Source organism: Streptomyces sp. NPDC087859 (genome assembly GCF_044742595.1).
GTDB classification, from domain to species: Bacteria; Actinomycetota; Actinomycetes; order Streptomycetales; family Streptomycetaceae; genus Streptomyces; species Streptomyces canus_F.
Genome location: NZ_JBIUUU010000006.1, coordinates 280910 through 394439, shown reverse-complemented (window position 1 = coordinate 394439; position 113530 = coordinate 280910). Strand labels below are relative to the sequence as shown.

The 113530-nt window shown below is 70.8% G+C and carries 106 protein-coding genes and 1 tRNA gene (1 of these 107 only partly in view); 64 read left to right on the top strand and 43 right to left on the bottom strand.

The features are described 5' to 3' along the window. From hisB to ACIOHP_RS17120, 8 genes are all read left to right on the top strand, one after another. A protein-coding gene (hisB, locus tag ACIOHP_RS17155) for an imidazoleglycerol-phosphate dehydratase HisB (RefSeq protein ID WP_361545170.1) crosses the window boundary here: on the top strand, window positions 1-19 show its 3' portion. The gene continues 575 nt to the left of window position 1, outside the view; the window shows 19 of its 594 coding nt (coding positions 576-594); the start codon falls outside the window, past its left edge; its stop codon occupies window positions 17-19. Further along, window positions 16-180, top strand: a complete 165-nt coding sequence (locus ACIOHP_RS17150) for a hypothetical protein (RefSeq protein ID WP_046261881.1) — start codon at window positions 16-18, stop codon at window positions 178-180. The genes hisB and ACIOHP_RS17150 overlap by 4 nt, the downstream gene beginning before the upstream one ends. Beyond that, on the top strand, window positions 171-821 hold the full coding sequence (gene hisH, locus ACIOHP_RS17145) for an imidazole glycerol phosphate synthase subunit HisH (RefSeq protein WP_389953341.1): 651 nt from the start codon (window positions 171-173) through the stop codon (window positions 819-821). The genes ACIOHP_RS17150 and hisH overlap by 10 nt, the downstream gene beginning before the upstream one ends. Further along, window positions 821-1558, top strand: a complete 738-nt coding sequence (gene priA / locus ACIOHP_RS17140) for a bifunctional 1-(5-phosphoribosyl)-5-((5-phosphoribosylamino)methylideneamino)imidazole-4-carboxamide isomerase/phosphoribosylanthranilate isomerase PriA (protein ID WP_327716552.1) — start codon at window positions 821-823, stop codon at window positions 1556-1558. The genes hisH and priA overlap by 1 nt, the downstream gene beginning before the upstream one ends. After that, on the top strand, window positions 1555-1965 hold the full coding sequence (locus tag ACIOHP_RS17135; RefSeq protein WP_307032056.1) for a RidA family protein: 411 nt from the start codon (window positions 1555-1557) through the stop codon (window positions 1963-1965). Before priA ends, ACIOHP_RS17135 begins: the two co-directional genes overlap by 4 nt. Continuing rightward, the gene (gene hisF / locus ACIOHP_RS17130; protein ID WP_401888211.1) at window positions 1962-2717 is read left to right on the top strand and encodes an imidazole glycerol phosphate synthase subunit HisF; all 756 of its coding nucleotides are present in this window, start codon (window positions 1962-1964) and stop codon (window positions 2715-2717) included. Before ACIOHP_RS17135 ends, hisF begins: the two co-directional genes overlap by 4 nt. Before the next feature lie 124 nt (window positions 2718-2841). Next, entirely contained in the window at window positions 2842-3432 is a 591-nt protein-coding gene (locus ACIOHP_RS17125; protein ID WP_401888210.1) for a helix-turn-helix domain-containing protein, read from the top strand. Window positions 3433-3446: 14 nt separating this feature from the next. After that, window positions 3447-4697, top strand: coding sequence for an MFS transporter (locus tag ACIOHP_RS17120; protein WP_401888208.1), 1251 nt, complete (start codon window positions 3447-3449; stop codon window positions 4695-4697). A gap of 3 nt (window positions 4698-4700) precedes the next feature. Here the strand turns inward: ACIOHP_RS17120 and ACIOHP_RS17115 are convergent, their stop codons facing one another. Then, window positions 4701-5336, bottom strand: coding sequence for a TIGR03085 family metal-binding protein (locus ACIOHP_RS17115; RefSeq protein WP_361488388.1), 636 nt, complete (start codon window positions 5334-5336; stop codon window positions 4701-4703). Between the two features lie 83 nt (window positions 5337-5419). On the opposite strand from ACIOHP_RS17115, the gene hisI reads away from it, so the two are divergent. From hisI to lgt, 11 genes are all read left to right on the top strand, one after another. Continuing rightward, entirely contained in the window at window positions 5420-5812 is a 393-nt protein-coding gene (gene hisI / locus ACIOHP_RS17110; RefSeq protein ID WP_361488385.1) for a phosphoribosyl-AMP cyclohydrolase, read from the top strand. 11 nt (window positions 5813-5823) lie between these two features. Continuing rightward, entirely contained in the window at window positions 5824-7302 is a 1479-nt protein-coding gene (locus ACIOHP_RS17105; protein ID WP_401888206.1) for an anthranilate synthase component I, read from the top strand. Between the two features lie 60 nt (window positions 7303-7362). Next, the gene (locus ACIOHP_RS17100) at window positions 7363-7995 is read left to right on the top strand and encodes a TIGR02234 family membrane protein (RefSeq protein WP_361545156.1); all 633 of its coding nucleotides are present in this window, start codon (window positions 7363-7365) and stop codon (window positions 7993-7995) included. A 160-nt stretch (window positions 7996-8155) separates the two neighbouring features. Then, window positions 8156-8392, top strand: coding sequence for an HGxxPAAW family protein (locus ACIOHP_RS17095; protein ID WP_046261892.1), 237 nt, complete (start codon window positions 8156-8158; stop codon window positions 8390-8392). 83 nt (window positions 8393-8475) lie between these two features. Further along, complete coding sequence (locus ACIOHP_RS17090; RefSeq protein WP_401888202.1) at window positions 8476-8916, top strand: DUF2752 domain-containing protein; 441 nt, start codon at window positions 8476-8478, stop codon at window positions 8914-8916. A 138-nt stretch (window positions 8917-9054) separates the two neighbouring features. Beyond that, window positions 9055-9864: an indole-3-glycerol phosphate synthase TrpC gene (gene trpC, locus ACIOHP_RS17085; protein ID WP_266828420.1), complete on the top strand. Its 810-nt coding sequence runs from the start codon at window positions 9055-9057 to the stop codon at window positions 9862-9864. Between the two features lie 21 nt (window positions 9865-9885). Next, window positions 9886-10101 (top strand): tryptophan biosynthesis modulator TrpM, encoded by a 216-nt coding sequence (gene trpM / locus ACIOHP_RS17080; protein ID WP_401888200.1) that lies wholly within the window; start codon window positions 9886-9888, stop codon window positions 10099-10101. 60 nt (window positions 10102-10161) lie between these two features. Continuing rightward, a complete protein-coding gene (gene trpB, locus ACIOHP_RS17075; RefSeq protein ID WP_361545146.1) occupies window positions 10162-11445 on the top strand; it encodes a tryptophan synthase subunit beta in 1284 nt (427 codons plus the stop codon). Next, window positions 11442-12260, top strand: a complete 819-nt coding sequence (trpA, locus tag ACIOHP_RS17070) for a tryptophan synthase subunit alpha (RefSeq protein ID WP_401888197.1) — start codon at window positions 11442-11444, stop codon at window positions 12258-12260. Before trpB ends, trpA begins: the two co-directional genes overlap by 4 nt. A 109-nt stretch (window positions 12261-12369) precedes the next feature. Further along, complete coding sequence (locus ACIOHP_RS17065) at window positions 12370-13149, top strand: DsbA family protein (protein ID WP_401888195.1); 780 nt, start codon at window positions 12370-12372, stop codon at window positions 13147-13149. Between the two features lie 83 nt (window positions 13150-13232). Next, window positions 13233-14180, top strand: coding sequence for a prolipoprotein diacylglyceryl transferase (gene lgt, locus ACIOHP_RS17060; protein WP_401888192.1), 948 nt, complete (start codon window positions 13233-13235; stop codon window positions 14178-14180). A gap of 63 nt (window positions 14181-14243) precedes the next feature. Here lgt and ACIOHP_RS17055 read toward each other — a convergent pair whose 3' ends face one another. From ACIOHP_RS17055 to ACIOHP_RS17025, 7 genes are read right to left on the bottom strand one after another with little or no spacing between them, the layout of a single operon-like run. Further along, window positions 14244-15068 carry an HpcH/HpaI aldolase/citrate lyase family protein gene (locus tag ACIOHP_RS17055; protein ID WP_401888190.1) on the bottom strand — a complete coding sequence of 275 codons (825 nt, stop codon included), beginning with the start codon at window positions 15066-15068 and terminating at the stop codon, window positions 14244-14246. Then, window positions 15065-16267: a CaiB/BaiF CoA transferase family protein gene (locus tag ACIOHP_RS17050; RefSeq protein ID WP_401888187.1), complete on the bottom strand. Its 1203-nt coding sequence runs from the start codon at window positions 16265-16267 to the stop codon at window positions 15065-15067. The genes ACIOHP_RS17055 and ACIOHP_RS17050 overlap by 4 nt, the downstream gene beginning before the upstream one ends. Further along, complete coding sequence (rbsK, locus tag ACIOHP_RS17045; RefSeq protein ID WP_401888185.1) at window positions 16264-17157, bottom strand: ribokinase; 894 nt, start codon at window positions 17155-17157, stop codon at window positions 16264-16266. The genes ACIOHP_RS17050 and rbsK overlap by 4 nt, the downstream gene beginning before the upstream one ends. After that, a complete protein-coding gene (locus ACIOHP_RS17040; RefSeq protein WP_401888182.1) occupies window positions 17154-18518 on the bottom strand; it encodes an ADP-ribosylglycohydrolase family protein in 1365 nt (454 codons plus the stop codon). Before ACIOHP_RS17040 ends, rbsK begins: the two co-directional genes overlap by 4 nt. Beyond that, complete coding sequence (locus tag ACIOHP_RS17035; RefSeq protein ID WP_401888179.1) at window positions 18506-19672, bottom strand: ADP-ribosylglycohydrolase family protein; 1167 nt, start codon at window positions 19670-19672, stop codon at window positions 18506-18508. Before ACIOHP_RS17035 ends, ACIOHP_RS17040 begins: the two co-directional genes overlap by 13 nt. Window positions 19673-19679: 7 nt before the next feature. Continuing rightward, window positions 19680-20966, bottom strand: coding sequence for an ADP-ribosylglycohydrolase family protein (locus ACIOHP_RS17030; RefSeq protein ID WP_401888176.1), 1287 nt, complete (start codon window positions 20964-20966; stop codon window positions 19680-19682). Next, a complete protein-coding gene (locus ACIOHP_RS17025) occupies window positions 20963-22054 on the bottom strand; it encodes an ADP-ribosylglycohydrolase family protein (protein ID WP_401888173.1) in 1092 nt (363 codons plus the stop codon). The genes ACIOHP_RS17030 and ACIOHP_RS17025 overlap by 4 nt, the downstream gene beginning before the upstream one ends. Before the next feature lie 270 nt (window positions 22055-22324). Between ACIOHP_RS17025 and ACIOHP_RS17020 the strand changes: the two genes are divergently transcribed. The 3 genes from ACIOHP_RS17020 (at window position 22325) to ACIOHP_RS17010 (ending at window position 29479) form a co-directional block, all read left to right on the top strand. Then, on the top strand, window positions 22325-23056 hold the full coding sequence (locus ACIOHP_RS17020; protein WP_361545114.1) for a VIT1/CCC1 transporter family protein: 732 nt from the start codon (window positions 22325-22327) through the stop codon (window positions 23054-23056). 371 nt (window positions 23057-23427) lie between these two features. Further along, a complete protein-coding gene (gene gltB / locus ACIOHP_RS17015; RefSeq protein ID WP_401888170.1) occupies window positions 23428-28026 on the top strand; it encodes a glutamate synthase large subunit in 4599 nt (1532 codons plus the stop codon). Further along, the gene (locus ACIOHP_RS17010; RefSeq protein ID WP_361545108.1) at window positions 28019-29479 is read left to right on the top strand and encodes a glutamate synthase subunit beta; all 1461 of its coding nucleotides are present in this window, start codon (window positions 28019-28021) and stop codon (window positions 29477-29479) included. The genes gltB and ACIOHP_RS17010 overlap by 8 nt, the downstream gene beginning before the upstream one ends. Window positions 29480-29598: 119 nt before the next feature. Here ACIOHP_RS17010 and ACIOHP_RS17005 read toward each other — a convergent pair whose 3' ends face one another. The 3 genes from ACIOHP_RS17005 to ACIOHP_RS16995 all read right to left on the bottom strand — a co-directional run bounded on the left by ACIOHP_RS17005 (window position 29599) and on the right by ACIOHP_RS16995 (window position 32845). Further along, the gene (locus ACIOHP_RS17005; protein WP_361545105.1) at window positions 29599-30189 is read right to left on the bottom strand and encodes a calcium-binding protein; all 591 of its coding nucleotides are present in this window, start codon (window positions 30187-30189) and stop codon (window positions 29599-29601) included. A 203-nt stretch (window positions 30190-30392) separates the two neighbouring features. After that, window positions 30393-31559, bottom strand: coding sequence for a non-hydrolyzing UDP-N-acetylglucosamine 2-epimerase (gene wecB, locus ACIOHP_RS17000; protein WP_401888166.1), 1167 nt, complete (start codon window positions 31557-31559; stop codon window positions 30393-30395). A gap of 116 nt (window positions 31560-31675) precedes the next feature. Further along, window positions 31676-32845, bottom strand: a complete 1170-nt coding sequence (locus ACIOHP_RS16995) for a glycosyltransferase (protein WP_401888390.1) — start codon at window positions 32843-32845, stop codon at window positions 31676-31678. A gap of 521 nt (window positions 32846-33366) precedes the next feature. Between ACIOHP_RS16995 and ACIOHP_RS16990 the strand changes: the two genes are divergently transcribed. Next, window positions 33367-35238 carry a DUF2334 domain-containing protein gene (locus tag ACIOHP_RS16990; RefSeq protein ID WP_401888163.1) on the top strand — a complete coding sequence of 624 codons (1872 nt, stop codon included), beginning with the start codon at window positions 33367-33369 and terminating at the stop codon, window positions 35236-35238. A gap of 11 nt (window positions 35239-35249) precedes the next feature. Beyond that, window positions 35250-36302, top strand: a complete 1053-nt coding sequence (locus ACIOHP_RS16985) for a glycoside hydrolase family 113 (protein ID WP_401888160.1) — start codon at window positions 35250-35252, stop codon at window positions 36300-36302. Here the strand turns inward: ACIOHP_RS16985 and ACIOHP_RS16980 are convergent. Together ACIOHP_RS16980 and ACIOHP_RS16975 are read right to left on the bottom strand one after the other, a co-directional pair. Continuing rightward, window positions 36299-37207 carry a chitosanase gene (locus ACIOHP_RS16980; protein ID WP_361545093.1) on the bottom strand — a complete coding sequence of 303 codons (909 nt, stop codon included), beginning with the start codon at window positions 37205-37207 and terminating at the stop codon, window positions 36299-36301. The genes ACIOHP_RS16985 and ACIOHP_RS16980 overlap by 4 nt on opposite strands. Further along, window positions 37204-38118, bottom strand: coding sequence for a rhomboid family intramembrane serine protease (locus tag ACIOHP_RS16975; protein WP_401888156.1), 915 nt, complete (start codon window positions 38116-38118; stop codon window positions 37204-37206). Before ACIOHP_RS16975 ends, ACIOHP_RS16980 begins: the two co-directional genes overlap by 4 nt. A 145-nt stretch (window positions 38119-38263) precedes the next feature. Here ACIOHP_RS16975 and ACIOHP_RS16970 point away from each other — a divergent pair, with 145 nt between their 5' ends. Then, window positions 38264-38992, top strand: a complete 729-nt coding sequence (locus ACIOHP_RS16970; RefSeq protein WP_361545087.1) for a VWA domain-containing protein — start codon at window positions 38264-38266, stop codon at window positions 38990-38992. Between the two features lie 117 nt (window positions 38993-39109). Next, window positions 39110-40744, top strand: coding sequence for a cytochrome bc complex cytochrome b subunit (locus ACIOHP_RS16965; protein ID WP_401888153.1), 1635 nt, complete (start codon window positions 39110-39112; stop codon window positions 40742-40744). Here the strand turns inward: ACIOHP_RS16965 and ACIOHP_RS16960 are convergent. Both ACIOHP_RS16960 and ACIOHP_RS16955 read right to left on the bottom strand, forming a co-directional pair. Further along, entirely contained in the window at window positions 40722-41720 is a 999-nt protein-coding gene (locus tag ACIOHP_RS16960) for an acyl-CoA dehydrogenase family protein (RefSeq protein ID WP_401888150.1), read from the bottom strand. The two genes, ACIOHP_RS16965 and ACIOHP_RS16960, sit on opposite strands and share 23 nt — an antisense overlap. Beyond that, window positions 41720-42859 carry an acyl-CoA dehydrogenase family protein gene (locus ACIOHP_RS16955; RefSeq protein WP_401888147.1) on the bottom strand — a complete coding sequence of 380 codons (1140 nt, stop codon included), beginning with the start codon at window positions 42857-42859 and terminating at the stop codon, window positions 41720-41722. The genes ACIOHP_RS16960 and ACIOHP_RS16955 overlap by 1 nt, the downstream gene beginning before the upstream one ends. 59 nt (window positions 42860-42918) lie before the next feature. Between ACIOHP_RS16955 and ACIOHP_RS16950 the strand changes: the two genes are divergently transcribed. Genes ACIOHP_RS16950 through ACIOHP_RS16940 form a run of 3 tightly spaced genes read left to right on the top strand, consistent with a single transcriptional unit; the run spans window position 42919 to window position 45538 of the window. Then, complete coding sequence (locus tag ACIOHP_RS16950; protein WP_361545075.1) at window positions 42919-43704, top strand: SDR family oxidoreductase; 786 nt, start codon at window positions 42919-42921, stop codon at window positions 43702-43704. Window positions 43705-43730: 26 nt separating this feature from the next. Beyond that, window positions 43731-44345, top strand: coding sequence for a TetR/AcrR family transcriptional regulator (locus ACIOHP_RS16945; protein ID WP_361488305.1), 615 nt, complete (start codon window positions 43731-43733; stop codon window positions 44343-44345). A 35-nt stretch (window positions 44346-44380) separates the two neighbouring features. Beyond that, entirely contained in the window at window positions 44381-45538 is a 1158-nt protein-coding gene (locus ACIOHP_RS16940; RefSeq protein WP_361488302.1) for an acetyl-CoA C-acetyltransferase, read from the top strand. 84 nt (window positions 45539-45622) lie between these two features. Here ACIOHP_RS16940 and ACIOHP_RS16935 read toward each other — a convergent pair whose 3' ends face one another. The 4 genes from ACIOHP_RS16935 to ACIOHP_RS16920 are packed head-to-tail and all read right to left on the bottom strand — an operon-like array spanning window position 45623 to window position 49001. Beyond that, on the bottom strand, window positions 45623-46711 hold the full coding sequence (locus ACIOHP_RS16935) for an NAD(P)H-dependent flavin oxidoreductase (RefSeq protein WP_401888143.1): 1089 nt from the start codon (window positions 46709-46711) through the stop codon (window positions 45623-45625). Continuing rightward, entirely contained in the window at window positions 46711-47427 is a 717-nt protein-coding gene (locus ACIOHP_RS16930; RefSeq protein ID WP_401888388.1) for a CoA-transferase subunit beta, read from the bottom strand. The genes ACIOHP_RS16935 and ACIOHP_RS16930 overlap by 1 nt, the downstream gene beginning before the upstream one ends. Before the next feature lie 11 nt (window positions 47428-47438). Continuing rightward, window positions 47439-48242, bottom strand: coding sequence for a CoA transferase subunit A (locus tag ACIOHP_RS16925; RefSeq protein WP_401888140.1), 804 nt, complete (start codon window positions 48240-48242; stop codon window positions 47439-47441). Beyond that, window positions 48243-49001: an enoyl-CoA hydratase family protein gene (locus ACIOHP_RS16920; protein WP_401888137.1), complete on the bottom strand. Its 759-nt coding sequence runs from the start codon at window positions 48999-49001 to the stop codon at window positions 48243-48245. Between the two features lie 54 nt (window positions 49002-49055). Between ACIOHP_RS16920 and ACIOHP_RS16915 the strand changes: the two genes are divergently transcribed. Continuing rightward, window positions 49056-49796, top strand: coding sequence for an SDR family oxidoreductase (locus ACIOHP_RS16915; protein WP_401888134.1), 741 nt, complete (start codon window positions 49056-49058; stop codon window positions 49794-49796). A 1-nt stretch (window position 49797) separates the two neighbouring features. Next, window positions 49798-50703 (top strand): SDR family oxidoreductase, encoded by a 906-nt coding sequence (locus ACIOHP_RS16910; protein ID WP_361545059.1) that lies wholly within the window; start codon window positions 49798-49800, stop codon window positions 50701-50703. A 78-nt stretch (window positions 50704-50781) separates the two neighbouring features. Here the strand turns inward: ACIOHP_RS16910 and ACIOHP_RS16905 are convergent, their stop codons facing one another. Continuing rightward, window positions 50782-51663, bottom strand: a complete 882-nt coding sequence (locus ACIOHP_RS16905; RefSeq protein WP_401888131.1) for a hypothetical protein — start codon at window positions 51661-51663, stop codon at window positions 50782-50784. 101 nt (window positions 51664-51764) lie between these two features. Here ACIOHP_RS16905 and ACIOHP_RS16900 point away from each other — a divergent pair, with 101 nt between their 5' ends. Continuing rightward, the gene (locus ACIOHP_RS16900) at window positions 51765-52193 is read left to right on the top strand and encodes a GNAT family N-acetyltransferase (RefSeq protein ID WP_361545412.1); all 429 of its coding nucleotides are present in this window, start codon (window positions 51765-51767) and stop codon (window positions 52191-52193) included. Here the strand turns inward: ACIOHP_RS16900 and ACIOHP_RS16895 are convergent. Then, complete coding sequence (locus tag ACIOHP_RS16895) at window positions 52180-53919, bottom strand: beta-galactosidase family protein (protein WP_401888129.1); 1740 nt, start codon at window positions 53917-53919, stop codon at window positions 52180-52182. The two genes, ACIOHP_RS16900 and ACIOHP_RS16895, sit on opposite strands and share 14 nt — an antisense overlap. An 83-nt stretch (window positions 53920-54002) precedes the next feature. On the opposite strand from ACIOHP_RS16895, the gene ACIOHP_RS16890 reads away from it, so the two are divergent. From ACIOHP_RS16890 to ACIOHP_RS16860, 7 genes are all read left to right on the top strand, one after another. Then, complete coding sequence (locus ACIOHP_RS16890) at window positions 54003-54887, top strand: helix-turn-helix domain-containing protein (protein WP_401888126.1); 885 nt, start codon at window positions 54003-54005, stop codon at window positions 54885-54887. Window positions 54888-55738: 851 nt separating this feature from the next. Further along, window positions 55739-56098, top strand: coding sequence for a chorismate mutase (locus ACIOHP_RS16885; RefSeq protein ID WP_361545047.1), 360 nt, complete (start codon window positions 55739-55741; stop codon window positions 56096-56098). A gap of 140 nt (window positions 56099-56238) precedes the next feature. Further along, a complete protein-coding gene (locus ACIOHP_RS16880; RefSeq protein ID WP_401888123.1) occupies window positions 56239-56790 on the top strand; it encodes a two-component system response regulator in 552 nt (183 codons plus the stop codon). A gap of 56 nt (window positions 56791-56846) precedes the next feature. Continuing rightward, on the top strand, window positions 56847-59351 hold the full coding sequence (pepN, locus tag ACIOHP_RS16875; RefSeq protein ID WP_401888121.1) for an aminopeptidase N: 2505 nt from the start codon (window positions 56847-56849) through the stop codon (window positions 59349-59351). 106 nt (window positions 59352-59457) lie between these two features. Then, window positions 59458-60276: an NmrA family NAD(P)-binding protein gene (locus ACIOHP_RS16870; protein WP_401888119.1), complete on the top strand. Its 819-nt coding sequence runs from the start codon at window positions 59458-59460 to the stop codon at window positions 60274-60276. Window positions 60277-60373: 97 nt separating this feature from the next. After that, window positions 60374-61795 carry a pyridoxal phosphate-dependent decarboxylase family protein gene (locus ACIOHP_RS16865; RefSeq protein ID WP_401888116.1) on the top strand — a complete coding sequence of 474 codons (1422 nt, stop codon included), beginning with the start codon at window positions 60374-60376 and terminating at the stop codon, window positions 61793-61795. Continuing rightward, entirely contained in the window at window positions 61792-63204 is a 1413-nt protein-coding gene (locus tag ACIOHP_RS16860; protein ID WP_401888113.1) for a lysine N(6)-hydroxylase/L-ornithine N(5)-oxygenase family protein, read from the top strand. The genes ACIOHP_RS16865 and ACIOHP_RS16860 overlap by 4 nt, the downstream gene beginning before the upstream one ends. A gap of 90 nt (window positions 63205-63294) precedes the next feature. Here the strand turns inward: ACIOHP_RS16860 and ACIOHP_RS16855 are convergent, their stop codons facing one another. Further along, entirely contained in the window at window positions 63295-65100 is a 1806-nt protein-coding gene (locus ACIOHP_RS16855; RefSeq protein ID WP_361545029.1) for a 5'-nucleotidase C-terminal domain-containing protein, read from the bottom strand. A gap of 150 nt (window positions 65101-65250) precedes the next feature. On the opposite strand from ACIOHP_RS16855, the gene ACIOHP_RS16850 reads away from it, so the two are divergent. Together ACIOHP_RS16850 and pyk are read left to right on the top strand one after the other, a co-directional pair. After that, window positions 65251-65967 (top strand): SIMPL domain-containing protein, encoded by a 717-nt coding sequence (locus ACIOHP_RS16850; RefSeq protein ID WP_401888111.1) that lies wholly within the window; start codon window positions 65251-65253, stop codon window positions 65965-65967. Window positions 65968-66112: 145 nt separating this feature from the next. Beyond that, window positions 66113-67549: a pyruvate kinase gene (gene pyk, locus ACIOHP_RS16845; protein WP_401888109.1), complete on the top strand. Its 1437-nt coding sequence runs from the start codon at window positions 66113-66115 to the stop codon at window positions 67547-67549. Here the strand turns inward: pyk and ACIOHP_RS16840 are convergent, their stop codons facing one another. Continuing rightward, the gene (locus tag ACIOHP_RS16840; RefSeq protein ID WP_401888107.1) at window positions 67550-68338 is read right to left on the bottom strand and encodes a helix-turn-helix domain-containing protein; all 789 of its coding nucleotides are present in this window, start codon (window positions 68336-68338) and stop codon (window positions 67550-67552) included. Between the two features lie 106 nt (window positions 68339-68444). Continuing rightward, window positions 68445-68519 (bottom strand) — tRNA-Leu (locus ACIOHP_RS16835). A 99-nt stretch (window positions 68520-68618) separates the two neighbouring features. Here ACIOHP_RS16835 and ACIOHP_RS16830 point away from each other — a divergent pair. After that, window positions 68619-69275 (top strand): ANTAR domain-containing response regulator, encoded by a 657-nt coding sequence (locus ACIOHP_RS16830; RefSeq protein WP_171147617.1) that lies wholly within the window; start codon window positions 68619-68621, stop codon window positions 69273-69275. Between the two features lie 86 nt (window positions 69276-69361). Here ACIOHP_RS16830 and ACIOHP_RS16825 read toward each other — a convergent pair whose 3' ends face one another. From ACIOHP_RS16825 to ACIOHP_RS16790, 8 genes are all read right to left on the bottom strand, one after another. Beyond that, the gene (locus tag ACIOHP_RS16825; RefSeq protein WP_307032111.1) at window positions 69362-70078 is read right to left on the bottom strand and encodes an ABC transporter ATP-binding protein; all 717 of its coding nucleotides are present in this window, start codon (window positions 70076-70078) and stop codon (window positions 69362-69364) included. Next, complete coding sequence (locus ACIOHP_RS16820) at window positions 70075-70962, bottom strand: ABC transporter ATP-binding protein (protein WP_361545016.1); 888 nt, start codon at window positions 70960-70962, stop codon at window positions 70075-70077. Before ACIOHP_RS16820 ends, ACIOHP_RS16825 begins: the two co-directional genes overlap by 4 nt. 3 nt (window positions 70963-70965) lie before the next feature. Next, entirely contained in the window at window positions 70966-72792 is a 1827-nt protein-coding gene (locus ACIOHP_RS16815; protein ID WP_361545013.1) for an ABC transporter permease subunit, read from the bottom strand. A 5-nt stretch (window positions 72793-72797) separates the two neighbouring features. Continuing rightward, window positions 72798-73730, bottom strand: a complete 933-nt coding sequence (locus ACIOHP_RS16810; protein WP_361545010.1) for a branched-chain amino acid ABC transporter permease — start codon at window positions 73728-73730, stop codon at window positions 72798-72800. 120 nt (window positions 73731-73850) lie between these two features. Beyond that, window positions 73851-75077 (bottom strand): branched-chain amino acid ABC transporter substrate-binding protein, encoded by a 1227-nt coding sequence (locus ACIOHP_RS16805; RefSeq protein WP_361545007.1) that lies wholly within the window; start codon window positions 75075-75077, stop codon window positions 73851-73853. A 291-nt stretch (window positions 75078-75368) separates the two neighbouring features. Beyond that, window positions 75369-75980: a Tat pathway signal sequence domain protein gene (locus ACIOHP_RS16800; protein WP_401888102.1), complete on the bottom strand. Its 612-nt coding sequence runs from the start codon at window positions 75978-75980 to the stop codon at window positions 75369-75371. A 461-nt stretch (window positions 75981-76441) separates the two neighbouring features. Then, entirely contained in the window at window positions 76442-76930 is a 489-nt protein-coding gene (locus ACIOHP_RS16795; protein WP_362401537.1) for a hotdog fold thioesterase, read from the bottom strand. Window positions 76931-76978: 48 nt separating this feature from the next. Beyond that, entirely contained in the window at window positions 76979-79258 is a 2280-nt protein-coding gene (locus tag ACIOHP_RS16790; RefSeq protein WP_401888099.1) for an FdhF/YdeP family oxidoreductase, read from the bottom strand. Between the two features lie 267 nt (window positions 79259-79525). Between ACIOHP_RS16790 and polA the strand changes: the two genes are divergently transcribed. Further along, entirely contained in the window at window positions 79526-82252 is a 2727-nt protein-coding gene (polA, locus tag ACIOHP_RS16785; protein WP_401888097.1) for a DNA polymerase I, read from the top strand. A 399-nt stretch (window positions 82253-82651) separates the two neighbouring features. Then, window positions 82652-83020, top strand: a complete 369-nt coding sequence (locus ACIOHP_RS16780; protein ID WP_401888095.1) for a hypothetical protein — start codon at window positions 82652-82654, stop codon at window positions 83018-83020. Here ACIOHP_RS16780 and ACIOHP_RS16775 read toward each other — a convergent pair. Beyond that, window positions 82953-83801: a DUF4184 family protein gene (locus tag ACIOHP_RS16775; RefSeq protein WP_401888092.1), complete on the bottom strand. Its 849-nt coding sequence runs from the start codon at window positions 83799-83801 to the stop codon at window positions 82953-82955. The genes ACIOHP_RS16780 and ACIOHP_RS16775 overlap by 68 nt on opposite strands. A gap of 256 nt (window positions 83802-84057) precedes the next feature. Here ACIOHP_RS16775 and ACIOHP_RS16770 point away from each other — a divergent pair, with 256 nt between their 5' ends. The 3 genes from ACIOHP_RS16770 to ACIOHP_RS16760 all read left to right on the top strand — a co-directional run bounded on the left by ACIOHP_RS16770 (window position 84058) and on the right by ACIOHP_RS16760 (window position 87059). Next, window positions 84058-85767: a lytic transglycosylase domain-containing protein gene (locus tag ACIOHP_RS16770; RefSeq protein WP_361544989.1), complete on the top strand. Its 1710-nt coding sequence runs from the start codon at window positions 84058-84060 to the stop codon at window positions 85765-85767. A 146-nt stretch (window positions 85768-85913) separates the two neighbouring features. Continuing rightward, a complete protein-coding gene (locus tag ACIOHP_RS16765; RefSeq protein WP_107080587.1) occupies window positions 85914-86048 on the top strand; it encodes an SPW_0924 family protein in 135 nt (44 codons plus the stop codon). A 21-nt stretch (window positions 86049-86069) separates the two neighbouring features. Beyond that, window positions 86070-87059, top strand: a complete 990-nt coding sequence (locus ACIOHP_RS16760) for a DUF3068 domain-containing protein (RefSeq protein ID WP_401888088.1) — start codon at window positions 86070-86072, stop codon at window positions 87057-87059. Here the strand turns inward: ACIOHP_RS16760 and hrpB are convergent. Together hrpB and ACIOHP_RS16750 are read right to left on the bottom strand one after the other, a co-directional pair. Next, on the bottom strand, window positions 87049-89541 hold the full coding sequence (gene hrpB / locus ACIOHP_RS16755; RefSeq protein ID WP_401888085.1) for an ATP-dependent helicase HrpB: 2493 nt from the start codon (window positions 89539-89541) through the stop codon (window positions 87049-87051). The genes ACIOHP_RS16760 and hrpB overlap by 11 nt on opposite strands. An 84-nt stretch (window positions 89542-89625) precedes the next feature. Next, window positions 89626-90462, bottom strand: a complete 837-nt coding sequence (locus ACIOHP_RS16750; RefSeq protein WP_401888385.1) for a class I SAM-dependent methyltransferase — start codon at window positions 90460-90462, stop codon at window positions 89626-89628. 372 nt (window positions 90463-90834) lie between these two features. Here ACIOHP_RS16750 and rpsA point away from each other — a divergent pair, with 372 nt between their 5' ends. From rpsA to ACIOHP_RS16730, 4 genes are all read left to right on the top strand, one after another. After that, window positions 90835-92343 (top strand): 30S ribosomal protein S1, encoded by a 1509-nt coding sequence (rpsA, locus tag ACIOHP_RS16745; protein ID WP_351682136.1) that lies wholly within the window; start codon window positions 90835-90837, stop codon window positions 92341-92343. A 311-nt stretch (window positions 92344-92654) separates the two neighbouring features. Beyond that, entirely contained in the window at window positions 92655-93593 is a 939-nt protein-coding gene (locus ACIOHP_RS16740; RefSeq protein ID WP_361544977.1) for a PAC2 family protein, read from the top strand. A 45-nt stretch (window positions 93594-93638) separates the two neighbouring features. Continuing rightward, window positions 93639-94268, top strand: a complete 630-nt coding sequence (coaE, locus tag ACIOHP_RS16735) for a dephospho-CoA kinase (protein ID WP_401888082.1) — start codon at window positions 93639-93641, stop codon at window positions 94266-94268. Window positions 94269-94318: 50 nt separating this feature from the next. Then, entirely contained in the window at window positions 94319-94699 is a 381-nt protein-coding gene (locus ACIOHP_RS16730) for a tetratricopeptide repeat protein (RefSeq protein WP_046263552.1), read from the top strand. Between the two features lie 7 nt (window positions 94700-94706). On the opposite strand, the gene ACIOHP_RS16725 is transcribed toward ACIOHP_RS16730, so the two are convergent. After that, window positions 94707-94979 (bottom strand): DUF6343 family protein, encoded by a 273-nt coding sequence (locus tag ACIOHP_RS16725; RefSeq protein ID WP_401888079.1) that lies wholly within the window; start codon window positions 94977-94979, stop codon window positions 94707-94709. A gap of 76 nt (window positions 94980-95055) precedes the next feature. Here ACIOHP_RS16725 and ACIOHP_RS16720 point away from each other — a divergent pair, with 76 nt between their 5' ends. From ACIOHP_RS16720 to ACIOHP_RS16710, 3 genes are all read left to right on the top strand, one after another. Then, window positions 95056-95967, top strand: coding sequence for an acyltransferase domain-containing protein (locus ACIOHP_RS16720; RefSeq protein WP_401888076.1), 912 nt, complete (start codon window positions 95056-95058; stop codon window positions 95965-95967). A gap of 130 nt (window positions 95968-96097) precedes the next feature. Next, window positions 96098-96778 (top strand): class I SAM-dependent methyltransferase, encoded by a 681-nt coding sequence (locus tag ACIOHP_RS16715; protein ID WP_401888074.1) that lies wholly within the window; start codon window positions 96098-96100, stop codon window positions 96776-96778. A 98-nt stretch (window positions 96779-96876) separates the two neighbouring features. After that, window positions 96877-97341, top strand: coding sequence for a DoxX family protein (locus tag ACIOHP_RS16710; RefSeq protein WP_361544962.1), 465 nt, complete (start codon window positions 96877-96879; stop codon window positions 97339-97341). 131 nt (window positions 97342-97472) lie between these two features. Here the strand turns inward: ACIOHP_RS16710 and ACIOHP_RS16705 are convergent, their stop codons facing one another. Further along, on the bottom strand, window positions 97473-98087 hold the full coding sequence (locus ACIOHP_RS16705; RefSeq protein ID WP_401888070.1) for an RNA-binding S4 domain-containing protein: 615 nt from the start codon (window positions 98085-98087) through the stop codon (window positions 97473-97475). A 126-nt stretch (window positions 98088-98213) separates the two neighbouring features. On the opposite strand from ACIOHP_RS16705, the gene ACIOHP_RS16700 reads away from it, so the two are divergent. Beyond that, a complete protein-coding gene (locus tag ACIOHP_RS16700) occupies window positions 98214-98891 on the top strand; it encodes a uracil-DNA glycosylase (protein WP_401888068.1) in 678 nt (225 codons plus the stop codon). A gap of 37 nt (window positions 98892-98928) precedes the next feature. Beyond that, the gene (gene pip, locus ACIOHP_RS16695) at window positions 98929-99900 is read left to right on the top strand and encodes a prolyl aminopeptidase (protein ID WP_401888065.1); all 972 of its coding nucleotides are present in this window, start codon (window positions 98929-98931) and stop codon (window positions 99898-99900) included. A 6-nt stretch (window positions 99901-99906) separates the two neighbouring features. Here the strand turns inward: pip and ACIOHP_RS16690 are convergent, their stop codons facing one another. Then, a complete protein-coding gene (locus tag ACIOHP_RS16690) occupies window positions 99907-100575 on the bottom strand; it encodes a GntR family transcriptional regulator (RefSeq protein ID WP_401888062.1) in 669 nt (222 codons plus the stop codon). Between the two features lie 158 nt (window positions 100576-100733). Between ACIOHP_RS16690 and ACIOHP_RS16685 the strand changes: the two genes are divergently transcribed. Together ACIOHP_RS16685 and ACIOHP_RS16680 are read left to right on the top strand one after the other, a co-directional pair. After that, window positions 100734-102194: an NCS1 family nucleobase:cation symporter-1 gene (locus ACIOHP_RS16685; RefSeq protein ID WP_361545409.1), complete on the top strand. Its 1461-nt coding sequence runs from the start codon at window positions 100734-100736 to the stop codon at window positions 102192-102194. A gap of 5 nt (window positions 102195-102199) precedes the next feature. Then, window positions 102200-102919: an aspartate/glutamate racemase family protein gene (locus ACIOHP_RS16680; protein ID WP_401888059.1), complete on the top strand. Its 720-nt coding sequence runs from the start codon at window positions 102200-102202 to the stop codon at window positions 102917-102919. A 166-nt stretch (window positions 102920-103085) separates the two neighbouring features. Here ACIOHP_RS16680 and ACIOHP_RS16675 read toward each other — a convergent pair whose 3' ends face one another. Continuing rightward, a complete protein-coding gene (locus tag ACIOHP_RS16675; RefSeq protein WP_401888056.1) occupies window positions 103086-103544 on the bottom strand; it encodes a GNAT family N-acetyltransferase in 459 nt (152 codons plus the stop codon). 58 nt (window positions 103545-103602) lie between these two features. Further along, the gene (locus ACIOHP_RS16670; protein WP_307032139.1) at window positions 103603-104001 is read right to left on the bottom strand and encodes a RidA family protein; all 399 of its coding nucleotides are present in this window, start codon (window positions 103999-104001) and stop codon (window positions 103603-103605) included. Between the two features lie 268 nt (window positions 104002-104269). Between ACIOHP_RS16670 and ACIOHP_RS16665 the strand changes: the two genes are divergently transcribed. Continuing rightward, complete coding sequence (locus tag ACIOHP_RS16665; protein ID WP_401888052.1) at window positions 104270-104653, top strand: hypothetical protein; 384 nt, start codon at window positions 104270-104272, stop codon at window positions 104651-104653. 13 nt (window positions 104654-104666) lie between these two features. Here the strand turns inward: ACIOHP_RS16665 and ACIOHP_RS16660 are convergent, their stop codons facing one another. Both ACIOHP_RS16660 and ACIOHP_RS16655 read right to left on the bottom strand, forming a co-directional pair. Continuing rightward, entirely contained in the window at window positions 104667-105332 is a 666-nt protein-coding gene (locus ACIOHP_RS16660) for a hypothetical protein (RefSeq protein WP_401888050.1), read from the bottom strand. A 76-nt stretch (window positions 105333-105408) separates the two neighbouring features. Then, a complete protein-coding gene (locus ACIOHP_RS16655; protein ID WP_361544939.1) occupies window positions 105409-106020 on the bottom strand; it encodes a hypothetical protein in 612 nt (203 codons plus the stop codon). Between the two features lie 121 nt (window positions 106021-106141). Between ACIOHP_RS16655 and ACIOHP_RS16650 the strand changes: the two genes are divergently transcribed. The 3 genes from ACIOHP_RS16650 to ACIOHP_RS16640 all read left to right on the top strand — a co-directional run bounded on the left by ACIOHP_RS16650 (window position 106142) and on the right by ACIOHP_RS16640 (window position 110230). Beyond that, a complete protein-coding gene (locus tag ACIOHP_RS16650) occupies window positions 106142-106945 on the top strand; it encodes a nucleotidyltransferase domain-containing protein (protein ID WP_401888048.1) in 804 nt (267 codons plus the stop codon). A gap of 75 nt (window positions 106946-107020) precedes the next feature. Further along, on the top strand, window positions 107021-107752 hold the full coding sequence (locus tag ACIOHP_RS16645) for a hypothetical protein (protein WP_171145679.1): 732 nt from the start codon (window positions 107021-107023) through the stop codon (window positions 107750-107752). Between the two features lie 603 nt (window positions 107753-108355). Next, a complete protein-coding gene (locus ACIOHP_RS16640) occupies window positions 108356-110230 on the top strand; it encodes an FUSC family protein (protein ID WP_401888046.1) in 1875 nt (624 codons plus the stop codon). A 111-nt stretch (window positions 110231-110341) separates the two neighbouring features. On the opposite strand, the gene ACIOHP_RS16635 is transcribed toward ACIOHP_RS16640, so the two are convergent. Further along, window positions 110342-111244, bottom strand: a complete 903-nt coding sequence (locus ACIOHP_RS16635) for an endonuclease/exonuclease/phosphatase family protein (RefSeq protein ID WP_401888044.1) — start codon at window positions 111242-111244, stop codon at window positions 110342-110344. 125 nt (window positions 111245-111369) lie between these two features. Here ACIOHP_RS16635 and ACIOHP_RS16630 point away from each other — a divergent pair, with 125 nt between their 5' ends. Both ACIOHP_RS16630 and ACIOHP_RS16625 read left to right on the top strand, forming a co-directional pair. Then, the gene (locus ACIOHP_RS16630) at window positions 111370-112716 is read left to right on the top strand and encodes an amidohydrolase (protein WP_401888042.1); all 1347 of its coding nucleotides are present in this window, start codon (window positions 111370-111372) and stop codon (window positions 112714-112716) included. A 78-nt stretch (window positions 112717-112794) separates the two neighbouring features. Further along, entirely contained in the window at window positions 112795-113484 is a 690-nt protein-coding gene (locus ACIOHP_RS16625; protein WP_401888040.1) for a DUF899 domain-containing protein, read from the top strand. The last annotated feature ends 46 nt before the right edge of the window (window positions 113485-113530 follow it).

Below are 113530 nucleotides of genomic sequence, written 5' to 3'. Positions count from 1 at the left end.
CACGAAGGGCGCGCTGTGAACGGGCTGTCGACCGTCCTGATCGTCGTCGGCCTCTTCCTGGCCGGCGGGATCTACTCCTTCGTCAAGCAGGGGATGCCGAAGCAGCTCATCGTGCTGCTCTCCATCGGCGCCGCGATGTGTCTCGTCGCGGGCGTCATGAGGCTGGAGGTGTGGAATTGAGCGCGTCCGCCAAGAAGGTAGTCGTCTTCGACTACGGCTTCGGCAACGTCCGTTCCGCCGAACGGGCCCTCGCCCGCACGGGGGCCGAGGTCGAGATAACGCGTGACTACGACAAGGCCATGAACGCCGACGGCCTGCTGGTGCCCGGCGTCGGCGCCTTCGCCAGCTGCATGAAGGGCCTCAAGGAGGCGCGCGGCGACTGGATCATCGACCGCCGGCTCTCCGGCGGGCGCCCGGTCATGGGCATCTGCGTCGGCATGCAGATCCTTTTCGCGCGCGGCATCGAGCACGGCGTGGAGACCGAGGGCGTCGACGAGTGGCCCGGCTCGGTCGAGCCGCTGCAGGCCGACATCGTGCCCCACATGGGCTGGAACACCGTGGACGCGCCGGCCGGCTCCCAGCTGTTCGCGGGCCTGGACACGGACGCCCGCTTCTACTTCGTGCACTCCTACGCCGTCCACGACTGGACCCTGGAGATCTCGAACCCGGCGATGCGGGCACCGCTCGTGACCTGGTCCACGCACGGCAAGCCCTTCGTGGCCGCCGTGGAGAACGGCGCCCTGTGGGCCACGCAGTTCCACCCCGAGAAGTCCGGCGACGCCGGTGCGCAGCTGCTGAACAACTGGATCGGAACCCTCTGATGCCTTCGAACCCCGCACGGCTCGAACTCCTTCCCGCCGTCGACGTCCGTGACGGCCAGGCCGTCCGCCTCGTGCACGGCGAGTCCGGCACGGAGACCTCGTACGGCTCCCCGCTGGAGGCCGCCCTCGCCTGGCAGCGGGCGGGCGCCGAGTGGCTGCACCTCGTCGACCTGGACGCCGCGTTCGGCACCGGCGACAACCGGGACCTGGTCCGCCAGGTCACCGAGGCCATGGACATCAAGGTGGAGCTGTCCGGCGGCATCCGCGACGACGCCTCCCTCGCGGCGGCCCTCGCCACCGGCTGCACCCGCGTGAACCTCGGCACCGCCGCGCTGGAGACCCCCGAGTGGGTCGCCAAGGTCATCGCCGAGCACGGCGACAAGATCGCGGTCGGCCTGGACGTACGCGGCACCACCCTCAAGGGCCGCGGCTGGACCCGGGACGGCGGCGACCTCTACGAGACGCTGGAGCGCCTCGACAAGGAGGGCTGCGCGCGGTACGTCGTCACGGACATCGCGAAGGACGGCACGCTGCAGGGCCCGAACCTGGAGCTGCTCCGCAACGTCTGCGCGGCCACGGACCGGCCGGTCGTCGCCTCCGGCGGGGTGTCCTCGCTGGACGACCTGCGGGCCATCGCCGAGCTGGTACCCCTCGGTGTCGAGGGCTCCATCGTCGGGAAGGCCCTGTACGCGAAGGCGTTCACCCTGGAAGAGGCACTGGAGGCGGTGGCCGAGTGAGCGATCTGCGACGCGTTTCGACCGGCGCGCCCTGGGAGGAGGCCTTCGGGTACTCCCGCGCGGTGGAGCTGCCCAACGGGCTGGTGCTGGTCTCCGGCTGCACGTCGATCGTGGACGGTGAGATCGCCGCGGGCGATCCGTACGAGCAGGCGGTCAACTCCTTCAAGGTCGCGTTCGCGGCGCTGGAGCAGCTGGGACTCGGCCCGGCGGATGTCGTGCGGACGCGCATGTACCTCACCCACGGCCGGGACGTGGAGGAGGTCGGACGCGCTCACAAGGAGCTGTTCGACGCCGTCCGGCCCGCCGCATCCATGATCATCGTCTCCGGCTTCGTGGACCCCAGCCTGGTCGTCGAGGTCGAGGTGGAGGCATTCCGCTCCGGCGGAGAACCCGGAGTGTCCGCATGACCCTCGCCGTACGAGTCATCCCCTGCCTGGACGTGGACAACGGCCGGGTCGTCAAGGGCGTCAACTTCCAGAACCTGCGCGACGCGGGCGACCCCGTCGAGATGGCCAAGGTGTACGACGCCGAGGGCGCCGACGAGTTGACGTTCCTGGACATCACCGCCTCGTCCGGCAACCGCGAGACCACGTACGACGTGGTGCGGCGCACCGCCGAGCAGGTCTTCATCCCGCTGACCGTCGGCGGCGGTGTGCGCACCGCCGAGGACGTGGACAAGCTGCTGCGGGCGGGCGCGGACAAGGTGGGCGTGAACACGGCCGCCATCGCGCGCCCCGAGCTGATCAAGGAGATCGCGGAGCGGTTCGGGCGCCAGGTCCTGGTGCTGTCGGTGGACGCGCGGCGCACGCCCGAGGGCACCTTCGAGGTCACCACCCACGGCGGCCGCAAGGGCACCGGCATCGACGCCGTCGAGTGGGCGCACCGGGCCGCCGAGCTGGGCGCGGGCGAGATCCTGCTCAACTCGATGGACGCGGACGGCACGAAGGACGGCTACGACCTGGAGATGATCGCCGCCGTCCGCAAGTACGTGACGGTTCCGGTGATCGCCTCCGGCGGTGCGGGCAAGCTCGCCGACTTCGCTCCGGCCATCGAGGCGGGGGCGGACGCGGTGCTGGCCGCTTCGGTCTTCCATTTCGGGGATCTGCGGATCGGCGAGGTGAAGGACGCGTTGCGAGGGGCCGGACACCCCGTGCGGTGACGTGTGTGAGGCGTTGAGGTAAGCCCCGGGCACCTGGTGGCCGGGGCTTACTTGTGGGCGGATACGAAAGAAAAGTTGCGCAAAAAATGTTGCGCAACTTTTATTTCGTATCTACGGTGGAGGCATGACAGGCAAGGAACGGGACCGGCGGATCACGGACGTTGGCACCCTCAAGGCGCTCGCGCACCCGCTGCGGATGAGGCTCGCCCGGAATCTCACGCTGATGCAGGTCGCCACCGCCTCGCAACTGGCTGAGCAGGTCGACGAGGCCGTCTCGCTGGTCAGCTACCACCTGCGCAAGCTCGCCGAGCACGGACTCATCGAGGAGGCCGAGCCGCAGAGCCCGGACGGCCGCGAACGGTGGTGGCAGCCCGCCTCGGACGGCGTCAGCATCCACCACGAGGACTTCAGTGCCGCCCCCGAGGAGGCGGCCGCGCACACCGCCGCCAGCAGGCTCTTCGCCGAGCAGCGCATGGACATGTACCGGCGCTGGCTCGACGAACGCGCCCACTGGAGCTCCGAGTGGAACCGCACGGCCGAGTCCTCCGAGGCCGCTCTGCGCCTCACCTCGGACGAACTGGCCGAGCTGAACAGGGAAATGCTCGCGCTCCTGCACAAGTACGACGAGCAAGGCCGGGCCGCCGACGCCGCCGGCGACACCGAGGGCCGCGAGAACGTCGCGGTGCACACGTACGCGTTCCCGTTTCGCGCCTGAGAGGACCCGGTTCCGTGCCCGCCACGCTCATCTCCGCGCCCGACGTCACCCCCCGGCCCGCCCACCGCGACGGCAACGTCCTGCGCTGGCTCGCCGCGTACACCTCCTCGATGGTCGGCGACAGCGTCTACTACATCGCCCTGTCCTGGGCCGCCGTACAGGCCGGAAGCCCCTCGCAGGCCGGCCTCGTGATGTCGGCGAGCGCACTGCCGCGGGCGGTCCTGATGCTGGGCGGGGGAGTGATCGCCGACCGGCTCGGGCCGCGCAGGGTCGTCATCGGCAGCGACGTGGTGCGCTGCGCGGCGGTGCTGGCGGTGGCGGCGCTGCTGTTCCTCACCGGCCCGGGCCTGTGGCCGCTGGCCGTGCTCGCCCTGGTGTTCGGCGCCGTCGACGCCGTGTTCGTGCCGGCCGTGGGCGCCCTCCCCGCGCGCGTGACGTCACGCGACCAGCTCGCGCGCGTGCAGGGCATGCGAGGTCTGGGCATCCGCTTCGCGAGCGTCGTGGGCGGACCGCTCGGCGGGTTGGGCGTGGCGGTCGGCGGCCCGGCGGCGGCGTTCGGTCTCGCGGGGCTGCTGATCGCCGTGTCCGTGCCGCTGCTGGTCTCCGTACGCATCCGGGAGATGCCCGCCGACGACGGGACGCCCGGGGCCCGGGGCACCGCCTGGAGCGACCTGACGGCCGGCCTGCGCTACATCCGCGGCCACCGTGTCCTCGCCCCGCTGATGCTGGCCATCGCCCTCGGCGACCTCGGCTTCGTCGGCCCCCTCAACGTCGGTCTGACCCTCCTCGCCGACGAGCGCGGCTGGGGCGCCGCGGGGATGGGCTGGATACTCGCCGGGTTCGGCGTCGGCGCGGGTGCCGCTGCTCTGCTGCTGACCGTCCGCGGGCGGCTGCCGCACGCGGGGCGGGTGGCGGCGGGCACGATCATCGCCGGCTCGGTCGCGATCGGGGCCCTCGCCCGGGCGCCGGGCATCGCCGTCGCCGTCGGCACGACCCTGCTGGTCGGGCTGCTCGCCGGACTCAGCGGCGCGATGTGCGGGGCCCTGCTGCAGACCCAGGCCGACCCCGCCTACCTGGGCCGGGTCACCGCCGTGGCCAGTCTGATGAGCCTGGGCTTCGCCCCGCTGAGCATGCCGCTGTCCGCCGCGGCCATCGGAACGTGGGGGACCGGTCCCGTGTTCGCCGTCAGCGCGGCGGTCTGCGGGCTCGGCGGGGTCGTGGCCCTGTGCGCCAGGGACCTGCGCCGCGCCGAGCTCCCGAAGTAGCGCCTAGATCCCCAGCTCCTTCGCCTCGTACAGCTTGGCGATCGCGTCCTTGTCGCCGTCCAGCTCCACGTGCGCGGCGTTGTGCCGGCCGTACAGGAACAGCAGGAGCTCCGAGGGCTCGCCGGTCACCGTCACGACCGGCGCGCCGCGGTGGGCCACCGCCGTCTGGCCGTCCGGGCGGCGCAGGACGAGGCCCGTGGGAGCGCTGCGGCCCATCAGGCGCGCGGTGCGCTCCAGACGGGTCCAGAGCGCGTCCTGGAAGACCGGGTCGAGCTCGCGCGGGGTCCAGTCGGGCTGGGCACGGCGGACGTCCTCGGTGTGGACGTAGAACTCGATCGTGTTGGACGCCTCGTCGATCTGCTTGAGGGAGAAGGGCGAGAAGCGCGGCGGGCCGGTACGGATCAGTTGGATCAGTTCCTCGTACGGCTTGGCCGTGAACTCTCCCATCGCCTTGTCCAGACGGGAGGCGAGCTGCTTGATGAGCAGACCCCCGGCGGCGTCGGGGCGGCGCTCGCGCACCGCCACGTGCGCCGCCAGGTCCCGGGTCTGCCAGCCCTCGCACAGAGTCGGGGCCTCGGGACCGGCGGTCTCCAGAAGATCGGCGAGCAGAAGTCGTTCACGCTTGGCGAAAGTCGACATGCCGTCAGCCTACGACCGCGGATCGGGTCCGCACAGTGGACACCGCGCCAGTCCTGTCGGTGGCGCGCGGCACAATGGCAAACATGACCAGCACGCCCCCTCCCAGTCGCCTCGACCCCGAGATCGCCGACCGCCTCAAGCGCGCCGCCGACGGGCTCGTCCCCGCCATCGCCCAGCAGTACGACACCGGTGAGGTGCTGATGCTCGGCTGGATGGACGACGAGGCACTGCACCGCACGCTGACCACCGGCCGCTGCACGTACTGGTCGCGCAGCCGCCAGGAGTACTGGGTCAAGGGCGACACCTCAGGCCACTTCCAGTGGGTCAAGTCGGTCGCGCTCGACTGCGACGCCGACACCGTGCTGGTCAAGGTCGACCAGGTCGGCGCCGCCTGCCACACCGGCGCGCGCACCTGCTTCGACGTCGACGTGCTGCTCAAGGACGCCGATTCCGGCGTGTCCGCCTCGGATCAGTAAGGTCAGCCGCCATGGACCTCGAGACCTTCCGCAAGTTCGCCACCGACCGGCGCGTCATCCCGGTCACGCGCAAGCTCCTCGCCGACGGCGACACGCCGGTCGCCCTCTACCGCAAGCTCGCCGCCGAGCGCCCCGGCACCTTCCTGCTGGAGTCCGCGGAGAACGGCCGCTCCTGGTCCCGCTACTCGTTCGTGGGCGTGCGCTCCGCCGCGACCCTCACATCGAGGGACGGCCAGGCCCACTGGCTCGGCGCCCCGCCCGTCGGCGTCCCCGTCGACGGCGACCCCCTCGCCGCCCTGCGCGCCACCATCGAGGCCCTGCACACCCCCCACCAGGAGGGCATGCCGCCCTTCACCGGCGGCATGGTCGGCTACCTCGGCTACGACATCGTGCGCCGACTGGAGAAGATCGGCCCCGGCGAGCGCGACGACCTGGGGCTGCCCGAGCTGACCATGCTCCTCACCAGCGACCTCGCGGTGATGGACCACTGGGAGGGCTCGGTCCTGCTGATCGCCAACGCGATCAACCACAACGACCTCGACACCGGCGTCGACGAGGCCTACACGGACGCGGTGGCCCGCCTGGACGCCATGCAGGCGGACCTGTCCCGCCCGGTGGCCCAGCCGCCCGCCGTCCTCCCGCCCTCCGAGGTCCCCGAGTACACCGCGCTGTGGGGCGGCGAGGACTTCCGCGAGGCCGTCGAGGACATCAAGGAGCGCATCCGCGCGGGCGAGGCCTTCCAGGTCGTCCCCTCGCAGCGCTTCGAAACACCCTGCACGGCAAGCGCGTTGGACGTGTACCGGGTCCTGAGGGCCACCAACCCCTCCCCGTACATGTACCTGTTCCGCTTCGACGGCTTCGACGTCGTCGGCTCGTCCCCCGAAGCCCTCGTGAAGGTCGAGGACGGACGGGCCATGGTCCACCCCATCGCCGGCACCCGGTGGCGCGGGGCCACCCCGCAGGAGGACCAGGCCCTCGCCGACGAACTGCTCGCCGACCCCAAGGAGCGCGCCGAGCACCTGATGCTGGTCGACCTGGGCCGCAACGACCTGGGGCGCGTCTGCGAGCCGGGCTCCGTGGAGGTCGTGGACTTCATGTCCATCGAGCGGTACTCGCACGTGATGCACATCGTCTCGACGGTGACCGGAAAGGTCGCCCCGGGCCGCACCGCCTTCGACGTCCTGACGGCATGCTTCCCGGCGGGCACCCTCTCCGGCGCCCCCAAGCCGCGCGCGATGCAGATCATCGACGAACTCGAACCGTCCCGGCGCGGGCTGTACGGCGGCTGCGTCGGCTACCTCGACTTCGCGGGCGACTCCGACACGGCCATCGCCATCCGCACGGCCCTCCTCCGCGACGGCACGGCCTACGTCCAGGCGGGCGCCGGAATCGTCGCCGACTCCGACCCGGTCGCCGAGGACCAGGAGTGCCGGAACAAGGCCGCCGCGGTGCTGCGCGCGGTGCACACGGCGAACCGACTCGGGCAATAGGGCGCTTCTCATACGAACCCCGGGTGACACTTCGCCCGGGGTTCGGGCGATAGTGGAGCAGTGACTGCTGTTCCTCCCCCCCGTTCCGAGGCCGCCGGACCCGCCAGGGCCGGCCGGCTCAGCCTCGCCGTAGCCCTACTCTCCGGCGCGCTCGGCGCGGCCGTGGCGCTGCTCGCGACCCGTCAGCAGTGGTCGGAGGGCACCGCGACCGTCGCCGGCGGCGACTTCCCGCTGACCGCCAAGGGCAGCGACGTCACGGGCGTGCCCGCGGCCCTCGCCATAGTGGGCCTCGCCGCGCTCGTCGCCGTCTTCGCCGTCCGCAAGGCCGGCCGTTTCGCGGTCGCCGCGCTGCTCGCGCTCTCCGGCGCCGGGATCATCGCGGCGGCGCTCCTCGGTGTCGACGACGCGTCCGCGCTCGATGAGCAGGCCGCGAAGGCCTCCGGCGACGCGTCCGCGACGGTCGCCGCGCTCAGCCATACCGCCTGGCCGTATGTCGCCGCTGCCGGCGGGGCGTTGATTCTGCTGGCCGGGCTGCTCGCGCTGCGGTACGGGCGGCTGTGGCCCGCGATGTCCGGCCGGTACGAGCGCAGTGGTGCGCCGCGTCCGGTTCGTCGGCCGAAGGCGGCCGACCCTGACCGGCCCGAGGAGATGTGGAAGGCCCTGGACCGAGGAGAAGACCCCACAGGGGCGTAACGGGGTCGACTCCCGGCTGTGCGCCGGTGAGGGCCGGCCGCGCAGTTCCCCGCGCCCCTCAGGTTGGTTGGACCACCCCCGATCACTTTGCACGCGTGCGTGCGGAACAATGGTCCTGAGCGTCCGGCTCAGACACGTTTACAGCAACGAGGAGCAAGTCATGGCGGGCAGCAGCCACGGTCACACCCCGGCCGCCTGGACCGGTGTCACTATCGCCTTCATCGGTTTCTGCGTGGCGGGCGCCTTCATGGTGCTGGCCGAGCCGCTGGGATTCTGGGCGGGCATGGTGATCGTGGTCGCCGGCGGCATCATCGGCTGGATCATGAGCGCCATGGGTCTGGGCATGCCGAAGGATGCGCACAAGGCGCTCGTGACCTCGGCGCAGACCGAGAGCTGATCGCCGTACGGCAGTCACGTACGACTTCCCGAGGGGCGGCCCCGTGCCGCCCCTCACGCGTGTCCGGGCCCGGGCGAGGCACAATGCAAGGCGTGAACGCCGACAGCCACAGGGTGACGTCGTACGCGGCGAGGGCGGGACGGCTGGCCGTGCCCGCGGGGATCCTCGCGGCCGTCGCGGGGGCATTCGCGTACGTCGCCGCCGTGGATCCCAACGAGCCGGGCCACTACCCCGTCTGTCCGCTGCTGCGCCTGACGGGCCTGTACTGCCCCGGCTGCGGGGGACTGCGCAGCGCGCACGCGTTCGTCCACGGGGACCTCCTGACCGCGCTCCAGGCCAACGCGCCCGCCGTGCTCGGCTATCTGGGCTTCGCCGTGCTGTGGACCGTCTGGGTGGTCCGTGCCGCGCGCGGGCGACCGCTGAGGCTCGATCCGGGGCCCGTGCACCTCTGGGCCGTCGGCGCATTGCTGCTGGTCTTCACGGTTGTCCGGAACCTGCCGTTCGGTGGCTGGCTGCACCCTTGATCAATTGGCGAACGTCCAGGTAGTGGGACCGGCGTCAACCGGATGCGAGGCCTACGCCTTCCTCCGGATACCATCGCAGTGACCACCTCTTTTCTCTGGTCGCTGGAACTGTCAACCGTCTGGAAGGGGGCCGCTCGCGTGAGTGTGCTCGACGAGATCATCGACGGAGTCCGTGCCGACCTCGCGGAGCGGCAGGCGCGCGTCAGCCTCGACGAGCTCAAGGAGCGCGCGGCGAAGGCTCCCGCGGCCAAGGACGGCGTGGCCGCACTGCGCGGCGACGGCGTCAAGGTCATCTGCGAGGTCAAGCGCTCCAGCCCCTCCAAGGGCGCGCTGGCCGCGATCGCCGACCCGGCCGGGCTCGCCGCGGACTACGAGGCGGGCGGCGCGGCCGTCATCTCCGTCCTCACCGAACAGCGCCGCTTCGGCGGCTCGCTGGCCGACCTCGAGGCCGTCCGCGCGCGCGTGGACATCCCGGTCCTGCGCAAGGACTTCATCGTCACGTCGTACCAGCTGTGGGAGGCCCGCGCGTACGGCGCCGACCTCGCCCTGCTGATCGTGGCGGCCCTCGACCAGCCCGCCCTGGAGTCCCTCATCGAGCGCGCGGTGTCCATCGGACTCACCCCGATCGTCGAGGTCCACGACGAGGACGAGGTCGAGCGCGCGGTGGACGCCGGCGCCAAGGTCATCGGCGTCAACGCCCGCAACCTCAAGACCCTCGAGGTCGACCGCGGCACCTTCGAGCGCGTCGCCCCCGAGATCCCGGACCACATCGTCAAGATCGCCGAGTCCGGCGTCCGCGGCCCCCACGACCTCATCGCCTACGCCAACGCCGGCGCCGACGCGGTCCTGGTCGGCGAGTCCCTGGTCACCGGCAAGGACCCGAAGTCCGCGGTCTCCGACCTGGTCGCGGCGGGCGAGCACCCGGCCCTGCGGCACGGGCGCAGTTGATCTTTCGATAGGCTTGCCCCGATGACGATCACCATGACACCCACGGACAGGTACGCCCGCCTCGCGCGCGGCTGCCGCCCCCGTGGCTGCCGCGCGCCCGCACGCAGGGTGCACGGCAGGCGTGTGCGCTACGTCATCGGGGACGAACCCGGGCAGGTGAACGGCATGCGATGGCAGCGCCCCGTCAGGGGCGCGGGGAACTGCGCGACCAGCCACAACGGTCCCGCAGTCGACTGACCATCCCTGCCCCCACGGCGATCAGTGCTGTTCACACACCACTCACCGTGAGGTTCACTCATGCCCAGCGAGTTCTTCATCCCCGACCCCGAGGGTCAGGTCCCCAGCGCCGAAGGCTACTTCGGCGCGTTCGGCGGCAAGTTCATCCCGGAGGCCCTCGTCGCCGCCGTGGACGAGGTCGCCGTCGAGTACGACAAGGCCAAGCACGACCCCGAGTTCGCCCGCGAGCTCGACGACCTGCTGCTCAACTACACGGGCCGCCCGTCGTCGCTCACCGAGGTCCCCCGTTTCGCCGCCGAAGCGGGTGGCGCACGGATCTTCCTGAAGCGCGAAGACCTCAACCACACCGGCTCGCACAAGATCAACAACGTGCTCGGCCAGGCCCTGCTCACCAAGCGCATGGGCAAGACCCGTGTCATCGCCGAGACCGGCGCCGGTCAGCACGGCGTGGCGACGGCGACGGCCTGCGCCCTGTTCGGCCTCGAGTGCACGATCTACATGGGGGAGATCGACACCCAGCGCCAGGCCCTCAACGTGGCCCGGATGCGCATGCTCGGCGCCGAGGTCATCGCCGTGAAGTCGGGATCGCGCACCCTCAAGGACGCGATCAACGAGGCGTTCCGCGACTGGGTCGCCAACGTCGACCGCACGCACTACCTCTTCGGCACGGTCGCGGGACCGCACCCCTTCCCGGCCATGGTCCGAGACTTCCACCGGGTCATCGGCGTCGAGGCCCGCCGGCAGATCCTGGAGCGGGCCGGCCGGCTCCCCGACGCGGCCGTCGCCTGCGTCGGCGGCGGCTCCAACGCCATCGGTCTCTTCCACGCCTTCATCCCGGACGCGGACGTACGCCTCATCGGCTGCGAGCCCGCCGGGCACGGCGTGGAGACCGGCGAGCACGCGGCGACCCTGACCGAGGGCGAGCCCGGCATCCTGCACGGTTCGCGCTCCTACGTCCTGCAGGACGAGGAGGGCCAGATCACCGAGCCGTACTCGATCTCGGCCGGTCTGGACTACCCGGGCATCGGACCCGAGCACTCCTACCTCAAGGACAGCGGCCGCGGCGAGTACCGCGCGGTCACCGACGACGCGGCCATGCAGGCCCTGCGCCTGCTGTCGCGCACCGAGGGCATCATCCCGGCCATCGAGAGCGCCCACGCGCTGGCCGGCGCCCTGGAGGTCGGCAGGGAGCTGGGCAAGGACGGGCTGATCATCGTCAACCTGTCCGGCCGCGGCGACAAGGACATGGACACGGCCGCGCGCTACTTCGGCCTGTACGACACCGACGCCGAGGTCGCGGCCAACGCCGCCGACACCGCCGAGATCGAGGGGGACGCCAAGTGAGCGGGAACATCCAGCTGCTGACCGACACCCTCGCCGGTGCCAAGGCCGAGGGCCGCTCCGCCCTCATCGCCTACCTCCCGGCCGGGTTCCCGACCGTGGACGGCGGCATCGAGGCGATCAAGGCCGCCTTCGACGGCGGTGCCGATGTCGTCGAGGTGGGTCTGCCGCACAGCGACCCCGTCCTCGACGGCCCGGTCATCCAGACCGCCGACGACATCGCCCTGCGCGGCGGCGTCAAGATCGCCGACGTCATGCGGACGGTGCGCGAGGCCCACGAGGCGACCGGGAAGCCGGTGCTCGTGATGACGTATTGGAACCCGATCGACCGCTACGGCGTCGAGCGCTTCACCGCCGAGCTCGCCGAGGCGGGTGGGGCCGGGTGCATCCTGCCCGACCTGCCCGTGCAGGAGTCGGCGCTGTGGAGGGAGCACGCGCAGAAGCACGGGCTCGCCACGGTCTTCGTGGTCGCGCCCAGCAGCAAGGACGCGCGGCTCGCCGAGATCACCGCGGCGGGCAGCGGGTTCGTGTACGCCGCCTCGCTCATGGGTGTCACCGGCACCCGTGCGTCGGTGGGCGCGCAGGCGCAGGAGCTGGTCGAGCGCACCCGTGCCACCGGCAGCGGCCTGGCCGTCTGTGTCGGGCTCGGGGTCTCCGACGCCGCGCAGGCCGCCGAGGTGGCCGGCTTCGCGGACGGGGTGATCGTCGGCTCGGCGTTCGTGAAGCGGATGCTGGACGCGCCGGACGACAAGGCCGGCGTCGAGGCCGTCCGCGAGCTCGCCGGTGAGCTGGCGAAGGGCGTGCGCGGGCAGGCGTAGAACCGCTCGTGGATCCCGGCCGTGGTCGGGACATTTCGTACGGGTCACTCGAACGGGTGGACCTGGGACCGGGGAGGCGCGGTGCGCCTCCCCGGTTCGTTCTGCGGGTGTGAGCGAGAAGAACCGTGAGGGAAAGCGCACCGCCCGCGAGCGGCTGGCGGTCGAGCGAGAGAAGCAGAAGACCGCGGAGAAGCGACGGCGGACGCTGATCGTGGGTGCGAGCGTGGTCTGTGTCCTGGGCCTCGCGGCGGTGATCGGAGTGGTCGCCGCCAACGCGGGCAAGGACGACACCGGCGACTCCGCGGACGGCCCGGTCGTGGCGCCCTCGGGGGCCAACGGCGACGACAACCTCGCCATCCCGGTCGGGAAGGCGAACGCCAAGTCCACGCTCACGATCTGGGAGGACTTCCGCTGCCCGGCCTGCAAGTCCTTCGAGGACGCCTACCGCTCGACGATCCATGAGCTGACGGGCTCCGGCGAGCTGAAGGTGCAGTACCACCTCGCGACGATCATCGACGGCAACATGGGCGGCTCCGGCTCCCGCAAGGCGGCCAACGCGGCGGCCTGCGCCCAGGACGCGGGCAAGTTCACCGCCTACCACGACGTGCTGTACGAGAACCAGCCGCAGGAGACCGACGACGCCTTCGCCAAGGACAGCAAGCTCATCGAGCTGGCGAAGAAGGTCGACGGCCTGGACACGACCACGTTCCGTACCTGTGTCGAGGACGGCACCCACAACACCTGGGTCGACAAGTCCGCGGCGGCCTTCCGCAACGGCGGATTCTCCGGCACCCCGACCGTCCTCCTCGACGGCAAGAACATCTATCAGGACCAGACCATGACCCCGGCGAAGCTGAAGAAGCAGGTGCTGGAGGCGAACAAGGGGTAAGAGCCTTCCGACCCTCCCGTTATGGACCCGTAGCCGGGCTGCCTGCCGTGGGCGGTGCCCGGCACGGTAGCGTCGGACCTGCCATGGAACTTGCCTACATTCCCAGCCCGTCGCACGGGGTTTACCACCTCGGCCCCATTCCGCTGCGCGGCTATGCGTTCTGCATCATCATCGGCGTCTTCGTCGCAGTCTGGCTCGGCAACAAGCGCTGGATCGCCCGGGGCGGGCGGGTCGGCACGGTGGCCGACATTTCCGTCTGGGCCGTGCCGTTCGGTCTGCTCGGCGGCCGGCTCTACCACGTGATCACGGACTACGAGCTGTACTTCAGCGAGGGCCGTGACTGGGTGGACGCCTTCAAGATCTGGGAGGGCGGTCTCGGCATCTGGGGCGCGATCGCGCTCGGTGCCCTGGGCGCCTGGATCGGCTGCCGCCGCCGGGGCATCCCGCTGCCGGCCTACGCCGACGCCATCGCCCCCGGCATCGCCCTCGCCCAGGCGATCGGCCGCTGGGGCAACTGGTTCAACCAGGAGCTGTACGGGCGGGAGACGGACCTCCCGTGGGCCCTGCACATCACGTCCTCGACGGACGGCCGGGTGCCGGGCTACTACCACCCGACCTTCCTGTACGAGTCCCTGTGGTGCATCGGCGTCGCCGTCCTCGTGATCTGGGCCGACCGCCGCTTCAAGCTCGGGCACGGGCGGGCGTTCGCGCTGTACGTCGCCTCGTACTGCGTGGGCCGGTTCTGGATCGAGTACCTCCGCGTCGACGACGCCCACCACATCCTGGGCCTGCGCCTGAACAACTGGACCGCGCTGGTCGTGTTCCTGCTCGCGGTGGTCTACATCGTGGTGTCGGCGAACAAGCGGCCGGGCCGGGAAGAGGTCGTGGAACCCGAGGCCGACGGTTCCGACGGAGGGACCGCGGCTGAGGAGAAGGCCGAGGACGCCGACTCCGCCGAGGCCGCGGAAGAGGCGAACGACGACGTCAAGGACGACGCCAAGGACGAGGCGGAGTCCGCGAAGAAGACCTGAGAATCCGTCGTACGACGATGAGGGGCGCCCTGGATCCAGGGCGCCCCTCATCGTCGTACGGGATCAGATCCGGTGGGCCAGGGACAGGGTGCGTTGTGCCGTCGCCACCACCGCCGCGTCGATGAACCGGCCGTCGGGCAAAGCCTGGGCTCCCCGTTCCACCGCTGCCGCCTTCACGATCGTTTCCGCCTGTTCGATCTCCCATGCCGTGGGGAGGTAGGCCCGTTCGATCACCGGGAGCTGGCGGGGGTGGATGGCGGCCCGGCCCAGGAAACCCAGGGTGCGGCCGTGGGCGCAGGAGGCGGCCAGGCCCTCCAGGTCGCGGATGTCGGGGTGGACCGACTGGGGCGGGGGAGGGAGGGACGCCGCTCTGGCCGCCACGATCACTCGGGAGCGGGACCAGTCGAGGCCGGGGTCGTCCCGTACGCCCAGGTCGGCCCGTAGGTCCGTCTCGCCCAGGGCGATGCCGCGCAGCGACGGGTGGGCGGCGGCGATGTCGTAGGCGCGCTCCACACCGAGCGCTGTTTCGAGGAGGGCGTACAGGGCGAGGGCGCCTTCGGCGGTGGGGGCCGTGTGTGCGGCGATGCGGGTGATCTGCTCCGCGGAGGTCACCTTGGGCAGACGCAGGCCGGCCAGGCCGGGGAGGGCGGCCAGGGCTTTCAGGTCGGCGGCCGCGAGGGGACCGTCCAGGGCGTTGACCCGGACGTGGACGGGCTGCGGTTGCGGCTCGGCGAGGAGTTCCGCGGTGGCGTCACGGGCGTAGTCCTTGCGGTCGGGGGCCACCGCGTCCTCGAGGTCGATCACCACGACGTCGGCGCCGGCTGTCAGGGCCTTCGCCACCACCGGGGGACGGTCGCCCGGGACGTACAGCCAGGTGAGCGGTGTCATACCGCGCCCTCCTCGCGCAGCCTAGCCAACTCGCCCTCGGTCAGACCCAGTTCCGCCAGGACCTCCTGGGTGTCCGCGCCGTGCGGGCGGCCCGTCCAGCGGATCGCGCCGGGGGTGTCGGAGAGGCGGAAGAGGACGTTCTGCATACGGAGGGGGCCCAGGTCGGGGTCGGCGACCGTGGTGATGGTGTCCAGGGCCTCGTACTGGGGGTCCGTCATCACGTCCCGGACGTCCTGGATCGGGGCCACCGCCGCGTCCGCCTTCTCGAAGGCCGCCAGGACCTCCGTGCGGGTGCGTTCGGCGATCCAGGTGCCGACCGCCTCGTCGAGGACGTCGGCGTGGCGGGCCCGGTCGGCGCCCGTGGCGAACCACGGCTCGGTGATCAGGTCCTCGCGGCCCACCAGACGCAGCACGCGTTCCGCGACCGACTGGGCCGAGGTGGAGACGGCGACCCAGCTGCCGTCCGCGGTGCGGTAGGTGTTGCGCGGGGCGTTGTTGGCGGAGCGGTTGCCGGAGCGTTCCTGGACGTAGCCCAGCTGGTCGTACCAGGTCGGCTGCGGGCCCAGGGCCATGAGGATCGGCTCGATGATCGCCATGTCCACGACCTGGCCCTCGCCCGTGCGGTCGCGCGCGGCGAGCGCTGTCATCACCGCGTACGCCGTCGCGAGGCCCGCGATGGAGTCGGCGAGGCCGAAGGGCGGGAGCGTCGGGGGCGCGTCCGGTTCGCCGGTGATCGCGGCGAAGCCGCTCATCGCCTCGGCGAGGGTGCCGAAGCCGGGGCGGTGGGCGTAGGGGCCGAACTGACCGAAGGCGGTCACGCGGGTGAGGATCAGACGGGGGTTGGCCGCGGAGAGTTCGTCCCAGCCCAGGTCCCATTTCTCCAGGGTGCCGGGGCGGAAGTTCTCGATGACGACGTCCGCGGTCGCGGCGAGGCGCAGGAGGGTCGCCCGGCCGCCCGGCCTGGAGAGGTCCAGGGTGATCGTGCGCTTGTTGCGGCCGAGGACTTTCCACCACAGGCCGATGCCGTCCTTCGACGGGCCGTGGCCACGCGAGGGGTCGGGCTTGGAGGGGTGCTCGACCTTGATGACCTCCGCGCCGAAGTCGCTGAGCATCGTGGCGGCGCCGGGGCCGGCGAAGAGGGTGGCGAGGTCGAGGACGCGGAGGCCGGTGAGGGGGGCGGTGCCCCGCGGGACCTTCATGCCGTGCACTGCTTGTCGATCTCGGGGCGGTACGGCATCGACACCGAGGCACCCGCCCGCTGGACCGAGATGGCCGCCGCCGCGGCCGCCCACTTCAGGGCCTCGCGCATGGGCCGGCCCTCGCCGAGCGCCACCGCGAGGGCGCCGGCGAAGGTGTCGCCCGCGCCGGTCGAGTCCACGGCGGCGACCTGGGGAGCGGGGACGGTGAGGGGCTCGGCGTAGCGGGACACGTAGAGGCTGCCCGCGGAGCCCAGGGTGACGACCACCTCCGGTACCTCGTCGAGGAGGGCGATGGCCGCGGCGTGCGGGTCGGTGCGGCCGGTGAGGGTGGACGCCTCGTGCTCGTTGGGGATCAACAGGTCGGTGGCGGCGAGGAGTTCGATGGGCAGGGGCTGGGCGGGAGCCGGGGTGAGGATGGTGCGGACACGGTGGGCGCGGGCGGCCTCGGCGCCCGCGATGGCCGCCGCCAGGGGGATCTCCAGTTGGAGGAGCAGGGCGTCGGCGCTGGCGATGAGGCCGTCGTCGCCCGGGGCGAGGTGGTCGACCGTGCCGTTCGCGGCGGGGATCACGACGATCGCGTTGCCGCCCTCGTCGTCGACGACGATGTGGGCGGTGCCGGACGGGCCCTCGACGGTGCGGAGGTGGTCGGTGTCGACGCCGGAGTGTTCGAGGGTGGAGCGCAGCTGGGTGCCGTAGGCGTCGTTGCCGACGGCGCCGATCATCGAGACGGTGGCGCCCGCGCGGGCCGCGGCGATCGCCTGGTTGGCGCCCTTGCCGCCGGGGATCGTGCGGAACTCCCGTCCCGTCACGGTCTCTCCGCGCTGCGGGGCCTTCGCGACGTAGGCGACGAGGTCCATGTTCGTGCTGCCGAGTACGGCGATGTGCGTCATGGGCGGGAAGCCTCCAGGCGGGTGAGGTGGGCGAGGGTGTCGAAGCCGGTGCCGTCGAAGTCGGCGACCGAGGTGGCGAGGCGGTTCTTGAGGGGGGTGGTCCAGCGGTCGGGGAGACGCTCGGGGGAGCCGGTGAGGAGGCCGGCGATGCTGCCCGCGGTGGCGCCGTTGGAGTCGGTGTCCCAACCGCCGCTCACCGCCCGGCAGATGGAGCCGGTGAAGTCGCCGTCGGCGTGGGTGAGGGCGGCGGCGATGAGAGCGGTGTTGGGAATGGCGTGGACCCAGTGGTGGGTGTCGGCGTAGGTGGCGTGGAGTTCGTCCACGACCTCGTCGAAGTCGTCGGTGTGCCGGGCCAGCCGGATCGCGTGGTGGACGGCACGGGAGAGGCGGGAGGCCGGGGGGATCACGGTCAGGCCGGTGCGCAGGCAGGCGTGGATGTCGTGGCTGCCGGTGGTCGCGGTGGCGATCGTGGCCGACGTGAACATCGCCGCGTAGACGCCGTTGGCGGTGTGGGTGAGGGTGGCGTCCCGGTGGGCCTGTTCCGCCGCGGACGCCGGGTCGCCGGGGTTGGTCCAGCCGTGGACGTCGGCTCGGATCAGGGCGCCGATCCATTCGCGGAAGGGGTTGCGGTGGCGGGCCGTGTGCGGGGGGTTCAGGCCGAGGAGGAGGTTGCGGTAGGCGATGCGTTCGGCGGTGAAGGTGCGGCCGGCGGGGAGTTCGTCCAGCCAGAGGCCGGCCACGTCCGTGGGGGTGAAGTCCCTGCCGTGGCGCTGGAGCAGGAGGAGGTTGAGGAGGGGGTAGTTGAGGTCGTCGTCCTCGGGCATGCCGTCGATGTTCTCGGCGAGCGAGGTGAGGGCCGAGCGGCGGTTCCAGGGGTGGGCTCGCAGGAGGTCGGAGGGGACTCCCCGGGCGGTGAAGTAGGTGTTCAGGGGCCAGTTGCCGGTGGACCCGGCCAGGTCGCGGATGGCTTCCAGGGGGAGCTTCTCGACGGGTTTGCCCAGCAGGCATCCGATGGCCCGGCCCAGCCAGGCCGCTTCGTAGCGGGAGCAGGGAACGAGGGGTACGGCGCCGGTGCCGGACGGCCAGTCGGGGCACAGTCGTCTGATCTTCGCCAGGTCCGTCGGTTCGTGGTCCTCCAGCCTGCTCGGCAGATCCGCGAGTTCGTCCAGCAGGTCCTTGGCCAGTTGCCGGAGATACCGGGACGGGGGCTGTGGGGAGGCGCCCGCCCGCAGCGGGGCCTGGTCGCCGCCCGCCGCCTTCCAACGCGCCGCGATCACCGAGGCCTCGCGGCCGTCCAGTGCCGCCTGGCGGAGTTCGTGGCCCAGGAGGTCCTCGGGCTGGACCCAGGTCAGTCGGAGCATCTCGGGCCTTCGATCTCGCTGAAGGCGGACTCGTGGGCGCGACGGCGGCGTACGTCCCGTTCGAAGATCTCCCGGGTCACCGCGGTGAGCGTGGTCGCCGGGTCCCAGAGGTCCAGGCGGCTGGCGTCAGCGACCTGCTTCGCCCAGTCGTCCGGGGGCGGTGAGCCGAGGGCGCCCGCGATCGCGCCCGCCATCGTCGCGGTCGAGTCGCAGTCACGGCCGTAGTTCACCGCGCCCAGGACCGCGTGCCGGTAGTCGCCGCCGGCCACCAGCAACATGCCGAGCGCGACGGGGAGTTCCTCGATCGCGTGGAGGCGGGAGGGGCGGCGGGCGCCGAGGGAGGGGGCGCGGTAGTCGGGGCCCACCGTGTCGTACGGCGCGACCGCCTCTCTGAGCGGCTTCAGGGCCGACTCGACGTCCGTGTGGTCCTGGGCCGCCTCGCAGACCTTCAGGATCGCCGTCCGGGTGCCGTCCTTCGCCAGGGACAGGCAGGCGGTCACGACCGACTCCGGGGTCGCGTCCGGGGCGCAGGCCGCCGCCACCGCCGCCGCGAAGACGCCCGCCGCCTCACGGCCGTACGACGACTGGTGGGCGCCCGCGATGTCCAGGGCCTCGGCGTAGGCGGCCCGTGGGTCGGCCGCGTTGACCAGGCCGACCGGGGCCATGTACATCGCGGCCCCGCAGTTGACGATGTTGCCCACGCCCGCCTCGCGGGGGTCGACGTGGCCGTAGTGGAGGCGGGTCACCAGCCACTTCTCCGCCAGGAAGACCCGGTGGAGGGGGAGAGCCTCCTGTTCGAGCTCCGGGATCCAGCGCGGGACGGTCATGAGGTCCGGGACGAGGTGGTCCGCGATCGCGTACGCGTCCAGGTGGTCGCGGACCTTGGCGTAGACCCTGACCAGGGCGTGCGTCATCAAGGTGTCGTCGGTGACGTGGCCGTCGCCCTTGTGGTACGGGGCGATCGGGCGGGCGGTGCGCCAGTCGTCGCCGCTCCAGGGACCGACGATGCCGTGGACGCGGCCGGCGTGACGTTCGAGGATCTGGTCGGGGGAGTAGCCCTCCACCGGGCCGCCCAGGGCGTCGCCGACGGCCGCGCCCACGAGGGCGCCGGTGATCCGGTCCTCGAGGCTGGTTTCTGATTCTTTGGGCGTCATGCCCGAATCATCCTCCCGGTGTGGCCGGTTGCGTGGCTTCCAGGAGTTCGGCGAGTTCTACGAGGTCGGTGCCGGTGAGCCGGGGCAGGGCGCAGCCGGAGAGGGTGCGGCAGGCGTCCCGCCAGGTGGCGGGGATCGCCTGTCCGCCGCCCAGCGCGCCGGTGAGGGCGCCGGTCAGGGCGGGGGCCGAGTCGGCGACCCGGGAGAGACAGGCCGCCGCCGGTACGGCTTCCGCGATCCGGCCGTCCGCCGCGGTGGCCAGGGCCAGGGCCACCGGGACCGTTTCGGCCGCGGCGATGCCGTAGCTGTAGACGTGGTCGACGATCTGGTGTTCCAGGAGGGGGATCAGGGCGAAGGCGTTCTCGGCGTCGTGGGCCAGCTTGAGGGCGTGGCGGGCGTTGCGGCCGATCTCGGTTCCCTCGGGGAGTTCGGTGAGGGCGGTCGCGACGCAGGTGTGGATGTCGGCGCCGGTGAGGGCGAGGGAGAGGGCCGCGGCCATGGCTCTCGCGCCGTGCACGCCGTCGCCGTCCTGGGTGTAGCGGGCGTCGAACTCGGCCAGGTCCGCGGCGCGTCGGGGGTCGCCGGGGTGGGCCGCGGCGAGGACGCAGGCGCGGACGCAGGCCGCGTCGTCGAAGTAGTGGGGGTTGTCGTGGCCGGTGGCGGGTGGGCGCAGGCCGGTGGCGAGGTTGCCGAGGCCCGCTCTCACCGAGATGCGGGCGCGCAGGGGGAGTACGGCGGACTCGATCTCGGGGGCGCGGTTCGCCGCGGCGGCGACCTCGCTGGCGAGGGCGTTCCAGGTGAGGTCGATCGCGGCTCTGGCGCGGCGTTCCCGGCTGAGGTCGCCCAGGGCGGTGTCGTCGCCGGCCCGGAGGAGGGCCTCCGCGGCGAAGGCCGCCCATTCCGCGTCGTCCGAGGGGCCGAGGCGGAGGGGCTCGGGGGGTTGGTTCAGGGCGATGGGGACGGGGAGGGTCGTCGTCGCGTTCTGTTCGGCGAAGGTGTCGAGTTCGCGGGTCAGGCGGCGGGTCCAGTCCGGCATGCGGGCGGCGCGGTGCCTGGCGGCGGGCCAGCCGGCGGCGTCGCCTGCGGCGAGTCCGAGGAGGAGACCTTCGATACGCCGGGGGCGGGCGGGGTTGCCGGCCGATGCAGTCGCCCCCGCCGCCCCTACCCGTTCCCGTCCTCCAGGGGCTGCCGCCCCTTCGACCCCGCCCCCAGGGGGCTCCGCCCCCTGGACCCCCGTCGGCCCTGAAGGGGCCTCGTCCTCAAACGCCGGACAGGCTGAAAGATGTGCGCTCATCGGGTCGCCCCCGGCTCTTCGTCCGCCGCCAGCGTGAACGCCGTCGGGTCCGGGGGCGGCCAGGGGGTCTCGGGTGCGGGGGCCGCTCCTCGTACCGCCTCCGTCAACCGGTCCGCCACGTCCAGTACGTGATGGCCCGCCATCGCCGGGAGGCAGCTGCCGCGGGCCGGGCCGATCGCCGCCGCCCAGTCCGCCGGGATCGCGGACGCGCCCTTCGTCGCGCCGGCCAGGGCCCCGGCCACCGCTGCCGTCGTGTCCGCGTCCCTGCCCATGTTCACGGCGGTCAGGACCGCGTCCACGAAGTCGCCGTCGGCTGCCGCGTACGCGCCGAAGGCCAGGGCGACCGCCTCGGGGGCCAGGTCGGTCCACGGGTAGCCGCCGATCACCACGGCCGAGCGGACCGCGCGTTCGCCCCGGTGGGCCACCGCCACCGCACGGCGCAGCGACCTCGCCGTCCAGGAGTCGTCCGGGACCACCGCCAGCGCCGAGGCCACCACCGCGATCGAGGGGGCGCCCGCCATCGCCGCCGCCACGCCCGCCGCGACCGCCTGGCCGCCGTAGATGCCCTCACCGTCGTGGCTCACCGAGCCGTCGATCGCCACCAGCCGTGCCGCCTCCGCCGGGCGCCCCGCCGCGAAGACGCCGAAGGGGGCCGCCCGCATGGCCAGGCCGTCGCTCCAGGCGTGGCGGTGCTGGGCCGAGATGGGTGCCGCCAGCCCTCTGCGGAGGTTCTCCAGGGTGCCGCGTTCGCTGAAGCCGGCGCCCCGGAACGGACCCTCGTCCCGGTCCGCGATCCACTCGTGCCACGCCGCCTCCACATGGGACGGCGTCAGAGCCGAGCCGTGGCGGGCCAGGAGCAGCCCCGAGAAGATCGCGTACTCCGTGTCGTCCGTGCCCGCCGGGGTCTCGGCCACGTATCCCGTGATGCGGCCCCAGCGGGCCCGGATCTCCGAGGGCTTCATGTTCTCCGCCGGAGCGCCCAGGGCGTCGCCCACGGCCAGGCCCAGCAGTGCGCCGCGGGCCCGCTCGCGGAGTCCGGCGGCGTCCCCGGGTGCCGGGACCGAGGGAATGCAGGCGATGGATGCCATACGCGGCCTCTCCTACAGAGGCTCCGCACAGGGCGCGGGGCCTTTGCGGATGTGTCCCACCGGCACACGTCACCAGAGCATCAGAGGCCCCTGCGTCACCCGGTCGACATCTGAGCGACCTACTGATCGTATGCGCATTCGACGGTAAACCCGCAGGTTAGCCCAGCCTTTCCTTGCTGGCGGGCAGGAATTTCAGCACCTAGAGTCTGGTTGTCGATAATTAGAACTAGTCCAAACTTAGCTTTGGCTCAGCTTACTGGGGGATCCCGCATGGCCATCATCGAGACCGAGGCGCCACTGCACGAGGCGCACCGTGACAACCACACGCACCGGGATGTGAACGGGGGGTGGCTGCGGCCCGCCGTCTTCGGGGCGATGGACGGGCTCGTCTCGAACCTCGCCCTCATGACCGGTGTCGCCGGCGGGGCCGTCGGGCAGCAGGCCATCGTACTGACGGGTCTTGCCGGGCTCGCCGCCGGCGCCTTCTCCATGGCCGCCGGTGAGTACACCTCCGTCGCCTCGCAGCGCGAGCTCGTCGAGGCCGAGCTGGATGTCGAGCGGCGCGAGCTCCGCAAGCATCCGCAGGACGAGGAGGCCGAGCTCGCGGCCCTCTACGAGGCCCGGGGTGTCGAGCCCCGGCTCGCCCGCGAGGTGGCCAGGCAGTTGTCGCGGGATCCCGAGCAGGCGCTGGAGATCCACGCGCGCGAGGAGCTCGGGATCGATCCCGGAGACCTGCCGTCGCCGCTCGTCGCCGCCGTGTCCTCGTTCGGCGCTTTCGCGCTGGGGGCCCTGCTTCCCGTACTGCCTTATCTGCTGGGTGCCACCACGCTGTGGCCCGCCCTGCTGCTCGCGCTGGCCGGGCTCTTCGCCTGCGGTGCCGTGGTGGCCAAGGTGACCGCGCGGAGCTGGTGGTTCAGCGGACTGCGGCAGCTCACGCTCGGTGGTGCCGCGGCCGGTGTGACGTACGCCCTGGGCAGTCTCTTCGGAACGGCCGTAGGATAGGTCGACTGGAACTTATGCGTTGGGCCGCATAAGTAGCCGTTACTCACTGGTTTCGAATGCTTAACCACTGGGCATGAGCCGTAAGCGCTGTGGGCAATGACGCCTGCCGCGCATCCGCGAGGTGGGCGACGACGCTCCCCCCGCCCCCTGGGCCGATGGACACCGATCTGTCCTGTTCGGTCCCACATACTTCGAGCCACGTCCGCGACACCCGCTTCGCGACCCCGTGGCGTCCGCATGTTGGAACGGGGTATCCGGTTCCCGAGATCCGCTCCATCATGTAACCTGCACGAAATTTTGCGCACACGCAGAGGGCCAACGTCGTCCCTCGGCACGCAGATATGCCACTTGAGACGACGACGGGAGAGCCGATGCGTACGCCGCGCCAGCCGTCCCAGCACTCCGGGAATGGCCAGAAGTGGTCCTTCATGGATGCTCGCCCTGCTGCGCAGGGTATGTACGACCCCCGCAACGAAAAGGACGCCTGTGGCGTCGGTTTCGTGGCCACCCTCACCGGCGAGGCGAGCCATGCGCTGGTCGAGCAGGCGCTGACCGTTCTGCGCAACCTGGAGCACCGCGGTGCCACCGGCTCCGAGCCCGACTCGGGTGACGGCGCGGGCATCCTGACCCAGGTCCCGGACGCGTTCTTCCGTGAGGTGGCCGAATTCGAGCTGCCCGAGGCCGGTGCGTACGCCGTCGGTATCGCCTTCCTGCCGGAGGACGGCACCGAGGACGCCATCGCGCAGATCGACGCCATCGCCGCCGAAGAGGGCCTCACCGTCCTCGGCTGGCGTGAGGTTCCCGTCGCGCCCGGACTCCTCGGCGCCACCGCGCGCTCGACCATGCCCGCCTTCCGCGAGCTCTTCGTCGCCGACGGCACCAGCGCCGGCATCGACCTCGACCGCAAGGCGTTCGTGCTGCGCAAGCGCGCCGAGCGCGAGGTCGACGTCTACTTCCCGTCGCTCTCCGCGCGCACGATCGTCTACAAGGGCATGCTGACCACCGGCCAGCTCGAGCCCTTCTTCCCGGACCTGTCCGACCGCCGCTTCGCCTCGGCCGTCGCCCTCGTCCACTCGCGCTTCTCCACGAACACCTTCCCGTCGTGGCCGCTCGCGCACCCCTACCGCTTCGTCGCGCACAACGGTGAGATCAACACCGTCAAGGGCAACCGCAACTGGATGGTCGCCCGCGAGTCGCAGCTCGTCTCCGACCTGTTCGGCAACGACGACAAGGCCCTCGAGCGCGTCTTCCCGGTGTGTACGCCGGACGCCTCCGACTCGGCGTCCTTCGACGAGGTGCTCGAACTGCTCCACCTCGGTGGACGTTCGCTGCCGCACTCCGTGCTGATGATGATCCCGGAGGCGTGGGAGAACCACGACTCCATGGACCCGGCCCGGCGCGCGTTCTACCAGTTCCACGCCACGATGATGGAGCCCTGGGACGGCCCGGCCTGTGTCACCTTCACCGACGGCGTCCAGGTCGGCGCGGTGCTCGACCGCAACGGTCTGCGCCCCGGCCGCTACTGGGTCACCGACGACGGCCTCGTCGTCCTCGGCTCCGAGGTCGGCGTCCTCGACATCGACCCCGCCAAGGTCGTCCGCAAGGGCCGCCTCCAGCCCGGCAGGATGTTCCTCGTCGACACCGCCGAGCACCGCATCATCGAGGACGACGAGATCAAGGCGCAGCTCGCCGCCGAGGCCCCCTACGCGGAGTGGCTGGAGGCCGGCGAGATCGAGCTCTCCGACCTGCCCGAGCGCGAGCACATCGTGCACACCCACGCCTCGGTCACCCGCCGCCAGCAGACCTTCGGCTACACCGAGGAAGAGCTGCGCATCATCCTCGCGCCGATGGCCAAGACCGCCGGCGAGCCCCTCGGTTCGATGGGTACGGACTCGCCGATCGCCGCGCTGAGCGAGCGCCCGCGTCTCCTCTTCGACTACTTCACCCAGCTGTTCGCGCAGGTCACCAACCCGCCGCTGGACGCCATCCGCGAGGAGCTCGTCACCTCGCTGCGCTCCTCGCTGGGCCCGCAGGGCAACCTGCTGGAGCCGACCGCCGCGTCCTGCCGGACCGTCACCCTGCCCTTCCCGGTCATCGACAACGACGAGCTGGCCAAGCTCATACACATCAACGCCGACGGCGACATGCCCGGCATGAAGGCCGCGACGCTCTCCGGCCTCTACCGGGTCTCCGGCGGCGGTGACTCCCTCGCCGCACGCATCGACGAGATCTGCACCGAGGCCGACGCCGCCATCGACAACGGCGCCCGGCTGATCGTCCTGTCCGACCGGCACTCCGACGCCGAGCACGCGCCGATCCCGTCGCTGCTGCTCACCGCCGCCGTCCACCACCACCTCATCCGCACCAAGCAGCGCACCGAGGTGGGTCTGCTGGTCGAGGCCGGTGACGTCCGCGAGGTCCACCACGTCGCCCTGCTGATCGGCTTCGGCGCCGCGGCCGTGAACCCGTACCTGGCGATGGAGTCCGTCGAGGACCTCGTCCGCGCCGGCACCTTCCTCTCCGACATCGAGCCCGAGCAGGCCATCCGCAACCTGATCTACGCGCTGGGCAAGGGCGTCCTGAAGGTCATGTCCAAGATGGGCATCTCGACCGTCGCCTCCTACCGCGGCGCCCAGGTCTTCGAGGCCGTCGGTCTCGACAGCGCGTTCGTCGAGAAGTACTTCAACGGCACGGCCACCAAGATCGGCGGCGTCGGCATCGACGTCATCGCCAAGGAGGTCGCCGCCCGGCACGCCAAGGCGTACCCGGCGTCCGGCATCGCGCCGGCCCACCGCGCCCTGGACATAGGCGGCGAGTACCAGTGGCGCCGCGAGGGCGAGCCGCACCTGTTCGACCCGGAGACGGTCTTCCGCCTCCAGCACTCGACGCGCACCAACCGCTACGACATCTTCAAGAAGTACACGGACCGCGTGAACGAGCAGTCCGAGCGCCTGATGACGCTCCGCGGCCTGTTCGGCTTCAAGTCGGACCGCCGGCCGATCTCCGTCGACGAGGTCGAGCCGGTCTCCGAGATCGTCAAGCGCTTCTCCACCGGCGCCATGTCGTACGGCTCCATCTCCAAGGAGGCGCACGAGACCCTCGCCATCGCCATGAACCAGCTGGGCGGCAAGTCCAACACCGGTGAGGGCGGCGAGGACGCGGACCGGCTGTACGACCCGGCGCGCCGGTCCAGCATCAAGCAGGTCGCCTCCGGCCGCTTCGGTGTGACCTCCGAGTACCTGGTCAACGCGGACGACATCCAGATCAAGATGGCCCAGGGCGCCAAGCCCGGTGAGGGCGGTCAGCTGCCCGGCCACAAGGTCTACCCGTGGGTCGCCAAGACGCGTCACTCGACGCCGGGCGTGGGCCTCATCTCCCCGCCGCCGCACCACGACATCTACTCCATCGAGGACCTGGCCCAGCTGATCCACGACCTGAAGAACGCGAATCCGCAGGCGCGGATCCACGTGAAGCTGGTCTCCGAGGTCGGCGTCGGCACGGTCGCCGCGGGTGTCTCCAAGGCGCACGCGGACGTCGTCCTCATCTCGGGCCACGACGGCGGTACGGGCGCCTCCCCGCTGACGTCGCTGAAGCACGCCGGTGGCCCCTGGGAGCTGGGCCTCGCCGAGACCCAGCAGACGCTGCTGCTCAACGGCCTGCGCGACCGCATCGTCGTGCAGACCGACGGCCAGCTCAAGACCGGCCGTGACGTCGTCATCGCCGCGCTGCTCGGCGCCGAGGAGTTCGGTTTCGCGACCGCGCCGCTCGTCGTCTCCGGCTGCGTCATGATGCGCGTCTGCCACCTGGACACCTGCCCGGTCGGCATCGCCACCCAGAACCCGACGCTCCGCGACCGGTTCACGGGCAAGGCCGAGTACGTCGTGAACTTCTTCCAGTTCATCGCCGAAGAGGTCCGCGAGATCCTCGCCGAGCTGGGCTTCCGCTCCATCGAGGAGGCCGTCGGCCACGCCGAGACCCTCGACGTGGAGCGGGCCGTCAACCACTGGAAGGCGCAGGGCCTGGACCTGTCCCCGCTCTTCTACGTGCCCGAACTGCCCGAGGGCGCCCCGCTGCACCAGGTCATCGAGCAGGACCACGGCCTGGAGAAGGCGCTCGACAACGAGCTCATCAAGCTCGCCGCCGACGCCCTCGCCGCGTCCAGCGCCACCGACGCCCAGCCGGTGCGCGCCCAGGTCGCCATCCGCAACATCAACCGCACGGTCGGCACCATGCTCGGCCACGAGGTGACGAAGAAGTTCGGCGGTGCGGGCCTGCCCGAGGACACCATCGACATCACCTTCACCGGCTCCGCGGGCCAGTCCTTCGGCGCCTTCCTGCCGCGCGGTGTCACGCTGCGCCTGGAGGGCGATGCCAACGACTACGTCGGCAAGGGCCTCTCCGGCGGCCGGGTCATCGTCCGTCCCGACCGGGGCGCCGACCACCTCGCCGAGTTCTCGACGATCGCGGGCAACACGATCGCCTACGGCGCGACCGGCGGCGAGCTGTTCCTGCGCGGTCGTACCGGTGAGCGCTTCTGCGTCCGCAACTCCGGTGCGCTGGTGGTCTCGGAGGGCGTGGGCGACCACGGCTGCGAGTACATGACCGGCGGTCACGCGGTGGTCCTGGGCGAGACGGGCCGTAACTTCGCGGCCGGTATGTCCGGCGGCGTCGCGTACGTCATCGACCTGGACCGCGACAACGTCAACGTCGGCAACGTGAACGCCGTGGAGGCGCTGGACGAGGCCGACAAGCAGTGGCTGCACGACGTGGTGCGCCGCCACGCCGAGGAGACGGGCTCCACGGTCGCCGAGAAGCTGCTCGTCGACTGGGACACGTCCGTGGCGCGCTTCAGCAAGATCATCCCCAGCACGTACAAGGCAGTGCTCGCCGCCAAGGCCGCCGCCGAGCAGGCCGGTCTCTCCGAGACCGAGATCACCGAGAAGATGATGGAGGCGGCGATCAATGGCTGACCCGAAGGGCTTCCTGAACCACGGGCGCGAGGTCGCCAAGTCCCGCCCCGTCGACGTACGCCTGAAGGACTGGAACGAGGTCTACGTCCCCGGCTCCCTGCTGCCGATCATCAGCAAGCAGGCCAGCCGCTGCATGGACTGCGGTATCCCGTTCTGTCACAACGGCTGTCCGCTGGGGAACCTCATCCCCGAGTGGAACGACTACGCCTACCGCGAGGACTGGGCGGCCGCGAGTGAGCGTCTGCACGCGACCAACAACTTCCCGGAGTTCACCGGTCGCCTCTGCCCGGCTCCCTGCGAGTCGGCGTGTGTGCTCGGCATCAACCAGCCGGCCGTGACCATCAAGAACGTCGAGGTCTCGATCATCGACAAGGCGTGGGACAGCGGTGACGTCGAGCCGCAGGCCCCGGAGCGGCTGTCGGGCAAGACCGTCGCGGTCATCGGTTCGGGCCCCGCGGGCCTGGCCGCCGCCCAGCAGCTCACGCGGGCCGGCCACACCGTCGCCGTCTACGAGCGCGCCGACCGCGTCGGCGGTCTGCTGCGCTACGGCATCCCCGAGTTCAAGATGGAGAAGCGGCACATCAACCGCCGTATCGAGCAGATGCGCGCGGAGGGCACCCGCTTCCGTACCGGTATCGAGATCGGCCGCGACCTCAAGGCGACCGACCTGCGCAAGCGGTACGACGCCGTCGTCATCGCCGCCGGTGCGACGACCGCCCGTGACCTCCCGGTCCCCGGTCGCGAGCTCAAGGGCGTCCACCAGGCGATGGAATACCTGCCGCTGGCCAACAAGGTGCAGGAGGGCGACTTCGTGGCGCCTCCCATCACCGCCGAGGGCAAGCACGTCGTGGTCATCGGCGGTGGCGACACCGGCGCCGACTGCGTGGGCACCGCCCACCGCCAGGGCGCGGCCTCCGTCACACAGCTGGAGATCATGCCCCGCCCCGGCGAGGACCGGGCGCCGAACCAGCCCTGGCCGACCTTCCCGATGCTGTACAAGGTCACGTCCGCGCACGAGGAGGGCGGCGAGCGGGTCTACTCCGTCTCCACCACCCACTTCGAGGGCGACGAGGACGGCAACGTCCAGTGGCTGCACCTCAGCGAGGTCGAGTTCATCGACGGCAAGCTGACCTCGAAGCCGGGCACGGAGCGCAAGATCCCCGCCCAGCTGGTCACGCTCGCGATGGGCTTCACCGGCACCGACCGGGAGAACGGTCTGGTCGAGCAGTTCGGCCTGGAGCTCGACGAGCGCGGCAACGTCGCCCGCGACGCCGACTTCCAGACCAATGTCCCCGGTGTGTACGTCGCCGGTGACGCGGGCCGCGGCCAGTCCCTCATCGTGTGGGCGATCGCGGAGGGCCGCTCGGCCGCCCGTGGCGTCGACCGCTTCCTGACCGGTGCCAGCGAACTGCCGGCCCCGATCCGTCCGACGGACCGTTCCCTGATGGTCTGACGGTTCGTCAAAAGGCCTTGACCGGCCTCGAAGAACGTCCCGTACAAAGGCGTACGGAACACTGACGGCGCCTGCCTTCCCAGTCCCCGACCGGACGGATGGCGGGCGCCGTCGCATGCTCAGGAAGCGTCGAGCCCCTCGAACTCCACCGTGGCGTCCTCGGTGTAGGCGCCCACCCGGCCCTGGAGATAAGGGCGTTCGGCGTCGGTGAAGCTCACGAGCGGCTTTCCGGCCACCTCCACGGTGAGCGCCGGCCCCTTCTGCTCCACCCGCACCGACGACCAGTCGCCCACCGGGAACTCCTCGTGCCCCGTGGCCAGGAAGCGCTGCCCGCCCGGATACGCCGGGTCCCGTTTGCCGAGCTCCCAGCCGTTCGGCTTGAGGGTGATGTAGTAGAAGTGCTCCGGGTCCGTGTACGCCCAGACCAGCCAGGGCACTTCCCACGGGTTCGGGTGCGGGGTGCGCAGCTGCTCGACCGTGCGCATCCGTGCCTCGAAGCCCAGGTCGTCGTAGGACGCGGTGCTGACGACGAGCCCGGCATGGGTGGTGCCGGGGTCCTCGGCGGGCATCGGGGACAGCGACAGCGAGTCGTCGTCGCCGGTGTTGGTGCCGTGGCCGTTGAACACGGAGGTCCAGCGGCCGTGGGTGGAACCGTCGGACCAGGGGGCGGTCTGTCGTGGCTCCGGGTCCGAGTCGCACTGGCTCACCATGACGGACAGTCCGATCGCCAGTGTGAGAGCCAGTGCGACTCCGGCCAGGATCCGGCTCCTGCGCCCCGGCCCCGACGGAAGCTCCGGCGCGGGCCCCGGTGGACGCGCCGACGGAGGCCCGGACCGGGGCCCCGACCGGGGCCCCGTCCGAAGTCCTCGCGGAAGCAGGGGGATCCGTCGGCGCGAGCGCAGGAGTGACGGCGTCATGCCGTCGAGTATGGCCCGGATGCCGTGAGGCCGACCGGGACATCGGCGGCGAAGTCCTCGGCCAGTTGGTCCAGGATCCGGCGCGCGGCCCGGCCGTCGCCGAACGGATTGCCCGCGCTCGCCATCCGCCGGTACTCCAGCGGATCGTCGAGGAGCTTCTCCGCCCAGGCCACGATGGTCTCCGGGTCCGTGCCGACCAGCCGGGCCGATCCGGCCTCGACCGCCTCGGGCCGCTCGGTGGTCGTCCGCAGCACGAGCGAGGGCTTGCTGAGACTGGGGGCCTCCTCCTGGATGCCGCCGGAGTCGGTGAGGACGAGGTCGCACTCGGCCAGGGTCGCGGCGAAGTCCAGATAGCCGAGCGGTTCGACGAGCGAGACGCCCTGGTGACCGTCGAGTTCGGGCAGCAGCACCTCCCGCACGGCCGGGCTCTTGTGCAGCGGCAGCACGATCTCCACGTCCCCCCGCCGGGCGAGCCGGGCCAGCGCCCGTCCCATGCCGCGCATCCGTTCGCCCTGGTTCTCCCGGCGGTGCAGGGTGACCAGGATCCGCTTGGGGCCCGTGGTGTGGAACGCGGAGCCTCCGGTGCCCTCGGCGAGCACCCACAGCAGGTTGTCGATCACCGTGTTGCCGGTCGTGAACACCTGCTCCTCGGGGACGCCCTCGTCGGTCAGATGGCGGGCCGCGGCCGGGGTGGGGGCGAAGTGCCAGCGGGCGATACGGCCGATGAGGCTGCGGTTGAGCTCCTCCGGGAACGGGTTGTCGATGACGCCGGTGCGCAGTCCGGCCTCCACATGGGCGACCGGGATCTTCTCGTAGAAGGCGGCCAGGGCACCGGCCAGCGCGGTCGTGGTGTCCCCCTGCACCACGACCAGGTCGGGTCGTTGCTCGCGCATGGCCCCGCCGAGCTCCCCGACCAGCCGGGCGGTGAGGTCGGACAGCTGCTGCCGGCTGCGCATCACGTCCAGCGCGATGCGTACGTCGACGCACAGCATGCCGAGCATCTGGTGGAGCATCTCGCGGTGCTGGCCGGTGGTGACGACGATCGGCTCGAACTGCGGGCTCGCGGCCATCGCCCGCGCCACGGGCGCCAGTTTGATGGCTTCCGGCCGGGTGCCGAGCACGAGCATGGCGCGTACGGGCATGACAGACGGAGATGTGGACATGGGTGCCCCCCTTGGGCATGCGTGATCGGCGCAGCGACCACGTCGAGGGTGATGAGAGAGGTACGACGAGCAGGAGACGAGGACCCGCGCGGGGATCGGGCGCGGCCTGAATGTCCTCAGGTGCGTGCGGTCTTCAGCCAGCCCCGCTGGCCGGTGAGCATCCGCCAGAACCCCCACCAGCCGGCGAAGAACCAGATGTAGCCGTAGAAGACGAAGACATGGGCGAGCAGGACCGAGCGCACCAGGCCCAGCTCCCGCTCACGCTTGGCATAGATGAAGCCGTACGCGTAGGCGGCGGTGAACGAGAGCAGATACGGGCCGAGCAGCCACATGGGCGAGACGAGCGACTGTCCCGCCTGGACGGAGGCCACCGTGGTGGCGCCGACGGCGACGAGGAAGGACAGCGGCAGCAGCGAGGTGAGCAGGATGAGCACCGGGCTGGAGAGGTGGTAGAGCAGGTCGAGTGCGGCACGGGTCGGGACGTCCCTGAGGATGAGCGGGACGAGATTGGCCGACTGGAGGTGGCCCTGGAACCAGCGGGATCGCTGGCGGATCAGGCGCCGCAGGCTGAGCACGGCCTGCTGGGAGACCGCGGCGGTGGTGCAGTGCTGGTTGGTCCAGCCCTTGGCGATCAGCCGTACCCCGAGGTCGAGGTCCTCGGTGAGGCTGTCGCTCCAAGGGCCGTCCCCGTCCAGGGTGTTGAGCGCCGACAGCCGCATGAACTGCCCGTTGCCGCCCATGCCCACGCTGCCGATGGAGCGGCGTGCGCTCTGGAAGACGTCGCCGTAGACCACGAACTCCATGTCCTGCATGCGGGCGAGCAGCCCGAGATGCCGGTTGTACATACGGACGCAGATCTGGACCGCGCCCGTTCTCGGATTGTCGAAATACGGGTCGACCGACTGCACGACATGCGGGTCCAGCCGTCCGTCCGCGTCGACCACGCACAGGACCACGTCTTCCGGGTCGTGACCGGCGAGCAGACCGGATTCCCGCAGGTGACGTACGCCGTCGTTGAGTGCGGCGCCTTTGCCTTTACGGGCATTCGGCGGAGTGCGCCGGTGCAGTCGGACCACGGTCGGATCGGCGGCCAGCGCGATCTGCGAGGTGCGGTCGTCCGAACCGTCATCGATCACCAGTGCCATAAAATTCCGGGCAGGCAGCGAAGTGATCCGTGCCAGGCTTTCGGAAAGCACTTTCTCCTCGTTGAGGCAGGCGAGAAGAAATACATAGAACCGGTCTCTCCGGTCTGTTCGAGAACGGCGAATTCTGCGCCTCGACAGCATAAAGAGGCTGGTGTTGTAGCAGCCGGCCATAATGATCAAAGTGATGCTCGACCACAGGAGCAGCTCAGTGATCATGGCTGCTCCCGGCGGTGGCCTGCGCTTTTCGTGCCTGGTGGCGCAGCCGTATCCGGGCCAGCAGTATCAGACAGGCGGTCAGGCAATAGAGCAGGAATCCGGCCCCGGCCGTTGCCTGTAAGGTTTTGGCCAAAGGTAGCCCTGGCACGGCTTCTGGCGCGGCCATCGCCCCTGCCAGAGGCAGCAGAGCCCCCAGGGCGGGTCGTCCGTACATTGTCCCCCCACACATTTCACAGCGCGTCCCCATCGCGCGAAGGTGAACGTAGCAGACGTCGGGGGTGACTCAGAGGGTTAATCAGAAAAAGGGCATGTCCGATCTTCTGGTGTCGTCTCCTGGTACTGCAGGAATTCACCCTTCAAGTCATTGACACCCCTCGTGGCCGTCATAAGAATCAGTGACTTCCTATTGTGAAAAACCTTTGCCAAGGATTGGCAAAGTGGGGGGAATGACAGTGAGACCAGTGATCTGTACCCGGAGACGGCGAATCCCGAAGTTCTCCGTGCTCCTGCTGCTCGTCGCCGCCCTGCTCAGCGGCACTTTCCTGGCCGCGGGCGCCCAGGCCGCCCCGGGCGGGGACCGGCCCGGCCGCGAGAACGTCGGCGGCGCATCCGGACTGAGCCGCGTCGATCTCAAGAGCTGGGCGAAGTCCCAGCTCAAGGCCGACCGGGCACGCCACACGAAACAGCGCCGGAAGCCCTCGGCGACCACCCTCTCGACCGCGACCGCCTTCCCGGTCCGGACCGCCTCGGCCGTGACCCGGCAAGCCGCGCTGCTACAGGCCGCCGACGTCGCCGCCGCGGCCGACCCGACCACCCTCGTCCTCTACGACACCGCGGGCCCCTACGGGCAGTTGGGCGAGCTGTACGCCATGGCCGCGGCCAACCTGGCGGGCCACTTCGGCGCCGTGACCGCCAAGCCCGTCCAGCAGTACACCGCCGGCATGGTCGACTCGTACTCGGCCGTGGTCTACATCGGCTCGACCTACTACTGCTGCGACACCCCGGACGCCATCCCGGCCGCCTTCTACCAGGACGCCTCCACCACGACCAAGCCCGTGATCTGGATGGGTGCCAACATCTGGAACATGGCGAACTCCGTCGGCGTACCCCAGTTCACGCAGAAGTACGGCTGGGACCCGACGACGTCGTACTACGAGGACGGCGGTTCGATCGGCACCGTGACACAGGTGACGTACAAGAACCAGGCCCTCACCCGGAAGGTCCCGGCGGGCCAGGACGGCGGGGTGCTGCGCCCCAACGTCCTCACCGGACCCGGCTATCCCGCCGTCACCAGGGTCGCGGAGGGCCTGGACACCTCCAACGCCCACACCTTCGGGTGGGCCGTGCGGTCGTCCAACCTGACCTACATCGGTGAGATCCCGTTCGCGTACGTCTCCGAGAGCGACCGGATCATCGTCCTGGAGGACCTCCTCTTCGACGCCCTCGCGCCGGCCACCACCGAACGGCACCGCGCGCTCCTGCGCCTGGAGGACATCAGCCCCGACTCGGAACCCTCCGAACTGCGGGCGATGGCCGACCTGTTGAAGGCGGAGAACATCGCCTACGGCATCAACGTGATCCCCGTCTACACCGACCCCAACGGCACCTACAACAACGGGGTCCCCGAGACGGTCACCCTCGCCCAGCGGCCGCAGGTGGTCAGCGCCCTGAAGTACATGCTGGCCCGGGGCGCGGTCCTCATGAACCACGGCTACACCCACCAGTACGGCACCGTCGCCAACCCCTACAACGGCGTCACCGGCGACGACTTCGAGTTCTACCGGGCCCACGTCGACGCCTCCGACAACGTCGTCTACGACGGGCCGGTCGCCGGGGACTCCACCGCCTGGGCACAGGGCCGGGTGACCAGCGCGCTCGCCGCGTTCACCGCCGCGGGGCTGCCGAAGCCCACGCTGTGGACCACCCCGCACTACGCGGCATCGGCCACCGACTACCGGGTGTTCGGCGCCAACTACGCGGCCCGACTGGAGCGTTCGCTGTACTTCTCCGGAACGCTCAGCGGCAACTCCGCCGGACCCAACGTGTTCATCGGCCAGTTCTTCCCGTACGTGGTGCGGGACGTGTACGGCACCAAGGTGCTGCCCGAGAACATCGGCAACTACGAGCCGGACGCGTACAACAACCATCCGCCACGGCTGCCGGCCGACCTCATCGCCTCGGCCAGGGCCAACCTGGCCGTCCGGGACGGCTTCGCCAGCTTCTTCTACCACCCGTACTTCCCGACCCAGCCGCTCAAGGAGACGATCGACGGCATCGAGGCCCTGGGCTACACCTTCGTCAGCCCGACGAGCCTGTGAGGACACCGCTCATGAAGGGGAGGACCGTCGCCGCTGCCGCGGTGGCGGTCCTCCTCGCCGCCGGCTGCACGACCACGAAGGCCTCCAGCGACGCCGGCGGCAAGGAGGCGACCTCGACGATGCGCGGCATCACCCTGCCGTCCTGGTACCGCACCGACTACGACAGCCCCGCCGCCGACCGCTATCTGCGGGACATCCGGGCGACCGGCGCCCGCTGGGTCACCTTCACCCCGACCTGGTACCAGCAGCGGCGCACCGACACGGTCATGCGCCCCACCGAGGAGACCGCGAGCGACGCGAGCCTGGAACGGATCGTGCGCCGTGCGCACGCGGCCGGCCTCAAGGTGATGATCAAGCCGCACGTGGACCTGCCCGGCGACGCCGACCGCGCCGAGATCCGCCCCCGCGACAGCTCGGCCTGGTTCACCGCCTACCGCCGTTTCCTCACCCACTACGCCGGCATCGCGGCCGACACGGGCGCCGAACGGCTCGCGGTGGGCACCGAACTCGCCGGGGTCTCCGGCGACACCGAGGCCTGGACCAGGGTCGTCGACACCGTCCGCGACCACTACGACGGCTCCCTGACCTACGCCGCCAACTACGACGAGTACCGCGGGATCCACTTCTGGAAGGAACTCGACCTCATCGGCATCGACGCCTACTGGCCGCTGTCCGGCAGACCCACCGCCGACACCGCCCGTCTGCGCCGCGCCTGGCAGCCGATCGTCGAGGAGCTCGCCGCGTTCGCCCGGCGCCAGGACCGGCGGATCCTGTTCACCGAGGCGGGCTACGTCAGCCAGCGCGGCTCCACCACCGCGCCGTACGCCTGGGACCTCAGCGACCGCGGCGGGGAGGCCGAACAGGCCGCCGCCTACCGGGCGTTGCTGGAGACGTTCACGGGCCGCGAGTGGTGGGCCGGGGTGTGCTGGTGGATGTGGGACGACTGGCCGGACAGCGGCGAGACCCCCGCGAAGCTGGCGTACACCCCGCACGGCAAACCGGCCGAGCGGGTGCTGCGGGAGACGTGGGGCGCGTCCCGCGAAGCCCCCGAGGGGGCCTCCTAAGGCACCCTGAAGGTCTCCCCGTACACCTGCCACGTCAGCGGCGTACCCAGGTCCAGCTTCCCGTCGTACAGGAACCGCCGTTGCGCGGTGTCGACGCGGGACGTGTCGATGTCCCCGTGCCGGGTGCGCATGGCCTGCTCGCGGATGTCGAGGAAGATGTCGAGGTAGGCCTTCTCGGAGCCGCCCTCGGAGGGCGGGTCGGCCTCGTGGATCGCGCGTTCGCGCAGGCCGTAGAAGCTGGTGGCGTTGGTGCCGGGCCCGTGGAAGACCATGGCGTCGTAGTAGACGAACTGGCCCAGCGTCCCCAGACCGTCCAGCTTGGCGAGGCGGACCGCGGGGTCGAAGTAGACGCGGTCGCGTTCCTCGTCCTGGGCCTGCCGGAAGGCCGCCACCTCGGCCTCCGCCTTCCACGCCTTCGTGAAGCCGGGGTCCAGGCCCTCGTGGGAGTCCGTGCCGTCGACCTCGCGCAGGGCGGGCAAGTAGCGGGCCAGACCGTTGTCCGGGTGGGCCTTCGTGTAGCGCTCGACCAGGGTGAGCAGGTCGTGGGTCCCGGTGCAGAAGCCGATGATGCCGGCCGTGTAGCCCTGGCCGTCCCCGATGTCCTCGATGTAGCCGTAGGCGGAACGCCAGTCGAGGGTGGAGTTCTCGGCGCTCGCCACGATCTGCTGGGCCAGCTCCTTCTTGGCGGGCGCGGACAGCCCGGCCGGCAGGCCGGCGATCGCCTCGTCGTCCGCCGCCCGTTCCTCCTCGGCGCGGCTCTTGGCCTCCTCGAGCGCCCGCTGCGAGGCGGACACCGACGGCTGTCCCGGGGTGTCGGCGGAGTCCGTGGGGGCGAGCAGGTAGGCCGCCGCCGTGATGACGACGGGTACGGCCGCGAACAGCACAACGGTCCTTGCTCGTTTCACCGGGTCAGCTCCGAGACTTTCGCGATCGACAGGACCACGAGCAGCGCCAGCAGCGCCACACAGGCGACCGACTGGATCAACCCGCGCCGTGGTCCGCGGGGAGCATACGCGTACGACAGTGTCACGGCGCCGCCCGTGAGCAGGCCGCCGAGGTGGCCCTCCCACGAGGTGAAGGTGGCGGAGGCCACGAGCCACACGAGCAGGAAGACCATGAGGCGGTTGACCGCCCCCATGTCCGCGCCCACCCGGCGGGCCAGGACGTAGTACGCCGCCCCCAGGCCGAAGATCGCCCCCGAGGCGCCCACGGCACCCTCCCCCGGGGCGGCGATCAGGAGCACCGCGACCGAACCGCCGACCGTCGACAGAAGGTACAGCGCCAGATAGCGGACCCGGCCCAGCATCGGCTCCACGACCCGGCCGAGCTGCCACAGCGACCACATGTTCATCACGATGTGCATCAGGCCGAACGTTCCCGCAGTGGGCTCCAGGTGCAGGAAGCCGCTGGTCAGCAGCCGCTCCCACTGCCCTGCCACCACGCCCTCCGCGTGGAAGTCCGACGGGTAGGAGGACTGGTAGACGTAGTGGCCGCCGTCCGGGCCCACCAGACCGGCGGTCAGCATCGAGAAACGGTCCACGATCTCCGGGCGGATCACCTCGCCGAGGTAGGCCAGGACATTGAGCCCGATCAGGACGTACGTCACCAGCGGCACCGCCGACACCCGCCCGCCGACGACCGTCCGGGCCTGGCGCACGGACCGCGCGCCCTCCTTCACGCACTCCACGCACTGGTGGCCGACGGCCGCCTCGCGCATGCAGTCCGGGCAGATGTACCGCTCGCAGCGGGTGCAGCGGACATGGGACTCCACCTGGGGATGGCGGTAACAGGTGGTGACGGCGGACTCGGGTTCCACGGCCGGCTCCTAGGGGCAAGGGACGATCGATGAGCCGGTTGGTACGGCGGCGAACAAAATAGCGAACGCCTGGGGACAGGGCGAGCGGCGGGCCTCCCGTGACGTACGCTCGGCACGTCCAAGGGGGCGGCAAGGGGGAGCTGGGATGTCCGCGATCAGTCTCACCAAGGTGGAGGAGACCGCGCCCGCGCTGGTCAGCCTCTACAAGAGCGCAGGGGTCTCGCTGCGCAAGCACGGGCTGGACGGGCTGCGGGCCGCGGTCTACCTCGTCGTCGACTACTCCGGGTCCATGAAGCCGTACTACAAGGACGGCAGTGTGCAGGCGCTCGCCGACCGGGTGCTCGGACTGTCCGCGCACCTGGACGACGACGGCACCGTGCCGGTGGTGTTCTTCTCCACCGAGGTCGACGCCGAGACCGAGATCGCGCTCGCCGACCACCAGGGGCGGATCGAGCGGATCGTGGCCGGGCTCGGGCACATGGGCAAGACCAGCTACCACCTGGCCATGGACGCGGTCATCGACCACTACCTCGACAGCGGCTCGCGGGCACCCGCCCTCGTCGTCTTCCAGACCGACGGCGGCCCGATCAACAAGCTCGCCGCCGAGCGGTACCTGTGCAAGGCGGCGAAGCTCCCGCTGTTCTGGCAGTTCATCGGGTTCGGGGACACCAGGAGCAAGCAGTTCGACTATCTGCGCAAGCTCGACGAACTGGCCGTCCCGGACAAGCGGGTCGTCGACAACGCCGGGTTCTTCCACGCCGGTGCGGAGCCGCGGAAGGTGTCCGACAGCGAGCTGTACGACCGGATCGTCGGGGAGTTCCCGAAGTGGCTGGTGGCCGCGCGAGCGCAGGGGATCATCCCGCCGGGCGCCTGAACCGGGCGCCGGCCGGGGCGCGTGCGCGGGAGTCCCTCGCGAGGCCGCTCCCGCCGTTGGCTTAGCCGCGTCGTCGTGCCACTCTGAAAGGTGATCCGACGAGAGAGGCGACGGCCTATGGACGGCGCGCGATCGGTGGACGAGGCGCGGGGACGGACCCCCGCGAAGGGCGAGAAGATCGCCGACTGGGCGGACGGGCGGCTCGGCCTGTACGGGCTGGCCAAGGCCAACATGCGCAAGGTCTTTCCCGACCACTGGTCCTTCATGCTCGGCGAGATCTGCCTCTACAGCTTCCTCGTCATCATCCTCACCGGCATCTATCTCACCCTGTTCTTCGAGCCCAGCGGCGTCGAAGTCGTCTACCACGGCTCGTACGAGCCCCTCAACGGCATCGTGATGACCCGGGCGTTCGAGTCCACGCTGGACATCAGCTTCGATGTGCGCGGCGGGCTGCTGATCCGGCAGATCCACCACTGGGCGGCACTGGTCTTCGTCACCGGGATGCTCGTGCACATGATGCGGGTGTTCTTCACCGGCGGGTTCCGCAAGCCCCGCGAACTCAACTGGGTGTTCGGCTGGACCCTGTTGATGCTCGGCATCCTCACCGGACTGACCGGCTACTCCCTCCCCGACGACCTGCTGTCCGGCACCGGCATCCGCTTCGCGCAGGGCGCGATCCTGTCGGTCCCGATCATCGGGACGTATCTCTCCTTCTTCCTGTTCGGCGGGGAGTTCCCGGGCCACGACATCATCCCGAGACTGTTCCCGATCCATGTCCTGCTGCTGCCGGGGATCATGCTGGGCCTGGTGGTCGCCCATCTCATCCTGGTCTTCGTCCACAAGCACACGCAGTATCCGGGTGCCGGCCGGGACGAGAAGACGGTCGTCGGGATGCCGTTCATGCCGGTGTACGTGGCCAAGGCGGGCGGCTTCTTCTTCCTCGTCTTCGGCGTGCTGGCCCTGATGGGCGGGCTCGCCCAGATCAACCCCGTGTGGGCGTTCGGCCCCTACCGTCCGGACCTGGTCACCACCGGCGCCCAGCCCGACTGGTATCTCGGCTTCTCCGAGGGACTGATCCGGGTGATGCCGGGATGGGAGATCAGCGCCTGGGGCCACTCCCTGGTGCTGGGTGTCTTCATCCCCTTCTCGCTCTTCCCGCTGATCCTGCTCGCCATCGGCGTCTATCCCTTCGTCGAGGCGTGGATCACCGGCGACAAACGCGAGCACCACATCCTGGACCGGCCGCGCAACGTCCCCGTGCGCACCGGCCTCGGCGTGGCCTGGCTGAGCCTGTACGTCGTCCTGCTGATCGGCGGCGGCAACGACATCGTGGCCACGCATCTGCATCTGTCCATCAACGCGATCACCTGGTTCGTGCGGATCTCCGTCTTCGTCGTGCCCGTGCTCGCGTTCATCGTGACGAAGCGGGTCTGTCTGGGGCTTCAGCGCCGGGACCGGGACAAGGTGCTGCACGGCCGGGAGTCGGGCGTCATCAAGCGGCTGCCGCACGGGGAGTACGTCGAGATCCACGAACCCCTCGCGCAGGACCAGCTGCACACCCTCACCCAGCACGAGCAGAACCCGCCGTACGAGATCGGACCGCTCGTCGACGCGAACGGTGTGCGGCGGCCGGTCACGGTCTCCCAGCGGGTGCGGGCGCGGCTGGCGTACGCGATGTTCGGGCCCGAGACGCGGATTCCCAAGCCGACGGCGGAGGAGTACCGGCAGATCAGCAGCGGCGACCACCACTGAGGACGGCGGCCCGGCACTCGTCCGGGCTGCCCCAGGCGGTCCGCAGGGCGCGGGCCTTGGTCAGCCACAGCGACAGGTCGTACTCCGCCGTGTACCCGATCGCGCCGTGCAGCTGGAGCGCGGTACGGGCGGTGGTGTACGCCGCCTCGCACGCGGTGACCTTCGCGGCGGCGACGTCCTCCGGGGCCATGGTCAGGGCGGCGCCCAGGAGCAGGGGACGGGCGAACTCCAGGGCGACCTCGGCGTCGGCGAGGCGATGCTTCACGGCCTGGAACGAGCCTATGGGGGTGCCGAACTGGGTGCGCTGCCTGACGTAGGAGACGGTCCGGTCGAGGAGCGCGAGGCCGACGCCGAGGGCCTGGGCGGCGGTGGTGAGGCGGGCCAGCAGCAGGGCGGGGGCGAGGGACGCCGGGTCGGTGGCGAGGAGTTCGCCGTGGCGGGGGTCGGCCGGGAAGAGGCGGCGGGCGGGGTCGAGGGAGGGGAGCGGGGGGCCGGGTGGGGGAGCCAGGCGAAGCTCGGTGGGGGTGACCGCGCCAGGACCGCTGAGGGGCGGGGAGATCGTCAGCCGTAGGTCGGCCATGTCCGCGTCCAGTGCGTACGGTCCCGTGGTCAGGGTTGCCGCCGCTTCGCCCGAGGCCAGCGCGGGCAGCCAGCGTTTCGCCGGGCCCTGGTCGTCCAGTCCCGCCAGCAGTGCCGCCGCCGCGACCGTCTCCACCAGCGGGCCGGGCACCGCGTGCCGGCCCAACTCGACGAAGGCCAAGGTGAGTTCCACGGGCCGCAGGCCCAGGCCCTCATGCGCCTCCGGAACCGCCAGCGCGAAGACCCCCGCCTCCGCGACCCGCGCCCACAGCGCGCGTCCCCTCGCGTGGTCGCCCCGGCTCCAGGCCCGTATCACCGCCGGGGTGTCCGCGGCGGTCAGCATCGCGTCCACCGAGGCGCTGAAGGCACGCTGCTCGGCGTCCACGAGGAACCTCATCACCGGCGTCCCTTCGGCAGGCCGAGCAGGCGCTCGGCGATGATGTCGCGCTGGATCTCGTTGGTGCCCGCGTAGATGGGGCCGGCGAGGGAGAAGACGTAGCGCTCGGACCAGTCGGTGTCCGCCAGCTCGCCCTCGGGGCCGAGGAGATCCAGGGCCGTCTCCGTCAGCGCGATGTCGTACTCCGACCAGAAGACCTTGTTGAGGCTGGACTCCGGGCCCAGTGCCGCGCCGTCCAGGACGCGGGAGGCCGCCGCGAAGGTGAAGAGCCGGTAGGCGCGGGCTCCGATCAGCGCGTCCGCCACCCGGTCGCCGGTCCGCGCCGGGCTGCCCTGGGCCTCCCACAGACGGTGCAGACGGTCCGCGGCGGCCAGGAAACGGCCGGGGGAGCGGAGCTTCAGCCCCCGTTCGTTGCCCGCCGTCGACATCGCTATCCGCCAGCCCTGCCCCGGCTCCCCGATCACGTCCTCGTCCGGCACGAACACCTCGTCGAGGAAGAGTTCCGCGAAGGCCGGCTTGCCGTCCAGGCGGGCTATCGGGCGGACCGTGACGCCCGGCGCACGCAGGTCGAACATCAGGTACGTCAGACCCTGGTGCGGCTTCGGGGTGTCCGGGTCGCTGCGGAACAGGCCGAACGCGCGGTCCGCGAAGGCCGCCCGCGACGACCACGTCTTCTGCCCGCTCACGCGCCAGCCGCCCTCCGTACGGACCGCCTTCGAGCGCAGGGACGCCAGATCCGAACCGGCCTCCGGCTCCGACCACGCCTGCGCCCAGACCACCTCGCCACCGGCCATCGACGGCAGCACACGCGCCCGTTGCTCCCGCGTGCCGTGGTCGAAGAGGGTCGGTGCGAGCAGGCTGACGCCGTTCTGGTTGACGCGTCCGGGGGCGCCCGCCGCGTAGTACTCCTCCTCGAACAGCAGCCATCGGACCAGCCCCGCGTCCCGGCCGCCGTACGCCGTCGGCCAGTCGACCACCGACCAGCGGTCCGTGGCCAGTTCGGCCTCCCACGCGCGGTGCGCCGCGAAGCCCTCCGCGGTCTCCAGGGAGGGCAGCGGCTCGGACGGCACATGGGCGGTCAGCCACGCGCGGGCCTCGGCCCGGAAGGCCTCCTCTTCCTGTGTGAAGGCGAGGTCCATCGGCAACAGCCCTTCGACGGCGCTTCCCTAACAAGTGTTTGGTAGGTTAGCGTGGCCCTATGACAGGCGTCGAGACTCCGGCGTACGAGCCAGGGCACGCACTGCTGAGCGGGCGCACCGCCGTCATCACCGCGGCGGCCGGCGCCGGCATCGGCGGCGCCACCGCGCGGCGGTTCCTGGAGGAGGGCGCGCGGGTGCTGATCAGCGACGCGCACCCGCGGCGGCTCAAGGAGTACGAGACCGAGCTCGGGCGGGACTTCCCGGGCGCGGTGACGGCCCTGCCGTGCGATGTCACCGACGAGTCCCAGGTGCGGACCCTGTTCGACACCGCCGTGGCGGACCACGGACGGCTGGACGTCGTCGTCAACAACGCCGGGCTCGGCGGGACCGCACCTCTCGTCGACATGTCCGACGACCAGTGGTCCCGCGTCCTGGACGTCACGCTGACCGGCACCTTCCGCTGCACCCGGGCCGCGCTGCGGCTGATGCGGGACGCCGGCACCGGCGTCATCGTCAACAACGCCTCCGTCATCGGCTGGCGCGCCCAGGCGGGACAGGCGCACTACGCCGCCGCGAAGGCGGGCGTGATGGCGCTGACCCGGTGCGCGGCCCTGGAGGCCGCCGAGTTCGGGGTGCGCGTCAACGCGGTGGCGCCGAGCCTCGCCATGCACCCGCACCTCGCGAAGGTGACCACACCGGAGCTGTTGGAGGAGCTGACCGCGCGGGAGGCGTTCGGGCGGTACGCCGAACCCTGGGAGGTGGCCAACGTGATCGTGTTCCTGGCGTCCGGCTACTCCTCGTACATGACGGGCGAAGTCGTCGCCGTCAGCAGCCAGCACGCCTGACGAGGAGAGCGTCCACAATTGATGCCGTGCCGACCAAGAAGAAGCCGCAGGTGACCCCCGCCGCGCCCGCCCGTCGCCGGGAACTCCTCGACACCGCAGCCGAGGTCTTCGCCGAGCAGGGCTACAACGCCACCACCGTCCGCAAGATCGCGGACCACGCGGGCATGCTCGCGGGCAGCCTCTACTACCACTTCGACTCCAAGGAGTCGATGCTCGAGGAGATCCTGCGGACCTTCCTCGACGAGCTCTGGGACGGCTACGACACCGTCCTGGCCGCCGAACTCGGGCCCCGCGAGACGCTGGAGGCCCTGGTCACCGAGTCCTTCCGGGAGATCGACCGGCACCGCGCCGCCGTCGCGATCTACCAGAAGGAGAGCAGACAGCTGGTCGCGCAGGAGCGGTTCGTCTTCCTCGCCGAGTCGCAGCGCAAGTTCGAGAAGGCGTGGCTGTCCACGCTGGAGCGCGGGGTCGCGGCCGAGGTGTTCCGCGCCGACCTCGACGTCCGGCTCACCTACCGGTTCGTGCGCGACACCGTCTGGGTCGCCGCGTCCTGGTACCGGCCCGGCGGACAGCACAGCCCGGAGGAGATCGCCCGGCAGTACCTGTCGATGGTGCTGGACGGGATCGCCGTACGTACGTGACTCATTGGGGATTCTGAGGAGTCTGGGGAGTTGCCATGGCCGAGGCCTACATCGTCGAAGCGGTCCGCACGCCCGTCGGGCGGCGCAAGGGAGGGCTCAGCGGGGTCCATCCCGCCGACCTGGGCGCGCATGTGCTGAAGGAACTGGTGGCGCGGGCCGGGGTGGATCCCGGCGCCGTCGAGGACGTCGTCTTCGGCTGTCTGGACGCGGTGGGGCCGCAGGCCGGGGACATCGCGCGGACCTGCTGGCTGGCGGCCGGGCTGCCCGAGGAGGTGCCGGGGGTGACGGTGGACCGGCAGTGCGGCTCCTCCCAGCAGGCGGTGCACTTCGCGGCGCAGGGCGTGCTGTCGGGGACGCAGGATCTGGTGGTCGCGGGCGGGGTGCAGAACATGTCCCTGATCCCCATCGCCTTCGCCACCCGGCAGGCCGCCGAGCCGCTCGGACTCACGCAGGGCCCCTTCGCGGGCAGTGAGGGCTGGCAGGCGCGGTACGGGGGCAAGCCGGTGAACCAGTTCGTGGGCGCCGAGATGATCGCCGCGAAGTGGGGGATCAGCCGGCAGGACCAGGAGGAGTTCGCGCTGCGCTCGCACCGGCGGGCGGTGCGGGCGATCGACGAGGGGCGCTTCGAACGGGAGACCGTCGCCTACGGGGACGTGTCCGTCGACGAGGGCCCGCGGCGGGACACCTCGCTGGAGAAGATGGCCGGGCTGAAGCCGGTCGTCGAGGGCGGCACGGTCACCGCCGCGTGCTCCTCGCAGGTCTCGGACGGGGCGGCGGCCATGCTGCTGGCCTCGGAGCGGGCGGTACGCGAACACGGGCTGACGCCACGCGCCCGCGTGCACCACCTCTCGGTGCGCGGCGAGGACCCGATCCGCATGCTGACGGCACCGATACCCGCCACCGCCCACGCCCTCAAGAAGACCGGCCTCTCCATCCATGACATCGACCTCGTCGAGATCAACGAGGCCTTCGCCCCGGTCGTCCTGGCCTGGCTGAAGGAGACCGGAGCGGACCCGGAGAAGGTCAACGCCAACGGTGGAGCCATCGCCCTCGGCCATCCCCTGGGCGCGACGGGCGTCAAGCTGATGACGACCCTGCTGCACGAACTGGAGCGCACGGGCGGCCGGTTCGGACTGCAGACGATGTGCGAGGGCGGCGGCCAGGCGAACGTGACGATCATCGAGCGGCTCTGAGCGGTTGAGACGCGGACCGCGCCCCGCAAGGGGCGCGGGGAACTGCGCGATCAACCACAGCCGACCGGCACTCGCCGAACGGCATCAGCCTCCCGAGCTGCTGGGCGCCCTGCGCAACCCGAGCGCACCGCCCGCCGACAGCGCCCCCACGACTTCCGCAGCCTCCGCCATCACCCGCTCCACCAGCTCCGCACACGACGGCAGGTCGTCGATCACGCCCGCGACCTGCCCGGAAGCCATGACACCGAGATCCGTACGGCCGTCCACCATCGCCGACCTGAGCAGCATCGGCGTGTTCGCGGCGAGGAGGACCTGACTCCAGGTGAGGTCCTTGCCGTGCTTCAGGGAGAGGCCATCGCGGATCATCTGCCGCCAGGTGAGTCCGGACAGGCGGCGGAAACCGGTCGCGTGGCGGACCGCCCGCACAAGGGCCTGCACGCGGCCGGAGTTCTCCAGCCCGGTCACCAGGTCCGTGCGCAGCATCCGGTGCGGCAGGCCGTCGACCGCCCGCGTCACCGTCACGTCCCTCACCGTCGCCGCCAGATAGCGTGCCTTCACCGCGTCCGGCACCGTGGAGTCCGACGTGAGCAGGAACCGGGTGCCCATCGCGACACCCGCCGCCCCGTACGCCAGCGCCGCGACCAGCCCCCGCCCGTCGAAGAACCCCCCGGCCGCCACGACCGGGATGTCCACCGCGTCCACCACCTGCGGCAGCAGCACGGTCGTCGCCACCTCGCCGGTGTGTCCACCGCCCTCCCCGCCCTGCACGATCACCGCGTCCGCCCCCCACGCCGCCACCTTCTCGGCATGCCGACGGGCACCGACGGACGGGACGACGACGACCCCCGCCTCCTTGAGCTCGGCGATCAGCTCGGCGGAGGGCGCGAGGGCGAAGGAGGCGACCCGCACCCCCTCGTCGATCATCAGCCGCACCCGGTCGCCCGCGTCCGCCGCGTCGGCACGCAGATTGACGCCGAAGGGCGCGTCCGTACGGGACTTGACCTCCCGCACCGCCTCGCGCAGCCCGTCGAGGGTCATCGTCGCCGAGGCCAGGATGCCCAGCGCGCCCGCGTTCGCCGTGGCCGACACCAGGCGGGGGCCCGCCACCCAGCCCATCCCGGTCTGCACGATCGGATGGCGGACCCCGACGAGCCGGGTGAGTGCCGTGTCCATCAGACGGCGACCTCCCGCGAGCGGACCCCGGCCGGGTCGAGCACCTCGCGGATCAACTCCAGCTCGTCCGCCGTCGGTTCACGCGTGTACGGCACCTCGTCCGGGACGTTCAGGGCGAACCCCGTGGCCTCCGCGACCTGCTCGACGCTCACCCCGGGATGCAGCGAGGCCAGCCGCATCGAGTGGTCCGGCGTCGCGAAGTCGAAGACGCCGAGGTCGGAGACGACGCGGGGGATGCGATGGAAGCGGGCGCCGGCAGCGTGGTCGTAACCCACCCCGCACACCAGGTCGACCTTCTCGACGAAGACCCGCCGCGAGTGCCGGGGCACCCAGTAACTCGTCGGGTTGTTGAGGGTGTTGACGGGCGCTCCCCGCACTCCGAGCAATTGCCGCTTCGGCTGTGCCCAGTCGCCGATGCAGGAGATGTTCTGGTTGCCGTACCGGTCGATCTGGCTCGCGCCCATCATCACGTGCCGCCGCCCGCCGGTGACCAGGGTCAGATGCTGCCGGTACGGCAGCCAGCCCTCGACGGTGCCGTCCGGGCGGACCAGCATCGCCTCGCCGTCCGTCAGCAGCAGATCCGGGGCGAAGGTGAGCCGCGCGAGACGGGCCCCGACGGAGGGGATCAGCCCCATGGGGCTCGCCAGGATCTCGCCGCCGTCCCGCCAGGCCTCGGCACAGGCGATCACGCAGTACTCGGCGCGGGTGGGCGGGATGGGCGAGGCGTTCACGATCCCTCCTTCAGGTACCGTGCCGCGAACTCCGGCCAGGGCGTGGTCGCATAGGCCTTCTGCCAGGCCTCGTCCCGCCCGTAGTCCGGCGCGCAGGACGTGAAGTGCGCCCCGTTCGGCGCCTCGACGACTCCGGTCACCGCATGCCGCTTGAGCAGCAGCGACTGCGGCGGCGCCTCCTTCGTCAACTCTGCTGTGTCGACGACCCGTTCGCACGAGACGTACGCGGTGTCCGCCGCCTCGCAGAAGAGGTCGTCGAAGTAGGGGTCCGGGCCCAGACACTGCCCGTTGCCCAGCCGGTCGGCGCGGTTGACGTGGACCAGGGCCGCGTCCAGACGCAGGGCGGGCATGGCCACGAACGTCTCGCCGTCGTCGTACGGCGACGTCACCGTCGACAGCCCGGGGTTGACCCGCATCACGTCCGAGCCGACGCCCGCCCGCACCGGCAGGAAGGGCATGCGGTTCGCCGCCGCGTGCAGCCCCCACATGAACATCGCCTCGTCGATCTCCATCAGCTCGAAGGCGCCGCGCTCCCGGGCCGCGCGGTAGTGCGGTTCGAGGGGGATCGAGTCGAGGGTGACGAACGCGGCCACCAGCTTGCGGATCCGTCCGGCCGCGGCGAGCATGCCGACGTCCGGGCCGCCGTACGAGACGATCGTCAGGTCGCTGACATCCGACCGGAGCAGCGCCCTGACCAGGGCCATCGGTTTGCGGCGCGAGCCCCAGCCGCCGATGCCGAGGGTCATGCCGTTGCGCAGCCGGGCCACGGCCTCGTCCGCGGTCATGGTCTTGTCGCTCACCTATCGGCCCTCCTTCCCGAAGCTGTCACGGATGCGGTCGGCCACCCCGGCGGTGCTCGCCTCGAAGGTGAAACCCTGCTCGAAGCGGTAACTGCGGTGCACGTCGACCGGGTCGATGCCGTTGATCGCGGCCTTGGCGAGCCGGAGCAGCTCTCCGTCCTTGGCGGCGATCTCACGCGCCAACTCCAGTGCCGCTTGCAGGAGTTCGGCACGCGGCACCACCCGCCACACCGAACCGTGCGCGTGCAGCTCGGCCGCGGTCGCCGTGCGGGAGGTGAAGTACAGGGCGCGCATGAGGTGCTGGGGGACCAGCCGGGCCAGATGCGTGGCCGCGCCCAACGCGCCCCGGTCCAGCTCGGGCAGCCCGAAGGTGGCGTCCTCGCTCGCCACGATCGCGTCCGCGTTTCCGACGAGGCCGACACCGCCGCCCAGGCAGAAGCCCTGCACGGCCGCCACCACGGGGACCTCGCAGTCGTACACCGCCGAAAAGGCCTCGTAGCAGCCGCGGTTGGCGCCGACGAGAGCCGAAGGGCCCTGCTTCTGGATCTCCTTGATGTCCACGCCCGCGTTGAACCCCCGGCCCTCGGCGGCCAGCACCACGCACCGCACCCGCGGATCGCGGCCCGCCCCGCGCACCGCGTCGGCGAGCGCGAACCAGCCGTCCACCGGCAGGGCGTTCACCGGGGGGAAGTCGACCGTGACGACCGCGATGCCGTCCTTTCCGTGCCCCGTTTCCCGGGACGAGGTGGAGACACCCATGGAAGCATCAGCTACCTTTCCACCAAACGTTTGTTAGGTGAAGGGTAGCGGCGAATGGAGCTGAAGGGGAGGGTCGCGGTCGTCACCGGCGGCACGCGGGGAGTCGGTGCGGGGATCGCGCGGGCGTTCGTGAGCGCGGGGGCGGACGTCGTGGTGTGTGCCCGACGGCCACCCGAAGTGCCTCTGGAGGGGGCCGAGTTCGTCTCCCTGGACGTGCGTGACCCGGACGCGGTACGCGCCTTTTTCGCCGCGCTGCCCCGCCTCGACGTCCTCGTCAACAACGCGGGCGGCGGGCCGTTCCGGCTGCTCGCGGACGCGGACGCCGAGCGGCACACGCGCGTGATCGAGCTGAACCTGCTCGCCCCGCTCACGGCCTCCCTCGCGGCCTACGAGCACCTGAAACGGTCGAAGGGCTCGGTCGTCATGATCGGCAGCGTCAGCGGCAGCCGCCCCTCGCCCGGATCGGCGGCGTACGGGGCGGCGAAGGCCGGACTGGAGAACCTCGCCCGGTCGATGGCGGTGGAGTGGGCGCCGGACGTACGGGTGAACACCCTGGTCGTCGGCATGGTGCGCACCGAGCTGGCCCACCTCCACTACGGCGACCAGGACGGCATCGACGCCGTCTCCCGCACCGTCCCGCTCGGCAGACTGGCCGAGCCCGCCGATATCGGCGCCGCGGCCGTCTTCCTCGCCTCGGACGCCGCCGCGTACATCACCGGGGCGTCGCTGCTGGTGCACGGGGGCGGAGAGCGGCCGCTGTTCCTGGACGCGGCAACTGCCAACAAGGAGAGTTGAGATGAGCGGAATCTGCGACGGCAGGGTCGTCGTCGTCACCGGGGCCGGCCGCGGACTCGGCCGGGCGCACGCGCTCGCCTTCGCCGCCGAGGGGGCCCGCGTCGTCGTCAACGACCTCGGCGTCGGCCTCGACGGGGCGCCCGACGCGGACAGCCCGGCCGCACAGGTGGTCGCGGAGATCCGTGCGGCGGGCGGCGAGGCCGTCGCCCACGGCGGCGACATCGCGACGACCCAAGGGGCCGGCTCCCTGATCGCCGCCGCGCTGGAGACGTACGGCCGCCTCGACACCCTCGTCAACAACGCCGGGTTCCTGCGCGACCGGATGCTCGTCAACCTCGACGAGGACGACTGGGACGCGGTGATGCGCGTCCACCTCAAGGGCCACTTCCTGCCGCTCAAGCACGCCGCCGCGCACTGGAGGGCGGAGGCGAAGGCGGGGCGCACGCCGGTCGCCCGGGTCGTCAACACCAGCAGCGGGGCCGGGTTGCTGGGCTCGGTCGGACAGGGGAACTACAGCGCGGCGAAGGCCGGGATCGTGGGCCTCACCCTTGTCGCCTCGGCGGAGCTCGCACGCTACGGCGTCCAGGTCAACGCGATCGCCCCGGCGGCACGGACACGGATGACGGAGCACACCTTCGCCGACACCATGGCGGCACCGGGCGAGGGCTTCGACGCGATGGCCCCGGAGAACGTCTCCCCCCTGGTCGTCTGGCTGGGATCGGCGGCGAGCACGGGGGTGAGCGGGCGGGTGTTCGAGGTGGAGGCCGGCCGGATCACGGTGATGGAGGGCTGGAGGCCGGGCCCGAGCACGGACAAGGGGGAGAGGTGGACCCCGGCGGAGGCGGGAGAGACTGCGCTGAAACTGCTCGGCGAGGCGGAGACCCCGGGACAGGTCTACGGGGCGTAGGGCAACCCACCCGCCTTTGAGGGGCGCGGGGAACTGCGCGATCAGCCCCCCACCGACCCGCCGACAACGACGGACCCCCTACGTGTCGCACTCCAGCACGGTCCTGCACAACCCGCACCGCGCCCGAACCCGCCCCCGCACCGGCACCCTGATCTTCTGATGACAGGTAGGACAAGGAAAGGAGACCCGCAGCCCCCCGGCACCCCCATCAGGCGTGAACGCGTAGGACGAGCCGGCCTGCGGAACATGAGCCCGCCGGTCACGGGCATACCGCCGCCGCCCAGCCCACCCCGCCGCGGTGAGCGGAGGCTGCTGCTCATCCTGCCGCGCCTTCGCCATCCCCTTCACATACGCCGTATAGGCCTGCGGACTGGTGAACCACACCGACGGATCCTCACCGAACACCAGCGACCGCTTCGCCAGCACGTACCCGAACTCCTCCGGCGTCAGATACCCCAGCTTCTGCGAGGACGCCGCGTCCTCCCGGTACGCGTCAAGGAGCAGCCACCCCGCACCCAGATACGTCGTCGCCGTGTCCGTGAGGATCTCGTTCTCCCTGATCCCCGGGAACGACAGATCGAGCCGGTGCAGATAGACATGCATCACCTCGTGCGCCAGCGCCGCCCCGATGTCCCGGCGATGGGTACGGAAACGGTCGTTCAACTCCACGAAGTACTCGGGCCCCGCCGCCAGTTCGACATGCGCCGCATGCGTCATCTCCCGGAAGCCGACGATCATCCGGGCGTCGGGAAGCCGGTAGTGCCGCACCAGCTCACGGGCCACCCGCTGCGCCCCCAGATGGAGATCGTCCGTGTCGCAGAACGCCACGTCGGCGGGGGCCACACTGGTCGAGAACGTCTGGACGGTGTCGTACGACAGCCGTTTCCAGAGCGCGGTGATCGAGGCCCGCACCATCTCCAGGTGCGGGAAGCCGTGCTCGACCGGTCCGTCGTTCGCCACGCCCGTACCCCCAAGACGCCGTGAACCCGACTCCACTCTACGAGGGTGCGGGCGGATTCTCCCCGGCGGACAGCCGCCCTGGCATACTCCCGGCCGTGACCATGAAACCCGGCACCTCCTTGCGGATCGGCGACAAGGACGACGCCCTGGAGCAGCGCCTCGACGACGAGCTCACCGCCTTCAACGCCGAGGCGACCGGCGCCGGCACCCCGGCACCCCTCACCGTCCGGGCCACCGATGCCGACGGAGAGCTGGCCGGCGGACTGACCGCGTGGATCTGGGGCTCCTGCTGCGCCGTCGACATGCTGTGGGTGCGCGCGGACCAGCGCCACGCGGGCTGGGGGACCCGGCTCATGGGCGCCGCCGAGGAGGAGGCGGTGCGGCGCGGCTGCACCGAGATGATCGTCTCCTCCTTCACCTTCCAGGCCCCCGGCTTCTACAAGGGCCTCGGCTTCCGCGAGACCGGCCGCACGGAGGGCATCCCCGGCGGCCACCAGGACGTGCACCTGCACAAGGTCATCGGCTCCTGAGCCGTGGCGCCCGGTCGGGCGCCGCCTTCTCGAACTCCAGCACCCATACGTCGTTGACGCCCTCCCGCAGCACCGGGCCGGGCACGTACAGCGCCTGCTGCGGGCCCGCGGACCAGTAGCGGCCCAGGTTGAAGCCGTTGACCCACACGAACCCCCGTGTCCAGCCCGGCAGTTCGAGCAGTGCGTCCCCCGCGCCCCGCACGGTGAGGGTGCCCCGGTAGAGGCCCGGGCCGCCTTCCTCGGAAAGCGGCCGGAAAGGCACCCCGTCCACGTCCGCCAGCGCGTCCAGGCGCAGCCCACGCGCGCGTACCCCGTGCAGATACTGCCGCTCGTGCAGCAGCCCCCCGGTGATCCCCTTCGCCTCCCCGGTCCGCGGGCCGTAGTTGACCCGCCCCAGGGACTCCACCCACAGCTCCACGCGCGCGTGCCCGGCCACGGGCTCCTTCAGCCGTTCGTCCTCCTCGGTGAGCACCCCGGCCCGCTCCCCGTCGACGTACACCACCGCCAGATCCCGCAGCCCGCGCGCGATCAGCGGATACGGCTGCCGGGGCCCCGGGACGGTCACCTCGTAGCGCACCAGGCCCCGGTCGACGTCGAGTTCCTCGAAGGTCGGCGGGACGGGGGACGTGGTCTCCGGGCCGCCGAGCGTCTCCAGTACGTCGCTCATGGGCGCCCAGCCGGTGGGCGCCATTTCGGCGGGGGAGCCCAACTGCGCGGGCTCCAGCGGTGGTTCGGGGAGCGGGCCGGCCGCGTACTCGGCCAGCACCTCACGGAAACGCCAGAACTTGTCCGTCGGACATCCGAACTCGTCGATCGGCGCGTCATAGTCGTAGGACGTCACGTCCGGCTCCAGCACACCGTCGTGCAGATCGCCACCGCCCCGGTTCGCGCCCGACCATCCCGCGAAGCTCGTCCCGCCGTGCGCCATGTAGAGGTTCACGGAGGCCCCGCACTCCACGATCTCCCGCAGGGCCGCCGCCGCGTCACCAGGATCCCGTACGACGTGCTCGGCGCCCCAGTGGTCGAACCAGCCGCACCAGAACTCCATGCACATCAGCGGCCCGTCAGGGCGGTGCCGGCGCAGCGTCTCGAAGGCCACGCGCGCGTGGGAGCCGAAGTTGACCGTGGCGAGGACACCGGGGATCGAGCCGCCGGTCAGCATGTGGTCCTCGGGGCCGTCGGAGGTGAACAGCGGGACCGTGACGCCCGTCTCGCGCAGAAGAGCGGCCAGCCGCCGCAGATACTCCGCGTCCGAGCCGTAACTGCCGTACTCGTTCTCCACCTGCACCATGATCACCGGACCGCCGCGGTCGATCTGCCGGGCCACGACCTGGGGCAGCAGCCGACGGAACCAGCGCTCCACATGCCCCAGGTACTCCGCGTCGCCGGTGCGCGGCCGTCCCGTCAGCCAGTGCGGCAGCCCGCCGTTCTCCCACTCGGCACAGATGTACGGCCCCGGCCGCACGATCGCCCACAGCCCCGCCTCCCGCGCCGCGTCCAGGAAACGGCCCAGGGCCTCCACATCGTCGTAGGAACCCGGCCGCGGCTCGTGAAGATTCCACGGGACGTACGTCTCCACGCAGTTCAGGCCCATCGCCCGCAGCATCGCCAGCCGGTGCCCCCACTGCGCCTCGTGCACCCGGAAGTAGTGCAGCGCACCGGACAGCAGCCGCACCGGCCGTCCGTCCAGCAGAAAGTCCTTTTCCCCCGCCGTGAACTCGCTCATACGCCCCACCCTCACCTCTGGCGCAGGTCAGGGTCCATGGACAAAGATCGGCGCAGCTTGGACGGACGAAACGGGGCCTGTCGATGTACCACACCTGGATGCGGTTCCTCACGCCCGGCCCCGCCCACCACCGCCTCGGCCTCGTCTGCCTCGGCGTCGGCCTCCAGTACGGCGCCCTGCCCACCGTCGGCCCCCGCACCCTCGACCACCACGTCGCCGTCGTCATCAGCACCGGCGGCGGCTGGTACGAGGACGCCCGCGGGCGCCGTACGACCGTCACCGCGCCCGCCCTGCTGTGGCTCACCCCCGGCGTCCCCCACCACTACGCGCCCGACCCCGACACCGGCTGGGACGAGGGCTTCGTCGACTTCACCGGGCCCGCCACCGCCACCTACACCGACCTCGGCTACATCGAACCCGACCGGCCCGTCGTCCCCCTGACCGACGCCACCGGACCCCGTGCCGTCATCGGACGCATGGCCCGCGCCGCCCGCCGCGACAACCCCCTCCTGGAGGTCGAGACCGGCGCCGCCGTCCACGAACTCCTCGTCGCCCTGCGCCGCGCCCGCGCCGACCTCACCCCCGATGGCCACCAGGTCCTCAAGGCCCTCGCCCGCGACGCCTTCACCCCCTTGTCCGTGGCCGACCACGCCGCCCGGCACGGCATGACCCTCGCCGAACTGCGCACCGCCGTGCGCCGCGGCGCCGGGTGCAGCCCCAAGGACTACCTCCTCGGCATCCGCCTGGGCCGCGCCAAGGAACTCCTCGCCGCCACCGAACTCCCCGTCGCCGCCGTCGCCCGCCGCGTCGGCTACGACGACCCCGCCTACTTCTCCCGCCTGTTCACCCGCCGCGTCGGCACCGCACCCGTCCGCTTCCGCGCCCAGCAGGGCCGCGCCGTCCCCGGCGGCTGGAGCGACCAGGTACCCGACCCCGACGACCCGCCCCGACTACCCGGCACCACGTAGGACTACGACGGCCGCCTCCGACCCCACCGAGGCGACTCAGGCACCCCCCCCGGATGACGAGGCCCACGCCACAAGCCCCCCGGGCTGGCCCGACGAAACCGGGCTGGCCGACGCGACGCCCGGGCTGGCCTGACGAAACCGGGCTGGCCGACGCGCGACCCGGCCTGACGCGCGACCCGGCCTGACGCCCGACCCGGCCTGACGCCCGACCCGGCCTGGCGTCCGAGCCGACTCAACAACCGAGCTGGCCCGATGCTCGGGCTGGCCTGGCGTCCGAGCCGACTCAACAACCGAGCTGGCCCGATGCCCGGGCTGGCCTGACGCCCGGGCTGGCCTGACGCCCGGGCTGGCCTGACGCCCGGGCTGGCCTGACGATCGGGGTGGCCGACGCCCGGGCTGGCCCGATGATCGGGCTGGCCTAGCGTCCGAGCCGACTCAACAACCGAGCTGGCCTGACGCCCGGGCTGGCCTGACGCCCGGGCTGGCCTGACGCCCGGGCTGGCCTGAGCCCCGAGCCGACCCAACAACCGAGCTGGCCCGACGCCCAACCCGGCCTGAGCCCCGAGCCGACCCAACGACCGAGCTGGCCTGACGATCGAGCCGGCCCGGCGATCGGGCTGCCCGATGATTGGGGTGGCCAACGACCTGGGCGGTCCGGCGATCGGACTGGCCTGGCGACCGAGCCGACCCGACGACTGGGCTGGCCCAACGATCGGCCTGGTCCGACGGCCGACTCGACGACCGGGCAGGGCCGCTCCCATATGCCTTCGCGGGCGGCCGGCCGCGCGCACCGGGCCCGAGCGCGGACACCTCGACGGCGTCGCCGCAGTCGCCACGTAGGGTGGTCGCCCATGACCACCAGCACCAACGGAACCGGTGACGTCGACCCCGCCGTGCGCGAGGAGCTCGCCCGGCTGCGCGACAGCATCGACAACATCGACGCCGCCGTCGTCCACATGCTCGCCGAACGCTTCAAGGCCACCCAGCAGGTCGGCCACCTCAAGGCCCAGCACCAGCTGCCACCCGCCGACCCGGCCCGCGAGGCCCGCCAGATCGAACGGCTGCGCACCCTCGCCGAGAACGCCAAGCTCGACCCGGCCTTCGCTGAGAAGTTCCTCAATTTCATCATCGCCGAAGTGATCCGCCACCACGAACGGATCGCCGAGAGCGTGGAGAACACGATCAACGGCACCTCGCCACAGGCCAACTGACCTCGGCCGACACCAAAAGGGCGTGACAGGCGCGCCCGCGCGAGGCATGCTGCGCTGTGCACTCCTTGTCAGCTGGCGAGCACTCCCCGTCAGCTCCTCGGACATAAGCTGGTTGTCCCATGCGGGAGGGACGTCGGGCCATGCCGTCGGATGCAAAGATCCTCATCGTCGACGACCACGAGGACACCCTGTACGCCCTGGAGAGCGCCCTCGCCCCGCTGGGGTACCGGCTCAGCCGCGCCACCAGCGGCGACGAGGCCCTCAAGCAGGTACTCCGCGGGCAGGTCGGACTGCTCCTCGTCGACGTCCGCATGCCCGGCGTCAGCGGCCTCGACGTCGTGCGCTACATGCGCCGCCTGGAACAGACCCAGCACATCCCCGTCGTCCTGCTCACCGGCTTCGGCACCGACCACGAACTGACCTCCACCGCCTTCGGGCTCGGCGTCGCCGACCTGATCACGAAACCCGTCGACCCCTGGGCGCTGCGCACCAAGGTCCGCTACCTCTACGACGCCCACCGGCGCCAACTCCTGCTCCAGGAGGAGATCCGCGAACTGCGCGCCCTCGTCAAGAACCACGGCGAGACCCATGACCGCCCCGCGCGCCCCGCCCTGCCCCACCCGGACACCCGGGTCCCGCTCCAGCGCGCAGAAGGGGCGCACCACGGCAGTCTCGAACAGGACCGGACATAGGCCGCGTACCGATCCGCCCCTGTGCCCGGCCGGTCCCATCAGGCAGCATGTCCTGCATGTCCGTACTGACGCGCGACGACGCGCAGACCCGTGCCAAGCTCCTCGACGTCCACCGGTACACGATCGCCCTCGACCTGACGACCGGCGACGACACCTTCGACTCCCGCACCGTCATCCGCTTCACCCTGCGTGCGGACGGCGACACCTTCGTCGAGCTCAAGCCCGCACAGCTGCGCTCCGTCGCCCTCGACGGACAGCCCCTCGACCCGGAGACCCTGGACGGCGACCGGCTGCCCCTGAAGAACCTCACCGCCGGCGAACACGAACTCCACATCGACGCGAGCATGCGCTACTCCCGCACCGGCGAAGGCATGCACCGCTTCACCGACCCCGCCGACGGCGAGACCTACCTGTACACGAACCTGTGCATGGACGACGCCCCCCGTGTCTTCGCCGCCTTCGACCAGCCCGACCTCAAGGCCGTCTTCGAGCTGACCGTGAAGGCCCCCGAGAACTGGACCGTCCTCGCCAACGGCATCACCGAACACCTCGGCGACGGCAACTGGCAGACCGCCCCCACCCCACGGATCTCCACCTACCTCGTCGCCGTCGCCGCCGGCCCCTACCACTCCGTCACCACCGAACACCGCGGCCTGCCCTTCGGCCTGCACTGCCGCCGCTCGCTCGCCCCCTACCTCGACGCGGACGCCGACGAACTCTTCGAGGTCACCAAGCAGTGCTACGACCGCTACCACGAGAAGTTCGAGGAGCCCTACCCCTTCGACTCCTACGACCAGGCGTTCGTCCCCGAGTTCAACGCCGGCGCCATGGAGAACCCCGGACTGGTCACCTTCCGCGACGAGTTCGTCTACCGCTCCGCCGTCACCGACACCGAACGCCAGACCCGCGCCATGGTCATCGCCCACGAGATGGCCCACATGTGGTTCGGCGACCTCGTCACCCTGCGCTGGTGGGACGACATCTGGCTCAACGAGTCCTTCGCCGAGTACATGGGCTACCAGATCTGCGCCGAAGCCACCCGCTTCGCCGACACCTGGACCGACTTCGGCGTCGCCCGCAAGGCCTGGGGCTACGAGGCCGACCAGCGGCCCTCCACCCACCCGGTCGCCCCCGACCCCGAGCTGGTGCCCGACACCGCCTCCGCGATGCTCAACTTCGACGGCATCTCCTACGCCAAGGGCGCCTCCGCGCTACGGCAACTGGTGGCCTGGCTCGGCGAGAAGGACTTCCTCGCCGGCATCAACACCCACTTCGCCCGCCACAAGTTCGCCAACGCCACCCTCGCCGACTTCATCGACTCCCTCGCGAGCAGCACCGAACGCGACGTCCACGCCTGGGCGGAGACCTGGCTGCGCACCACCGGCGTCGACACCCTCAGGCCCCGGGTCACCCCCGGCGACGAAGGCACCTACACGCTCCAGGTCGAGCACACCGGCAGCCGCCCGCACCGCATCGCCGTAGGCCTCTACGACCGGACCCTGGCGGAAGGCGCGACCGACGTGGGCCGCCACCTCGTCCTGCGCGAACGCCTCGACCTCGACATCCCGCAGGCCGCCCCGCAGCCCATCGGCAAGCGCCCCGCCCTCCTGCTCCTCAACGACGGCGACCTCAGCTACGCCAAGATCCGCTTCGACGCCGACTCCTTCGACACCGTCCGCGCCGCCCTGTCGGGCCTGCCCGACCCGCTCACCCGCGCCGTCGTCTGGAACGCCCTGCGCGACGCGGTCCGCGACGGCGAACTGGCGCCCACCGCCTACCTCGAGGCCGCCCGCACCCACCTCCCGCACGAGACCGACCTCGCCCTCGTCCAGGGCGTCCTCGCCTTCGCCTCCGTCCAGGTCGCCGGCCGCTATGTGACACCCGAGGAGCGCCCCGCCGCCCTCACCACCCTCACCTCCCTGTGCCGCGACCTCATCCGCCGCACCGAGGACGGCGACAACCCCGGCCTGCGACTGATCGCCGTACGCCACTTCATCGACGTCGCCGCCCACCCCGACACCATCGCCGCCTGGCTCGCCGACGGCACCGTCCCCGGCGGCCCCGAACTCGACCCCGAACTGCGCTGGCGCGTCCTGGCCCGCCTCGCCGCCCTCGACGCCACCGACGAGACCGCCATCGCCGCCGAACTCGACCGCGACCCGTCCGCCACCGGCCAGGAGGGCGCCACCCGCTGCCGCGCCGCCCTGCCCGACGCGGCCGCCAAGCGCACCGCGTGGGAGGCCATGTTCGCCCACGACGACCTGTCCAACTACCTGTTCACCGCCACCGCCCAGGGCTTCTGGCAGCCCGAACAGGCCGAGCTCCTCCAGGAGTACGTCCCGCGCTACTTCGAGGACGCCGTCGCCCTCGCCGCCCGCCGCGGCCCCGCCATCGCCGACGCCGCCGGCCGCTACGCATTCCCCGCCCACGCCGTCGACGCCGACACCCTGAGCCACGGCGAACGGTGCCTGCGCAACGCCGACCCCATCCCGGCCCTGCGCCGCAAGCTCGCCGACCAACTCGACGACCTGGCACGCGCCTTGCGCGTAAGGGAGGCCTAGGACCCCGGACGTAGGCCGCGGTTGCTCCCGGGAGACGACGCGGGAAGGCGATCGTCCGCTCTAGGCTACGGACAGTCAAGGACGATCAACCCTGGGAGACAGACCCGTGATCTTAGTAACCGGCGCCACCGGAAACGTCGGCCGTGCCCTCGTCGACCGCCTCGTCGCCGCAGGCCGACCCGTACGCGCCCTCACCCGCGACCCCCACAAGGCCGCACTGCCCGACGGGGTGGAGGTCAAGCGCCTCCACCCCGACAGGTCCGCCTTCGAAGGCGGCACCAAACTCTTCCTCTACGTCCAGGCCGCGAACGCCGACCTCCTCACGGCCGCCCGCGAAGCCGGCGTCCGCCACGTCGTGTTCCTGTCCGCCGGATACGTCACAGCAGACGCCGACGACAGCAACCCCCTCCGGATCATGCACGCCGACGCCGAACGCGCCATCCGCGACAGCGGCCTGGAATGGACCTTCCTGCGCCCCCACGCCTTCGCCGTCAACGCCCTCTCATGGGCGGGACAGATCTGCGCCGGCGACACCGTCCGCGGCGTCTTCGCCGACGCGATGAGCGCACCCGTCCACGAGGACGACATCGCCGCCGTCGCCGAACGCGCCCTCCTCGACGTCGGCCACGAAGGCGCCGTCCACATCCTCACCGGCCCCGCGGCGACCAGCAACGCCGACCAGATCGCCGCGATCGGCCGGGCCCTCGGACGCGACCTGGAGTACGTCGAACTCCCGCCGGAACAGGCCGCCACCGAACTGTTCTCCCACCTGCCGCCCCACCTCCTCCAGTTCCTGCTGAAGAGCTGGGCCGCCACCGTCGGCGCGACCCCGGAGATCACCGACACCGTCGAGAAGATCACCGGCACCCGGGCCCGCACCTTCGAGCAGTGGGCCCGGGACCACGCCGAGGACTTCCGGGGCTGACCTCCCCCACGTTTCCGCCGCACGGAAGTACCCCCTTTCGGGTCTGAATCGCCGAACCTCTCGGGCGCGCCCCCGCAACCGCGTACAAGCTGGCATCATGCGCACCCCGCCACTGGCCTCAGGACCCGAAGGCCCCCGCGCCCTGCGCCCGTTGCTCGACACCGTCCTCGAAGCGCTACGAGACGGCGCACAGGAGCGCGGGGGACCGCTTCCCGCGGGAGGCCCGGAGACGGTCGCGGCACGAGTACGGGACGCACTGGGCGACGTACTCCCGGACGAGGGCGACCCGGAGGCACTGCGGCACCTGGTCCGGTCCTTGGCGGAAGGCTCCGCCGACCCGGCGGACCCCCTGTGCGCCGCCCACCTCCACTGCCCACCTCTCGCGGTGGCAGCGGCAGCCGACCTGGCGGCGTCAGTCCTCAACCCTTCCCTGGACTCTTGGGACCAGGCACCAGCAGCGTCAGAGCTGGAGCGACTGGTAACTCGGGTACTTGCCAACGAGGTCTACATCGATGTGCCCAGGGGCGCGGGGAACTGCGCGACCAGCCACAACGGCGCCGCAGCCAACAACGCCCCCGACGCCCTGGTGACAACGGGCGGCACCGAATCGAACCAACTGGCCCTTCTCCTGGCCAGAGAAACCCTGGGCGCCGGCACCCGACTGGTCTGCGGAGCCAACGCCCACCACTCACTCCCGCGCAGCGCCTGGCTCCTCGGCCTCCCCGACCCGGTGACCGTCCCCGCCCCCGCAGGCACCCTCGACCCCGCCGCCCTGGACGCCGCACTCACCGACCTCCCCGGCCCCCACCTCGTCGCCGCCACCGTGGGAACCACCGACGCGGGCCTCATCGACCCCCTCCCCGAGATCGCCGCGGTCTGCCGAACCCACGGCGCCCGCCTCCACATCGACGCGGCATATGGCGGAGGGCTCCTCTTCAGCACCCGCCACCGGGACAAGCTCACCGGCCTGAGCGCCGCAGCCACCGTCACACTCGACCTGCACAAACTCGGCTGGCAACCGGTCGCCGCCGGCCTCCTCGCCGTCCAGGACGCCCGCGACCTCGCCGCACTCCGACAGCGCGCCGACTACCTCAACGCCGACGACGACACCGAAGCCGGCCTCCCCGACCTCCTCGGCCGCTCCCTGCGCACCACCCGCCGCCCCGACGCCCTCAAGATCGCCGTCACCCTGAAAACCCTCGGCCGCACCGGACTGGGCCGACTCATCGACCAAGTCTGCGACCGGGCAACGGAGTTCGCCGCACTCGTCCAGAGCCACCCGGCGTTCGAGCTCCACGCCCCGCCCACCATCAGCACGGTCCTGTTCCGGCCGGTCCACGCCACCGACGACGACATCGCCGCCGTACGCCGAAAACTCCTCACCGACGGCCGCGCCGTCCTCGGCCGGGCCCGCCTCGACGGCCGGCTCTGGCTCAAGGCCACCCTCCTCAACCCCCACACCCGGCCCGACGACCTGGCCGCACTCCTGAAAGTCGTGGAAGGAACCCCCCGAAGATGACCCCCACCCCGCCCCACCAGCAACCCGACGCACCCCGCGACCTCGTCGGCATCGGCATCGGCCCCTTCAATCTCTCCCTCGCCGCCCTCGCCCACCCCCTCGCCGAACTCGACACCGTTTTCTACGAACAACGCCCCGCCTTCGACTGGCACCCCGGCCTCCTCATCGACGGCGCCAGAATCCAGGTCCCCTTCCTCGCCGACCTGGTCACCCTCGCCGACCCCGCCAGCCCCTGGACCTTCCTCAACTACCTCAAGAGCCGCGAGAGGCTCTTCCCCTTCTACTTCGCCGAGCGCTTCCACATCCAGCGCGCCGAATACGACGCCTACTGCCGCTGGGTCGCCGAGAACCTCCCCGGACTCCGCTTCGGCCACCAGGTCGACGCCGTCCGCTGGAACCCCGAACGCGACCTCTTCGAGGTCGACTTCACCCAGCTCGACACCGACGGAGAAGCCGACGCCCTCGGCCGGACGTACACGAAGAACATCGTCCTCGGCGTCGGCACCGAGCCCCACATCCCCGAACCCCTCAAACCCCTCGTCGAGGCCACCGGCGTGCCCGTCATCCACGCCACCGACTACCTCGCCCACCGCGACGCCTTCCAGCGCGCCGCACACGTCACCGTCGTCGGCACCGGACAGACCGGCGCCGAGATCTTCCTCGACCTGCTCCGCACCCGCCCCGCAGGCCGCGAAGGCCTCCACTGGCTCGGCAGCACCAAGGCCTTCGCCCCCATGGAGTACTCCAAGCTCGGCCTGGAACACTTCAGCCCCGACTACACCCGCTACTTCCACGCCCTGTCCGAAGCCGAACGCGACCGCCTCGTCACCACCCAATGGCAGCTCCACAAAGGCATCGACGCCGACACCATCGCCGCCATCCACGACGAGCTCTACCGGCGCACCCTGCACGGCGGCTGGCCCGACACCGTCCTCACCCCCGGCGTCCGCGTCCGCACCGCGGGCCGCGTCGCCACCACCAAGGTCGAACTCCACCTCGAACACACCGAGCAGCACACCCGCTCACGCCTCACCACCGACGCCGTCGTCCTCGCCACCGGCTACCGCGAACGCCCCCTGAACCGCATCCTCGCCGGACTCGACCCCTACCTGCGCCGCGACAGCCGCGAACGCCCCCGCGTCGACGAACAGTTCCGCCTCGTCCTCGACCCCTCCGTCACCGGCACCCTCTACGTCCAGAACGCCGAACGCCACACCCACGGCGTCGGCACCCCCGACCTCGGCCTCGCCGCCTGGCGCAGCGCCACCATCCTCAACTCCCTGACGGAAAAGGCCCCCTACCTCCTCCCCACCCGAACGGCCTTCACCACCTTCGGCCTCGACCAGCAGCCCCAGATCCCGGCCGCCCGCCAGGCCCAGACACTCACCCCCCTGGTCGAGGGACGCTAGGAGAAGAGCGCGCACGCCAACGGCGCCGACGTGAAAAGCCCCGCCGGCGCCGTGGACACAACTCTGCTGAGCCTCAGGAAGGCCGAACCCTTAGAAGACCGGCGTACCGTTCCGCGTCAGCTTCCAGTCCACCGACGCGAAGTCGGCCGGGTTCAGCACACCCTTCGCCGTCACCCACTCCGCGATCCGCGTACGGATCTCCGTCGACTCCGCCCACAGCTCCTTCGCCGAAGCCACGTGCGGGAACGCACCGCCACCGTTGGCACGGTAGTTGTTCACCGCGAACACGAACTGCTGCGCGTCGTCCAGCGCCGCACCGTTGTAGGTGAGGTTCTTGATCCGCGAACCCGCCGCCTGCGCGATGTCGATCTCGTACGACAGCCCCGACACATAGTCGTAGTTGTAGTCCGGACGGCTGTTCGCGTTCGTCAGCTTCTCCACGTCCACCGCGGCATCCGCCGCCGTCTGCACGAAGTACTGCGCCGAGTACTCCAGGTACGCCCTCACCTGCGCACCCGTCAGCAACTTCGCGACCAGCGTGTTGTCGTACACGTACAGACTGGACAGGTCCCGGATCGTCACATCGCCCGCCGGGATCTCCGACGTACGGGAGAACGGCGAGGCCTGCGAGAGGACCGGCAGCGCGGCGTACTCGGTGCCCGCCAGCGCCGCCTTGACCACGTCCTCCTGGACCTTCGTGATCAGGTCGATGATCGGGGCGTCCTTGTAGCGCGCCTCGACCGTCGTCAGCGTCTCCGTCGCCGTACCGACGACCTGGTTCACGTACTCCACCACGATGTCGTGGTCGTCCTTCAGCAGCTTCGTGATCTTCGGGTCGTCCGCGACCGTCTTCGAGTCACGCACCGTCGCCTTCACCGACTCGACCGTCCAGCGGCCCTTCGAGAAGACCAGCTCGAAGTCGAACAGGGACAGCCGCTGCGCATAGCAGAGCGGCTCCGACAGCACGACCGTCCTGCCGGTCTTCTCGTTCGTGACCAGCAGCTCCGCGATCTCCGTGTGCGCGTGCCCGACGAGGATCGCGTCGATGCCCGGCACCTGCTGGGCCACCAGCGCCGCCGAGTTCTCGATGTACGGCAGCTGGTCACCGTACGAGGAGGTGCCCGAGGAACCCGAGTGCGCCGACACGACGACCACGTCCGCACCCATCGACCGCAGCTTCGGCACCCACTTCGCGGCCTGCTCCTCCAGACCCGGGAACACCAGCTTGCCCTCGACGTACGCCTTGTCCCAGATCGCGATGCCCGGGTTGGTCAGACCGAGGACGGCCACCTTGACCGGCGGGAGACCGGGCGGGCAGATCTTCTTGATGAAGTAGGGCGGGAAGGCCGGCTTCAGCGTCTTCGCGTCCAGCGCGTTCGCGCCGAGCAGCGGGAAGTGGCACTGGTCCTCGAACTTGCGGAGCGTCTCGATGCCGTAGTTGAACTCGTGGTTGCCCAGCGCCACCGCGTCATAGCCGATCGCGTTCATCGCCGCGGCCATCGGGTGCACCGGACCGCCCTTGGCGGTGATCGGGTCCACCTTCGCGTAGTAGTACGTCAGCGGCGTGCCCTGGATCGTGTCGCCCGCGTCGATGAGCAGCGTGTTGCGGCGGCCCTTCTCCGCACGGACCTGATTGACCAGGGTCGAGACCCGGGCCAGACCCTTCGCGTTGCCCTTGGCGTCCGTGTACTCCGTGTCCTTGAAGTAGTCCCAGTTGAAGATGTTGCCGTGCAGGTCGGTGGTGCCCATCACCGTGAAGGAGTACCGCTTTGCGGGCTTCTGCCCCTTCTTGGCCTCCGCCGCCTCGGCCGCAGGAGCCCCCACGGCACCGGCCAGCGCGACGCCCGCACCGGTCACGGCGGACTTCTCCAGGAACTTCCTGCGGTTCAACGGCATGTCTTGATCTCCTCGGGGAACGGTCAACAACGCGCGTAGATTCTGACCCGCACACGCCGAACCGCAACACCCCCTACAGGTTTCGATCTGATGACCCAACCGGTCACCCGACCAGCTGACAACACGCCAAGAAGTGACAGAGTGGGTCGTATGACCACACCAGCTGCGGACGACCCCCACCCCTTCCTGCCCTACGGCACCCCCGACGCACCCCGCATCGCCGTCCGCGGCGAAGCCCGCCTCGAAGTCGACCCCGAAATCGCCCGCATCGGCGTCAGCGTCGCCGCCCGCGGCAAAGACCGCCGCACCGCCCTCGACGACCTCACCCGCCGCAACGCCACCGTCCTCGACCTCATCAAGACCTACGGCGACGCCGTCGAACGGCTCGAGACAGGCGCCTTCTCCATCACCCCCCAACTCAAGGAGAAGGGCCGCGGCGAACGCGTCCACGCCTACCACGGCCGCGTCCACGTCACCGCCGAACTCACCGACTTCACCGCACTCGGCGAACTCACCACACGCCTCGCCGACCTGGACCTCACCCGCGTCGACGGCCCCTGGTGGGCCCTACGCCCCGACTCCCCGGCCCACCGCCAAGCCCGCCAACAGGCCGTCAAAGAAGCCGTCCAGCGAGCCCGCGAATACGCCGAAGCACTGGGCACCACACTCGCCGCCCTCGTCGAGCTCGCCGACATCGGCGCCGAGAACGCCCAACCCCTCGCCCCCACCGCCCCCGGCAGCCGCATGCGCTCCATGTCCTACGCCGCAGCCGAGGACACCGCCGCCCCCCTCGACCTCGAACCCCAACGCCAACGCGTGCACGCCCAGGTCAACGCCCGCTTCACCATGGCACCCCCGAAGCTGTGAAACCGCGCGGAATTCGCACAAGGAAACGCTCATCAGAGCACCCCGGCGCACAATTCAATCCTTGTCAATAACACGTCACCCAAAGGTTGTTGAGCAGTCACCGCCCACCAAATCCCTACCCACCGGTAAGCCCTAGGGTCAAAACATGCGCCGAGCAAAGATCGTCTGCACCCTGGGCCCCGCCACCCACTCATACGACCAGATCAAGGCACTGGTCGAAGCCGGAATGGACGTAGCCCGCTTCAACCTCAGCCACGGCGGCTACGCCGAACATGAGGAGCGCTACCACCACGTCCGCAAGGCCTCCGACGAGACGGGCCACAGCGTCGGCACCCTCGCCGACCTTCAAGGCCCGAAGATCCGCCTCGGCCGCTTCACCGAAGGACCCGTACTCCTTGAACGCGGCGACACCTTCACCATCACCGTGGAAGACGGCGCCGAAGGCGACCAGGAGTCCTGCGGGACGACCTACGCGGGCCTCGCCGACGACGTCAGCGCGGGCGAGCGCATCCTCGTCGACGACGGCAAGGTCTGCCTCGAAGTCACCGCCGTCGACGGCCCCCGCGTCCACACCACCGTCATCGAAGGCGGCATGGTCTCCGACAACAAGGGCCTGAATCTGCCGGGCGTCGCGGTATCCGTGCCGGCCCTGTCGGACAAGGACGAGGCCGACCTACGCTGGGTCCTCCGGACAGGCTTCGACGTCATCGCCCTGTCCTTCGTCCGATCCGGCCGCGACATCGACGACGTCCACCGCATCATGGACGAGGAAGGCCGCCGCCTCCCCGTCATCGCCAAGGTGGAGAAGCCCCAGGCGGTCGACGCGATCGAGGACATCGTCGCCGCCTTCGACGGCATCATGGTCGCGCGGGGGGATCTGGGCGTCGAAATGCCCCTCGAACAGGTCCCCATCGTCCAGAAGCGCGCGATCAAGCTGGCGAAGCGCAACGCCAAGCCGGTCATCGTCGCCACCCAGATGCTCGACTCGATGATCGAGAATTCCCGCCCGACACGGGCCGAGGCGTCGGATGTCGCGAACGCGGTCATCGACGGCACGGACGCGGTCATGCTCTCCGGCGAGACCAGCGTCGGCAAATACGCCATCGAGACCGTCCGCACCATGGCGAAGATCGTCACCGCCGCCGAGGAGGACATCCTCGCCAAGGGCCTCCCGCCCCTGACCGAACGCAACAAACCCCGCACCCAGGGCGGCGCGGTAGCGCGAGCGGCAGCTGAAATGGGCGACTTCCTGGGAGCCAAATTCCTGGTCGCCTTCACCCAGTCGGGAGACACGGTCCGCAGGCTCTCCCGCTACCGCTCCCCGATCCCCCTCCTCGCCTTCACCCCCGAGCCGGCGACCCGCTCCCAGCTGAACCTGACATGGGGAGTGGAGACCTTCCTCGGCCCCCAGGTCGACTCCACGGACGCGATGGTCGACCAGGTGGACGAGCTGCTTCTGAAGTACGGCCGCTGCCAGAAGGGCGACATCGTCGTGATCACGGCGGGTTCACCGCCCGGAGTCGCCGGCTCGACGAACCTCGTCCGGGTGCACCACATCGGCGAGGACGACAGCCCCAAGTAGTCAGTGTTTTGGGCCTACGTGGGTGTCCACGAGGGCGACGGAGGTTTTGCGGGCGATGGAGATGTTGAAGGGGTCGCTGCCGCGAGCGAGGCTGGTCCATTCGACGCCGACCAGGTCGAGGGTGTTGGTGAAGAGCTTCCTGATGTCGTCGGACTTGTTGGTGAAGAAGTACCGGGGGTATTCGTAGCGCTTGCGTTCACCGGCCACGAGGCGGGTCGTCCAGTTGGTGATGCGGCATCCGTCGGAGTGGATGAGGCCGCGGATGAATTCCCAGGGGTGGGCGTCGACGATTTCCTGTTGCCAGGGTTCGAGGGCGATGGGGCGGTCGTGTTTCTTGCCTGGCCCATGTTGGGGGAACAGGCAGGGCAGGTGCTTGGAGTAGACCTTGACGTTCTGACAGCCGGTGCGCTGGAGACGATGTACGCCGTTGTCTGGGAAGACGGCTCGTACTGCCGCCTCGGTCTCGTCAGCGATCCCCGGCCATGCATCGGCACAGGTGATCATGAGGCTCGGTACACGGTGGCGTGAGTAGTGGCTGATGTGGCCGTCACCGAGGTACTGACCTAGTAGGTAGGAGTACGCGGCTGGAGCCAGCGGGCGTCCGTCGCAGCGTGGACACTTCGGGTCGTGCTTTCCTGGGCATTCACCGCGTTTTGCGCGGTCCATGTGCTTCCAGTAACTGATCGTGCCCAGCGGAACGTTGAGGACCCGCGCTACGTCCGCGTTCTTGGAGCCGCCCCTGAGTAGCGCGAGTGCCCGCTGTCGCACTTCTGTGCTGTGAAAGTTCATGCGGACACCCTGCGAGAGAGATCACCGCGACACACAGCAAAAAGCGGATGTTCACGAGAACGGGAACATCCGCTTCCTAGTCCAAACCTTGGAATCGAAGGAAAAGTGCCCCAGGTGGGATTCGAACCCACACTGTCCGCTGTTTGAGAGCGGCCTCTCTAACCAGTTGGAGTACTGGGGCCTTAGAAAGGAAGGAGAACTGCAACCCCTCGCGCACCCACCTTACCGCAGCTAGGTAGGCTCTTGTCAGCAGCACCCCTGCCCTGAACAAGGAGCCCCCGTGACCGCCCCCGAGTCGCCCCAGCCCGTAGACGCGCCCGACGACGACAAGTCGCACGTGCCTCCGCTGACGACCCGTGTCGTCATCGCCGAGGACGAGGCCCTCATCCGGCTCGACCTCAAAGAGATGCTGGAGGAAGAGGGCTATAGCGTCGTCGGCGAGGCCGGTGACGGTGAGCAGGCCATCGAGCTGGCCCGTGAGCACAAGCCGGACCTCGTGATCCTCGATGTGAAGATGCCGAAGATGGACGGCATCTCCGCGGCCGAGAAGATCGCCGAGGAGCGCATCGCCCCCGTCCTCATGCTGACCGCCTTCTCGCAGCGCGACCTCGTGGAGCGCGCCCGCGACGCCGGTGCGATGGCGTATCTGGTGAAGCCGTTCAGCAAGAGTGACGTCGTACCGGCGATCGAGATGGCCGTGTCCCGGTTCACCGAGCTGAAGGAGCTGGAGGCCGAGGTCGCCGACCTCACTCTGCGCCTTGAGACCCGCAAGCTCGTCGACCGGGCGAAGTCGATCCTTCAGACCGAGTACGGACTGACCGAGCCGGCCGCGTTCCGCTGGATCCAGAAGACGTCGATGGACCGGCGTATGTCGATGCAGCAGGTGGCCGAGGCCGTCATCCAGGACGCCGATGAGAAGAAGGCGGGGAAGGGCTGACCTTCCCCGACCGCGTTCATGCGAGAGGCCCGCGTCCCCAGTCGGGGGCGCGGGCCTCGTCGTACAGCGGTCACCAGGTCAAGGACTCAGTCCTCGCCGAGGTACGCCTTGCGTACCGACTCGTCGTGCAGCAGGTCCTGGCCGGACCCCGACAGCACGATCTTGCCGATCTCCATGACGTGGCCGTGGTCGGCCAGCGACAGTGCCGCTTGGGCGTTCTGCTCGACGAGCAGGATCGTCGTGCCCTGGGACTTGAGCTCGGCGATGGTCGCCATGATCTTCTGCATCATGATCGGCGAGAGACCCATGGACGGCTCGTCCAGCATCAGCAGCTTCGGCTGGGACATGAGCGCACGGCCCATGGCCAGCATCTGCTGCTCGCCGCCGGACAGGGTGCCCGCGGCCTGCTTGCGGCGCTCTCCGAGGATCGCGAAGAGGTCGTAGGCGCGCTGGATGTCCTTCTCGATGCCCGCTTTGTCGTTCCGGAGGAAGGCGCCGAGGCGGAGGTTGTCCTCGATCGTCATGCGCGGGAAGATGTGCCGCCCCTCGGGGGAGTGGGCGAGGCCGAGCGAGACGATCTGGTGGGCCGGGGTCTTCTTTAGGGACTTGCCGTCGAACTTGATCTGGCCGCCGACCGGCTTGAGCAGGCCCGAGAGGGTGCGCAGGGTCGTGGTCTTGCCGGCGCCGTTGGTGCCGATGAGGGTGACGACCTCGCCGGCCTCGACCTTGAACGAGATGCCCTTGACGGCTTCGATCTTGCCGTAGGCGACCCGGAGGTCCTCTACTTCGAGCAGTGCGGTCATCGGTCGTTCTCCTTGCCGGGCGCGGCGTCGGTCGTGGTGTCGGCCTGGGCCTCGGCTGCCTGGACCTCCGCGACTTCTTCGTGGCCGGGGGCGTCCTCGAAGGGCTCTCCGAGGTAGGCGGCGATGACGCGTTCGTCGCCCTGGACGGTGGCGCTGTCGCCTTCGACGAGTTTTTCGCCTTGGACGAGGACGGCCACGCGGTCGCAGAGGTTGAAGATGAACCGCATGTCGTGCTCGATGACGAGGACGGCGATGCCCTTGTCGCGGATGGCGAAGACCAGCTCTTCGGTGGCTCGCGTCTCCTGCGGGTTCATGCCGGCGGTGGGCTCGTCCAGGAGGAGGAGTCCGGGTTCGCTCGCGAGTGCTCGTGCGATCTCCAGCTTGCGCTGTTCGCCGTAGGGCAGGTTGCGGGCGAGGTGTTCGGCCTTGTTGGCGAGGCCGATGAACTCCAGGAGTTCCATGGCGCGTTCGCGGGAGGCCTTTTCGGCGCGGTGGAAGCCGGGGCCGCGCAGGAGTGCGGACCAGAGGCCTTCCTTCGTCCTGGTGTGGCGGCCGACGAGGACGTTTTCCAGGACCGTCATGTTGGCGAACAGGCGGATGTTCTGGAAGGTGCGGGCGACGCCGGCGGCGGTGACCTTGAAGGACTTGGGCGGCAGGACGTTGCCCTTGTAGCGGACCTCTCCCTCGGTGGGGATGTAGAGGCCGGTGAGGCAGTTGAAGAAGGTCGTCTTGCCGGCGCCGTTGGGGCCGATGAGTCCGACGATCTCGCCGCTGTTGACGGTGAGGTCGACGTTGCGTACGGCGGTGAGGCCGCCGAAGCGCATGGTCACGCCGCGGGCGTCGAGGACGGTCGTCCCGAGGGAGGTGGTGGTGTCGGTGGTCATGTGTCAGGCCCCTGTCTTGCCGAGGACTGTGGGCGCTTCGGCCTCTTCGTGGAATTCGAGCTGGCGGCGCCGGTTCGGGATGAGGCCCTCGGGGCGGAAACGCATGAGGAGGACGAGCGCGAGTCCGAAGGCGAAGAGCTGGTAGTCGCCGAGGAACTGGAGCTTGGCCGGGATGAGGTAGAGGAGTGCGGCGCCGACGAGCGGGCCGGCGATGGTGCCCATGCCGCCGAGGACGACCGCTGCGAGGAGGAAGGCCGAGTTGGGCGGTACGACGTGGGCGAACTGGTACTGCTCGGGGGTCACGGTGTAGGTGACGTGGGCCTGGACGGCGCCGGCGAGGCCGGCGAGGGAGGCGCCGAGGGCGAAGGCGATGAGCTTGACGCGGAAGCCGTTGATGCCCATGGCGAGGGCGGCGGTCTCGTCTTCGCGGATGGCGATCCAGGCGCGTCCGATGCGGGAGTCACTGCTGCGCTGGAAGACGACTACGACGATCAGCGTGATGAGGAGCATCAGCAGGAAGTAGTTGGCGAAGCGCGCGATGGTGAACCCGAGGAAGGTGTGTTCGGCGCCGAAGTCGAAGCCGAGGATGTTGAGGTTCGGGATCGAGGAGATGCCGTTGGAGCCGTTGGTGATGTCGGGTCCGGAGGTGCCGTCCATGTTGAGGACGGTGATGCGGAAGATCTCACCGAATCCGAGGGTGACGATGGCGAGGTAGTCGCCGCGCAGTCGGAGGGTGGGGGCGCCGATGAGGACGCCGAAGACCATGGCGACCGCGGCGCCGAGGATCGCGGAGAGCCAGAACGGCAGGTGGACGTCGAACGGTGAGGAGGGGGAGCCGGAGACCATGGCCGCGGTGTAGGCGCCGACGCCGAGGAAGGCGACGTATCCGAGGTCGAGGAGGCCGGCGAGGCCGACGACGATGTTGAGGCCGAGGGCGACGGTGGCGAAGATCAGGATGTAGACGCCGATGGTCGCGTACTGGTCGTCGGACTGGGTGAAGGGGAAGAGCGCGGCGGCGATGAACGCGCCGAACATGGTGATGGTGCGGTGCTTGCCGGTGATGGCCGAGACCCGGGCCACGAGCCCGGCCTTGGCGAGGGCGGCGAAGCCGAAGCCGACGGTGAGCAGGAAGCCGATGAACTGTTCGTCGTACTCGGTGCCGATGCCGTAGGTGAAGACGGTCAGGCCGACTGCCATGGCGGCGACGATGACGAGGATCTCGGCGAAGGCGGGGAGCGTGGGTGCCTTGCTGGGGGTGCCGGAGGCGATGGCCGCTTTGAAGATGGACCACTTGTGGCGCGCGGTGTGCCTGAACTGCTCCCAGCCGGTGTCGTCGGGGTCGACGGGGTCGGGCTCCGGCCGGGTGAAGGGCAGGGCGAAGGCTCCGAGGACCGCGGCGAGGGTGACGATCGCGGCGATGTAGGCGCCGGGTTCGAGGTTGACGACGCCGCCGAGCTCGGTGCTGATGGCGATGACGGTGTACCACGTGGTGGCGAAGGTGCCGAGTGCGGCGAGTTTCAGGGCGCTGTCGGCGCCGGCGGGGGTGAGCCAGCGCAGGCCCTTGACGCCGTAGGAGGCGAGGCCGAAGAGCGCGGTGAGGGCGCCGCCGATGAGGACGAGGACCTGGAGGCCGCCGGGGTAGCCGTAGACGGTGAGGTCGCCGGGGAATTCGCTGGTCCACGTCCAGGCGAGGAAGGTGGAGACGATGGCGAGGACGCCGCCTGCGGTGGCGAGGGCGCGGCCGACGTTCTCGGGGAGGCCGATGAGGCCCTTGGCGTTGCCGTCCTTGTTGACGGGGGCGCTGGGGGTTTCGGTGGTCTGTGTGGTCATCGGTGTCACGCCCTGTCAGCGACGCGCTCGCCGAGCAGGCCTTGTGGCCTGACGAGGAGTACGAGGATGAGGAGTACGAAGGCCCAGACGTTGGCCCAGGACTGGCCGCCGAGCAGGTCGAAGCCGGGGACGTCGGAGATGTAGGCGGTCGCCATGGTCTCGGCGAGACCGAGGACGAGGCCGCCGAGCATGGCTCCGTAGATGTTGCCGATGCCGCCGAGGACGGCTGCGGTGAAGGCCTTGAGGCCGAGGATGAAGCCCATGCGGAACTGGACCTGGCCGTACTTGAGGCCGTAGGCGACGGCTCCGACGGCGGCGAAGACGGCGCCGAGGGCGAAGGCGACCACGATGATGCGGTCGGTGTTGATGCCCATGAGCTTCGCGGTGTCGGGGTCCTGGGCGGTGGCCTGCATGCCGCGGCCGGTGCGGGTCTTCATGACGAAGTAGGCGAGGATCGCCATGCTGATGGGGGCGGCGATGAGCAGGAAGACGTCACCGGTCTGGATGGTGACATTGCCGATCTCGAAGGGGCCGCCCGGGATCTCGGGGAAGTTGATGGATTCCTTGGCACCGGGGTACCAGGCCCACACCGCCTGCTGGAGGGCGAGGGAGAGGCCGATGGCGGTGATGAGGGGGGCGAGGCGTGGTGCGGTGCGCAGCGGGCGGTAGGCGAACCGTTCCGCTCCTACGGCGACGAGGACTGCGGAGATGATGGCTCCGAGGAGCATCAGTGGCAGTGCGAGCCACATGGTGGTGCCGTCGGGCAGTACGTACAGGTAGACCGTGAGGGCGCCGAACCCTCCGATCATGAAGATCTCGCCGTGGGCGAAGTTGATGAGCTGGACGATGCCATAGACCATCGTGTAGCCGATGGCGACCAGCCCGTACATGGATCCCAGTAGCAGGCCGTTGACCAGCTGCTGCGGCAGTTCGTTCACCGCATGTCCTCCGAGACTTCGGATTGGTTTCGACGGATGTGTGTCCGGATGCGAGTCCGCGCGGGGCGCCAGTGGAACAGCGCCCCGCGCGGCTCGTTCAGGTGGTGCTGCGGGTCTCGGTCAGCCGGTGTAGGTGCCGGACTTGACGGCCTTCCAGGCGCCGTTCTCGACGGCGTAGACGGTGAGCTGCTTGTTGGTGGCGTCACCGTACTCGTCGAAGGAGACCTTGCCGGTCACACCGTCGAACGACACGTTCTGGACGGCGGCGGTGATCTTCGCGCGGGCGTCGGACGGCAGCTTGCCGTCGTTGTCCTCGACGACCTTCTTCACGGCGAGGATGATCGTCCAGGCGGCGTCGTAGGAGTAACCGCCGTAGGCGGCGTAGTCGTCCTTGTAGCCGGCCGCCTTGTAGTCGGCGACGAACTGCTTGGCGGAGGGGAGCTCCTCGACGGGGGCGCCGACGGAGGTGGCGAGGTCGCCGGCGCTGCCCGCGCCTGCCAGCTCGATGAACTGCGGGTCGAAGATGCCGTCACCGCCGACGAGCGGGATCTTGGCGCCGGACTGCTTGATCTGCTTGCTGAGCGGGCCGGCCTGCGGGTACTCGCCGCCGTAGTAGACGACGTCGGCGCCGGAGTTCTTGACCTTGGTGGCGACCGCGGAGAAGTCCTTGGTGTCCGGGTCGATGTGGTCGGTGCCGACGACCTTGCCGCCGAGCTTCTTGAACTCCGCGGTGAAGGTGGCGGCGAGGCCGGCGCCGTAGGTCTTCTTGTCGTCGATGACGAAGACCTTCTTCTTCTTGGCGTCGTTGAAGACGTACTGCGCGGCGAACGGGCCCTGGATGGCGTCCGTGGTCGCGGTGCGGAAGTACGACTTGTAGGTGCGGACCTTCTCCTTCTGCCAGTTGACGCCCTGGGTGAGGGCCGGTCCGGTGTTGGCGGGGGAGATCTGCACGAGCTTGGCGTCGTCGAAGACCTTCTGCATGGACTCGGCCACGGAGGAGTTCAGCGGGCCGACGGCGCCCAGGACGGCCTTGTCGCTGACGAGCTGGACGGCGTTGGCCTGGCCCGAGGAGGGCTGGGCCTGGTCGTCGAGGGCCTTGATCTCGAAGGTGACGCCGTCCACGAGCTTCTGCTTGTTGGCGGTCTTCGCGGCGAGGTCGACGGAGTTCTTGATGCCGAGGCCCAGTGCGGACAGGTCGCCCGTGAGGGGGGCGTCGACGCCGATGACGACCTTGGTGCCGCTCGCGGAGTCCGAGCCGCCGTCGTCGTCGCGCGAGCCGCAGGCGGTGAGGGTGAGTGCTCCCGCCGCCAGCGCGGCGGTGATGCTGATGAGCGAACGTTGACGCACGATTCGTCCTTTCACTGGCGCGGCGCTTCCCCCTGGAAGCGGCCGAGTCGTTGCGCTGGGTCCCTGACGTGACAATCCGGTGGCGCGGTGACTGGCCGTGACTCTAAGCGGGTGTGGGGATCGTGGAGGAGGGTCCGGGCCAGGCTGTGACGCTCTTGTTATGACACGTCGTAATGCAGAGCGGTACTGAGTGGGCGGAACAGTGGAATTAGGCCCGATTCGCCCAGTCCGCATTGTGAGAACCCGCAGGACCCGACCTGGGTGGTTCAGGAGTCTCAGGGGTTTTGGTGATTACCCAGAATTGTTGCTGCAGGCTACTTGTAGCGCTTCTGAGAGCTGCCGCGCATAGCGCTCTCCCAGGATGAAACTGTGGACTTCTATTGCGCGCGTATTACGTAGAGTTACGTCGAGGAAAGGGAGCCCGGCGTTCCATGGCACTTTTCTGCATTGCGTCACGTGCATGGTGACGATGATCTTGCGGCTTGAGCCCGCTGTCGTCCGGAAAGGGGCTGTTGGAGTCGATTTCACCGACAGTCCGGCGTACGGCTGGGAGATCCGGGTCACGGTGACCGGAGGGCCGGACAGCACGCTCAGCTCCACCCCCAGGCTGAAGCTGCGCCTCGGCGCGCCCTCGGGCGTCGGCTCCGAGCTCAGGTAGTGCACATCGGTGACCTGGGAGGGGTACGGCGGGGGGAGTGCCGCCGGCGGCTGGGGGCGGGTGGCGTACAGGTAGCCGCCCCCTGCGACGAGAACCGCGCCCGCGAGAACGCCGAGGGCGGCACGCCGGTGCCTGCCGTACCACTCGACGAGCCTGCCTCGCGGACGCCGCACGACCGGCGGGGCGTCGAGCGCGCCCCATGCGTGCGTGCCTTCCCCGGGCTCGACGGGCCCTACGCCACTCACTGGCGGGACCCTTCGCAGACGGTGGGCGAGGGGCTCGCGGCGATGGGTGACGGGGGCCTCGAGGCGATGGGTGGCGTGGGCGGCACGTCGACACGGGGCGTGGGCCTTGAGTCGGTGCGTGGCAGGGGTGTCGCGTCGACGGTGGGGGCGGGCTGTGGGGCGGTGGGTGGCGTGAGCCTTGCGCCGACGCTCTGCGGAGGGTCCGCGTCGAGGGTCGGCGAGGGTCTCGCGTCGACGGCCGGCGGGGCCGTTTCGCGCCGGAGCTTCGGGGGTCCTCCCGTTCTCATGCCCTGACGCTAGGCCCTGGGGGGCGGGTCGGGCCAGAGTCCGTTGGGGGCGGGGCGAGTTGGGCCCGGTCTCGCGGGGGCGCGGAGGCGCGAGGGCTCCGGGGGCGTGTGGCCCCGGGGAGGGGGGCTGAGGTGTGGGGCCCGGGGTGGTCCCGGGCCGGCGTCCCGGCGTGGTCAGTTGGCCGCCACGATGTGGGCCACGTCGCCGGGGTTCACGTCCCGCAGCAGACACGTCAGCCGTGCGCTGCACACCCGCCGCCCCTCCTCGTCGCTGATCACGATCTCGTACGTCGCCGTCGACCGCCCCCGGTGTACGGGTGTGGCCACGCCGGTCACCAGGCCCGAGCGCGCCCCGCGGTGATGGGTGCAGTTGAGGTCCACGCCCACGGCGATCTTGGAGCTGCCGCCGTGCAGCATGGAGCCGACCGAGCCGAGCGTCTCGGCCAGGACGGCGGAGGCGCCGCCGTGCAGCAGCCCGTACGGCTGGGTGTTGCCCTCGACCGGCATCGTCCCGACGACACGGTCCGCGGACGCCTCCACGATCTGCACGCCCATGCGGGTGCCGAGGTGCCCCGCGGAGAACAGTGCCGGCAGGTCGACGCCGAGCGCGGCGTACTCGTCGATGACCTCTTGCGGGAACTTCACATGCTGCTGCTCGCCCATGGGGCCCGGCTCCGTTTCGTCGGGATCACTGCTCGGCTGAGCAAACGCTCAGTCGGTCGCCGATTGTTCCAGACGGACGACGACGGACTTGCTGGCCGGGGTGTTGCTGGTGTCGGCGGTGGCGTCCAGCGGCACCAGGACGTTGGTCTCCGGGTAGTAGGCCGCCGCACAGCCCCGTGCCGTCGGGTAGTGCACGACCCGGAAGCCGGGCGCCCGCCGCTCCACGCCGTCCTTCCACTCGCTCACGAGGTCGACGTACGAGCCGTCGGCGAGCTTCAGCTTCCGGGCGTCCTCGGGGTTGACCATGACGACCCGGCGGCCGTTCCTGATGCCCCGGTAGCGGTCGTCCAGGCCGTAGATCGTGGTGTTGTACTGGTCGTGCGAGCGCAGCGTCTGCAGCAGCAGCCGGCCCTCGGGCAGCGTCGGGAACTCCACGGGCGCGGCGGTGAAGTTGGCCTTGCCGGTGGCGGTCGGGAAGCGGCGCTCGTCGCGGGGGGCGTGGGGGAGGGCGAAGCCGCCCGGGTGCGCCACGCGCGCGTTGAAGTCGTCGAAGCCGGGGACCACGCGCGCGATGCGGTCACGGACGGTGGCGTAGTCCTTCTCGAACTCCTCCCACGGGGTGCGGGAGGCGGAGCCCAGCACGCGGCGTGCGAGGCGGCAGACGATGGCCGGCTCGGACAGCAGGTGCCTGCTCGCGGGCTCCAGGCGGCCGCGGGAGGCGTGCACCATGCCCATGGAGTCCTCGACGGTCACGAGCTGCTCGCCGCTGCCCTGAAGGTCGCGCTCGGTGCGGCCCAGGGTGGGCAGGATCAGGGCACGCGCGCCCGTGACCGCGTGCGAGCGGTTGAGCTTGGTCGAGACGTGCACGGTCAGCCGGGCGCGCCGCATGGCCGCCTCGGTGACCTCCGTGTCGGGGGAGGCGGAGACGAAGTTGCCGCCCATCGCGAAGAAGACCTTCGCCTTGCCGTCGCGCAGCGCCTGGATGGCCCGTACGACGTCGTAGCCGTGCTCGCGCGGCGGCGCGAAGCCGAACTCCTTCTCCAGGGCGTCCAGGAAGGCGGGCGCGGGGCGCTCGAAGATGCCCATCGTGCGGTCGCCCTGGACGTTGGAGTGACCGCGGACCGGGCAGACGCCCGCGCCGGGACGGCCGATGTTGCCGCGCAGGAGAAGGAAGTTGACCACCTCGCGGATGGTCGGCACGGAGTGCTTGTGCTGGGTGAGGCCCATGGCCCAGCAGACGATGGTGCGCTTGGAGGCGAGCACCATGCCCAGGGCCTGCTCGATCTCCTCGCGGGTGAGGCCGGTCGCGGTGAGCGTCTCGTCCCAGTCGGCGGCGCGGGCCTGGGCCGCGAACTCCTCGAAGCCGTGGGTGTGTTCGTCGACGAAGGCCTGGTCGACGGCGCCCTCGGTCTCCAGGATCAGCTTGTTGAGGAGGCGGAAGAGGGCCTGGTCGCCGCCGATGCGGATCTGCAGGAACAGGTCGGTCAGGGCGGTGCCCTTGAGCATCCCCTGGGCGGTCTGGGGGTCCTTGAAGCGCTCCAGGCCCGCCTCGGGCAACGGGTTGACGCTGATGATCTTCGCGCCGTTGGCCTTGGCCCGGTCCAGGGCGGAGAGCATGCGGGGGTGGTTGGTGCCGGGGTTCTGGCCGGCGACGACGATCAGGTCGGCCTTGTAGAGGTCCTCCAGCAGGACGCTGCCCTTGCCGATGCCGATCGTCTCGTTCAGGGCCGAGCCGGAGGACTCGTGGCACATGTTGGAGCAGTCGGGGAGGTTGTTGGTGCCTAGCTCGCGCGCGAACAGCTGGTAGAGGAAGGCGGCCTCGTTGCTGGTACGGCCCGAGGTGTAGAAGAGGGCCTCGTCGGGCGAGCCGAGCGCGGCGATCTCCTCGGCGACGATGTCGAAGGCACGCTCCCAGGTCACCGGTTCGTAGTGCGTGCCCCCTTCGGGGAGGTACATGGGGTGGGTGAGCCGCCCCTGCTGCCCCAGCCAGTAGCCGCTGCGCGTCGCGAGGTCGGTGACCGGGTGCGCGGCGAAGAACTCCGGGGTGACCCGGCGCAGGGTGGCCTCCTCGGCGACCGCCTTCGCGCCGTTCTCGCAGAACTCCGCCTTGTGCCGGCGGTCCGGCTCCGGCCAGGCGCAGCCCGGACAGTCGAAGCCGTCCTTCTGATTCACGCGCAGCAGGGTGAGCGCGGTGCGCTTGACGCCCATCTGCTGCTGGGCCATCCGCAGTGTGTGCCCGATGGCGGGCAGCCCCGCCGCCGCGTGCTTCGGCTCGGCGACCTGCGGAGCGTCCTGAACCGGATCACCCTTGGGCGGCTTGGTGGCCATCGCACACTCTCCTTCGCACACACATGTGAGGTACGTCTCCGATCCTCGCACGCGAGGGTGACAACGGCGTTCGCCGGGCGTGGGGCCTCGGCGAACACGGCCTGCCGACACCCGGCCTCGGAGGGGCACGGAGGCGATTAACTCCTCCTCCCGGTCAACCTGTCGCCATGGCCGCCGGCAGGGCCGCGCCGGCGCGAGGGCGGTGCCGAACCGGCCCGAGCCCCGGATGGCGGCCGACTGTCAGTGCGGCGTGGCAGGATCGGGGTCGTGGCAGAGACAGCAGCGAAGCAGACCGACAACAGCCCCGGCGGCAGCCGCCCGCGCCTGATGCTCATGGACGGGCACTCGCTTGCCTACCGTGCGTTCTTCGCGCTGCCCGCGGAGAACTTCACGACCGCGACGGGCCAGCCGACGAACGCGATCTACGGCTTCGCCTCGATGCTGGCCAACACCCTGCGCGACGAGGCGCCCACGCACTTCGCGGTGGCCTTCGACGTGTCCCGCAAGACCTGGCGCTCCGAGGAGTTCACGGAGTACAAGGCCAACCGCTCCAAGACCCCGGACGAGTTCAAGGGCCAGGTCGAGCTGATCGGCGAGGTCCTGGACGCGATGCACGTCTCGCGGTTCGCGGTCGACGGTTTCGAGGCCGACGACGTCATCGCCACGCTCGCCACCCAGGCCGAGGCGGCGGGCTTCGACGTGCTGATCGTCACCGGTGACCGTGACTCCTTCCAGCTCGTCAGCGAGCACACCACCGTGCTCTACCCGACCAAGGGTGTCTCGGAGCTGACTCGGTTCACCCCGGAGAAGGTGTTCGAGAAGTACGGTCTGACGCCCGCCCAGTACCCCGACTTCGCGGCCCTGCGCGGCGACCCGTCCGACAACCTGCCCGGCATCCCCGGCGTCGGCGAGAAGACCGCCGCGAAGTGGATCAACCAGTTCGGTTCCTTCGCGGACCTCGTCGAGCGCGTCGAGGAGGTCAAGGGCAAGGCGGGCCAGAACCTCCGCGACCACCTGGAGTCGGTCAAGCTCAACCGCCGTCTGACGGAGATGGTCCGCACCGTCGAGCTGCCGAAGACGGTCGCCGAGCTGGAGCGGGCGCCGTACGACCGCAAGAGCCTCGCGATGATCCTCGACACCCTCGAGATCCGGAACCCGTCCCTGCGCGAGCGCCTGCTCGCCGTCGACCCGGGCGCCGAGGAGGCCGAGCCGGCCCCCGCCGCGACGGCCGGCGTGGAGCTCGACGGCACCGTGCTCGGCACCGGCGAGCTGGCGGGCTGGCTCGGCGAGCACACCACCGGCACGCTCGGCGTCGCCACGGTCGACACCTGGGCGCTCGGCACCGGCTCGGTCGCCGAGATCGCCCTCGCGGCGTCCGGGGGAGTGGCCGCCTGGTTCGACCCCACCCAGCTCGACGAGGCCGACGAGACGGCGCTCGCCGCCTGGCTGGCCGACGCCGGCAAGCCCAAGGTCTTCCACAACGCCAAGGCCGCGATGCGCGTCTTCGCCGAGCACGGCTGGAGCATCGACGGCGTCTCCATGGACACCGCGCTCGCCGCGTACCTCGTCAAGCCGGGCCGCCGCTCCTTCGACCTGGACGCCCTGTCCCTGGAGTACCTGCACCGGGAGCTGGCGCCCGCCGCCGCGGCCGACGGGCAGCTCGCCTTCGGCGCGGACGACGGGGCCGAGGCCGAGGCCCTCATGGTGCAGGCCCAGGCCGTCCTCGACCTCGGCGAGGCCTTCACCGAGCGCCTCGAAGAGGTCGGTGCCACGGACCTCCTGCGCGACATGGAGCTGCCCACCTCCACTCTGCTGGCCCGCCTGGAGCGGCACGGCATCGCCGCCGACCGGGCGCACCTGGAGGCCATGGAGCAGATGTTCGCCGGCGCCGTCCAGCAGGCCGTGAAGGAGGCCCACGCGGCCGCCGGGCACGAGTTCAACCTGGGCTCGCCCAAGCAGCTCCAGGAAGTCCTCTTCGGTGAGCTGGGTCTGCCGAGGACGAAGAAGACCAAGACCGGCTACACGACGGACGCCGACGCTCTGGCCTGGCTGGCCACGCAGACGGACAACGAACTGCCGGTGATCATGCTCCGCCACCGCGAGCAGGCCAAGCTCCGGGTCACCGTCGAGGGCCTGATCAAGACGGTCGCGGCGGACGGCCGGATCCACACCACGTTCAACCAGACCGTGGCGGCCACCGGCCGGCTCTCCTCCACCGACCCGAACCTGCAGAACATCCCGGTCCGCACCGACGAGGGACGGGCGATCCGCCGCGGGTTCGTGGTCGGCGAGGGCTTCGAATCCCTGATGACCGCGGACTACAGCCAGATCGAACTGCGCGTGATGGCCCACCTGTCCGAGGACGAGGGCCTCATCGAGGCGTTCACCTCCGGCGAGGACCTGCACACCACGGTCGCCTCGCAGGTGTTCGCGGTCGAGCGCGCGGACGTCGACGCGGAGATGCGGCGCAAGATCAAGGCGATGTCGTACGGGCTGGCGTACGGCCTGTCCGCCTTCGGCCTCTCCCAGCAGCTGAACATCGACGCGGGCGAGGCACGTGCCCTGATGGACACGTACTTCGAGCGCTTCGGCGGGGTGCAGGAGTATCTGCGCCGGGCCGTCGACGAGGCCCGGGCGACCGGCTACACGGCGACCCTGTTCGGCCGCCGCCGCTATCTGCCCGACCTCAACAGCGACAACCGCCAGCGCCGCGAGGCCGCCGAACGCATGGCCCTCAACGCGCCCATCCAGGGCACGGCGGCCGACATCGTCAAGATCGCCATGCTCAACGTCGACAAGGCCCTGCGGGAAGCGGACCTCACCTCCCGCATGCTGCTCCAGGTCCACGACGAAATCGTCCTGGAGATCGCCCCGGGCGAGCGCGTGGCGGTGGAGGAGCTCGTCCGCCGGGAAATGGCGAACGCGGTCCAGCTCACGGTCCCGCTGGGCGTCTCGGTCGGAGTGGGCCCGGACTGGGAGTCGGCAGCGCACTAGCCTCCGGCGACCGGGCGTGGGGGCGGGCTGAATGCCGGGTGGCTGCCCCAAGGGCGCGGGGGACCGAGCTGGGAGTCGGCGGCGCACCAGCCTCCGGCGGCCGGGTGTGTGGGCGGGCGTGTGCCGGGCGGCTCGCCATCGGCGGCTACGGCGGCCGACCTGGGGGCGCGGGGAACTGCGCGACCAGCCCCCACACACCCGCACCCGCCCACACACCCGCACCCGCCCACGCACCCGCTCCGGACCACCTGTTTGCAGCGGGGGTGAAGGGGGCGCAGCCCCCTGGAGATGGGACGGGTAGGGGCGGCGGGGGCGAGAACAGGCCCCCCGCCCCCGGCCCGTCACCCACGTGGTCCCCGACAACACGCTCCCCATCCCCCCGCCCGCAAAGATGCGGACATGGGTATACGCACGCTCCACCGCCACACGGCTCCGGCGCAGGCGACCACCGATGCGACCGCGTCCACCCCACCGCTGTCGGTCCCGCCCTTCGCGGCAACGGCCAGTACCGCCCGCATCCCGGCCGACCTCGCGACGGCCCTGCGCAAACGGGCCGCGGACCTGCGTCACCGGCTCACCCGCAGGGACTGGCGGCTCACCGCCGACCAGGCCCGCAGCCGGCTCGCGCTGCTCCTCACGGCACTGCCCCGCTCCCGCCGGGTCCGGACCGCCACCGTGTTCGACGCGACCGCCGTCGCGCTCAGCGACCGCCTCGACGGCTCAGCTCCCGGCCAGGACCGGGCACCGGAACCGGACGCCAGACCCTGACGCCCACGGCGTACACCAGCACCCCGAGGACGAGCCCGGCGCCCACCCCGAAGCACAGCGTCGGGATCAGCTCCCACGGTTTCGCGGTGGACCCCCAGTAGTCCCACCACCGCGAGGCCCGCTGCACCCCTCCGACCAGCGCACAGCCACCGATGACGACAGCGGCCCACCACCGGTCCGCGCCGGTCAGCACGGGCACCCCCACCGGCTCGGCGGCAGCACCCCGCACCCGTCGCAGGGCGAACCCCAGGAACACCGCGATCACGACTGCGGCCACCGCCGAACTGCCGTACTGCAGATACCAGTACAGCGGCGAGCCCGCGATCGTCTCGCCCAGGACGGGGAACACCCGCATCCCCCACCGGTCGAAATGGGTGAACGCGTCCCACACGACATGCGTCAGCGCACCGAGCGCCGCCGACACGTACCAGCGCGCCACCAGCGACGGCCGGACACGCGCGCGTGGCACCCCGCAGCGCAACAAGGTCGCCGCCCGTCCCTGCCGGCGCCGTGGCAGCAGCGCCACCAGTGGCTCGCGGATCAGCAGCCACAGCCCCACCAGCGCCCACGCGACGAGCACGTCGACGGTGAAGACGCCCGCGAAGGAGTGGGTGAAGTCCCCGAACTCCATCGCCTCGGACAGGACACTCGCCGCGAAATAGGTCATGTCGGGGGCGAAGGAACCCGCCACCAGCACCGCCGGCACCAGTGAGCCCCGGCCGGTTCCATCGGTGCGTAAAGCGGGCAGTACAGCGGCCGCGTGGCTCAGCGTGAACGGCAAGAAGGCCCCCGGGTTCGGTGTGGTCGGACCGGCCCAGTATGGCCAACTGGTGAAAACCGGGCGCGAACGGGTGCCCGCGCAAAGCAAGTTGTCGTAGGGTCGCCTGGGTCGCCGTGCCGGGGAGCGCGGTCGAACAGAAGTACACGGCACTGAATGGCTCCACGAGGGCAACCCGCACCACGGGTCGATCGTCACACCATGGCGAGCACGTCGAACGGAGACGGGCGCTCGGGCGTCCACGGGAGGGATTCACTTTATGTCGGCGCAATTCGGCAGGAGGCTGCGCAAGGGAGCGGTGGCCACCACCGTCGCCGCGGCGGCTGTCGCGGCACTCTCAGCGTCCCAGGCACCCGGCGTGACGGTCGACGACAGTGGCAGATCGACCGCGGCCGACGCCCAGCCCTCTCCCGACGCGACCGGCGACGACAGCGGTGCGACCGGCAACTCGCCGTACTACACGGACCTGCCGCCGCTGAACAGCCCGAGCCCCGCACCGACCGTCGGCACTCCCGCCGCCACCGGCTCGACCGAGGCCGGCATACCCGCGACCGTCCTGGACGCCTACAAGCGGGCCGCGTCCTCGCTCCAGTCGTCCAAGCCCGGCTGCAACCTGCCCTGGGAACTCCTGGCCGCCATCGGCAAGGTGGAGTCCGGCCAGGCCCGCGGCGGCCGCGTCGACGCGGACGGCAACACCATCGGCAAGATCCTCGGCCCCAAGCTGAACGGCGTCGGCTTCGCGCACATCAGCGACACCGACGGCGGCGCGTACGACGGCGACAGCGTCTACGACCGGGCCGTCGGTCCCATGCAGTTCATCCCCTCCACGTGGGAGTGGGCCGGCCGCGACGGCAACGACGACGGCAAGAAGGACCCCAACAACATCTACGACGCGGCGCTCGCCGCCGGGCACTACCTGTGCCGCTTCGGCTGGGACCTGTCCACCCAGTCCGACCTCAACAGCGCGATCCTCAGCTACAACAACTCGCAGGACTACCTGAACACGGTCCTGTCGTGGCTGGAGTACTACCGCAAGGGCACCCACGAGATCCCCGACGGCACGGGCTCCATTCCGGACAACCGCAGCGACGAGAACGACAGCGCGAGCCCGACGCCGTCGCCCACCCCGCCGTCGACCCCCGGCACGCCCAGCACGCCCGGCAGCAACACCCCCAGCCCCACACCGCCGCCGTCGGACAACCCGAGCACGCCGGGCACCCCCACGCCGAAGCCCACCCCCACCGACACGGTCGACCACCTCGAGGACGCGGGCACCGCCAAGCTCACCGCGCAGGCCGGCGACACCTTCACCAAGAGGATCAGCACCCGCGCCGAGACCTCGGCCGGCAAGGCCGTCGGCAAGGTCCGGGTCCGTTTCACGATCGTCGGCGACACCGACACCACCTTCACGGGCGGCGAGAGCGTGGCCACGGTGGTCACGAACAGCTCCGGCGTGGCCGTCGCGCCCACCCTCAAGGCGGGCGAGACGACGGGCGAGTTCACCGTCCGCGCCACCGTCGTGGGCCGCTCGGTCACCGGCCTCGACTACAAGGCGACCGTCACCGAGCGCGTCGCCGACACCCTGGCCCGCACCAGCGACACCGCGCTGACCTGCACCCCCGGCGGCGAGTTCGCCGACCAGGTCGAGGTGAAGGCGACCTACAACGGCGCCGTCGCGGACCAGGTCGCCGCCACCGCCACCCTGATCACCTCGGCGGACGACGCGACCGCGAACACCAAGGGCCCCTACTTCAAGGACGCGGACGGCAAGACCGTACGCACCCTCACGGGCCTGGAGACGGACGCGGACGGCCTGCTCAAGCTGCCGAAGCTGTACGCGGACGACACCACCGGCACATTCCTGCTCCGCATCACCACCTCCGGCGGCGCGACCCTGACGGTCGAACTGACCGTGGCGGCGGCCGAGACGTCGGAGTCCCCGAGCCCGTCGGCCAGCCCGAGCGCGTAACGGCTCGTTCCTGTCGTACGAACCATGGCGGCGCCCCTCGTGAGGAGGGGCGCCGTCGTCGTGTGCAACGTGTTCTCATCTCGTCCACCCGTTGCTACGGTGCCGAACCTGACGACCTATCAGTTCCAGTCCGTCGGGAGGCCCGCATGCGTGCTCTGATCGCCGCCGCGATCGGCCTGGCCGTCGCGCTCGCCCTGGTCCTCACGATCACCGCGATGGGGTCGCCGGCCGGCAAGACGTCCCCGAAGCCGCTGCTGACGACGGTGCCGTCACACCCGTAACCACCCGGGAGGGAGGCCGAGATGCGCCGCAAGGCCAGCCTGATCCTGCTCGCTCTCGCCGTGTTCTTCGCGGCACTGTCCCCGCTGCTGCGCTGGTACGCCTTCCCGCGCCTGGCCAAGATCCCGGCCGGCCAGTACCAGGACATGGTCCTGGAGGCGAAGGACGCCACCCTCATGAACAACGCGATGCAGGTGGAGAAGGTCTCCAAGATCACCATCGTGCAGACCCTCAAGGGCAACGTCGAGGCCTCCGAGAAGATCGAGAAGACGCTCGGCCGGGACGTCGTCGTCTGGGACGGACTCTCCTACGCCCAGGGCCCCGACGGTCAGCAGGTCGCCTACATCCCCGAGCGGTACATCTTCGACGCCCACACCCAGGAACCGGTCCACGCCACGGGCGAGATGGTCGACGGCGACCCGGTGAAGCGGGAGGGCCTCGAATTCAAGTGGCCCTTCCTGACGGAGAAGCGGGACTACGAGTACTTCGACGCCCAGACCCGCACCTCGTCCCCCATCCACTACAAGGGCACCCAGGACTTCCGCGGCCTGGAGGTCTACTACTTCGAGCAGACCATCCCCTGGACCCAGGTGAAGTGGCCCAAGAAGCTGCCCATCGCGGGCGTCACCGCCGAGCAGCTCGCCAAGACCGGCACCACCCGCTGGTACACCACGGTCCGCAAGTTCTGGGTTGAACCCGTCACCGGCGCCCCCGTCTACGGCGAGGAGATCCACAAGGAGGAACTCCGCGGCGGCACCCTCCTCGGCGACCGCGACAAGGTGACGGCGTTCGCCGGCCACGTGAAGATGCGCGAGGACTACATCGAGCACACCGTCGACCTGGTCAAGTCCAACCGCACCCTGGTGCTCCTGATGACCTCGTACCTCCCCTGGGGCTTCGCGACCCTGGGCGTGCTCCTGCTGGCCCTCGCCCTGTACCTGGAGGCCCGCAGCCGCCGCCCCGACGAACCGGAACCCGCGACGGACTCCGCACCCGAACCGGTCACCGCCTGAGCCGCGCGTTCGTATACCGCGTCGGCTCGGCATCCGCCGGATCCTCGGGCCACGGATGCTTCGGATACCGGCCCCGCAGCTCCGCCCGCACGCCCTTGTAGCCGTCCTTCCAGAACGACGCGAGATCGGCGGTCACGGCCGCCGGGCGCCCGGCGGGGGAGAGCAGATGGACGAGCAGCGCGACCCCGGCGACCGTCGGCGACTCGTGCAGCCCGAACATCTCCTGCAACTTCACCGCGAGAACGGGCTGCTCGGGGTTCGCGTAGTCGATCCGGATTCTGGACCCACTGGGCACGGTGATCCGCTCGGGAGCGAGTTCGTCGAGCCGCGCGGCATCCCCCGACGCCCACGGCAGCAGTCGGCCCAGCGCGTCCCCGGCGTCGATCCGCGCCAGATCGGCCCGCCGCCGGGCACGACCGAGCTCCGGCTCCAACCACTCGTCCACGCGCGCGTGGAGTGCTTCGTCGGAGACGTCCGGCCACGGCTCCCCGAGACGCAGCCGCAGAAAGGCGAGCCGCTGCCGCAGCACGTCGGCCTCGGGCGACCAGCGCAGCAGACGCAGCCCGTCCTGGCGCAGCCCTTCAAGAAGCGCGTCGCGTACGAGAACGGGGTCCGGGTCCCGGAGCGTGCGCACCGCCAGCTCCACGGCCCCCAGCCGCTCCACACACCGCGCCACGACGTCCCCGTCGGCCCAGTGGACCTCGTCCCGCTCGTCGAGCAGCGCCCCTGCCGCCTGCCGCGCGGTCTCCTCGTCGACGACCGCACCGAGCTGCACGCGTGCGTGGCCCTTGCCGACAGGGCGGTCCGCGACGGCGACGGCGACCCAGGGCGCCCCGCGCAGACCGGTGGCGTCACGGACCTCGGCGCGGGTGCCCGACACCATGAGATAGGAACCGCCGTCGGCCTTGGCGACCCGCTCGGGGAAGGCGAGGGCGGCGACGAGCCCCACGAGGGCGTCCTCCGTGAGAGAGGACGCGCGGGTCGGCTCGTCGGCGAGGGCCTGAAGCCGTCGCACCTCCGTGCGCCAGCGCCCCGCATAGGCGTCGCCCCCACGCCGGGCCGTCCGCAGGGCCGCCGCCAGATCGTCGCCGTACTCCCGCGGCGGCTCCTCACCGAGCAGCGCGACCACCTCGGCCGCCTCCCGCGAGGGCCCGGCGTCCAGCAGGGCCCGTCCGAGCCGGGGATGCAGCCCCAGCCGGGCCAGCCGCGCCCCGCGCTCCGTCGCCCGTCCGGCGGAGTCCACCGCGCCGATCGCGGACAGGACGCTCCGCGCGGCGGCCATCGCCCCGGTCGGCGGCGGATCCAGCAACGCCAGCCCGGAGGCGTCCGGATCGCCCCAGCAGGCCGCCTGGAGGGCGAACGCCGTCAGGTCGGCCACCTTGATCTCCGGGGCCGGGAAAGCCGGCAGCCGGAGGTCCTCCGCCTCCGTCCAGCAGCGGTACGCCACACCCGGCGCCTCCCGCCCGGCCCGGCCCAGCCGCTGACCGCCCACCGCGCGGGAGGCCCTGACCGTCGTCAGCGCGCTCAGCCCGCGCGCGTGGTCCACCCGAGGCTCCCGTGTCAGCCCCGAGTCGACGACGACCCGCACCCCGGGCACCGTCAGCGACGACTCGGCGACGGAGGTCGCCAGCACCACCCGGCGCCGCTCGCCGGGCGCCAGCACCGCGTCCTGCACGGCGGCCGGCGCCCGCCCGTGCACCTGGAGCACGTCCACCTCGCCGAGGCCGCTCAGCTGCCCGGCGACCCGGGCGATCTCGCCCACGCCCGGCAGGAAGCACAGCACGTCCCCCTCCCGCTCGGCCAGCGCCCGCCGCACCACCGACGCCACATGCGTCAGCAGCGCGGGATCGACCCACATGCCGTGCGAGGGCCGTACCGGACGGGCCGGGGGAGCCCAGACCACCCCGACCCCGTACGCCCTCCCGTGCGCCTCGACCACCGGCGCCCCGCCCAGCAGCCGCGACCAGCCCTGCGCGTCGGTCGTCGCCGACGCGGCCACCAGCCGCAGCTCCGGCCGCAGCGCCTGCCGTACGTCCCACAGGAACGCCGCCGTCGTGTCCGCGTCCAGATGCCGCTCATGGCACTCGTCCAGGACCACCACGTCGACGCCCGCGAGCTCCTGGTCCCGCTGGAGCCGCTGGAGCAGGACACCGGTCGTCACGACCTCCACGCGCGCGCGTGGCCCGACGACCCGCTCCCCGCGCACGGTGTAGCCGACGCTCCCGCCGACCTTCTCGCCCAGCAGCCACGCCATCCGCCGGGCCGCCGCGCGGGCCGCGATCCGCCGCGGCTCGGCCACGACCACTCGCCGCGCGGGAGCGTCACCGTCCAGCAGCCCGGCCAGCGCCAGCGGTACGAGGGTGGTCTTGCCGCTGCCGGTCGGCGCGACCAGAACGGCGGTGCCGTGCGCGTCCAGGGCGTCGGACAGGGCGGGCAGGGCACCGCGTACGGGAAGGGCGTCCAGAGCGTCGTAACGGATCACGCCCCCAGTGTCGTACGGCGGCCCGCACGCCCCGCCACGCGTGCGTGCTCTCGTTTCAGCCACGCACGCGCGTGTGCGTGGCTGTCAGTCCCGCTCGCACACGAAGATCGCCGACCCCGGGATCAGGTTCCCGCGCAGCGGCGACCAGCCGCCCCACTCCGAGGTGTTCCAGGACGGCCACTCCGGCTCGATCAGGTCCACCAGGCGGAAACCCGCGGCGACGACGTCCCGGACGCGGTCGCCGATGGTCCTGTGGTGCTCGACGTACACCGCGCTGCCGTCCTCGGCCTGCTCGACGTAGGGCGTGCGGTCGAAGTACGAGGCGGAGACGGTCAGCCCCTCCGGGCCGGGCTCGTCCGGGAACGCCCAGCGGATCGGGTGGGTGACCGAGAAGACGAAACGCCCGCCCGGCCGCAGCACCCGGCGCACGTCCGACAGGACCAGTACCGGGTCCGCCACGAACGGCATCGCCCCGTAAGCCGAGCACGCCAGGTCGAAGGAGGCGTCCGCGAAGGGCAGCGCGCCGGCGTCCGCGCAGATGAGGGGAAACGATCCGCCGATGCGCAGCGCGTGCTGGAGCTGACGGTGGGAGAGGTCCAGGGCGACCGGGCGGGCCCCCTGCTCGGCCAGCCAGCGCGAGCACTGGGCCGCGCCGGCGCCGATCTCCAGGACGTCCTTGCCCTTCAGCTCCTCCGGCGGGCCGAGCAACTCGGCCTCCACCTCGTCCAGACCCTCGGGCCCCCACACGAAGCGGTCGTCGCCGAGGAACGTGCCGTGCTCGACCTGGTACTCGTCCGCGTTGCGGTCCCACCAGCCCCGGTTGGCCCGGGAGCTCTCCGCGACATCGGCATCACGCCGGGTGGCCTCGGACTCGGAGTCCGATGTGACGTTGGGCTCGGACGCTACGGGCTCTTGGATGATCGGCTCCCTCGTCGTACTCTTCCCTCCAATCCGTCCCCTCGGGGGTGTCACGGAGGAGGTGTCTCGGGGCCCGGATGGCCTCCAGAGACAGTTCTTGTGCCGGGTATGCGGCGATCCGCCCCGGGTGTGCGCCTTCGCGCATTGACCCTGTCCGGCTGCCCCCGTATGCTACAAGTTGCGCTGCGGGCCTGCGCACCTCAGACGTAGCAGGCTGCGCTCGCATCTGTTGTATGTCCCCTCGGTTTTCGAGGCGCCACCGGCTTTTTTGCCTGGTGTGGTGCTTCCTTGGCTGTCCGGCTTCTTCAGAGCGATACGGGCTCCCGGCGTAGCAGTACCTACGACTTTCTGTCCGTAACCGGAGCCCTTTCCCACATGACGAGCAGCACCGAGACCACCGCCACCACCCCGCAGGTTGCGGTCAACGACATCGGTAACGAGGAAGCCTTCCTCGCCGCGATCGACGAGACGATCAAGTACTTCAACGACGGCGACATCGTCGACGGCGTCATCGTGAAGGTCGACCGGGACGAGGTCCTGCTCGACATCGGTTACAAGACCGAAGGCGTGATCCCGAGCCGCGAACTCTCGATCAAGCACGACGTCGACCCGAACGAGGTCGTCGCCGTCGGCGACGAGATCGAGGCCCTTGTCCTCCAGAAGGAGGACAAGGAAGGCCGCCTCATCCTGTCCAAGAAGCGCGCTCAGTACGAGCGTGCCTGGGGCACGATCGAGAAGATCAAGGAAGAAGACGGCATCGTCACCGGTACCGTCATCGAGGTCGTCAAGGGTGGTCTCATCCTCGACATCGGCCTCCGTGGCTTCCTTCCGGCCTCCCTCGTCGAGATGCGCCGTGTCCGCGACCTCCAGCCCTACGTGGGCAAGGAGCTCGAGGCGAAGATCATCGAGCTGGACAAGAACCGCAACAACGTGGTCCTGTCCCGCCGTGCCTGGCTGGAGCAGACCCAGTCCGAGGTCCGCCAGACGTTCCTCACGACCCTCCAGAAGGGTCAGGTCCGCTCCGGCGTGGTCTCCTCGATCGTCAACTTCGGTGCCTTCGTGGACCTGGGTGGCGTCGACGGTCTGGTCCACGTGTCCGAGCTGTCCTGGAAGCACATCGACCACCCGTCCGAGGTTGTCGAGGTCGGCCAGGAAGTCACCGTCGAGGTCCTCGACGTCGACATGGACCGCGAGCGTGTCTCCCTGTCGCTGAAGGCGACCCAGGAAGACCCGTGGCAGCAGTTCGCCCGGACCCACCAGATCGGCCAGGTCGTGCCCGGCAAGGTCACGAAGCTGGTTCCGTTCGGTGCGTTCGTCCGCGTGGACGAGGGCATCGAGGGTCTGGTCCACATCTCCGAGCTGGCCGAGCGCCACGTGGAGATCCCGGAGCAGGTCGTCCAGGTCAACGACGAGATCTTCGTCAAGGTCATCGACATCGACCTCGAGCGTCGTCGCATCAGCCTCTCGCTGAAGCAGGCCAACGAGTCCTTCGGTTCCGACCCGGCCTCGGTCGAGTTCGACCCGACGCTGTACGGCATGGCCGCGTCGTACGACGACCAGGGCAACTACATCTACCCCGAGGGCTTCGACCCCGAGACCAACGACTGGCTCGAGGGCTTCGAGTCCCAGCGTGAGGTGTGGGAGAACCAGTACGCCGAGGCGCAGACCCGCTTCGAGCAGCACCAGCAGCAGGTCATCAAGTCCCGCGAGGCCGACGCCGCTGCTGCGGCCGAGGGCGGCGACGCTGCGGGCGCGGCTCCGGCCGCGGGCGGTGGCGGCGGTGGCGGTTCGTACTCCTCCGAGGGTGCGGACACCTCCGGTGCCCTCGCTTCGGACGAGGCGCTTGCCGCGCTGCGCGAGAAGCTGGCCGGCGGCCAGAGCTGAACGGCTGCCGCTGAGGCTTAGCGACTGACTGAGGGGCCGTACCTTTCGAGGTACGGCCCCTCAGCCTTTTGCGCCGGGTGCCCGCCGGGTATGCACAGGGGGACGTCGACCACTCCACCACTCCATCGTCGTGTTCTCCGCCCCACGTCCTTGTCAGGGCCTGACCGACCTCCTCCCCTTGCGCGTCAGCTCGTGACGCAGTGGAGCGAGGCACGAGAACGCGGTAAGAGGTGCCTGATCAGAGGCGTGGGCGGGAATGCCCACGTGGCAAAGGGCGTTGTGCAGTACGAACACGAGGAGGAGCGGTCACTGTGCTTGATCCGCAAGGTTTGTACGCATGGGAGCCGAAGGGCCTGGCTGTCGTCGACATGGCGCTCGCCCAGGAGTCGGCCGGCCTTGTCATGCTCTACCACTTCGACGGATACATCGACGCGGGCGAGACCGGCGACCAGATCGTCGACCGGCTGCTGGACACGCTGCCCCACCAGGTCGTCGCCCGGTTCGACCACGACCGGCTCGTGGACTACCGCGCCCGCCGCCCGCTGCTGACGTTCAAGCGCGACCGGTGGACGGAGTACGAGGAGCCCACCATCGACGTGCGGCTCGTCCAGGACGCCACCGGGGCGCCCTTCCTGCTGCTGTCCGGACCCGAGCCGGACGTGGAGTGGGAACGCTTCGCCGCGGCCGTCCAACAGATCGTGGAGCGGCTCGGCGTGCGCCTGTCCGTGAACTTCCACGGCATCCCGATGGGCGTCCCGCACACCCGACCTGTCGGCCTCACCCCGCACGGCAACCGCAACGACCTCGTGCCGGGCCACCGCAGCCCATTCGACGAGGCGCAGGTCCCCGGCAGTGCCGAGGCGCTCGTCGAATACCGCCTCATGGAGGCGGGCCACGACGTCCTGGGCGTCGCCGCGCACGTGCCGCACTACATCGCCCGCTCCCCCTACCCGGACGCGGCGCTGACGGTGCTGGAGTCCATCACGGCGGCGACCGGCCTCGTCCTGCCGGGCATCGCACACGCCCTGCGTACGGACGCCCACCGCACCCAGACCGAGATCGACCGCCAGATCCAGGAGGGCGACGAGGACCTGGTCGCGCTCGTCCAGGGTCTTGAGCACCAGTACGACGCGGCGGCGGGCGCGGAGACACGGGGCAACATGCTCGCCGAGCCGGTCGACATTCCCTCGGCGGACGAGATCGGGCTGGAGTTCGAGAAGTTCCTGGCGGAGCGGGAAGGCGACAACTGACCTCCGCCGGGTGCGCTGTCCGTGGCAGGCCCTAAGCTTCCGGTCATGCTGAAGGTTGGCCTGACCGGCGGGATCGGCGCCGGCAAGAGCGAGGTGTCGCGGCAGCTCGTCGAGCACGGGGGTGTGCTGATCGACGCGGACCGTATCGCGCGCGAGGTCGTCGCGCCGGGCACGCCGGGGCTGGCGGCCGTCGTCGAGGCCTTCGGCCGGGACGTGCTCGCCGAGGACGGCGGCCTGGACCGGCCGAAGCTGGGCTCGATCGTGTTCGCCGACCCCGACAAGCTCGCCGTGCTGAACGCGATCGTGCACCCGCTGGTCGGCGCCCGCTCCCGCGAGCTGGAGGCGGCAGCCGCCGCGGACGCGGTCGTGATCCACGACGTCCCGCTCCTCGCCGAGAACGCCCTCGCCCCGCTGTACGACCTCGTGATCGTCGTCGACGCGAGCCCCGAGACCCAGCTCGACCGGCTGGTGCGGCTGCGCGGCATGACCGAGGAGGACGCACGCGCGCGTATGGCCGCCCAGGCCACGCGCGAGAAGCGTCTGGAGATCGCGGACATCGTCATCGACAACGACGTACCCCTGGACGACCTGCGGCGACGCGTGACGGACGTATGGGCCGATCTCGCGCGAAGAGCCCGCGCCTCGCACGGCTCGTCCCAGCCGCCCCAGGAATAGCGGGCCCCGGTCCGGGCGTTGAACCCTTCCAGTGAGGGAAGGACTCTGCCGTGCCCCAGACCAGCGGTTCGACCGGACGTACCCCGGAGACGCATGTCATCGACTTCCGTGCCGCCGAGCAACTGCTCGCCGCACGGGACCCGCAGGGCGCGGTGAAGCTGCTCGACCAGGTCATCGCCGCGCACCCCGAGAACACCGCCGCCCGCCTGCTGCGCGCGCGTGCCTTCTTCGCGGCCGCGCAACTGCGTCCCGCGGAGCTGGAGTTCACGATCGTCCTGGAGCGCGAGCCGGACAACGCGTTCGCGCACTTTGCGCTCGCCCGCACCTACGAGCGGCAGGCGCGCCCCGACCAGGCCAAACGCCATTTCCGGCTGGCCGCCGCACTCGACCCGAACCCGCAGTACCTGAAGGCGGCCCGGTTCGAGTCGTGAGCCGGCCCTAGGGGTGCCGGCGCCGGTTCTCCGGCGGCCGGTACGGCGGGATGTCCGGGCCCGGCTGGTAGTGCGGGCCCTGGCGGATGTGCCGGACGATCAGCGTCAGATCCACGGTGATCACCAGCCACAGCGCTCCACAGGCGATGGCCCAGCCGGGACGTCCCGCGAGGGCGAACGCCGCTGTGCCGAAGACCGCCCAGACCAGCCCCCACACGCTCAGCCAGAAGCGCGTGCGCAGCGCACTGCGCGCGGTCGTCGGCTCACTGCCCGTACGCATCGGGATCACCACTCCTTCTGGAAACGTACTCTTCGGTGCGACGTTCACCAAAGGCTCCGAGCAGGGGGAGGATCACGTGCTTCCGGACACCGACGAGCTGGCCGAGGTGCTTGTGGACCTCGCGGTACCCCACGAGGACATCGGCGAACTGATCGCGTCGCGCCGGATGCTGACGGCCGACTCCGGGGCGATGCGGCTCCTGGCGGAGTGCAGCGAGGAACTGGTCCCCGACCTCGGGAAGATCATCGAGTACGGCGACGGAGTCCAGCTGGGCGAACGGGTCGCCGAGGCGCCGGCGGCGCTGCGCCGCTTCTTCGCCGCGTACGTGTTCGTCGCGGCGCTTCCGCACACGCGCGCGTACCACCGCGCACTCGGCGTCCCCGCGGACGTCTCCCGGCGCACCCTCGCCGACCTCGGGCGGAACATGGTCGTCCACCGCCGACGGCACGGCAGCGCAGGGGTGCAGTCCCCGCAGTGGCTCACGCTCCATTTCCGCGGCGAGCTGTACCAGTTGGGGCGGTTGCAGTTCCAGCGTGCGAACCTCTGGACGGGTGCGGCGTCGGTGCTCGCGCGGGCCGGGTTCGACGGGGCCGCGGGCACGCCCTGTCTGGACATCCACATCCCCGAGTTCCTCGGTCCGCTGACCCCGGCGGCGTGCGACCGGTCCGTGGCGCTCGCCCGGGAGTTCTTCGCCCTGCACCATCCCGAGGAGCCGTATCGGGCGGCGATGTGCCATTCCTGGCTGCTCGACCCGCAGTTGAAGCGGTATCTGAGCGCCGACTCCAACATCGTCCGGTTCCAGGAACGGTTCCGGATCGCCCGCCGGGGCGGCGAGCCGGCCGACACGGAACCGGTCCAGTTCGTGTTCGGGGACCCGGAGCTGGCGGTGGCGGGGCTGCCGCGGCGGACGTCGCTGGAGCGGGCCGTGGGGGACCATCTGCGGGCGGGTGGGCACTGGTACATGGGGCACGGCTGGTTTCCGCTGTGACGCAGGGCCGGGCGGCCGGTAGCCGTAGACCCGCTGTCGACGGAGGTCTGCTGTCGCTCGGACGGGTGAATGTGTGCGAGGAGGGAACGGGCGTGCGGAGGCGGGCCGTTGGACGGGCATGGAGCTGAGAATGCGTGAGGGGTACGAGGGGACCGGGCCCGGTGCGATCACTCCCGACGGCTGTGCGGTGGAGCTGTACGCACGGCTGCCGGTGAGGGACGAGCCGGACATCATCGCCGCGGCCGTGCCGGCGGGGGCGCACATCCTGGAGCTGGGCTGCGGTGTGGGTCGGATGACCCATCCGCTCCTGGATCGGGGCTTCACGGTGACCGCGGTGGACGAGTCCCCGCAGATGCTGGAGCGCGTCCGCGGGGCCCGCACGATATGCGGCCCGGTCGAAGGACTCGACCTGGGCGAGACGTTCGACGTGGTGATGCTCGCGTCGTTCCTGGTGCACGCCGGGGACATCGAGGTGCGGCGGGGGCTGCTGCGCGCCTGCGCGCGGCATGTCGGGGAGGGCGGGTGCGTGCTGATCCAGCGGGAGGGCGCGGACTACCACACCGACCTGCCGCGCGAGCGGGTCGATCCCAGCGGCTTCACCGTCCGGATGGTGTCGGCGGAACCGGTCGGGGACGGGGTGAACTCGGTGCGCGCGGAGTACGAGTTCCCGGACGCGGTGTGGACCCAGACGTTCCTGGCACGGCCGTTGACGAAGGAACAGTTCGAGGCGGCGCTGGGGGAGGCGGGTCTCGCGGTGGACAAGTACCTGACGGAGGACGGGACATGGGTGCGGGCGGTACGAGTGGGATAGACATCGGGGATTCGGTCCCCGGGCGGCGATGAGTTTCGGAGTGGGCCCCGGTCTACCTCTCTGACAGCAGCACGGACCGCTTCCCACAGGAGACCCCGATGTCCGAGACCACCCTCCCCGTCACCGCCACCGCGTCCGCTCAGTCCGGCACCGTCGTCGCCGAGTCCGCGACCGCGCGTGGACGCCGTGCCCGGATCGCCCTGCGCACCCTCCAGGTGGTGCTCGCCCTGTTCTACGCCGTCGCGAGCGCCCTGCCCAAGCTGATCGCCCACCCCTCGGCCTCCGAGGGCTTCGCCGAGATGGGCTGGGGCGACGCCGGGATGTACACCATCGGCGCGCTCGAACTGGCCGGTGCCGTCGCGCTGTTGATCCCGCTGCTGCAGTCGGTGTCCGCGATGGCGCTCAGCGCGCTCATGGTGGGTGCGTTCGTCGTCCAGGTCTCCGTCTTCGACGGCGAGAACGCCGCGACACCGCTCATCCTGATCGTGCCGCTGGCCCTCATCGCGTGGGCCCGGCGGGACCAGAACGCGCGACTGCTGGGACTGGTACGCCGGCGCGCCTGACCCCCGCTGTGCGACGACGCACGGTGAGGTCGGGTATCGGCACCGACGCACAGGGCGGTGGCGTCCGGAGAGCCTGAGGGCTTGCCCCGGACGCCACCGCCGTGTGCGTCGGTGGGGTGCGGTGTGTGTGGTCAGTGGCTTCCGGGGCGTCCGCCGGCTCCTCGCAGGCGTTCCATGTCGCGGCGGTCCCGTTTGGTGGGGCGGCCCGTGCCGCGGTCGCGGATGCCGGCGGGGGCGACGGCCTCGCGGGGCGGGGGCGGAGGGCTGTTGTCGACGTAGCACTGGACGGCGACCGGGGCGCCGACCCGTTTGCGGATGAGGCGCTTGACGACGACGATCCGCTCGCGGCCCTCGTGCACCAGGCGTACCTCGTCGCCGACGCGGAGGGAGTGGGCCGGCTTGACCCGGTCGCCGTTGACTCGCACGTGGCCGCCCTTGCAGGCGGTGGCGCCGGCGGAACGGGTCTTGACCAGGCGTACGGACCAGATCCAGCTGTCGATGCGGACGGTCTCGCCGTTCTGCGGCCCGGCTGCCTCGGCGGCGGCCACCGCTGCGGCGACCTTCGGATCGACGGCCACGGCTGCCTTCGCGTCTCCGGCGGGCGCGTCCTCGCCGTCGGAGGAGCCCTCGGCGCCGGCCGCGCGGCCATCGGGCGCCTTCGACGCTGTTCCCGGCACGGCGGTCCGAGCCCGGCGGTTCGTGTCCGCAGCCTCGTCCACACCGTCATCAGCACGTTCAGCAGCCATGCCCCGACGATAGTCGCCGCGCACACCCGACCCCACGGGATTTCCCCAGGGGACCTGCTTCCCGCGCGGTTCGTGTGGCCGCTGCCGGCACTCGGGGTGGCCTGGACAGCGTCGTACGGTTGAGGCGTGGACCCCCTCGCTGAGCTCGACCGGCGCATCGCGGACTGCCGTGCCTGTCCGCGGCTGGTCGACTGGCGCGAGGAGGTGGCCCGCACCAAGCGGGCGGCCTTCGCCGACCAGACGTACTGGGGCCGTGCCGTGCCCGGCTTCGGACCGCCCGACGCCCGCCTGCTGATCGTCGGCCTCGCGCCGGCCGCGCACGGCGGCAACCGCACCGGCCGCATGTTCACCGGCGACCGCTCCGGAGACGTGCTGTACCAGGCGCTGTACGACGTCGGCCTCGCCTCCCGGCCCACCGCGGAGAGCGTGGACGACGGCCTGGAGCTGCACGGCGTCCGTGTCACCTCGCCCGTTCACTGCGCCCCGCCCGCCAACAAGCCCACGCCGGGGGAGCGGGACACCTGTCGCCCCTGGCTGGTCCAGGAGCTGAGGCTGCTGCGGCCGACCCTGCGGTCGGTGGTCGTGCTCGGCGGCTTCGGCTGGCAGGCCACGCTGCCCGCGCTGGCGGAGGCGGGGTGGGACGTGCCCCGCCCGCGGCCCGTGTTCGGGCACGGGGTGCGGGTGCCGCTCGACGGGATCGACCTCTTCGGGTGCTTCCACGTCAGCCAGCGCAACACCTTCACCGGCCGGCTGACCCCGGAGATGCTGCGGGAGGTGCTGCGTTCGGCGGCAGGTCTCCGTTGAGGGGACCTGGCCGTCGTACGAGGGTTAGGGTCGCCGGATGCCTCTCCACCCGGACATCGAACCGTACGACCACGGCATGCTCGACGTCGGTGACGGCAACCGCGTCCACTGGGAGACCTGCGGGAACCCGCGGGGCAAGCCCGCGCTGGTGCTGCACGGCGGGCCGGGGTCCGGCAGCGGACCGTACTTCCGACGGCTCTTCGACCCGGACGCGTACCGGATCGTGCTGCTCGATCAGCGGGGCGCCGGGCGTTCGACGCCGCCCGCGAGCGCGTACGACACCGACATGAGCGTCAATACGATGCCGCACCTCATCGCCGACCTGGAGCTGCTGCGGCAGCACCTCGGGATCGAGCGGTGGCTGGTGTGGGGCGTGTCGTTCGGATCGGTGCTGGGGCTGCGGTACGCGCAGACGCATCCGGTGGCCGTGAGCGAGCTGGTGCTGACGGGGGTCGCGACCGGCTCGGACGCCGAAGTCGCCCTGCTGACCAGGGGGCTCGGGCAGATCTTTCCGGAGGCCTTCGAGCGGTTCGTCGGCGAGCTGCCCATCCGTGAACGGTCCGGAAACCTTGCCGCCGCCTACAACCGGCTCGTCGAGTCGCCCGATCCCGAGGTGCGGGCGCGGGCGGCGCGCGCCTGGACCGACTGGGAGACGGCGACCATTCCGGCGCCGCCCGGCTCGGTCGAGCGCTTCGAGAACCCGGAGTTCCGGATGGGTTTCGCCCGCACGGTCACCCACTACTGGGGCAACGGCCACTTCCTGGGCGCGGACGAGGCCGTACTGCGCGACGCGCCTCTGCTGAAGGGCATCCCGGGCACGCTGGTGCAGGGCAGCCTCGACTTCGGGAACCTCGCCGGGATCGTCTGGCGGCTCCATCACGCCTGGCCGGACAGTGAGTTGGTGGTGATCGACGAGGTCGGGCACAACGCCGGGGCGCCCGGGGTGGCCGAGGCGATGGTGGCGGCGACGGACAGGTACGCGCGTCGGCGGGAGAGTTCGGCCGGGTGAGTTGGACTACGTGAGTTCGGCGTCCTCGCCGAACAGGTGGCGGACCGTCGACTCGTAGTTGGTCCGTACATGCGCGAGCGAGTGCGCGCGGGCCCGCTCCGGGTCGCCGGACGCGATCGCCTCGTACAACTCCCGGTGCTCGACGAGGAGTTGGGGCCACTCCTCGTTCCGTCGGGTCATCCAGCGCAGTCGGCCCGCGACCGGTTCGAGGGCCTCTGTCAGCAGGCTGTTCCCGGCCATGGCCACGATCCGGTCGTGCAGCCGGCTGTTGATGTCCGTGATCGTCTCCGCGTCGCCCGCCTCGGTCGCGGTGGCCGCCTGGTCGAGGAGCTGCTCGACCTCGGCCAGATCCTGCGGGGTCGCGCGGGCCGCGGCCAGGGCGGCGGCGTACACCTCCAACGCCTCGCGCAGCTCGAAGAGTTCCTTGACGTCCTTCGGGGTCAGCCGTCGTACGACGGTGCGGCGGGGCGTCTCGAAGTGGACGAAGCCCTCGGTCACCAGGGCACGGATCGCCTCGCGGACCGGCACCCGGGAGACCCCGAAACGCTCTGCCAGCTCCCGCTCGACCAGTCTGTCGCCCGGTCGCAGATGGCCCGCGATGATCTCCTGCCGCAGTGTGGCCAGGACGCGCTCACGGACGGCGCCCAGGGGTTCGATCTTCGTCGTGGAGCTCATGGAGCAATCTTCGCCGACTCCGGAGGTGTTTTACGGAGCGTTAACGAACGCGACATCGGCCGGAACGCTTGACGGGAGGACGATGACCGCAGTTTGGTATACCAAAACTGGTGCCAGGCTACCGCCGCCCTCCTTCCTCCCCGTCCCTGGAGGCCCCCGTGTCCCTCGCCGACCACGCCGAAGCCACCGGCGCGCCAGCGTTCGTCCCCGACCCCCGGCTCACCAACGAAGACCTCGCGCCCGCCGGCAAGCGGAACTGGAAGGTCTTCGACCTCTTCGCCATGTGGATGTCCGACGTCCACAACCTGGGCAACTACACGTTCGCGGCGGGCCTGCTCGTCCTCGGCATGAACGTGTGGCAGGTCTTCACCTCCCTGCTCGTCGGCTTCGTGATCATCTACATCGGCATGAACTGGATGGGCAAGATCGGCCAGCGCCACGGCGTGCCCTTCCCCGTCGTCAGCCGCATCAGCTTCGGTGTGTGGGGCGCGAACATCCCGGCGCTGATCAGGGCCGTCATCGCCATCATGTGGTACGGCATCCAGACCTACCTGGCCTCCGTCGCGGTCAACGTGATGCTGCTGGCCGCCTGGCCGGGCCTGGAGTCCTGGACACACAGCTCCTTCCTCGGCCTGGACGCGCTCGGCTGGGTCTCCTTCCTCTCCCTGTGGCTCGTCCAGGCGCTGATCATCAGCCAGGGCATGGAGTCGGTGCGCAAGTTCCAGGACTTCTGCGGACCGGCGATCTGGCTGGTGATGATCGCCCTGGCGATCTGGGTCCTGTCCAAGGCCGGCTGGACCATCTCGCTCACCTCGACCCCGCACCCGGTCCCGGTCGGCGAGCAGTGGCGGCAGTGGTTCGGCGCGATCGGCCTGATCCTCGCCACCTACGGCACGCTGATGCTCAACTTCTGCGACTTCTCGCGCTTCGCGCCGGACTACCGCACGGTGCGGCGGGGCAACTTCTGGGGCCTGCCCATCAACTCCACCGCCTTCGTGGTGGTCTCCGTCATCGTCACCGCCGGCTCGCTGGAGGTGTGGGGCGAGGCCATCACCGACCCGGCCGAGCTGGTGGCCAAGGTCGGCAACACCTGGGTCCTGGTCCTCGGCGCGCTGACCTTCGCCATCGCCACCATGGGCGTCAACATCGTCGCCAACTTCGTCTCCCCGGCGTACGACCTCGCCAACGTCTGGCCGCAGAAGATCACCTTCAGGGTCGGCGGCATGATCAGCACGGTGGCGGCGCTGCTCGTGACCCCCTGGAACCTCTTCTCGAACCCGACCGTCGTCAACTACTTCCTCGGCGGCCTCGGCGCCTTCCTCGGCCCGCTGTTCGGCGTGATCATGCTCGACTACTACTGGGTCAAGAAGGGCCGCGTGGACGTGAACGAACTGTTCGACGCCACGCCCGGCTCCCGCTACTACTACCGCAAGGGCGTCAACCCCAAGGCCCTGTGGGCGTTCCTGCCGGCGGCGGGGGTCGCGGCGGTGCTCGCACTGGTGAAGACGTTCAGCGACGTGGCGCCGTACTCCTGGTTCATCGGCACCGCGCTGGCGGCGGGCCTCTACGCGCTCCTGTGCCGGAGCGAGCGGACGGCTCCCGAGGCGGCGGGGGTCTGAGCGGAGTGCGGATCGTCGTCACCAACTGCAACACCACGCAGGAGATGACCGAGGAGATCGTACGAGGTGCCCGGGCCGCGGCAGGCCCGGGCACCGCCGTGACCGGGCTGACGCCGCGGTGGGGGCCCGAGTCGGCCGAGGGCTGGCTCGACAGCTACCTCTCGGCGGCCGCGGTGATCGACCTCCTGCGGACATACGAGGGGCCCGCGTACGACGCCGTCGTCATGGCCGGCTTCGGCGAGCACGGGCGCGAAGGCGTCCGGGAGCTGGTGGACGTCCCGGTCGTCGACATCACGGAGGCGGCGGCCCATCTGGCCTGCCTCCTCGGCCGCCGGTACGGGGTCGTCACCACGCTGGAACGCTCCTGCGGCCAGATCGAGGACAGCCTGGAACTGGCGGGCGTGGGCCGCAACTGCGCCGCCGTGGTCGGCACGGGACTGAACGTGCTGGACCTCGGGGACGCCGCGCGCACGGAGGCGGCGTTCCTCGCCGCCGCGGAACGGGCCCGTCAGGCCGGTGCCGAGGTGCTGGTGCTGGGCTGCGCCGGGATGACGGGGCTCCAGCGGGTGGTGGGGGAGAAGCTCGGGCTGCCGGTGGTCGACGGGGTGGGCGCCGCGGTGAAGCTGGCGGAATCGCTGGTGGCGCTGGGGCTGCGGACCAGCAAGGCGGGAAGTTATGCGGGGCCGCTGCCCAAAGGGCGGGTCTGGGGGCGGGGAGCGGGGTGACACGGGCGGCGAGCCGGCCTCCGCGGGTCAGGCTGAGAGCGTGCTGTCCGGTGCTGCGTCCGGTGCTGGGTCCGGTCGGGGAGGCGTGGCCCACCGGCGGGCCACTGGTGGCCGTCGTACGCACGGGAGCCGGCCCGCACCGCCGGCGGCCGAAGCCGTCCGTGCCCTACGGCTGCCAGTCGTACCGCACGTCCGGCTCCCGCTCCTCGTTCCCGCTGCCGTCCGTGTGCTCGACGGCGACGAAGCCGTGCCGCTCGTAGAAGCGGTGGGCGGGCTTGTTGACCTGGAAGGTCCACAGGTGCAGGCCTTGCGGACTGCGCTCCTTGGCCAGCTCGACGAACCGGTCGCCGATGCCGCGCCCACGCCAGTCGGGGGCGATGTAGAGCTGGGACAGGAGCTCGCCGCTCAGCACCATCACCCCCACGATCCCGTCCGCGTCCGCCACCCAGGTCTCCCGCAGCGGCACGACGACCTCCCGGAAGTAGTCCCGCACGTCGTCGTCGGACCGGGGCCGGACGACGGTCGGCAGCGCGGCGGCGAAGGAGCGGAGCCAGACGTCGGCTGCCGCCGCGGCGTCGAGGGCGGTCGCCCGCCGCAGGGTGATCGTGGAGTCGTATGAGGTCACGCGACGGGATCCTGCCAGGGTGCCGACAGCCACCGCACCGCATTTCCGCGCCGCGCGACTAGGGGACGACGGCTGTCGCCGTGATCTCCACCAGCTGTCCCGAGTACCCGAGGCAGGCCACCCCGAGCAGCGTCGACGAGTGCGGGCCGGTGCTGAGGCCGGACGCCTCCACGACCTCCCAGACGGCGGACAGCACCGAGGTCTCACCGCTCACGACGTACACGTCGGTGTGCAGGACGTGCGCCAAGTCGCTTCCGACCGCCCGCAGTTGCTCCTGGAGGTTCGCCATCACCTGCTCGGCCTGGCGCACCGGGTCCCCCTCGCCGACGATCCTGCCCTCGGCGTCGAGCGGCACGGAACCGGCGAGGAACGCGAGCTTCGTGCCGGCCTCCACGACGGAGGCGTGGGAGTAGGTGGGCGGCGGGAAGAGTGCGGGGACGGTGACGCGACGGATCACGAGGGCTCCCGTAGTGGGCGGGGGACGGTCAACTTCGCGATCATCCAAGCCCTGTCCCAGGGCCGCATCCGATTTTCCCGCCGGTCAGAAATCCTCCCCTCGCCGAGACGCCCGCGAGTGCCTTCGCCCGCCGCCTGTGGATAACCACTCGACAGCACGGCCCGCGACTGCCAGCCTCCCGCTATGCGCGACAAACACCTGGGACGTTTCACGGCGGCGGACTTCTAGCGCCGCACCGGACACTCCGGTGGGCCGCGGAAGGTCTGCCATGTCACGCACCGTTCACCACGTCCCCAGCCGACACCGCACCCTGCCCGCCTTCTGGCCACTCGGCCTGCCGGGCCCCTGGACGGGCCACGCCCTCACCGAACTCCGCTACTCCGACGCGGAGTCGGTCCGTGCCGAGCGCGAGGGGCGCCGCCCCGCGCCGAGGCTCGCCAGGCGGAGCTTCACCTCGTACACGTACTCCCGCGCCGTGAACGAGCGTCGGTACAGCCCCTACGAACGCCGGGCCAGAGCCGCCCTCCAGGTCTTCCGAACCTCCGCCCGACGGCATCTGCGTGCGGCTCCCGCGGGTGCGCTGCCGCTGTGGGCCGAGGATCTGGACCACCCGCCGACCCGTCACCGGCATCGCGATCTGTGGGAGGCGTGACGGATGCCGCACGTCATGTCCCCGGCGGACCGAACTCCCGCTCGCGCAGCTGCCGTTCGCACTCCTGCGCGAGGTCCGGGTACGCCTCGGCGATGGCGGCGTAGACCCTCCGTCGCAGCAGCTCCTCCGCGGCCGCGCGGGCGGTGCGTCCACGCAGCCCGTCGAGCAGCCCGTCGAGCAGCCCATCGTGGCGTGGCAGCTGGTGACGCAGATAGTCGACCTTCCATCGGGCCGGCGCTCGAGGTGCGGCGCTCTCGATCGCGTCGGGACCGGGTGCACGATTCCGACGCCCGTGCGCTCGTTCCTCGTCCCGTCGACGGCGATGCGCGACGGCCGCCGCCGACAGCCGGTCGGGAGGCAGTCGCGGGACGTCGACGGGCTCCGCGGCGATACGCGCCAGCACTTCCCGCCGTCTGCGCTGCGCGGCGGCCCTCGCCGCGACGGACCGACGGACGGATGCCGCCGCCACCGCCCTGAACTCCTCGCTCGCCTCCACCGCTTCGACCCGCTCGACGCGGTAGAGGCGGGTCTGCGGAGCCGTTCGAAAATACGGGTGGGACCGCAGCAGATCGGGCTCGCCGAGCAGCTGTCGCACCATCCTGGCGGTCCAGCCGCGGGCGCGCAGACCGGCCGCGGAGAGGTGGGTGTCGCGCGGTCGGCATGCCTTGTCGTGCGTCATCGTGAACTCCCCCGTCATTACACTGAGTGACGAGTTCATTGATAACGCGTGCCACTGACAATGGGCCGAGCCCGCTTCAGCTCTGGGAGCCCTCCGGGCTCACCCGGCCCGCGGGAGCCGTGCTCTCCGGCGAGCGTGGCGCCGGGAGGTTGATCAGGTCGCTGACGTCCGCCACCTCCCGCAGGTTCCCCGCCAGCGAGGCGAGGGTCACGCGCACCTCGGCGATCCGTGCGCGCAGCGCGTCCGCGTGCTCCCACTGCCGTTCCCACGCCACCGGATCCACTCCTTCCGGGCGCTGGGACTCGTATGCCTTGAGGCGCGGATGCCACGACGAGAGCAGCGGCCGCAGCACGCGGTTGAGGACCGTGACGGCGAGGACGCCGAAGCTGACGTGCCCGGGGGCCAGTGGAGGGGCGACCTCGGGGCCGTAGCGGCGCAGGATCTCGCGGGTGGTGTCGAAGAACGTGTAGAGGGACGACAGCGCCTCCCGCAGGAAGCCCCCCTCGGTGTCGAGCTCCTCGACCGACACGCGCGTGACGAGCTCCAGGTACAGCTCCCAGGCCGCACTGCGCTCCGCGTCGGCCGGTTCCCACGTGCCGGTGATGTCGCCGACGAACGGGATCGCCAGCCTGGCCGTGATCTGCGTCGGACCGCTGGGCCGACGCCGCTTGCGCTGCCTGATTCCCATGATCACTCTCCCCGTACCCACAGTAGGGCAAGTCGCCTTCGGGGACGACGACTTCGGCCGTCGATGTGAGGGTGCGCAATTGCCTGGAGCCACGTCACCCGCCCCTCCTACGCTGCAACCCATGCCCACTCTCCCCGACCCCGTCTTCTCCGACCCCGTCTTCCTCGACACCACCGCCGACCGCCTCGCCGCCCTCCCCACCGTCCACGCCATAGCCCTCGGCGGCTCGCGAGCCCAGGGCACGAACCGGCCGGACAGCGACTGGGACCTCGCCGTCTACTACCGCGGCCCCTTCGACCCCGCCGACCTGCGCGCCCTCGGCTGGGAGGGCGAGGTGTCGGATGTCGGCGGCTGGGGTGGTGGCGTCTTCAACGGGGGCGCGTGGCTGACGATCGACGGGCGCCGGGTCGATGTGCACTACCGCGATCTCGACGTCGTGGAGCACGAGTTGGCGGAGGCGCAGGCGGGACGCTTCCGGGTGGAGCCGCTGATGTTCCATCTCGCGGGGATTCCCAGTTACCTGGTGGTGGCGGAGCTGGCCATCAACCAGGTGCTGCGCGGGGAACTGCCGAAGCCCGCCGCGTATCCCGAGAAACTGCGGGCCTCCGCCCCCGAACGCTGGCACGGCACCGCCCGGGCCACCCTCGCCTACGCCCAGTCCGCCCACGCCCCGTCCGGCCGCGTCACCGAACTCGCCGGCGCCATCGCCACGGCCGCCACGCAGGCGGCGCACGGGGTGCTGGCGGGGCGGGGGGAGTGGGTGACCAATGAGAAGCGGTTGTTGGAGCGCGCGGGGTTGCGGGGAATGGACGGTGTCATCGCCTCACTGTCCACGGGAAAGGACCCGGCCGCGCTGCACCAGGCGGCCGATCAAGCTCAGGCGCTCCTCGAGCAGGCCGGTGGGCAACAGCGCGCGGATGTCTAGGCGCCCGTCCCGGCCTGCCTCCGCTGGCGAATAACCCTTCGAAATGCGCCCGTTGTCGCTGCTAACGTCCCTGTCGTGGCGAAACTCAATCAGATCATCGCAGTCGAGAAAGGCGTCAAGTCCAAGGCGCACCAGGACCTGACGGCAGCTCACCACGGGCTGCAGAAGCCCGCGTTGCTGGCCGGTATCTCGCGTACGTACCAGCCGAAGGACGAGGAGGGCGAGCAGTTGCCGCCCGAGTCGACCCGGGTGCAGGTGAAGGCGGAGGACGTGCTGCGGGAGACCGCGGCGACGCTGACGCGGCTGTTCGATGTGACCGCCACGAAGGACTGGGCCAACTGCGCCGCGCGCGCGGATGTGAAGGTGGACGGGCGGGTGCTCGTCGCCGACGTGCCGGTGTCGTATCTGCTGTTCCTGGAGAAGCAGCTCGTCGATCTCAACACGTTCGTGCGGAAGCTGCCCGTGCTCGACGCCTCCGAGGGGTGGGTGCAGGACCCGTCCACGGACTCCTGGAAGACCGAGCCGGTGCGGACCCTCCGTACGAAGAAGGTGCCCCGCAACCATGTGAAGGCCGAGGCGACCGAGAAGCATCCCGCTCAGGTCGAGGTCTATTACGAGGACATCCCGATCGGATACTGGACCACCGTGAAGTTCTCCGGTGCCCTTCCGGCGCGGCGCGTCAATGAACTCCTCGACCGGGTCGAGAAGTTGCAGCAGGCCGTGAAATTCGCCCGGGAAGAGGCGAACGGCGTGGATGTCGTCGACCAGCGGGTCGGGGACGCCGTGTTCGGTTACCTCTTCGGGTAATCTCAGAGAATCCCCGGTCCTTTGCGGCCGGGGTGCGCGAGGAGCGCAAGCTGAAGCTGAAGCTTGTCGTGACTGCGCGGTTCCAGTGGAGGTTCGAGTCCTCCCCGCGGCACCATCACGCGCCGCGGTAGCCCAACTGGCAGAGGCAGACCGCGATCAATCTCAGACTCTTGCTCCAGACTCAGTATTCGCCGTCGATCGCCGGATCGACCGGGCCCAGACCCAGGGCGTCGAGATGCTGGTTCAAGTCCAGTCCGCACAGCTCGATGTGCGGTGGTCCAAAGGCAGGACGCGACGACATGATGACTGATCTGGGTTCTCAAGTGTGCCGGCGTGCGAAATGGACGGCATTCACAGGGCCCGGGGGCAGGCTACGCCCTCGGGCCCGCTCCTTTTTCCCCCGCCGACCGTCCCGGACGTGCTCGTCCCGAGCGGTTCGCCGGGAGTTGCGTTCATAAAGAACTCGCCTCTCCGGCCTACCGTCACATCCCCGAAATACGACGGCCCCATCTTCTCCAAGAACGCGATCTACCGTGGACACCGACAGCCCGGCCACCGTCGCCCGAAGGCATCCCCCGCCCTCGACCAGCCGACAGGAGCCCTGTGTCCCGCGCCACCCCGCGATCCCTTCCGCCCTGGCTCGACCACACCCTGCGCGCCCAGCGCGGCCCCGTGCCCTGGAGTGCCGTCACGCGGGGCGCGCTGTCCGCCGGGCCGCTCCTCCTCGCCGCCGTGCTCGCCGGCCGCACCTCGCTCGGGGTCGTCGCCGCCATCGCCGCCATGCTCGCCGGCATCAACGACCGCCCCGGCAGTCGGCGGACCTCCGTCAAGCGGCTCGGCATGCCGGCCCTGGCCGGAGCGGTCGGGCTGTTCGCCGGGACGTACGCCGGTGATCACCTCGGGGCCGTGACGCTCAGCCTGCTCCTCACCGGCGTCGGGCTCGTCGCGGGCGGGGTGAGCGCCATCGGGCCCGTCGCCTCCGGAGCCGGTACGCAGTTGCTCGTCGCGTGCGCCATCGGCGCCGGGATGCCGTTGCCGGACGAGGGGTGGCAGCGCGCCCTCGCCTATCTCGTGGGGGCCGGCTGGCTGCTCGGGCTGCGGCTCGCGCTGCCGACACCCGGTTCCCTCGCCGGGGACTTCCGGTTCGACGGCGAGCGGGAGGCCGTGGCGGCGGTCTACGACGCCGTCGCGGAGCTGCTCGACGCCGTCGGCACCCCGCACGCCACCACCCGGCGCGTCGCCCTCACCGCCGCCCTCGACCACGCGCAGGACGCCTTCGCCGGACCGCGGCTGCGCCGCTACGCCAGCTCCTCCGCCGAGCGGCGGCTGCACGCGCAGTACACCGCCGCGCTGCCGCTCGCCGAGGCCGCGACCGCGCTCGCGTGGGCGGGGGAGGCCGGCTCCGGACGGGCGGCCGCGGGACCCCGACGGCTCGCCACCGCCGTACGGGAGAACACCCACACCGGGCCGCTGCCCGCTCCCACCCGTTCCGCACCCGCCCTGCGGGCCCTCGACGACGCCCTGCTGCGCGCCGCCGAGGCCTTCGACCAGGCCGAGGGAAGCGATCTGCACACCCGCCGGCGTACCGGAAAGGACCTGCTGCGGGCCGTCTTCGGGGCCGGTGGGCGCGAGTACGGGCTGCGGGTCGCCCTCTGCTTCGGGGCCAGCGTGGCCGTCGCGCAGGCCCTGCACCACGCCCGCTGGTACGGGCAGCACGAGCACTGGTACTGGCTGCCCGCCACCGCGGTCTTCCTCGTCAAGCCCGACCTCGGACCGCTCGCGTCCAGGGTGCTGTGCCGGGCCGCGGGGACCGTGCTCGGTGCGCTCGTCTTCGCCGGGTTCGCCGCGGTGCTGCCCAGGCCGGAGGGGCTCATCGCGCTCGTCGCCCTCAGCGGGGCCCTCATCCCGGTCGCCACCCGGCACTTCGCCGCCCAGACCGCCGTCGTCACCGTCCTCGTCCTGGCCCTGGTCATGGTCGGCGGCGAACCGCAGGCGTCCGCGGGGCGGATCGGCGAGACCCTGCTGGCCTGCGCGATCGTCCTCCTCGTCGGCCACCTCCCGATGCCGGGACAGCGCGGCGGGACGGTGCGCGCCCGGCTCACGGCGGCGAGCCGCGCGGCCCAGGCGTACCTCGACCACGTGCTGCGCGAGGCCGACACCGACCCGCGGGACGACTCCCGCGCCCTGCGCTGGGCCCTCCGCCGAGAGGCCTACCGCACCCTCGCCCAGGCCCGTACCGCCATCACCCTCGCCGCCGCCGAACTCCCCGCCCTCGCCCGGCACTCGGAAGGCGCGGACCACATCGTCGCCACCCTCGAACGCCTCGTCGACACGACCACCGCCTGCGCCGTCCACCTCGACGACTCGGGCCACCTCACACCCCGCCACACCGAACGCCTCACCGAACTGCTGGGCGAACTGGCCGAGGACCGCGAACGGGTTGGGCTACGACTGCCTGAGCTGCCCCTGGCTGTGTAACGCCGGGTTGGGAAGCGCCCTGAAGGGGCGCGGGGAACTGCGCGACCAGCCACACACAACCCGCACCCGCCAACGTCGAATCCACCCCACGACGGCCGGGCGCACCTGTGTTCACCCCACCCTTACCCACACCGGAGCGTGATCCGACCCCGCCACCCCCTGCCTCAACGACCCCGTCCCCGCCGCCGTCACCCGGCCGACCAGCCGACGACTCAGCAACAGGTGGTCGATCAACTCCCGGCGCCCGGAGCTGACACGGGAGAAGCGCTGCTCGGCCGGGATCTTCGGAGCCACGTTCCACAGCCGTACCGCATCGCCCCCGTCGGGCCGGTCGAAGGCGGGGGTGCCGAGTTCGGAGCCGGGCGGGCCGAGCAGGATCTGTGTGGTCGCCGCCTGGACCTCGTCGTTGAGGTCGCCCAGGACGACCACGTCCCGCTCGCGGCCGTCACCGTCCAGCAGTTCGTCGGCCAGCGCGCGCAGGGACGCCGCCTCAGCAGCCCGCCGGTACAGTGCGTACGCACCGAACCGGGCCCGCTCGCCCTCGTCGCGCGGCTGGAACCGGCCACCCGGATACGACAGCAGCTTCGACTTGAGATGGCACACCGCCGCCCTCAGCGGCCCGCCCTCCGCGGCCGCCTCCACCGCCAGGAAGCCGCGGCCCGCCTCCGCCACCTCAAGCCCCTTGTCGTCCGCCTGCACCGGGCGCAGCTTCGCCGGGAACCCGTTCGTGTCGTGCAGCACCTCGAACGGCGTGCGGCTGAGGAAGCCGACCCGGATGCCCCGGCCGTCCGCGTGCCGGGAGAGCGCGGTGTGCCAGTCGCCGTCCAGCATGCCGACCAGGTCCCGCAGCGCCTCCGGCTCGCCGACCTCCTGTACGCCCAGCAGCGTCGGATCGAGCTCCGTGATCACCTCGGCCAGAGCGGCCAGCTTCGTCTCGTACGCCGCCTTGTCCCCGGGGCCGAACGGGCCGCCGGGCCGGTACAGGTTCTCCAGGTTCCAGGTGCCGATGAGCATGCCGGACCCCCTTCCAGATGCCGTGGTGAGGCCAGGGTGCTCGTCCGGCCGACCTCACGACAGAGTCGGGACAGGATGCGCGGTTCGGCTCACGCGGCGCGAGGACCCCGTCGTACGTTGGCGTGATGACCGACTCTCCCGCCGACCTCGTCATCACCGGATGCACCGTTCTCGTGCACGACGATCAGGAGCGCGTCGGGTTCGAGGAGAACGCCACGATCGTCGTACGAGACGGAGTCGTCGAGTCCGTCACGACGTCCCCCGAGAGCCCGCCCGCCGCCGAACACCTCGATGCCCGTGGACAGGTGGCTCTCCCCGGACTCGTCAACTGCCACACCCACGCCCCGATGGTCGCCCTGCGCGGCGTCGCCGAGGACCTGCCCACGGAGGAGTGGTTCAACGACGTCGTCTGGCCGATCGAGTCCAACCTGACCGCGAAGGACGTGGAGTTGGGCGCGCGGCTCGCCTGCGCCGAGATGATCCGCGCCGGTGTCACCTGCTTCGCCGACCACTACTTCTCGATGGACACCGTCGCCTCCGTCGTCGAGGAGTGCGGGATGCGCGCCCATCTCGGCGAGGCCTACTTCTCCTCCCAGGGTCCCCAAGGACGGGAGAAATCGCTGGAGTTCGCGCTCCGGCACCGGGGCGCCGCCGGTGGCCGCATCACCACCGCCCTCGCCCCGCACGCCCCCTACACCGTCACCGACGACGACCTCGCCGCCACCGCCGACCTCGCCCGCGAGCACGGACTGCCCGTCCACCTCCACGCCTCCGAGAACCGCGGTCAGACGGAGACCAGCCTCGAACGCCACGGTGTCACCCCCATCGAGGTCCTGGCACGCACCGGCATCCTCGACGCCGACGTCCTCATCGCCCACGGCACCGGCATCCTCGAACGCGACCTGCCCGTTCTCGCCGGCGCCACCGGCCATGTCGCCGTCGCCACCGCACCCCGCGGCTACCTCAAGTTCGCCTGGCCCACCACCACACCCGTACGCGCCCTGCACGACCTCGGTATCCCCGTCGGGCTCGCCACGGACGGCGCCGCCTCCAACAACTCCCTCGACGTATGGGAGTCGATGGCGCTCACCGCCCTCCTCCAGAAGTCCACGACCGGCGACCCGCGGTGGCTGACCTCCCGCCAGGCCCTGCACCACGCCACGCTCCAGAGCGCCCGCGCGGTCGGACTCGGTGACTTCCTCGGCACCCTCGCCCCCGGCCGCCGCGCCGACATCGTGCTCGTCGACCTCACCGGACCGCACACCCAGCCCGTACACGACCTCGCCGCCACCCTGGTGCACAGCGCCCGCTCCTCCGACGTCCGCACGACGATCGTCGACGGCCGGATCCTGATGCGCGACCGCGAGCTGCTGACCCTCGACGTGGCCGAAGTCGTCCGGGAGTTGGGGGAGCGGATGCCCGCACTCCTGGACCGCGGCCACGGAAAACGCATCCAGGACTACGACACGTAAAAATCTTCCGGTACGGCGATGAGTTCCGCCTCCGCCTCCGGTCAGCACTCGGAACGGACCGTCGCAGCAGGAGGAGCCATGTCGCTTCCGGAGGTCGTCTCGCGCGAGCAGTGGCGCGCGGCGCGCGGGGAATTGCTGGTCAAGGAGAAGGCGGCGACGCGCGCGCGTGACGCGCTCAACGCCGAGCGGCGCGGGCTGCCGATGGTGGAGATCGACGCGGAGTACGTCTTCGAGGGCGGGGACGGGAAGGCCACGCTGCCGGACCTGTTCGAGGGCCGGGACCAGCTCGTCGTCCACCACTTCATGTTCGCGCCCGAATGGGACGCGGGCTGCCGCGGCTGTTCGGCGTTCCTGGACCAGATCGGGCATCTCGCGCATCTGAAGGCGCGCGGGACGACCTTCGTGGCCGTGTCCCGGGCGCCGTTCACCAGGATCCTGCCGTTCAAGGCGCGGATGGGATGGACCGTGCCCTGGTACTCGTCGTTCGGCGGCGACTTCAACCACGACTTCGAGGTGACCCTGGAGCACGAGGGGGAGTTCCTCGAGCGGCCGGGCATCAGCTGCTTCCTGCGGGACCGCGACCGGGTCTTCCACACCTACTCGACGTACGAACGAGGTCTCGACGGACTCGGCTCCACCACCAGCCTCCTCGACCTCACCGCGCTGGGCCGGCAGGAGGAGTGGGAGGAGCCGAAGGGGCGTGCGTCGGCGCTGGGGGCGCCTGCGGGGAGCGAGCGCGTTCGCTATCACGATGAGTACGAGGAATGACACGAACGGTGAGGGAAGTGACCGTTCGGTAACCGAATTCTCACGC

Coding starts and splice junctions, on each gene's coding strand:
- priA (WP_327716552.1), top strand. CDS start 821: ATGCCTTCGAACCCCGCACGGCTCGAACTCCTTCCCGCCGTCGACGTC.
- hisF (WP_401888211.1), top strand. CDS start 1,962: ATGACCCTCGCCGTACGAGTCATCCCCTGCCTGGACGTGGACAACGGC.
- ACIOHP_RS17125 (WP_401888210.1), top strand. CDS start 2,842: ATGACAGGCAAGGAACGGGACCGGCGGATCACGGACGTTGGCACCCTC.
- ACIOHP_RS17115 (WP_361488388.1), bottom strand. CDS start 5,336: ATGTCGACTTTCGCCAAGCGTGAACGACTTCTGCTCGCCGATCTTCTG.
- hisI (WP_361488385.1), top strand. CDS start 5,420: ATGACCAGCACGCCCCCTCCCAGTCGCCTCGACCCCGAGATCGCCGAC.
- ACIOHP_RS17105 (WP_401888206.1), top strand. CDS start 5,824: ATGGACCTCGAGACCTTCCGCAAGTTCGCCACCGACCGGCGCGTCATC.
- ACIOHP_RS17095 (WP_046261892.1), top strand. CDS start 8,156: ATGGCGGGCAGCAGCCACGGTCACACCCCGGCCGCCTGGACCGGTGTC.
- ACIOHP_RS17090 (WP_401888202.1), top strand. CDS start 8,476: ATGCAAGGCGTGAACGCCGACAGCCACAGGGTGACGTCGTACGCGGCG.
- trpM (WP_401888200.1), top strand. CDS start 9,886: ATGACGATCACCATGACACCCACGGACAGGTACGCCCGCCTCGCGCGC.
- trpB (WP_361545146.1), top strand. CDS start 10,162: ATGCCCAGCGAGTTCTTCATCCCCGACCCCGAGGGTCAGGTCCCCAGC.
- lgt (WP_401888192.1), top strand. CDS start 13,233: ATGGAACTTGCCTACATTCCCAGCCCGTCGCACGGGGTTTACCACCTC.
- ACIOHP_RS17055 (WP_401888190.1), bottom strand. CDS start 15,068: ATGACACCGCTCACCTGGCTGTACGTCCCGGGCGACCGTCCCCCGGTG.
- ACIOHP_RS17050 (WP_401888187.1), bottom strand. CDS start 16,267: ATGAAGGTCCCGCGGGGCACCGCCCCCCTCACCGGCCTCCGCGTCCTC.
- rbsK (WP_401888185.1), bottom strand. CDS start 17,157: ATGACGCACATCGCCGTACTCGGCAGCACGAACATGGACCTCGTCGCC.
- ACIOHP_RS17040 (WP_401888182.1), bottom strand. CDS start 18,518: ATGCTCCGACTGACCTGGGTCCAGCCCGAGGACCTCCTGGGCCACGAA.
- ACIOHP_RS17035 (WP_401888179.1), bottom strand. CDS start 19,672: ATGACGCCCAAAGAATCAGAAACCAGCCTCGAGGACCGGATCACCGGC.
- ACIOHP_RS17030 (WP_401888176.1), bottom strand. CDS start 20,966: ATGAGCGCACATCTTTCAGCCTGTCCGGCGTTTGAGGACGAGGCCCCT.
- ACIOHP_RS17025 (WP_401888173.1), bottom strand. CDS start 22,054: ATGGCATCCATCGCCTGCATTCCCTCGGTCCCGGCACCCGGGGACGCC.
- ACIOHP_RS17020 (WP_361545114.1), top strand. CDS start 22,325: ATGGCCATCATCGAGACCGAGGCGCCACTGCACGAGGCGCACCGTGAC.
- gltB (WP_401888170.1), top strand. CDS start 23,428: ATGCGTACGCCGCGCCAGCCGTCCCAGCACTCCGGGAATGGCCAGAAG.
- ACIOHP_RS17010 (WP_361545108.1), top strand. CDS start 28,019: ATGGCTGACCCGAAGGGCTTCCTGAACCACGGGCGCGAGGTCGCCAAG.
- ACIOHP_RS17005 (WP_361545105.1), bottom strand. CDS start 30,189: ATGGTGAGCCAGTGCGACTCGGACCCGGAGCCACGACAGACCGCCCCC.
- wecB (WP_401888166.1), bottom strand. CDS start 31,559: ATGTCCACATCTCCGTCTGTCATGCCCGTACGCGCCATGCTCGTGCTC.
- ACIOHP_RS16995 (WP_401888390.1), bottom strand. CDS start 32,845: ATGCTGTCGAGGCGCAGAATTCGCCGTTCTCGAACAGACCGGAGAGAC.
- ACIOHP_RS16990 (WP_401888163.1), top strand. CDS start 33,367: ATGACAGTGAGACCAGTGATCTGTACCCGGAGACGGCGAATCCCGAAG.
- ACIOHP_RS16985 (WP_401888160.1), top strand. CDS start 35,250: ATGAAGGGGAGGACCGTCGCCGCTGCCGCGGTGGCGGTCCTCCTCGCC.
- ACIOHP_RS16970 (WP_361545087.1), top strand. CDS start 38,264: ATGTCCGCGATCAGTCTCACCAAGGTGGAGGAGACCGCGCCCGCGCTG.
- ACIOHP_RS16965 (WP_401888153.1), top strand. CDS start 39,110: ATGGACGGCGCGCGATCGGTGGACGAGGCGCGGGGACGGACCCCCGCG.
- ACIOHP_RS16960 (WP_401888150.1), bottom strand. CDS start 41,720: ATGAGGTTCCTCGTGGACGCCGAGCAGCGTGCCTTCAGCGCCTCGGTG.
- ACIOHP_RS16955 (WP_401888147.1), bottom strand. CDS start 42,859: ATGGACCTCGCCTTCACACAGGAAGAGGAGGCCTTCCGGGCCGAGGCC.
- ACIOHP_RS16950 (WP_361545075.1), top strand. CDS start 42,919: ATGACAGGCGTCGAGACTCCGGCGTACGAGCCAGGGCACGCACTGCTG.
- ACIOHP_RS16940 (WP_361488302.1), top strand. CDS start 44,381: ATGGCCGAGGCCTACATCGTCGAAGCGGTCCGCACGCCCGTCGGGCGG.
- ACIOHP_RS16935 (WP_401888143.1), bottom strand. CDS start 46,711: ATGGACACGGCACTCACCCGGCTCGTCGGGGTCCGCCATCCGATCGTG.
- ACIOHP_RS16920 (WP_401888137.1), bottom strand. CDS start 49,001: ATGGGTGTCTCCACCTCGTCCCGGGAAACGGGGCACGGAAAGGACGGC.
- ACIOHP_RS16915 (WP_401888134.1), top strand. CDS start 49,056: ATGGAGCTGAAGGGGAGGGTCGCGGTCGTCACCGGCGGCACGCGGGGA.
- ACIOHP_RS16910 (WP_361545059.1), top strand. CDS start 49,798: ATGAGCGGAATCTGCGACGGCAGGGTCGTCGTCGTCACCGGGGCCGGC.
- ACIOHP_RS16900 (WP_361545412.1), top strand. CDS start 51,765: ATGAAACCCGGCACCTCCTTGCGGATCGGCGACAAGGACGACGCCCTG.
- ACIOHP_RS16895 (WP_401888129.1), bottom strand. CDS start 53,919: ATGAGCGAGTTCACGGCGGGGGAAAAGGACTTTCTGCTGGACGGACGG.
- ACIOHP_RS16890 (WP_401888126.1), top strand. CDS start 54,003: ATGTACCACACCTGGATGCGGTTCCTCACGCCCGGCCCCGCCCACCAC.
- ACIOHP_RS16885 (WP_361545047.1), top strand. CDS start 55,739: ATGACCACCAGCACCAACGGAACCGGTGACGTCGACCCCGCCGTGCGC.
- ACIOHP_RS16880 (WP_401888123.1), top strand. CDS start 56,239: ATGCCGTCGGATGCAAAGATCCTCATCGTCGACGACCACGAGGACACC.
- pepN (WP_401888121.1), top strand. CDS start 56,847: ATGTCCGTACTGACGCGCGACGACGCGCAGACCCGTGCCAAGCTCCTC.
- ACIOHP_RS16865 (WP_401888116.1), top strand. CDS start 60,374: ATGCGCACCCCGCCACTGGCCTCAGGACCCGAAGGCCCCCGCGCCCTG.
- ACIOHP_RS16860 (WP_401888113.1), top strand. CDS start 61,792: ATGACCCCCACCCCGCCCCACCAGCAACCCGACGCACCCCGCGACCTC.
- ACIOHP_RS16855 (WP_361545029.1), bottom strand. CDS start 65,100: ATGCCGTTGAACCGCAGGAAGTTCCTGGAGAAGTCCGCCGTGACCGGT.
- ACIOHP_RS16850 (WP_401888111.1), top strand. CDS start 65,251: ATGACCACACCAGCTGCGGACGACCCCCACCCCTTCCTGCCCTACGGC.
- pyk (WP_401888109.1), top strand. CDS start 66,113: ATGCGCCGAGCAAAGATCGTCTGCACCCTGGGCCCCGCCACCCACTCA.
- ACIOHP_RS16840 (WP_401888107.1), bottom strand. CDS start 68,338: ATGAACTTTCACAGCACAGAAGTGCGACAGCGGGCACTCGCGCTACTC.
- ACIOHP_RS16825 (WP_307032111.1), bottom strand. CDS start 70,078: ATGACCGCACTGCTCGAAGTAGAGGACCTCCGGGTCGCCTACGGCAAG.
- ACIOHP_RS16820 (WP_361545016.1), bottom strand. CDS start 70,962: ATGACCACCGACACCACCACCTCCCTCGGGACGACCGTCCTCGACGCC.
- ACIOHP_RS16815 (WP_361545013.1), bottom strand. CDS start 72,792: ATGACCACACAGACCACCGAAACCCCCAGCGCCCCCGTCAACAAGGAC.
- ACIOHP_RS16795 (WP_362401537.1), bottom strand. CDS start 76,930: ATGGGCGAGCAGCAGCATGTGAAGTTCCCGCAAGAGGTCATCGACGAG.
- ACIOHP_RS16790 (WP_401888099.1), bottom strand. CDS start 79,258: ATGGCCACCAAGCCGCCCAAGGGTGATCCGGTTCAGGACGCTCCGCAG.
- ACIOHP_RS16780 (WP_401888095.1), top strand. CDS start 82,652: ATGGGTATACGCACGCTCCACCGCCACACGGCTCCGGCGCAGGCGACC.
- ACIOHP_RS16770 (WP_361544989.1), top strand. CDS start 84,058: ATGTCGGCGCAATTCGGCAGGAGGCTGCGCAAGGGAGCGGTGGCCACC.
- ACIOHP_RS16765 (WP_107080587.1), top strand. CDS start 85,914: ATGCGTGCTCTGATCGCCGCCGCGATCGGCCTGGCCGTCGCGCTCGCC.
- ACIOHP_RS16760 (WP_401888088.1), top strand. CDS start 86,070: ATGCGCCGCAAGGCCAGCCTGATCCTGCTCGCTCTCGCCGTGTTCTTC.
- rpsA (WP_351682136.1), top strand. CDS start 90,835: ATGACGAGCAGCACCGAGACCACCGCCACCACCCCGCAGGTTGCGGTC.
- coaE (WP_401888082.1), top strand. CDS start 93,639: ATGCTGAAGGTTGGCCTGACCGGCGGGATCGGCGCCGGCAAGAGCGAG.
- ACIOHP_RS16725 (WP_401888079.1), bottom strand. CDS start 94,979: ATGCGTACGGGCAGTGAGCCGACGACCGCGCGCAGTGCGCTGCGCACG.
- ACIOHP_RS16715 (WP_401888074.1), top strand. CDS start 96,098: ATGCGTGAGGGGTACGAGGGGACCGGGCCCGGTGCGATCACTCCCGAC.
- ACIOHP_RS16710 (WP_361544962.1), top strand. CDS start 96,877: ATGTCCGAGACCACCCTCCCCGTCACCGCCACCGCGTCCGCTCAGTCC.
- ACIOHP_RS16705 (WP_401888070.1), bottom strand. CDS start 98,087: ATGGCTGCTGAACGTGCTGATGACGGTGTGGACGAGGCTGCGGACACG.
- pip (WP_401888065.1), top strand. CDS start 98,929: ATGCCTCTCCACCCGGACATCGAACCGTACGACCACGGCATGCTCGAC.
- ACIOHP_RS16690 (WP_401888062.1), bottom strand. CDS start 100,575: ATGAGCTCCACGACGAAGATCGAACCCCTGGGCGCCGTCCGTGAGCGC.
- ACIOHP_RS16665 (WP_401888052.1), top strand. CDS start 104,270: ATGTCACGCACCGTTCACCACGTCCCCAGCCGACACCGCACCCTGCCC.
- ACIOHP_RS16660 (WP_401888050.1), bottom strand. CDS start 105,332: ATGACGCACGACAAGGCATGCCGACCGCGCGACACCCACCTCTCCGCG.
- ACIOHP_RS16655 (WP_361544939.1), bottom strand. CDS start 106,020: ATGGGAATCAGGCAGCGCAAGCGGCGTCGGCCCAGCGGTCCGACGCAG.
- ACIOHP_RS16650 (WP_401888048.1), top strand. CDS start 106,142: ATGCCCACTCTCCCCGACCCCGTCTTCTCCGACCCCGTCTTCCTCGAC.
- ACIOHP_RS16635 (WP_401888044.1), bottom strand. CDS start 111,244: ATGCTCATCGGCACCTGGAACCTGGAGAACCTGTACCGGCCCGGCGGC.
- ACIOHP_RS16630 (WP_401888042.1), top strand. CDS start 111,370: ATGACCGACTCTCCCGCCGACCTCGTCATCACCGGATGCACCGTTCTC.
- ACIOHP_RS16625 (WP_401888040.1), top strand. CDS start 112,795: ATGTCGCTTCCGGAGGTCGTCTCGCGCGAGCAGTGGCGCGCGGCGCGC.